The organism is Escherichia sp. WS2035 (genome assembly GCF_046487065.1).
GTDB lineage: Bacteria > Pseudomonadota > Gammaproteobacteria > Enterobacterales > Enterobacteriaceae > Escherichia > Escherichia coli.
In genome coordinates this window covers 1-94,861 of record NZ_JBJQKD010000020.1, presented here as the reverse complement: position 1 = coordinate 94,861, position 94,861 = coordinate 1, and the positions used below count along the sequence as shown (strand labels likewise).

The following is a 94,861-nucleotide window of genomic DNA, read 5'->3' as shown; positions in this document are numbered from 1 at the left end:
GCATGACCAGCCAGGTAATGATTTACAGCGGCAAGTTTTACTTCAAATGAATGTTTCATAAACTGCACCTTCAGATGTCAGATTATGTCCAACATTTGGGGTGCAGTTCAAAACGCCTTATCCGGCCATAAAAATCTTCAGTATCAGATGGTTGAAAGAACCTTTATATTATCACTCCATTGCCCGCCTCTTCTGATGGCGGGCTTTTTTTCGGCGCTCTCTTGCGTGGCGAATCCTTTTTCTTCCCTTCTCCACCGCCGGGAGCCATTATTCCCCGAAACTGCCTTACCGACGTGCGCTTTGCCTGATCAATCAACTGGTACAATGTCCCCACCAGCGGCTGCATAAAGTCCTGATAGCGACACTGCTTTTCGCTGATTTGCGTCAGCACCGATTCCCAGTGCGCGGTCATGTCCGGTCGCGTCGCCATTTCTGGCAGCGAATGGAATAGCGCTTTTCCGGCGTCGGTGGAGTGGATATAGCGCCCTTTTTTGGTCAGGAAACCCCGCTTGAACAACAGTTCAATAATCCCGGCACGCGTTGCTTCTGTCCCCAGACCATCGGTCGCACGAAGGATCTTTTTCAGATCTTTGTCCTGCACAAAGCGCGCGATCCCGGTCATCGCCGAAAGCAGTGTTGCATCGGTAAAATGGCGCGGCGGCTGGGTTTGCCGCTCTACCACTTCGCCTTTTTCGCACAACAATTCATCGCCTTTCGCCACCACAGGCAGCGGCGTGCCGTCGTTTTCTTCATCGCGCTCTTTGCTGCCTAACAGCGTGCGCCAGCCTGCTTCAGCAAGAAAACGGGCTTTAGCGACAAATTTGCCTTTGGCAATGTCCAGTTCGATAACACACTTGCGGAACACCGCATCCGGGCAGAACTGCATCAAGTACTGACGGGCAATCAGGTTATAGACCTTCGCTTCGTTCTCCGTCAGGTTGATCGCAGAACTCCGTGCGGTCGGAATGATGGCGTGGTGCGCATCGACCTTTTTGTCATCCCAACAGCGGTTGCGTATATCTGGATCTACCACTGGCTGCGGCAACAGATCCGGTGCATGAACGCTGATAGCATTCATCACCGCGTGGCGTCCGGCAAAATGTTCTTCTGGCAAATAGCGGCAATCGGAACGCGGATAAGTGATTAGCTTGTACGTTTCGTACAGCTTCTGGCAGATATCAAGCACGTTCTGCGCGCTCAGACCAAAACGTTTAGCCGCTTCAATCTGCAACGCCGAAAGCGAAAAAGGCAGCGGCGCGGATTCTGATTCCCGTTTATCGTTATAGCTGGTGACAATAGCTGGTTGACCACTAATACGGTTAACCACATGCTCCGCCAGTGGACGATGTAACAAGCGCCCTTCTTCATCCTGGTACGGTTCACACGCTTCGCTCGGTTGCCAGATAGCGGTAAACCGCTCATCGGCAGGTGTCACGATATGTGCTTTGACTTCAAAGAAGTCTTTCGCCACGAAGTTTTCAATCTCTTCGTCGCGGCGCACCACCAGTCCGAGTACGGGCGTCTGCACGCGTCCCACGGAAAGCACACCCTGATAACCGGCATTGCGGCCGAGAATGGTATACGCACGGGTCATATTAATGCCGTACAGCCAGTCAGCCCGCGCCCGCGCCAGTGCAGAAACGCACAGCGGTACAAACTCGCTATTGGAGCGAAGACGATCGATCGCCCGCTCAACCGCCTGCGGGTTCAAGTCGTTTATCAAACAACGCTGTACCTGCTGGCGCTTTTCCGGTGCCAGTTGCAGGTAGTCCAGCACTTCATCCACCAGCAGTTGCCCTTCGCGATCCGGGTCTCCGGCGTGAACGATTTCGCTGGCTTCATGCAGGAAGCGTTTGATGACATTAAGTTGTTTAGTCACGGAGGGTCGGGGCTGTAATTGCCACTTTTCCGGGACAATTGGCAAATCCGCAAGATTCCAGCGCGCATAGCGGCTGTCGTAGGCGTCTGGCTGCGCCTGCTCAAGCAGGTGACCGATACACCAGGTCACCACCTGACCATTACCGCACTCGATAAAGCCATCGCCTTTCCGGTGCGGTTTAGGCAGGACATCAGCAATGGCGCGCGCCAGACTCGGTTTTTCGGCAATAAACAACCGCATTGAATTAACGGATCTCAACCATGGCACGACCGCCGCGCGCTGGCACCAGTTCGCCAATCGCCGTCAGTTCAATGCCAAACTCGGCGGCTGTAGCTTTGACCTCATTTTCTGCTTCCGGCATGACCGCCAGCAGCAAACCGCCAGAAGTTTGCGGATCGCACAGCAGATCGCGCACTTCACGCGGCATTTCACCCATCAGATGACCGTAGCTGGCAAAGTTACGTTCGGTGCCGCCAGGCACTGCGCCCAACTTAATGTACTCTTCAACCCCCGGCAATTTCGGGATCGCGTCATAGTCGACGCGCGCCTGCACACCTGCGCCCTGACACATTTCGCTTAAATGCCCCAGTAAACCAAAACCCGTAACGTCGGTCATCGCTTTTACGCCTTCGATGTTGGCAAAGGACACGCCTGCGATGTTCATCCGGCACATCACTTCCGTCGCCAGTCCCTGATGTTCTGGTTTCAGCAGTGATTTTTTCTCAGCCGTGGTAAGAACGCCAATCCCCAGCGGTTTCGTCAGGAACAGTTTGCATCCGGCTTGTGCGGTACTGTTTTTCTTCACCCGCTCGGTCGGTACGATCCCCGTTACCGCCAGACCAAAAATCGGCTCCGGCGCATCGATGGAGTGACCGCCAGCCAGCGCAATACCCGCCTGACGGCATGCATAGCGTCCACCTTCGGTCACTTCGCGGGCAATTTCCGGGGAAAGTTTGTTAATCGGCCAGCCGAGGATCGCAATCGCCATAATCGGTTTGCCGCCCATAGCAAAGATATCGCTGATGGCGTTAGTCGCCGCAATGCGGCCAAAATCGAAAGGATTATCAACGATCGGCATAAAGAAGTCGGTGGTACTGATAACGCTGGTGCCATTGCCCAGATCGTACACCGCCGCATCGTCGCGGGTTTCATTACCCACAAGCAAATTCGGATCAACAAACTTCGCCTGCTCACTGTGCAGGATGGTTTCCAACACTTTTGGGGAAATTTTACAGCCGCAACCAGCGCCGTGGCTGTATTGGGTCAAACGAATCGAGTTCTCGCTCATGGACATCTCCTGTCAATGCAATCCGGGTATGGTAACCCTCATTCCATGAAGTGATAAGTGAGAGTGTCTGAATTCCTGCGCCTTTGCTCACAATCCAGACAGTTTCGCGACAATTATCAGAAATAAGTCACAAACGGCGTCGGGTCCGGGACGTTTATCGACGTAGATGCTTTCAACTGCGGCGTACCGAGGTAGAGAAAACCGACAATTTTATCCTGCTCACGGCAACCGAATGCTTCACGCACTACCGGACTTTCAGTTAATGCACCACTGCGCCAGATGCCGCCAAACCCCTGGGCAACTGCTGCCATTTGCATCGCCATGACCGCGCATCCCGCAGACATTTCCTGTTCCCAGCGCGGGACTTTATGATTTTCTTCACATTTCGCCACCACCGTTATGATGAGCGGTGCGCGGAACGGCGCATTACGCGCTTTGTCGATTGCTTTGTTATCACTACCGGCAGCAATCGCCCCCTGCTCCAGTACGGCGCTGAAACGCTCGCGCCCTTCCCCTTCAATCACAAAGAAATGCCACGGTTGCATGGACTTATGGTCCGGCGCACGCATACCCGCACGCAGGATGTTTTGCAGTTGTTCACCCGTTGGCGCGGGTTCAGCCAGGCGGGAGGCGCTACGGCGATTGATCAATAGTTCGAGTGCATCCATTTGATTAACTCCTGTCATGATATTTATTCACAAAATTAACACGAGAGTGGATTTTGTTACAGCCCAGTCCGCAATTCCTGCTGACAAGTGCCGGTTGGGTCATTACGATAACCACATCTATTGCGCCTGAAACAGGTGTGACCTTAAGTTGGGAGAATACATGCGAACCCTTTGGCGATTTATTGCCGGATTTTTTAAATGGACGTGGCGTCTGCTGAATTTCGTCCGTGAAATGGTACTTAACCTGTTCTTTATTTTTCTCGTGCTGGTTGGTGTGGGGATCTGGATGCAGGTCAGTGGTGGTGATTCGAAAGAAACGGCCAGTCGTGGCGCACTGCTGCTGGACATTTCTGGTGTGATCGTCGATAAACCCGACAGTTCTCAGCGGTTTAGTAAATTAAGCCGCCAGCTGCTTGGTGCCAGTTCCGATCGTCTTCAGGAAAACTCACTGTTTGATATCGTCAACACCATTCGCCAGGCGAAGGACGACCGCAATATCACCGGTATTGTGATGGATCTGAAAAACTTCGCAGGCGGCGACCAGCCGTCTATGCAGTACATCGGCAAAGCTCTGAAAGAGTTTCGTGACAGCGGGAAACCGGTTTATGCCGTTGGCGAGAACTACAGCCAGGGGCAATATTATCTCGCCAGTTTCGCCAATAAAATTTGGCTGTCTCCGCAAGGCGTGGTTGATCTGCACGGCTTTGCCACCAACGGTCTGTACTACAAATCGTTACTGGATAAGCTGAAAGTTTCCACCCATGTGTTCCGCGTGGGTACGTATAAATCTGCCGTTGAACCGTTTATTCGTGATGATATGTCGCCGGCAGCCCGCGAAGCTGACAGCCGCTGGATTGGTGAGCTGTGGCAAAACTATCTGAATACTGTTGCCGCTAACCGCCAGATCCCTGCTCAGCAGGTATTCCCTGGCGCGCAAGGGTTGCTTGAGGGTTTAACCAAAACCGGTGGCGATACCGCGAAATATGCGCTGGAAAACAAGCTGGTCGATGCACTGGCATCGAGTGCCGAAATCGAAAAAACTCTGACCAAAGAGTTCGGCTGGAGTAAAACTGATAAAAATTATCGCGCCATCAGTTATTACGATTACGCATTGAAAACGCCGGCAGATACCGGTGACAGTATCGGTGTCGTCTTCGCTAATGGCGCAATTATGGATGGCGAGGAAACTCAGGGGAATGTTGGCGGTGATACCACTGCGGCACAAATCCGCGACGCTCGCCTTGACCCGAAAGTGAAAGCGATTGTTCTGCGTGTTAATAGTCCCGGCGGCAGCGTTACCGCGTCTGAAGTGATTCGCGCTGAACTGGCAGCAGCCCGGGCAGCGGGTAAGCCTGTGGTTGTATCGATGGGTGGCATGGCGGCATCTGGTGGTTACTGGATTTCCACACCAGCTAATTACATTGTGGCTAACCCCAGCACCCTGACCGGTTCTATCGGTATCTTCGGCGTGATCACCACCGTAGAAAATAGTCTGGATTCGATTGGTGTTCATACTGATGGTGTCTCAACTTCACCGCTGGCGGATGTTTCTATCACCAGGGCACTGCCGCCGGAAGTGCAGCAGATGATGCAGTTAAGCATTGAGAATGGCTATAAACGCTTTATCACGCTGGTTGCTGATGCGCGTCATTCAACGCCGGAGCAGATTGATAAAATCGCCCAGGGCCACGTCTGGACCGGTCAGGATGCAAAAGCTAACGGGCTGGTCGATAGTCTCGGGGATTTCGATGATGCGGTCGCCAAAGCAGCAGAGCTGGCAAAAGTGAAACAGTGGCATCTGGAATACTACGTTGATGAACCGACCTTCTTCGACAAAGTGATGGACAACATGTCTGGTTCTGTCCGGGCAATGTTGCCAGATGCGTTCCAGGCCATGTTACCTGCACCGCTGGCCTCGGTAGCCTCTACCGTTAAAAGTGAAAGCGACAAGCTGGCCGCGTTTAACGACCCACAAAACCGTTATGCGTTTTGCCTGACCTGCGCCAACGTGCGTTAAGTCCTGCAAAAATGTGGCCGATATGCTGTCGGCCACACTCCTGAATCGGACTGTCTTTCACTCCCTCTCTCCACTACATTCCCTTGCTCATTTAGCATCTGATATGGAGTCATCAGTGAATAAGGCCCCCTCTTTAATTGCCGCTATCGTCCTCGGACTGGGGATTAGCGCCTGTGGTTATTTTGTTGGCGATGGTGTTAAACATTTAAAAACCAATAACCGTTATGTAAATGTGCGTGGGCTTTCTGAAAAAGAAGTTCGCGCAGATACGGCAGAATTAACAATTGCGATTAACTTTAAGGGTAATATTCCCGGCGAACTGTTCCCGAAACTGGAAGACGCGCAGAAAAAAATTGTTGCCGAACTCAATGCTCAGGGGATTAACGAGAAAGAGATAACCCTGGGCCAATGGACAAGCAAGCGAACAGATTCCTTTTATCTGAAAGATGATCCCACAATGCCACGCTATAACGCAGACGGGTCAGTGACGATAAAAACCCATAATGTTGCTGCTGTCGAAAAAGTCGTCGCGAAATTAAACGAACTGCAAGTCGCTACGGAGGGCGCTATCGCTGAGAGCAAAGTCGCCTATCGCTTTAATGGTATTGGCGCACTGCGCGCTGAGATGATTGCCGCCGCCACCAAAGATGCACGCAACGCAGCATTACAATTTGCAACGGACTCAGGTAGCCAGGTGGGGTCAATTAGCGATGCCTCACAAGGCGTGTTCCAGATCTTCGCCAGTGGCAGTGATGAAGATGATCCTACGGCGATTAATAAAACGGTACGCGTAGTCACCACCGTAACCTATGCGTTGCAGGATTAACCACTTTTCTCCGGCGGGACACTAATCCCTCCGTTCTGCCGGACTTTTCTCATATCCACAGAGTATCCAGGTGCGCTCGCTGCCCCTCACGTATATACTTTTGCTCTTTCGATATCATTCATATCAATATCATGCAAAAGAAATCAATTTACGTCGCCTACACGGGCGGGACCATCGGGATGCAGCGTTCCGAGCAGGGTTATATTCCGGTGTCAGGTCATCTACAGCGCCAACTGGCGCTGATGCCGGAATTCCATCGCCCGGAGATGCCAGATTTCACCATTCATGAATATACGCCATTGATGGATTCTTCTGATATGACGCCAGAAGACTGGCAGCATATTGCTGAAGATATTAAAGCGCACTATGACGACTATGATGGTTTTGTCATTCTGCACGGCACAGACACGATGGCGTATACCGCCTCTGCACTGTCGTTCATGCTCGGGAATCTCAGTAAACCGGTCATTGTGACAGGGTCACAAATCCCGCTGGCTGAGTTACGCTCTGACGGACAAATTAATCTGCTGAATGCGTTGTACGTTGCGGCGAATTATCCTATCAACGAAGTAACTCTCTTTTTTAATAATCGACTGTATCGTGGCAACCGAACCACCAAAGCCCATGCCGATGGTTTTGATGCGTTTGCCTCTCCAAACCTTCCTCCGTTACTGGAAGCAGGTATCCATATTCGTCGTTTGAATACGCCACCCGCCCCGCACGGCGAAGGGGAATTGATCGTTCATCCAATCACGCCGCAACCAATTGGCGTAGTGACGATTTATCCGGGGATTTCTGCTGACGTCGTGCGCAATTTTCTGCGCCAACCTGTGAAAGCATTGATTCTGCGCTCATATGGCGTGGGTAATGCGCCACAAAACAAAGCCTTCCTGCAGGAATTACAAGAAGCCAGCGATCGCGGTATTGTGGTGGTCAACCTGACACAATGTATGTCCGGTAAAGTGAACATGGGTGGTTATGCCACCGGTAACGCCCTCGCCCATGCCGGCGTTATTGGCGGTGCAGATATGACTGTAGAAGCCACGCTAACCAAACTGCATTACCTGCTTAGCCAGAAACTTGATACTGAAACCATTCGCAAGGCCATGAGCCAAAACCTGCGTGGCGAACTGACGCCGGATGATTAAGGAGACTGCAATGCCCCCTCGCGCCCTGTTACTGGTCGATTTACAAAATGATTTCTGTGCTGGTGGCGCGCTCGCCGTGCCGGAAGGTGACAGTACGGTGGATGTCGCTAACCGCCTGATTGACTGGTGCCAGTCGCGCGGTGAAGCAGTTATCGCCAGTCAGGACTGGCATCCGGCGAATCACGGCAGTTTTGCCAGTCAGCACGGTGTAGAGCCTTATACGCCAGGCCAACTCGACGGTTTGCCACAAACCTTCTGGCCCGATCACTGTGTGCAGAACAGTGAAGGCGCACAATTACATCCGTTACTGAAGCAAAAAGCGATCGCAGCGGTGTTCCATAAAGGCGAAAATCCTTTAGTTGACAGTTACAGTGCCTTTTTTGATAACGGTCGTCGGCAGAAAACTGCGCTCGATGACTGGTTGCGCGCTCATGTAATCAATGAATTGATCGTTATGGGTCTGGCTACTGACTATTGCGTTAAGTTTACCGTGCTGGACGCTTTACAGTTAGGCTATAAGGTGAACGTGATTACCGATGGTTGTCGTGGCGTAAATATCCAGCCACAGGACAGTGCGCACGCGTTTATGGAAATGTCAGCAGCTGGGGCAACGCTATATACGCTGGCAGACTGGGAAGAAACGCAGGAGTAATTTTACGCTGGCCTACAATTCTGTACTGGCATTGTAGGCCAGATAAAACACATCAGTGATACATCTGGTAATTGACGCCATCAACGAAAGATTTAATTCACCTCAGAAATCTCTTCCAGCGACACCTTCCGCGTTTCGATGCCAAAAATGGAGAGAACCAGCGCACAGAGCACTAACATGACACCAAGCACCATAAACACCGTGATCGACCCATAATGTGTTAATAATGCCGCAACGCCATAGGGCGTGAAGACTGCGACGATCCGTCCTACGGCATTAACGAAACCCGAACCACGCAGGCGTAAATGCGTTGGCCAAAGTTCCGGGATATAAACCGCCGACGCGAAGCAAACATACATGTATAAAAAGAAGATCATCACCAGGCCATAGATTAAAATCGCCCACTCTGTTGTCTGAATTGAATAGATATAGCCTAACACGGCAATAATAATAAGTAAGGCGGAACCAAATAATCGACGAGGGAAATGATCAATAATTAATGCCGCAATAAATATCCCTACCGGAGCGCCAATCATAATAACAGCGGTCATTAATATTGATTTATCGACATCAATGCCGGAGTTAACAAATATGGTCGGCATCCATACGGTGATGGTATAAAGCGAAATGTTCATTGCAATTAAAACAGTAATCGCGACTAATGTACGTCGTAACATTTCCCCTTTAAACAGGAGCCAGAAGGTACCCTTGATTACCTTAACCTTGCTGTTGCTCTGGTTCAAAGTAAGCGGGGGTAAACGAATACTCTTCTCTCTTTCAATTTGCTGCTCTACTTCACGAAGTTGGCTTTCTGCACCTGCGATTCGCCCTTTCCCTGCCAACCATCGTGGCGACTCAATAAAGTATTTACCTGAGAGAAACCAGGCTAACAGTATGCCAATACCGCCCAGCAGAAACATTATCCGCCAACTAAAAAAAGCGATAACCACCACGCCTATCGCCGCAGACAGCATGGGCGACCAGTTTCCAACAAATGAGAGCCGCGCGGACCATTTTCCACGCACCGTCGCGGGGATAAACTCCGTAAATGAGGCATAGCCAACCATAATCAGCGCCCCCATTCCTGTTCCCATCAGGAAGCGAAAGAAGATGAGCCAGTACATATCAGGGACAAAAGCGGCCCCTGTTGCCGCAATACCGACGATGAGAAGATTTATGCGAAACGCCCTGCGCCGCCCAAAGTAGTCACCAATAAACCCACCGGTAAGAGAGCCGATGAAATAACCAAACATTAATGCCGAGGTAAAGGCGGCATTGAGGAAATTATTTGACCATCCATTGCTTACCAGCTTTGCTAAGACGACATTACCGGAGTAACTCAAAAACCCCGTTAATAACAGACTAAAGCTTATTATACCAAATATACGATAATGAAACCGGGCCAAAGGCAAGCGGTCCAGTCTTGCGCCAATTTGATCATATTGTTCCATTGGGTGCCTCGGATTTGCTAAAAAAGGTAGCAATTGCGGCAAATTCACTTGCCGCATCTTTATCATCATTTTATTTCCAGGCGCAGGAACAAATAATATTGACAATGTGTGCTTAAATTACCACACCAGCTGGATATTATTGTCTTTGCAAAATGCTATCCACTCTGCACCCGGTGATTTATCAGTTATTATGTAATTAATATGACTAAAGTCAGCTAACTGGACAAAAGCTTTGCGATCAAACTTAGAGTGATCAACCAATAACGCAACTTCTGTCGCCTGACGGATCATTGTCTTTTTGATTTCAGCTTCCGCTTCATTAGAGTCCAGCGCGCCGCTGTTAATATCAAGACCTTTACAACTCATTACCATGATATCGACATGGTAGCGGCTGATGATCTCTTTAGTAATTCTTCCTTGCAGTGAAAGTGTATTTTTGTTTAGTTCCCCACCCGTTGAAACGACTTTAATTTCTGACTGAGCCAGAACATGAATCGCTTCCGCCGAGTTGGTTAGCAACGTCAGGTCACTACGGTCCTGTAACAATTTGAGCAATTCCATTACGGTACTACTGGAATCGGCTGCCATGGTGGTTTTATTGTCGACAAAGGGTAGTGCCTTGCGTGCAATAAGCTGCTTCTCTTCATAAAACGATGAAGCGCGCTTATAAAAATGGATATTCTCCGTCAACATCGCTGTATTTAAAACAGCACCACCATAGGTTCTGGTCAAAAAGCCTTCATCTTCCAACTTCTCAAGATCGCGGCGAATGGTTTCTTCGGTTACCTGAAAAATCCCACTCAAATTTGAGACTGTCACCTTTTTATCGTTGGCAACCATTTGCTTAATTGCCTGAATCCTGTCTTTTGCCGCCACGATTACACCCCTGTATCTTTTTACATCACATTAGCGCAATTATCGCATAACCGATGTTTACTTTCAAAATAACCTGTTTGAATCACAGATTTTCATCACAGTTTTCACAGAAACAGAGGTGAATCGTGTTGAGTATTTAACGCTCCAGGGCCTCTGCCATTTCCCTCATCAATGTTGCGTCTGCATCCGATAAGTTGATATTCAGTGCCGCGACATTTTCACGTACCTGTTCCGGCGCAGTAGCCCCACTAAGAATGGAGATTAAATCACTCTGTTTTAATATCCACGCCAGTGCCAGAGTGGGAATTGTGCACTGATAACGAGCACAGAGTGGCTGCCACTGTTCAAGCATATCAATCACTTTCAGCATGTTTTCACGCTGGAACCAGACTTTATTTGCCCGAGCGCCGCCCGGAACGTAATCACGCGTGATGGTGCCGGTCAACAATCCCTGCTCTAGCGGGGAATAAACCTGAACCACAATGCCATTATCACGACATAGCGGCAGCAGTTCGTTTTCCATCGCCCGGTCGAGAATACTGTATTTCGCCTGAATAATATCCAGTTCACCATGTTGCAGATACTCGCGGATATGGTCAGCATCGACGTTAGCAGCGCCTATAGCGCGAATTTTCCCTTCGGCCTTTAACGCATTAAGCACTGCAACAGTTTCAGCTATCGGCGTAAAAAATGGCGGCACCGACTGCCAGTGCGTCATGTAGATATCGATGTAATCAATACCCAGACGTTGCAAGCTGGCTTCTACCTCTTCGCGGATAGATTCCGGAGAAAGGTTTTTATACAACTGCCGATCGCCAACTTTGTTGAATAAACTTCCTTTTCGTTCCCAGACAATGCCGCATTTGGTTTCTACTACAACCTGTTCACGGGGCAGTTTTTTTAACGCCTGACCAACGATAACTTCACTATTGCCAAAGTTATATCCTGGCGCAGTATCAATCAGGTTAATGCCGCAACGATGGGCTTCAAGAATCGTATCAATGCATATTTGTCGATCGAGATCGCCATTCCATGCAGGACCGCCGCCAATAGCCCATGTACCCAACCCCATTCGCGAAAGCGTTATATCCGCTGTGCCTAAAGGTATCTTTTTCATTTGCCTTCATTATCCTTCGTATTCTTCCAGCAATTGTTCGACCAGCTTTCTGTTTTTTACACCGGTGGTGGCGCCGATGCTTAGAACCGAGATAGCCGCCGTTGCATTGGCAAAGCGTGCGCATTCTCGCAGATTTTTGCCTTCTAACAGTGCTGCAATAAAACCTGAAGCAAAGTTATCGCCCGCACCAATGGTGTCGATAGCGGTTATTCCTGCGACCGCCGGCACCTTCATCGTCATGTCACCACGCTTGATAAAGCAGCCGTCTTTACCCGTTTTAATCACCACCGTTTTTACGCCGCACGCAAGAAAGCAGTCAGCAATTTCATCCAGTGTCTCTTTCCCGGTGAGTAATTTTGCCTCGGCAAAATTAGGAAACAGATAATCGACATAACTCAATGCTTCGCAAATATCATTCAGCGTTTCATTCAACCGCGGTTTGATCATATCGGCACAGATAATCATCTGCCGGGTTTTAGCTTGCGTAAAAATTTCTGTTAGCGCTCGACCATCCAATAGAGGACTGTTGAAAATACTGGCCAGTGATAATAATTTCGCCTGAGAAAACCGCGCAAAATCAACATCGTCAATATTCAATTTCCACAGACTGCCGTTACGGTTTGTGACAAAGGTCCGCTCGCCATCCTCCGTCACCAGTCCAACGTTAATAGAGGTATCTATGCTGACGTCCTGCTTCAGGCTTTGAATATCAATATTCTCTTTGCGGCAATGGTCGAGAATAAATTGCCCTGCGGCATCTTTACCAATACGACTCATTAATGCTGTGCGATGGCCCAGACGAGAAATAATTGTTGCTTCATTTATTGCATCACCCCCGGTGGTCATTGCGATTCTTTCAAGAGGATAAGAATCCACATCAAAGATATTTTTACTGACCGGTTGCAATGGAATATCAACAATAGCGGCACCTATACAAATAACGTCGAGATTATCCATATTATTATTCCGCTTTGCCATCAGAACCGAACAGTTTAATTTTATCCAATGCCCGTTCTTTTATAGCTTTACGCACTTCACGTTCTAAATGCAGGAAAGGCTGATCCTGGTTTTCTTTCACTGCTACCATTGCGGCCTGACAGAGCTCCGTATGAATGTTGATTTTCGCAATACCCAACGAAATTGCAGTTTTAATGTCGGCATCACTGATCCCTGATGCGCCATGCAAAACCAGCGGAACAGAAACAGCATCGCGTACGCGTTTGACGACCTCAAAGTTCAATTGTGGCTCTGACGTATAAACCCCATGCTGGTTGCCGATGGCGACAGCCAATGAGTCACAGCCCGTACGTTCAACAAATTCAGCCGCCTGGTCAGGATCGGTATAGTGATAGCCTGCCAGCGCTTCCTCATAAACGGTTTCATTACCGACATGCCCTAATTCCGCCTCTACCGGAATACCCAGCGGATGGAAGAAATCAACAGCCTCTTTGGTTAAACGAATATTTTCTTCGAAATCAAATGCAGAAGCATCACGCATTAATGAATTCATACCATGAGTCCAGGCGTTATGAATAATCTCCATACTCCGACCATGATCCCAATGAGTTATTACCGGCACCGTTGCTTTTTGTGCCATTGATACCATCATGTGAGAGAAATCTTCAAATGAGGTGTTGCCGACAAAACCTGTGCCAAAAGAAATAATAACCGGTGATTTCGCTTCTTCGGCTGCGTCGATAACGCCCATCAACATTTCTGCATTCCATACGTTAAAATGGGCAATTGCATAATGTTTATTTGTGGCATCGTTTTCCCAATATCTGATATCTGCGAGCATGTTCTGTACTCCCGTATTAATTAATCGCTAATTTTAATAACGCCTTTAATAATGTCGCGTTTGTTGTTAACTGACTCTTCAAATGCCTGTTGTACATCCCGATAATCGTAAATATGCGTCACCATCGATTTCACATCGAATCGCCCTGAAGAAATAGCTTCAATCGTGACCGGATAACGATTGGCATAGCGGAATACCGTCTGGATAGTGACTTCGCGATTGATTTTGAGGAAATTGATTGCCGAATCGCCGGGTACAGTACCAACAATCATAATTTTACCGCCGCGCATGACCAGATAAGGTGCCTGTTTAACGGTGACCGCAGAACCCGCTGTTTCAAAAACAATATCTGCGCCCATGTCTTCGGTAAATTGCTGACAGCGTGCAATAGTGTCTTCTTTTGCGCCGTTAATAACCACTGTCGCGCCGAGCTGTTCCGCCATTGTCAGACGTTTTTCCAGCACATCAACGACGGCAATTTCCGTTGCTCCCAGGCATTTGCACGCTTGCAACGTCATCAAACCAATACAACCCGCTCCCAGAATAATTATCTTCTTACCCGGTTTAACATCTGCCAGCATCGCGGCATGCATCCCGACTGCGGCAGGCTCCACCAGCGCCCCTTCCATCGTGTCCATATTGTCTGGCAGTTTGTAAGTAAAGCTCTCCGGATGACACAGATAGTGCGTTAATGCGCCGCGGTAGTTGGGTTGTGTCGCCATAAAATCAACGTCCGGGCAGATGTTATATTTGCCTTCCAGACAGTAACGACAGTGACCGCAAGGAACGCCAGGTTCGATATTTACCCGATCCCCCGGTTTAAATTTGCGCACGCGGCTTCCCACAGCCACAACCGTCCCGGCGCATTCATGACCCAGGCCAATTTCTTGATTTGGGTCTTTAGGAGGAATAAACGGGCCTGATTCAAAACCATGTACATCTGAACCACAAATACCGACATATTCCACTTTAATCAAAACTTCATCTTCTTTAGGTACAGGTATTTCTGCTGAAATAATTTTCATTGTGCCCGGCACCTGCAACATTGCTTTTGAATTTTTCATTTTGAATCCACCAGTATTATTTATTGGCTACTGCATCAATACTTAAACTTTCAACGGAGACACCTTTGGTTTCAATTCCAATGGTGGCGATAGCAATTGCGACAATAATTGAAACAGCCCCCAGAAGAATAAAGACTCCCGTTACGCCATAACTACTGAGCAGCACTGCAACGGCATAAGGTGCGGCAATACCACTGATTCGCCCTACCGCATTCGCCAGACCGGAGCCACGGAGTTTGGCCTCTGTCGGCCAGATCTCAGGGACATACACTGCCGAGGCATAGCAAACGTACATATAGACGAAAGTAATCAGGAAGAAACCAATCAGCGTTATGAGCAACATACTGGTTTGCAGTGAATAGATATATCCGAGCACCGCAATCAGGATTAATAGCCCCACACCCATTGTTTTACGCGGAATTTTATCCATCACCAGCATGGCAATAAAAATACCAAATGGCGCGCCAAACATACTCATGGTATTTAAAACAATCGAGTCTTTTAAATTAATTCCCTGGGTCATGAATATCGTTGGCAACCAGTTAATTAGTGTGTACTGCACAACGTTCATGGCAATCAGCACACAAGAGCCTAATATCACGCGTTTCAGTAATACTCCTGTCAGTAAGGCTGAATACGGCACCGCTTGTGGTGCTTTACCGTCATCAGCAATAACCACAGGCGGCAAAGGTTTACCCGTCTGGCGTATGACGCCTTCTTCTATACTCCGCATGACTTTCTCGGCTTCCTGATAACGTCCGCGCGATTCCAGCCAGCGCGGGGATTCAGGAAAGTAGCGCCAGGCCAGCGCCGTAGCGATAAGTGACAATATTGCAGGGATAAGCAGTTGTACCCGCCAGTTCCACTCTGCACTAATCAGCGGCGTGAGTCCCATCGCAATCAATGAACAGAGCGGATATGACCAGTTACCAATAAAGGAAACCCGACTGGACCACGTTCCGCGATTTCTTCCGGGCATATATTCGGTGAAACCAGCAAACAGTGTAACCAGTAAAGCTCCCAGCCCAACGCCCATCACAAAACGGCAGGCAATAAGGAAATCCATATTCGGTGAGAAAGCACCGACAACCATCGAGGCAATATGAATGGCCTCATAGAGGATAAACGCATTTCTGCGACCGGTTTTGTCACCGATGATGCCGCCCACCAGCGCACCGAGAAACATTCCGGCGGTCGTGATTGCTGAGAATGTGGCAGTGGTGGAATTATCTGTCCAGCCCAACGCTTTCAGCTGCGCGAGGATCAAGCCACCAACGGCATTACTCCAGCAGACAAGCAGGCCAAACGCGACGATGGCAAACATCGACGAATGCCAGCGGCAATCCGGTAAGCGATCCAGCCGTGCACCACAATGCGGTTTTGTTATCTGTTCCATGCGATAACGTTCCTTCAGGAGAGTAGTTATTCATCAAAGTCGTAAGTCATGATCACTTTGATTGCAGTTTTATCGACCATCGCATCAAACCCTTCGCGCCATTGCGACAGGCCGATACGATGCGTGATCATCGGTTTGACTTTGATAGCGCCGCTGGCTAATAGCCTGATAGCGTTACGCCATGAAGTGGAGTCATAGGCCATATGCCCAATGATGCTTTTGTTCCAGGCGGTAATGTCATTAATCGAGAAATCAAGAGGTTTGAAGCCCATTCCAACGCGTACTACTTCCCCATTCGGGCGGAGCATTTCGATGGCTTGTTTCAATGCGATATTGGCACCGGAGCATTCAATCACCAGCCCCAGATTGTCTTTGCCACAAATTTGCTGGCAGCGTGCCACCACATCTTCGGTAGAACCATTTACTACTGCCGTCGCACCCAGTTCTTTTGCAACCGGGAAGCGGACCGTTACATCTTCTTGCAGACCAACGACGACGATATTTACCGCCCCCATAATCCGCGCCATTTGTACGGAGAACAGCCCGAGTGGGCCAGTGCCGATGACGACCACATCCTGACCTGGAAGGAATTTCGATTGCTGCGCGATGGATTTATAGGCATTACAGATAGGGTCAAGTACGGCTGCGTCCTCATAATCAACACCATCAGGGATTTCCCACAACGCATGACGATGAATTTTGAGAATTTCACCAGGAACAAGACAATATTTGGAAAAACCACCGCCCCAGGTATTGTTATCCAGACCAAGGTTTACTTTTTCTGTACAACACAGAAAATCACCTTGTTCACAGGCCGGGCAAACGCCGCAAACGTGACCGCTGTTATCCGACACGACGCGTTGCCCCACTTTCCAGTCTTTGACTTTTTCACCAACCTGCGCAATACAACCTGCGAACTCATGGCCGCGGATAGAGTTAAACTCATCCGAACCGCTATCGACATTGTAGTGCTTCATGTCTGCGCCGCAGATTGCCGCGGCTTTAATTTCAATCACGACATCTTCCGGGCCACAAATGGGTTGTGGGACATCAATCATCTTGTAGCCACCAAAAGCCTTGCCAAACCGAGCCAGTGCTTTCATTGCGTCATCCTCTGTGTTTTGTTTTGCTTAGATGGTCATCATACTTACCCACATGATTTTTGAGGTCAACATTAAATCTGTAAAACACAGATAATGATCTGCGTTTTACAACTTAGATCACAATTACGCAGAAAATGGCTGGGGTTGTTACAGGTTGATGGAAGGCGGGACGCAAAAAGAGCAAATTCGAGAGGGATTCCCGGCCAAATAGGCCTGAGACTTAAGTTCAGGAGAAGTCATTCAGGTGTGAACGCGACTGCAAGAGATCGGACTGGGACTTAGCCAGGTCGGGGCGAGATAATTGAGATGAGTCGTGGGGTCATTGTTGGCTATCCCCTTTATAACCGCGGCAAAAAGGGGATAAACCACTTACTTAAACATGGCAATAGGCTTTGCTGAGATACCAAAATCTTCTTTTAACTGCTGTTTGCTCTTCATGACCATCTGACCATTTGTGTCAATTGTCATATGCTGTGCTTCGGTATTATGGCGGGCTTGCCACAGCATCACCAGTTGCAGGCAGTTCTCTTTTTGTTCCTCGGTCAACGTAACGCCATCAGGCCATTTCCCCAGTTCAACGGCGGTCGACAAACGCTGGTATACCTCAGGCGTCATGCTGTTGATAATGTCATCAAGATTCATAATTTTTCCGCTCCTGTGGAATAAGTTGCTGAATCGTTTTTTCAACCGTTGATTTCTTCGCCGTTTTCGCCATCAGTGAAGCGTAAAGAAGCAGAGTTAACACAATAACGTTCGCCCGTTGGCTGCGGCCCGTCAGGAAAGACATGGCCCAGATGGGCATCGCAGTTACCGCAACGAATTTCTATGCGCTGCATTCCATGTGACAAGTCTTTGATATAACGAATAGATTCTTCACTCACCGGTTCGTAGAAACTGGGCCAGCCACAGCCGGAATCATACTTGGTTTGGGAATGAAACAGCGGGGCATCGCAGATCAAACAGTGATATACGCCGTCACGCTTGTTATGCAGTAAACGACCCGTAAATGGCGGTTCTGTCCCATGATTCTGCGTCACGTAGAACTGCATCTCGGACAAATTTTTTTTCAGTTCTTCTGCCGAAGGTTTATTAGCCATTTGCTCACATCTCACTTTAATCGTGCTCACATTACGTGACTGATTCTAACAAAACATTAACACCAACTGGCAAAATTTTGTCCTAAACTTGATCTCGACGAAATGGCTGCACCTAAATCGTGATGAAAATCACATTTTTATCGTAATTGCCCTTTAAAATTCGGGGCGCCGACCCCATGTGGTCTCAAGCCCAAAGGAAGAGTGAGGCGAGTCAGTCGCGTAATGCTTAGGCACAGGATTGATTTGTCGCAATGATTGACACGATTCCGCTTGACGCTGCGTAAGGTTTTTGTAATTTTACAGGCAACCTTTTATTCACTAACAAATAGCTGGTGGAATATATGACTATCAAAGTAGGTATCAACGGTTTTGGCCGTATCGGTCGCATTGTTTTCCGTGCTGCTCAGAAACGTTCTGACATCGAGATCGTTGCAATCAACGACCTGTTAGACGCTGATTACATGGCATACATGCTGAAATATGACTCCACTCACGGCCGTTTCGACGGTACCGTTGAAGTGAAAGACGGTCATCTGATCGTTAACGGTAAAAAAATCCGTGTTACCGCTGAACGTGATCCGGCTAACCTGAAATGGGACGAAGTTGGTGTTGACGTTGTCGCTGAAGCAACTGGTCTGTTCCTGACTGACGAAACTGCTCGTAAACACATCACCGCTGGTGCGAAGAAAGTGGTTATGACTGGTCCGTCTAAAGACAACACTCCGATGTTCGTTAAAGGCGCTAACTTCGACAAATATGCTGGCCAGGACATCGTTTCCAACGCATCCTGCACCACCAACTGCCTGGCTCCGCTGGCTAAAGTTATCAACGATAACTTCGGCATCATCGAAGGTCTGATGACCACCGTTCACGCTACTACCGCTACTCAGAAAACCGTTGATGGCCCGTCTCACAAAGACTGGCGCGGCGGCCGCGGCGCTTCCCAGAACATCATCCCGTCTTCTACCGGTGCTGCTAAAGCTGTAGGTAAAGTACTGCCAGAACTGAATGGCAAACTGACTGGTATGGCGTTCCGCGTTCCGACCCCGAACGTATCCGTAGTTGACCTGACCGTTCGTCTGGAAAAAGCTGCAACTTACGAGCAGATCAAAGCTGCCGTTAAAGCTGCTGCTGAAGGCGAAATGAAAGGCGTTCTGGGCTACACCGAAGATGACGTAGTATCTACCGATTTCAACGGCGAAGTTTGCACTTCCGTGTTCGATGCTAAAGCGGGTATCGCTCTGAACGACAACTTCGTGAAACTGGTATCCTGGTACGACAACGAAACCGGTTACTCCAACAAAGTTCTGGACCTGATCGCTCACATCTCCAAATAAGTTGAGATGACACTGTGATCTAAAAAGAGCGACTTCGGTCGCTCTTTTTTTTACCTGATAAAATGAAGTTAAAGGACTGCGTCATGATTAAGAAAATTTTTGCCCTTCCGGTCATCGAACAAATCTCCCCTGTCCTCTCCCGTCGTAAACTGGATGAACTGGACCTCATTGTGGTCGATCATCCCCAGGTAAAAGCCTCTTTTGCATTACAGGGCGCACACCTTCTCTCGTGGAAACCTGCGGGTGAAGAAGAAGTTCTGTGGTTGAGTAACAACACACCGTTCAAAAATGGCGTCGCCATTCGCGGTGGCATACCGGTTTGCTGGCCGTGGTTTGGTCCGGCTGCACAACAAGGTCTGCCTGCGCACGGTTTTGCCCGCAACCTGCCGTGGACGCTGAAATCACATCGTGAAGATGCTGATGGTGTAGCGCTGACTTTTGAATTGACACAAAGCGAAGAGACGAAAAAATTCTGGCCGCACGACTTTACGCTGTTAGCGCATTTCCACGTGGGTAAAACCTGTGAAATCGATCTTGAAGCACACGGCGAATTTGAAACTACCTCTGCTCTGCATACCTACTTTAACGTGGGTGATATCGCTAAGGTAAGCGTCAGTGGACTAGGCGATCGCTTCATTGATAAAGTAAATGACGCGAAAGAAGATGTACTGACCGACGGTATTCAGACCTTCCCTGACCGTACCGATCGCGTGTATCTGAATCCGCAAGATTGCAGCGTAATTAATGACGAAGCGCTGAATCGTATTATCGCCGTAGGCCACCAGCATCATCTGAACGTTGTAGGCTGGAACCCAGGACCGGCGCTTTCAGTTAGCATGGGCGATATGCCGGATGATGGCTACAAGACCTTTGTTTGTGTAGAAACGGCTTACGCTTCAGAAACGCAAAAAGTCACCAAAGAGAAACCTGCACATCTGGCGCAATCCATTCGCGTTGCTAAACGTTAATTTGCGTTAATATTGTGTGCCGGGTGCGATGCATCCGGCACGAATCAACATCACACCATATCCAGCGCAGTTTTTCCTTTTGGTGCCGGATACGCTTTATCCAGCATAACTAATTCCGCTGACGAAAGTTCAACCTCAAGCACAGCCGCATTTTGTTGGACATGTGCGACAGTTGCCGCTTTTGGAATCGCCATCACACCCTGATGGCTGATTACCCACGCCAACAATACTTGTGCCGCACTGATATTGTGAGCATGTGCAATTTCGTTGACTACCGCATTTTTTAACAGTCCATTGCGCAACCGCCCGGCCTGGGCTAATGGACTGTAAGCCATCACCGGCATCTGCTGTTTCTGGCACCAGGGAAGTAGATCGTACTCAATCCCTCGTGAACCGAGATGGTAAAGCACCTGATTAGTGGCACACTGATTTCCCCCCGGCAGCTGCCAGAGTTCCTGCATATCGGCATAATCAAGGTTAGAAACGCCCCAGCGGCGGATTTTTCCCTGGGCGATCAATTTTTCCATCGCTGCGACAGTCTCTTCGAGAGCGAAACTGCCAGACCAGTGTAATAAGTAGAGATCGAGATAATCAGTATTGAGACGGCGTAAACTGGCTTCGCATGCATTTATCGCTTTTTGCCCGCCAGCATTCCACGGATAGACTTTAGAGACGAGAAAGACGTTCTCACGCAGACCGATTAATGCTTCCCCAACCACTTTTTCGGCACCGCCATCGGCATACATTTCGGCGGTATCAATGAGGGTTAAACCGAGTTCAATGCCCGCGCGTAGTGCAGCAACTTCTGTTTTACGCTGACTGGCATCTTCGCCCATATACCATGTTCCCTGCCCTATGGCTGGCAGTGAGACATCGCCACTAAATTGAATCATTTTTTGTTGCATTGTTTCCTCCCAGGTATTGCACCACCGTAATGCAAAACAGGGCATTACGCCCTGTTTTTATGCACAAAATGCCCTGGAAAGATGCATTATCAGAATTTGTAGGTGATCCCGGTAGAAATCAGGCCAGTCCAGGATTTATCCACCATTGGGCTGTCAGTAACTTCATCAGACAGACGGGTGTAGCGCGCGGTACCGTAAACACTCCAGTCGCCGAGGAAGTTGTAGCTGGCGCTCAGCTCCAGGTAAGGGCTCCAGCTGTCGTTCGGGTTATAGCCACGCAGACCGCTGCGAGCGGACTCTTTGCGCGATACGCCATAATAGTATTCGTTCTGGTTTTCGCTGTTCCACTGCACACCAATACCCGGAGTCACGGTCAGGCCACCGTTGGTGTAACGATACAACCAGGCCATATCCCAGACGATGCCGTTGCTGTTATCCAGGGTATCGCCAGCCAGGGTGGTACGCAGGTAACCGTACTGGGTAAAGTGAGCATAAGACAGACCAGCCATCATGGTGCTCTTACGGTCATCGAGGTGACGCATTTGGTGATCGCCACTGTCTTTAGCTTTGAAGTAAAGCGGCGACCAGTAAGCGGTAATTGAAAGTTTGTCCGTCGCGTCATTCCACAGGTAGTAACCACCACCTAAGCCACGGAACCAGAAGTTATCGCCTTCATAGTTGATTACCGGTACTGGGTAAACATCGGTATCGTAATCTTTATATGGGTGTTCAACGACACCTACGCCTGCGCCCAGGGAAAATTTACCTTCAGCGTGCGCTACGCCTGCAGACGTTGCGATAAGCACTCCAAGTGCCAGAAGTTTGAGTTTGGTCACAATTAATCATTCCTTAAACAAATGTTTAGCGGGCGACAAAGTTTACCCGTCAATACATCGAAACCCAACCTTTTTACGTTTTCATTTTTTATAGTAACTGTTTAATTTTCCTGACGCAGATGACACCACGCTTACAGCCAAATGAATTTAGCGTTACCGGCGACCCTATTATTTACATTAATTATGCAAAATTTATGGATGAGTTGTTGATATGCCATTGAAATTAAGAAAGCCGTGCAGGCAAGTTTTCCATTTGCCATCTACGCTTAATTTTGAAGGTGTATCACCGGGCACGTTGTTCTCATCGTCAATAAAATGGCATGAGAGTTGCTGTGTTTTAGCAAGAGACGTCGTTCAGTTTACCTCTTCCGGGAGCCTCTACTATTCATATGAACGGCTCTTAACCTGTGCTAAAAAACGAAAGGACGGCATACCATGAATATATTCGATCACTATCGCCAGCGATATGAAGCTGCCAAGGACGAAGAGTTCACACTGCAGGAGTTTCTTACCACTTGTCGGCAAGATCGCAGTGCTTATGCCAACGCGGCTGAGCGGCTATTGATGGCTATTGGTGAGCCTGTCATGGTCGATACAGCCCAGGAACCCAGACTTTCTCGACTCTTTTCTAACCGGGTCATTGCACGTTATCCGGCGTTTGAAGAGTTTTACGGCATGGAAGACGCGATTGAACAGATTGTTTCTTATCTGAAACACGCGGCTCAGGGGCTGGAAGAGAAGAAACAAATTCTGTATCTGCTGGGGCCTGTGGGTGGGGGTAAATCATCACTTGCTGAGCGACTGAAATCATTAATGCAGCTCGTACCGATTTATGTATTGAGCGCCAACGGTGAGCGTAGCCCGGTCAACGATCATCCGTTCTGTCTTTTCAATCCGCAGGAAGATGCGCAGATTCTGGAAAAAGAGTACGGCATTCCTCGCCGTTATCTCGGCACCATCATGTCGCCGTGGGCGGCAAAGCGCCTGCATGAATTTGGTGGCGATATCACTAAGTTCCGGGTAGTGAAGGTCTGGCCGTCAATTCTGCAACAAATTGCCATCGCCAAAACGGAACCCGGAGATGAGAACAACCAGGACATCTCCGCCCTGGTAGGGAAAGTCGATATTCGTAAACTCGAACACTACGCGCAGAATGACCCGGACGCCTACGGCTATTCCGGTGCGCTGTGCCGCGCCAATCAGGGGATCATGGAATTTGTCGAGATGTTTAAAGCACCGATAAAAGTGCTGCATCCCTTGTTAACCGCCACCCAGGAAGGTAACTACAACGGGACGGAAGGTATCTCCGCCCTGCCGTTCAACGGGATTATTCTCGCCCACTCGAACGAATCCGAATGGGTCACTTTCCGTAATAACAAAAACAACGAAGCCTTCCTCGACCGTGTTTACATCGTGAAGGTGCCGTATTGCTTGCGCATTTCCGAAGAGATCAAAATCTACGAGAAATTGCTTAATCACAGTGAATTGACTCACGCCCCCTGCGCCCCTGGCACGCTGGAAACGCTGTCACGTTTTTCTATTCTTTCGCGTCTGAAAGAGCCAGAAAACTCCAGCATTTATTCAAAGATGCGCGTTTATGATGGTGAAAGTCTGAAAGACACTGATCCCAAAGCCAAGTCGTATCAGGAATATCGTGACTACGCCGGTGTCGATGAAGGGATGAACGGTCTGTCGACGCGTTTTGCGTTTAAGATCCTCTCCCGCGTGTTCAACTTCGATCATGTAGAAGTGGCGGCAAACCCGGTCCATCTGTTCTACGTCCTGGAACAGCAGATCGAGCGCGAGCAGTTCCCGCAAGAGCAGGCTGAACGCTATCTGGAGTTCCTGAAAGGTTATCTGATCCCGAAATATGCCGAGTTTATCGGCAAAGAGATCCAGACGGCCTACCTTGAATCCTATTCAGAATATGGGCAAAACATTTTCGACCGTTATGTTACCTACGCGGATTTCTGGATTCAGGATCAGGAGTATCGCGATCCGGATACCGGGCAGCTGTTTGACCGCGAGTCTCTTAACGCCGAGCTGGAGAAAATCGAGAAACCGGCGGGGATCAGTAATCCAAAAGATTTCCGCAACGAGATTGTTAACTTCGTACTGCGAGCCAGAGCGAATAACAGCGGACGCAATCCGAACTGGACCAGCTATGAAAAACTGCGCACGGTTATCGAGAAGAAAATGTTCTCCAATACCGAAGAGCTGTTGCCGGTTATTTCGTTTAACGCCAAAACGTCAACCGACGAGCAGAAGAAACACGACGACTTTGTCGACCGTATGATGGAAAAAGGCTACACCCGTAAACAGGTGCGTTTACTGTGCGAATGGTATTTGCGCGTACGTAAATCGTCTTAACAACCCTGGCCCGGTACACATGCTACCGGGCCTACAACGACAGCGAACCGTGGGCCAGAGAAGCGGCAACACAAGCGTAGCATACCGTTGGCAAATGTAGTACGGGGGGCATATGACCTGGTTTATTGACCGGCGTCTGAACGGCAAAAATAAAAGCATGGTGAATCGCCAGCGTTTCTTACGCCGTTATAAAGCGCAAATTAAACAGTCGATCTCCGAGGCCATTAATAAGCGTTCGGTGACTGACGTCGACAGCGGCGAGTCCGTATCCATTCCCACGGAAGATATTAGCGAACCGATGTTTCATCAGGGGCGTGGGGGCCTGCGCCACCGTGTGCATCCGGGCAATGACCATTTCGTCCAGAACGACCGAATTGAACGTCCCCAGGGTGGTGGCGGAGGTTCCGGCAGTGGTCAGGGCCAGGCCAGCCAGGATGGTGAAGGTCAGGATGAATTTGTCTTTCAGATTTCGAAAGATGAGTATCTTGATCTGCTCTTTGAAGATTTGGCCTTACCGAATCTGAAACAAAACCAACAACGCCAGCTGACCGAATATAAAACGCATCGGGCGGGTTATACCGCTAACGGCGTTCCGGCCAATATCAGCGTTGTACGTTCATTGCAGAACTCACTGGCGCGGCGCACAGCTATGACGGCGGGCAAGCGGCGGGAACTTCATGCGCTGGAAGAGAATTTGGCCATCATCAGCAACAGTGAACCTGCGCAACTGCTGGAAGAGGAACGTCTGCGCAAAGAAATTGCAGAATTACGTGCCAAAATTGAACGCGTCCCTTTCATTGACACCTTCGATTTACGTTACAAGAACTACGAAAAACGGCCCGATCCCTCCAGCCAGGCAGTGATGTTTTGCCTGATGGACGTTTCCGGTTCAATGGATCAGTCCACTAAAGATATGGCTAAACGTTTTTATATTCTGCTGTATCTGTTCCTCAGCAGAACGTATAAGAACGTGGAAGTCGTATACATCCGCCATCATACCCAGGCGAAAGAAGTCGATGAACATGAGTTTTTCTACTCGCAGGAAACTGGCGGCACCATTGTTTCCAGCGCCCTAAAACTGATGGATGAGGTAGTGAAAGAGCGTTATAACCCGGCACAGTGGAATATTTACGCAGCCCAAGCATCAGACGGCGATAACTGGGCCGATGACTCTCCGCTTTGCCATGAAATTCTGGCGAAAAAAATATTACCCGTTGTTCGTTATTACAGCTATATCGAAATTACACGTCGCGCGCATCAGACACTGTGGCGAGAATATGAGCATCTGCAATCTACTTTCGACAACTTTGCGATGCAGCATATCCGCGACCAGGATGATATTTATCCGGTGTTCCGTGAACTGTTTCATAAACAAAATGCAACAGCTAAAGACTAAAACTGTCAGCCGGGTCATTATCGCCTGGCTGATTTTTAGCTCACTGTAAATTATCTCTTTTATTACATACATTAGCTTACAATCGCTTTAAATATGACAGCATAACCTTTACACAATTTAGTTCCAGAAAACAATCATTCGGAAAAATGATTCGGTCAACACGTATTTCCCTGGGGTTATTCTTTAATTATTTTTTATCGTTAACGAAAATTGATCTTGGTCAAAACTATATATCTCTGCCATCAATAAAATCCAGCACTCACATTGCTCTCCTTTTTATGGCTTCTATGGGTACACAAAAATTAAAAGCTCAAGGCTTTTTTATTTTCAGCTTATTGCTGACGTTAATTTTATTTTGCATTACTACCTTATATAACGAAAACACGAATGTAAAACTCATCCCACAGATGAATTACCTGATGGTTGTTGTGGCTTTGTTTTTCCTTAACGCCGTCATTTTTCTTTTCATGTTAATGAAGTATTTCACTAACAAACAAATTTTACCAACACTCATTTTAAGCCTTGCATTTTTAAGTGGCCTTATCTATTTAGTTGAAACCATTGTAATTATCCATAAACCAATCAACGGCAGTACACTGATCCAGACAAAGTCGAATGATGTTTCTATTTTCTATATTTTCCGCCAACTCAGTTTCATTTGTTTAACCTCGCTGGCGCTCTTTTGTTATGGGAAAGACAACATCCTTGACAACAATAAGAAAAAAACTGGCATTCTGTTGCTGGCGCTGATTCCTTTTTTAGTTTTTCCCCTTCTGGCACACAATCTGAGCAGTTATAACGCTGACTATTCTTTGTATGTCGTCGATTACTGCCCGGACAACCATACTGCGACCTGGGGAATCAACTATACAAAAATATTGGTTTGTTTGTGGGCATTTTTACTGTTCTTTATTATCATGCGTACACGATTAGCCAGCGAACTATGGCCGTTAATAGCATTATTATGTCTGGCATCGCTATGCTGCAACTTACTTCTACTGACTCTGGATGAGTATAATTACACCATCTGGTATATCAGTCGCGGGATTGAAGTTTCCAGTAAACTGTTTGTTGTGTCTTTTCTGATTTATAACATTTTTCAGGAACTGCAACTCTCCAGCAAACTGGCAGTTCATGATGTGCTGACCAATATTTATAATCGGCGCTACTTTTTCAACAGCGTAGAGTCATTATTGTCGCGACCTGTTGTTAAGGACTTTTGTGTCATGCTGGTTGATATTAATCAGTTCAAACGCATCAATGCCCAATGGGGACATCGTGTGGGTGATAAAGTGCTGGTATCAATTGTCGATATTATCCAGCAAAGCATCCGCCCCGATGATATTTTAGCGCGACTGGAGGGTGAGGTGTTTGGCTTGCTATTTACCGAACTCAATAGTGCCCAGGCAAAAATCATTGCGGAACGTATGCGTAAAAATGTCGAACTCCTGACCGGCTTTAGTAACAGATATGATGTTCCTGAACAAATGACCATCAGTATTGGCACGGTTTTTTCAACGGGTGACACGCATAATATCTCGCTTGTCATGACGGAAGCAGATAAAGCCTTACGCGAAGCGAAAAGCGAGGGGGGCAACAAAGTGATTATTCATCATATTTAAGTGCAAAAATATTCACAGCCATGCTTTTTGCGTGGCTTTTGCATACAATTTATTACTATTACCCCTAAATTTCCCCTCCCCAGCGGCGCAGAGATGAGTATAATTAGCGCCCCTGTGCCAGGCCGCAATCGAACTTTATCTGGTTTTCTCGTTTCACTAACCGAAGGAGTGCCATTTATCATGAAATTGCACCATAGAATGCTCCGGCATTTTATCGCCGCAAGTGTCATTGTGCTGACATCTTCCTTCCTTATTTTTGAACTTGTCGCCAGCGACAGAGCAATGAGTGCCTATCTGCGCTATATCGTGCAGAGAGCAGACTCTTCCTTTCTTTATGATAAGTATCTGAATCAGAGTATTGCCGCGCATGTGATGCGCGCTCTCGCTGCTGAGCAGTCGGAAGTACCGCCAGAACAACGGCGCGCTATCTGCGAGGCTTTTGAGTCTGCCAATAATACCCATGGCTTAAACCTGACTGCTCATAAATACCAGGGCTTACGCGGCACACTACAAACCGCATCCACTGACTGCGACACAATTGTGGAAGCTGCAGCACTATTACCCGCTTTTGATCAGGCAGTGGAAGGCAACCGCCACCAGGATGATTACGGTTCAGGTCTTGGGATGGCCGAAGAGAAATTTCACTATTATCTCGATCTCAATGACCGCTATGTCTATTTTTATGAGCCGGTTAATGTTGAATACTTTGCGATGAATAACTGGTCCTTCCTGCAATCAGGAAGTATTGGTATCGATCGCAAAGATATTGAAAAAGTATTTACCGGGCGTACCGTATTATCGAGCATTTACCAGGATCAGCGTACTAAACAGAACGTGATGAGTTTGCTGACGCCGGTATATGTCGCAGGGCAGCTAAAAGGGATTGTGCTGCTGGATATTAACAAAAACAATCTGCGGAATATCTTTTACACTCATGACCGCCCTCTCCTCTGGCGTTTTCTCAATGTCACGCTAACCGATACAGATTCGGGGCGCGACATTATCATCAACCAGAGCGAAGATAATCTGTTCCAGTATGTCAGTTACGTCCATGACTTACCGGGCGGCATTCGTGTCTCGTTATCCATTGATATTCTTTACTTTATCACGTCTTCGTGGAAAAGCGTTCTGTTCTGGATTTTGACGGCGTTAATTTTGCTGAATATGGTGCGGATGCACTTCCGCTTATACCAAAATGTGTCGCGAGAAAATATTAGTGATGCGATGACTGGACTCTATAATCGCAAAATTTTAACCCCTGAACTGGAGCAGCGGTTGCAGAAACTGGTGCAATCCGGTTCTTCGGTGATGTTTATTGCTATTGACATGGACAAGTTAAAGCAAATAAATGACACCCTCGGTCATCAGGAGGGGGATTTAGCGATTACGTTATTAGCTCAGGCGATTAAACAGTCGATTCGTAAAAGTGATTATGCCATCCGACTCGGTGGCGATGAATTCTGCATCATTCTTGTCGATTCGACGCCGCAAATTGCAGCACAACTGCCTGAACGTATCGAAAAACGTCTGCAACATATCGCGCCGCAGAAAGAGATCGGCTTCTCTTCCGGTATTTACGCGATGAAAGAAAACGATACGTTACATGATGCGTATAAAGCTTCCGATGAGCGTTTATATGTCAATAAGCAGAACAAAAACAGCCGTTCATGATAACCTTCTGTGGTTGTTTGCTTGTAATCTCAGGAGCATGAAATGACTGAAATGGCTAAAGGAAGCGTGACGCATCAGCGGTTAATCGCTTTATTATCACAAGAAGGTGCTAACTTCCGCGTCGTTACCCATGAAGCGGTAGGTAAATGTGAAGCAGTGTCAGAAATTCGTGGCACCGCTTTAGGCCAGGGGGCTAAGGCACTGGTATGTAAAGTCAAAGGCAATGGCGTAAATCAACATGTTCTGGCGATCCTCGCTGCCGATCAACAGGCCGATCTGAGCCAACTCGCCAGCCATATAGGCGGATTACGCGCTTCGTTGGCCAGCCCGGCGGAAGTCGATGAACTCACAGGCTGTGTCTTCGGCGCGATCCCCCCTTTCAGCTTCCATCCAAAACTCAAACTGGTTGCCGACCCCCTACTCTTCGAACGATTTGATGAAATCGCCTTCAATGCAGGCATGCTGGATAAATCCGTTATTTTGAAAACCGCGGATTATTTGCGTATTGCGCAACCAGAACTGGTCAATTTCCGCCGCACTGCGTAACTAGCCTGTCCGTTCAATAAGCAGAACGGACAAAACCAGCACAGCAGCAATGGCAAAAAACGATGACGTGATAATCAGTGTCTCGACGAACATTTGATCGTTCATAGTATGCCCCCGGGAGATAGCTGTTTTCACGTTATTGTTAACGTACACAAATGGCAGTTTGATGACAGTTCGTCTGATTTTTTATGCAAAAAACGTAAAGATTTTCTACTTCCTGCCTGCAGCAAGCGTAAAGTAAGCAGGCTTATTATTTTTTGGCAAGGAAACCACGATGTTTGATGTCACTTTGCTGATCCTGCTCGGGTTAGCTGCGCTGGGCTTTATCAGTCATAACACCACTGTCGCCGTTTCAATTCTGGTGTTGATTATTGTCCGCGTCACACCGTTAAGCACCTTTTTCCCGTGGATTGAAAAACAGGGGCTAAGTATCGGGATAATCATTCTGACGATTGGCGTTATGGCCCCCATCGCCAGCGGGACGCTACCGCCCTCAACCCTGATTCACTCGTTTCTGAACTGGAAATCGCTGGTGGCAATTGCAGTCGGCGTTATTGTCTCCTGGCTGGGGGGGCGCGGCGTGACGTTAATGGGCAGCCAGCCGCAACTGGTCGCCGGGCTGCTGGTGGGCACTGTTTTAGGCGTGGCGCTGTTTCGCGGCGTACCGGTTGGCCCGCTTATTGCCGCGGGTCTGGTTTCGCTGATTGTGGGGAAACAGTAGTTAATCCCGCAATATATCGGCCTGGCGTTTGCCCCAGGCCTTTCTTAAACATAGTAATAAAGGCCGTTGTTGAATCATACCCCAGTGTATGAGCAACTTTCTGTACAGTATCGCCTTTCACTAATCCCTGAAGCGCCATAATCAGCTGTAACTGCTGACGCCACTGGCGAAAACTCAACCCCGTCTCTTTCACTATCAGCCGGGCAAGATTGCGTTCACTCATCGCAAAAAAGCCAGCCCATTGCCTCAATGAGCCCCACTCGACGGGCTCTTTCGCCATCATCTCCACCATCGTGCGGATTTTAGGATGAGAAGAACCGGGCAAGTGCAGCTGTTGTTGTGGTTGCTGAGGGAGTTCATCAAACAGGACCTGAATTAATCTGCGGGTCATCGGCTCAGCACGCTGAGTCGTCGTCCTGTTTGCCAGGGTTAAAATTAATTCCCGGCATAAGGGCGATATTTTCAATGTGCAACATGTTGTCGGCATTGTCACTGCGCTGGGCTCGATAAACAGAAAACAGAGTTCGGCGTTAGCTGTCACTTGATTACTATGTTTCACCCCGCCCGGTATCCAAACCGCATATTGTGGCGGCACCATCCACAAAGCATTTTCTACCGTACAGGTAATTGCACCATGTAGTGCCAGTATCAACTGCCCTTTGCGGTGCTGATGTACAGGACTGGTTAACTCATCCGTTCCGGCGTGAATACAAAATGCGACCGCGGCTTCATGGTGTCGGTCGGGTTCATAGCCATTGAGATTCAACCTGTGCATCATTTTGTCCGAATTTAGCGATATTTTGTCATTTTAGCTTGATTCAACATAACAATAAAAACGGTAAGGTACAGCCTCGTTTGTAACAATGAGAAGCATATGACCTGTTCAACTTCATTAAGCGGTAAAAACAGGATTTTCCTTATCGCTGGCATTCTGATGATTGCCACAACATTACGCGTCACCTTTACCGGCGCAGCACCGTTACTGGATACGATTCGTTCCGCTTACTCGCTAACGACGGCGCAAACCGGCTTATTGACCACCCTGCCATTATTAGCCTTTGCGCTGATCTCACCGCTGGCCGCCCCGGTGGCGCGACGTTTTGGTATGGAACGTAGCCTGTTTGCCGCGTTACTTTTGATCTGTGCAGGTATCGCAATTCGCTCTCTCCCTTCGCCTTACTTATTATTTGGCGGTACAGCGGTCATTGGCGGTGGGATTGCATTAGGCAATGTCTTACTGCCAGGATTAATTAAACGCGATTTCCCTCATTCCGTCGCCAGACTTACCGGCGCATATTCCCTGACAATGGGAGCTGCGGCGGCACTGGGATCGGCGATGGTAGTGCCGCTGGCTTTGAACGGTTTTGGCTGGCAAGGCGCGTTGCTCATGCTGATGTGTTTTCCTCTGCTGGCTCTTTTTTTATGGCTGCCACAGTGGCGAAGTCAACAACATGCAAATTTGAGTACCTCACGCGCCTTACATACTCGGGGTATCTGGCGTTCGCCGCTTGCCTGGCAGGTAACATTGTTTCTTGGGATCAACTCACTGGTCTATTACGTGATTATTGGCTGGCTTCCGGCGATCCTCATCAGTCAAGGCTATAGCGAAGCACAGGCGGGTTCACTGCATGGTTTGCTGCAACTAGCCACAGCAGCTCCCGGTTTGCTGATCCCACTTTTCTTACATCATGTGAAAGATCAGCGTGGTATTGCAGCGTTCGTTGCCTTGATGTGCGCAGTGGGCGCGGTTGGGCTCTGCTTTATGCCAGCACACGCGATCACCTGGACTCTGCTTTTCGGTTTTGGTTCCGGCGCAACAATGATACTGGGGTTGACGTTCATTGGTCTTCGGGCAAGTTCTGCGCATCAGGCGGCGGCACTCTCGGGGATGGCACAATCCGTCGGGTATTTGCTGGCAGCCTGTGGGCCGCCGCTGATGGGTAAAATACACGATGCTAACGGTGACTGGTCCGTACCACTGATGGGTGTTGCAATACTTTCACTACTGATGGCGATTTTCGGACTTTGCGCCGGGAGAGACAAAGAAATTCGCTAATATCCGGTGCTATAGTGACGTGACAAATCATGCGTGAAAGGGAGAACAAATACGATGAATATTCAGTGCAAACGCGTTTATGATCCGGCTGAACAGAGCGATGGTTATCGCGTACTGGTCGACCGCCTCTGGCCACGCGGTATCAAAAAAACCGATTTAGCCCTTGATGAGTGGAATAAAGAAATCACGCCGTCAACGGAGCTGCGCAAAGCCTTTCACGGCGAAGTCGTCGATTTTGCAACCTTTCGCGAGCAATATCTTGCAGAACTGGCGCAACACGAGCAAGAAGGAAAGCGGCTGGCAGACATCGCCAAAAAACAGCCGCTGACCCTGCTCTACTCAGCAAAAAACACCACGCAGAACCATGCGCTGGTGCTGGCAGACTGGCTACGTAGCTTGTGATTTTAGTACAGCATCCGGCGGTTATTTTTCACCAGCCGGATGGTCCCGTCGCCACAATGCCCATTCATCAATCGTTTCACCGCCCGGTAATTTGCAATTGTTGCTGACCCCTTGCGCTGTCTGCACAGGAATGAGCGTCCCGCCCTTCTGCTGGCAATAGACCGACGCCGGATTTGCCATACCAATCTGCGGCGGTTTAGGTGCTTCTGGCTGAGAAGGGGTTGAACAACCAGCCAGGACCAGCAAGCAAGGCAGAACAAAACTGATAATTTTCATTTATTGATCTCACATATTTATCCAGGCTTAGAGTATCGCGGTATCGTTTTGTTTTGCAGCACTATTTTTATTACATTCACTCAAAACATATTACGCCTTGTTTCATCTTTGTTGATGATGTTTTATCATGCCTGCAAAGATTAAATAATCAGCATTTACCCGCCGTATCCTGGAGTTGTTTCGTGTCAGATCAGATTATCGCCCGCGTCTCGCAATCCCTTGCCAAAGAACAGTCACTGGAAAGTCTGGTTCGACAGCTTCTGGAGATGCTGGAAATGGTCACTGATATGGAGTCAACCTACCTGACCAAAGTGGATGTCGAAGCGCGCCTGCAGCATATAATGTTTGCCCGTAATAGCCAGAAAATGCACATCCCGGAGAATTTTACCGTCTCGTGGGATTACTCGTTATGCAAACGCGCCATTGATGAAAACTGTTTTTTCAGCGATGAAGTCCCCGACCGTTGGGGCGACTGTATTGCGGCACGCAATCTTGGCATCACCACATTTCTGAGCACGCCAATTCACTTACCGGATGGATCATTCTATGGCACGCTTTGCGCCGCCAGCAGTGAGAAGCGCCAGTGGAGTGAACGCGCGGAACAGGTCTTACAGTTATTCGCCGGACTGATTGCACAATATATTCAAAAAGAGGCACTGGTTGAACAGCTGCGCGAAGCTAATGCTGCGCTGATTGCGCAATCGTATACCGACTCGTTAACCGGGCTACCGAATCGGCGGGCGATTTTTGAAAATCTGACGACGCTGTTTTCTCTCGCCCGGCATCTTAACCATAAGATAATGATCGCGTTTATCGATCTGGATAACTTCAAATTAATCAATGATCGTTTTGGTCATAATAGTGGCGATCTGTTTCTCATTCAGGTTGGCGAGCGCCTTAATACGCTCCAGCAAAATGGCGAAGTTATTGGTCGTCTCGGCGGTGATGAGTTTTTGGTTGTTTCACTGAACAACGAGAATGCGGATATTTCGTCGCTGCGAGAACGTATTCAACAACAAATACGCGGAGAATATCACTTAGGTGATGTTGATTTGTATTATCCTGGTGCCAGTCTTGGCATAGTAGAAGTCGATCCTGAAACGACCGATGCAGACAGTGCCCTGCATGCTGCCGATATCGCGATGTATCAGGAGAAAAAACATAAACAGAAAACACCTTTTGTCACGCATTCAGCGCTACATTCCTGAGGCGTATTCACATCCTTTTGATTGGTGATAACATGCGAATCGGTATTATTTTTCCGGTTGTAATCTTTATTACAGCGGTCGTATTTTTAGCATGGTTTTTTATTGGCGGCTATGCTGCCCCGGGAGCATAAAGATGAAAAAAACAACGATTATTATGATGGGTGTGGCGATTATTGTCGTACTCGGCACTGAGCTGGGATGGTGGTAACGTCACATCTAAAAAATAGCAAAGGCTGCCTGTGTGCAGCCTTTGTGCAATTTACGCGTTAACTTTTAATCTTCCTGTAGATAAATAGCACAACAATCGCACCAATAACGGCAACCACGAAGCTGCCAAAATTGAAGCCATCGACTTTACCAAAGCCAAACAGCGTGCTGATCCATCCGCCGACTACGGCACCGACTATCCCCAGCAGGATAGTCATAAAGAATCCACCACCATCTTTACCTGGCATGATCCACTTCGCCAGAATACCGGCAATAAGCCCAAAAATAATCCATGACAGAATGCCCATTGTTTCCTCACTTATCTGTTTTGCATTAGCGGGTTAGTCGCTGATAAAAAGCATAGCACAACATCGGGAGGGGAAGATTTGTGACGAGCATCACGGAGGAATTTTTTGCGATGGCGCAGAAATTGCGCCATCAACGATCAGTGATAATTACCAACCACAAACATCATGTTCGTTTTCCGTGTCATAAGAACGCACGGTATTCACCAGATCTTTTATCACTTCAGCCGCCACTTCTGGCACCAGCAAAGTCATCGGCGTCTCTGTTTCATAATCGACAGAAACGCCATTGCTGTTATTGGTGACGGTCACGGTATACGTTGCTTTGCCCATGATTCATTTCCCGTTATGAATGACTTTCCGTTGTTGCGCGCCTTCCATCAGGACTTCAGGAGCAACGAAGAAGTCAATGTTGAAATAAGTATCGTCAGTCATGGCTTCAATGTTGTGCCACTTTTCTGGAGGGAACACCGCAAACTGCCCCGCTTCGATAAGGATCACCTGATCAGGCTCTGCACTGTGTTCATCAGCGTAGCCGAGATATTTGACCGCCCCATGCATAACGGAAAGGCGTGGGTAAACCCCCGGGCGCGTTCCTTTATCAAGATGACGTTCGAATATTCCGGCAGGCGCAGTTTGTTTATTCCAGAAAGGCGTTGAGCGCGTATGAATATAATTCTGTGGGATTTGCAGCATCCTTTTCCCTCCTTCGGTGAATGCGCTGGAAACGGTTTATTCCAGCCGTTTCAGGGTACGCCTGATAATTTGCATTTTAAATACCATTTATTGGTTACTTTTTAGCACCGTATCAGAGAAGAATCAGGGAGGATTACAGGTGGGAAGCCCGCGGCAACGCGGGCTGAAAGCATCAGGATTGCAGCGTCGCCAGTCGGGCGGCGAAACCCACGAACATCAAACCAATCAGTGAGTTGCCCACTTTAGCCAGTTTCTTTTTGGTACGTATGTACTGCGTGACAAAAGCCCCAGAAATAATCAGGAAGCTCAAATAGCAGAAACTCACCAGTTCCAGCGTCGTCGCCAGAATAAAGAATGAAATTCCCGTATGTGGGGCATTAACATCGATAAACTGTACGAAAAACGACACATAGAACAAAATGGCTTTCGGATTAGTCAGGCTCAAAATTAACGCGCGTTTAAAAATGGCACCGTATTGGGGCTCATCGGATTTGGTCTCGCTATTTTTACCTTTCAGGGTCGCGTAGAGAATTTTACTCCCCAGATAGAGCAAATAAAACGCACCAAGATAACGTACGATGTTGAATAATATCGGGGTGGTCTTAATTAATGTCGCCACTCCAGCCCATGCCAGAAACATCAATACCGCATCGCCAATAAATACACCACAGGCCGCAAGATAACCGCCTTTCATACCGCTACTGACGCTATTTTTGAGTACAAACAGGGTATTTGGCCCTGGCACCAACACAATAAAAATGGCCCCAACCAGATAGGTCCAGTAATTCAGAACCCCGTATTCAGCGAACACATTAACCTCTTTAATTATCTTTCGATCATGCGCGATTAAAGGTGAATATGCTAACCAATCTGTAGCGGCTTAGAAAGGAGAAAATCAGGTTTTAACTCGATATCAACCCGATAATTGAATCATTAATCAGGCATGCTCCAGTGAAAAATTCGGGTAGTGCTCGGCAAAATACTGGCGTAAAAATTCTACCGTTATCCGCACTTTCGCTGACGTCGACAGCTTTGAAACATAAACGGCCCAGACATTCGCTGGCTGGTAATATTCCGGTAGCACTTGTACTAAATGACCACTGGCGGGAAACAGCCTGGCGACATCGATTTTTACGTGGTCCGGAAAAACACCGAAGGCGAATATTCCTCGCCAGGCGGTAGAGTGAATGAAGGAACAGAGAATGAAGTCGTCATTCAGGAATCGGTATTTACTCGTCGTGGTGTCGAGCGCATTTGGCGTTAAGCTCAAATAAGTTCATTTGAACCGCCTGCTGTTGGATTTGTAGTTTGCCGAAGCCGGACTGAGCGCGCCCAGTCCGGCTTCGGAAGATTTTACTGTGGATATTCCTGCAATAAATTGTGTAATGCTTCCGCCATCAGCTCACCACGCCAGCCGGAAATCAGCTCCGGCAAATTGTTCTGCGGTTTCAGTTTCCAGTGCCAGTTCAGCAGTTGGTTGATTTGCCGACGCGATGCCAGCAATTCGGCGCTGATCTTGTGCGTTTCGCTGACGTCAGTAATCAGCGACTTAATCGCTTTAAACGCTTTACGATAACCCGGCATGTCCATCAGGTTAAGCATCGGCTGCGGTAAGGCCTCTTCCGGCAATGCCTGCGCTTTTTCCACCAGCGCCAGCAACGTTTTACCGTGGAAGCGGATTTCGCTACCGGATAAGCCCAGGCTGTCCAGTTCGCCCAGACTTCCCGGCATATAACGCGCTACCGACCACAAATGCTCTTCACGCACGACAAAGTTCACCGCCAGATCGCGCTCTCGCGCCTTGCGCAATCGCCAGTCGGCTAACAGTTGCAGACAGGCCAGTTGGCGTGTGCGTAACTGCCAGGCATTGGTGATATCACGCCAGGCGTCTTCCGGCGCAACGACTTCCTGACGACGCATTTGCATCAGGCGGCATTCATCCAGCGCCGCAGGTAGCCAGCCGGAGGCCTCCGTTTCTACCATAAGCTTTGCGGTGATCGGTAACAGATACCAGACATCCGCCGCTGCGTATTCACACTGACGTTCGGTCAGCGGTCTGGCCAGCCAGTCGGTGCGCGATTCACTCTTGTCCAGCGTAACGCCGGAATACTCTTCCACCATGGAAGCGAAACCCCATGACATCGGGCGTCCGCAGAAGGCAGCAAGGATTTGCGTGTCAATCAAGGGTTGTGGTAATTCGCCAAAGACATTGAGGAACACTTCCAGATCTTCACTGCCTGCATGGAGAAATTTTGTGATGGACGGATCGCGCAGGATCGCTTTCAGCGGTGACCAGTCGGTGATCCCGAGTGGATCGATTAGCGCCAGATGCTCACCATCAAAAAGTTGAATTAAACCCAGCTGCGGGTAATAAGTGCGCGTACGAACAAATTCAGTATCCAGGGCTATCGCCGGAAAGGCACGGACGGCTTCACACAAAGAAGCCAGCGCATCGTCCGTGGTAATCATTTGGTAATTCAAATTGTATTCTCTTTAGTGGGCGTCAAAAAAAACGCCGGATTAACCGGCGTCTGACGACTGACTTAACGCTCAGGCTTTATTGTCCACTTTGCCGCGCGCTTCGTCACGTAATTCTCGTCGCAAAATTTTTCCGACGTTAGATTTCGGTAACTCATCACGAAACTCCACCAGCTTCGGTACTTTGTAGCCCGTGAGCTGACGGCGGCAAAAGGTCACCAGTGACTCTTCGGTAAGCGATGGATCTTTTTTCACTACGAAGATTTTCACCGCTTCACCACTGGAGCCGGAAGGTACGCCAACAGCCGCGACTTCCTGTACGCCAGGATGCTGCATGACGACATCTTCAATCTCGTTGGGATAGACGTTAAAACCGGAAACCAGAATCATATCTTTTTTACGATCGACAATGCGCAGGAATCCTTCTTCATCCATCACCGCGATGTCGCCGGTGTGTAACCAGCCATTTTTGATGATTTCATCGGTAGCATCCGGACGCTGCCAGTAACCCAGCATCACCTGCGGTCCTTTGACACAAAGCTCACCTGGTTGACCAGGTGGTACTTCATTATCATCATCATCCACCAGTTTGGCTTCCGTCGACGGCACCGGCAAACCGATGCTACCACTATGATAATCAATATCATACGGGTTAACGCTGACCAGCGGCGCGCACTCGGTCAGGCCATAACCTTCCAGCAGATACTGTCCAGTCAGTTTAACCCAACGTTCTGCAACCACTTGCTGAACAGGCATCCCACCGCCTGCGGAAAGATGCAGACTGGAGAAATCCAGCTGCTGGAACTCTTTATTGTTCAGCAACGCATTGAACAAGGTGTTAACGCCAGTGATAGCGGTAAACGGATATTTCGCTAACTCTTTTACCAGCCCTGGAATATCGCGCGGGTTAGTGATAAGCAGGTTCTGCCCTCCCAGTTCGATAAACAGCAGGCAGTTAATGGTCAGTGCAAAAATGTGATACAGCGGCAGCGCCGTCACCACCAGCTCTTTGCCCGGATGCAACAGCGGACCATAGGTCGCGTTAACCTGTTCCAGGTTCGCCAGCATATTGCGGTGAGTCAGCATCGCGCCTTTCGCCACACCAGTGGTGCCGCCGGTGTATTGCAGGAAAGCTAAATCTTCCGGCACCAATTCTGGTTTGACGTACTGCATCCGGTAGCCGTTGTGCAGGGCGCTACGAAATGAAATGGCATCTGGCAGATGGTATTTCGGCACCAGACGCTTGATGTATTTAACAACGAAATTGACTACCGTGCCTTTTGCCGTAGATAGCTGATCGCCCATACGGGTCAGAATAACGTGCTGAACGGCGGTTTTATCAACCACTTTTTCCAGAGTGTGGGCAAAGTTAGACACGATAACAATCGCCGATGCGCCGCTATCGTTAAGCTGATGCTCAAGCTCACGCGGGGTATACAACGGGTTAACGTTTACGACGATCATCCCGGCACGCAAAATGCCAAACAGCGCCACCGGATATTGCAATAAGTTAGGCATCATCAACGCAACGCGATCGCCTTTCTTCAGCCCCAACCCTTGTTGCAAATAAGCGGCAAACGCGCGACTGCGTTCTTCCAGTTTGCGGAAGGTCATCACCTCCCCCATATTCACAAACGCGGGTTGATCGGCATAGCGTGCGACCGACTGCTCAAACATATCTACCAGAGATTGATAACGGTCAGGGTTGATCTCCGTCGGAACGTCCGCGGGATAACGGTTAAGCCAAACCTTCTTCAATTCTTCACCTCTAAAATGCGTGTTCGTCGTCATCGCAACCCCAAGTGATAAACATGCTATTAACATAATATTAACTCATCTTACCAGCTTGATAATTACCCAAGGAAAAGGTTGCGAAGCGCGTCACTATTTATTTTTATCTTTACCGTAAGAATGCAGAAACAGCGGACCGGCCGCTGTTTCTTTTTCTTTAAAAACAAGCAATTATTCAGTTACAACTGTTTGTACTCTCGCGGGGCCGGGATTATACCAGCCCCATCCGCCGTAGCCATAGGGCCAGCCACGACCGCCATAAAACCATGGTTCAATCGGCTGAGGCGGCATAATCACCTGCTGGGTTAAATGCCAACGTTTGTAACCCGTTACTTGCATCACCATAAATTTATAGGGCGTATTACCGATTTTGCCGTCAACCGCACCGGTGATTGGCCCGACTACCGTCACCAGTTGTCCGCGGAAATCCACCGGGTCCAGAAAACCGTTCACATCGGCATAAATGCGACCGCGAGAAGGTTCTCCCAGCGTCGGTCTGGCTCCGCTGTCCAGTGGTACGGTGGCAATTTCCAGGCGGGTTTTCCCTTGCTGGTTTTGTACAGCAACCACTTTGCCGCCAAAGCGAGCCTCCTGACCAACGTACAGCTGCGGCGCACTCATCACCCGAACTAAATCTTGTTGCGGCGTGGGACTACTGCCTTTAATGGCGTCCGGCACAGTAACACAACCGCTCAGCATTAGCGCAAACGTACCTGCCAGTATGCCTTTGATAACATTCTTTTGAACCGCCATGATGCGACTCCTTTTTTTCTCAGGGCATACTCTTAAGATTCATTCTTTGCCCGGAAGTTTCTTCCATGCGACATTGTTACGTAAATAAACTGGTTCGGCATGTTCCACCGCCACCGTTTTACCCTCGGCAAACATCTGGCACGCAATCGGCAGCATATCTTCTGCAGCGGGCAGTAACACTTCGCCATCGTGCAAAACCAGCCCGCTCTCTTTACCGAGATCCGGCCAGGCTTGCCAGCCCGTCCCTACCGTCACCCATTCGCCGGAAAGCTGTTGCATTCGTTCATGAACCAGTTCGGGTTTGAGTACGGCTTCGGTTTCTTCACCGTGCCAGATACCGTTTTCATCACGCTGATATTCGGCCCAGTAAACTTCGCCCATTCGCGCGTCAATAGCTGCCAGCACGCGGGTTGCGCCGTTTTTGCGCCACGCCCCTTGCGCCATCGTCATTAGCGTGGAGACGCCAATCATCGGCAGCTCTGCGCCAAGTGCCAGCCCTTGCGCAATACCAATACCAATGCGCACGCCGGTAAAGCTACCGGGGCCGCGCCCGTAAGCCAGAGCGTTTATGTCAGTCAGGGAAGTTCCGCTGGTGGTCAGGATATCCTGCACCATCGGTAAGATTCGTTGAGTATGTTCACGAGGGCAAAGCTCAAAATGAGCGTTGACAGTACCGTCGTTCCACAGGGCGACAGAGCAGGCCTCTGTCGCGGTATCGATAGCCAGAATTCGCATGGGTCTTCGTGCTTAGATCAATAAAAAGGCGCGCATCATACCATACTCCGTAACAAATTACCTGGAGGATGGTATCGCAAGGAAACGAACCGCACGGGCAATGTCACGGGTGCGCGGCGCTGGCGGCAGACTGGCGAGAAACGTCGCGCCGTAAGGGCGCATCACCAGCCGATTGTCGCAAATCACCAGCACGCCGCGATCGTCGGCGTCGCGAATCAATCGCCCTACCCCCTGCTTGAGAGTAATGACCGCATCCGGCAGTTGTACTTCATCGAACGGATCACCACCGCGCAAACGGCAATCTTCCATGCGTGCTTTTAATAGTGGATCATCCGGCGAGGTAAACGGCAATTTGTCGATAATCACCAATGACAATGTATCGCCACGCACGTCCACCCCTTCCCAGAAACTGCTGGTTGCCACAAGAAGCGCGTTACCGGCGCTGACAAATTGCTGCAACAGTTGCCCTTTGCTGGTTTCCCCCTGCAACAAAACGGGAAGCGTCATGGTAGCGCGGAACTGCTCGGCCAGATCGCGCATCATGGCGTGCGAGGTACAAAGCATAAAACAACGACCGTTGTTAGCTTCGATGATCGGTCGCAGCATTGCCGCCAGTTGCCGTGCGGAACCCGGTTGATTGGTTTGCGGCAGGTTGCGCGGCACACAGAGTAACGCCTGGCGGCTGTAATCAAAGGGGCTGGGTAACAGCAATGACTCTGCCTGTTCAATGCCAAGCCGCGAGGTGAAATGATGCAGATCGTCGTTCACCGACAGCGTTGCTGAGGTAAAGATCCAGCTACCGGTTTTTTGCGCCATTAACTCTTTGAATTTATCCGCCACGCTGAGCGGCGTGAGAGCCAGAGTAAAATGGCGCGAAGTGCATTCGTACCAGTAGCTGTAGCCCGGCTGATTGATCTCTTTTAGCCGTTTCAGCCGTGTGCGATATAACGTGGCGCGCTCAAATGCCGCATCCAGCAAGGCGGAACGCCCCAGCGACAGTTTCGCCACGTCATAACAAAGTTCCAGAGTGTCATCGAGCAGTAAAAATGCCCGCTGAATTTGCGGATTAGCTAACAGCTCACGCAGGTTACCGCGATAACCAGGCTCACCGAGTTGCAGGCGAAAATCCTGCGCACTCTGGGCAAGACGATCCGCGCACTTTTGTAACTGCTGGGTGTCTTTTAATTCGGTGCGGTAGGCGATGGTGATGTCTTTTGCCAGGTCGAGCAGTTGTCGACTGGAGAGTGACTGACCAAAATACTGGCTGGCAATGTCGGGCAGCTGGTGGGCTTCGTCGAAGATCATGACGTCCGCCTCCGGGATCAGTTCGCCAAAACCGCTCTCTTTCACCACCATATCCGCCAGAAAGAGATGATGGTTTACCACCACCACATCGGCGTCCATCGCTTTTTTGCGTGCTTTGACCACAAAGCAATCTTTATACATCGGGCAGTCGCTGCCGAGGCAGTTATCGTTGGTGCTGGTGACCAGCGGCCACGCCTGTGAATCTTCCGCCACGCTGACGCAGGTGCTGATATCACCATCGATTGTTTGATTAGACCAGGAGCGCAGCAGGATCACATCGCTTAAGATTTGTACCGGCAGATCGCCCCCCGCCAAAGCCTGCTGTTCGAGACGTTCGAGGCAGAGGTAGTTTGAGCGCCCTTTCAGCAGCGCCACATTGCCCGTGTATTTCAATGCCTTTGAGACCGTTGGCAAATCGCGGCTGTAGAGCTGATCCTGCAACGCTTTTGAGCCGGTCGAGATTATGACTTTCTTTTTCGCCCGCAGCGCAGGGGCCAGGTAAGCGTAGGTTTTGCCCGTACCGGTTCCGGCTTCCACCACCAGCGGCTGGCCTTTTTCTATCGCCTGGGTGACGGCTACCGCCATCTGTCGCTGTGGTTCTCGCGGCTTAAAGCCTGGTATCGCTTTCGCCAGCTGACCGTCTTGTGCAAAATCGTCCGTCACACTACCCCCTGTTGATTTGAACAGGGATTATGTCAGGATGAGGGCGCTTTCGCCAGTTGAAGTGGTGACGGCGACCTCACATTGTGGCAGTCTTTGCAGCACGAAAATGGAAGTATAATGAGGACAAAATGATGACTATCGTTCGTATCGATGCCGAAGCCCGCTGGTCTGATGTGGTAATCCACAACAACACGCTCTACTACACTGGTGTACCGGAAAACCTCGACGCCGATGCCTTTGAGCAAACCGCCAACACGCTGGCGCAGATTGACGCCGTGCTGGAAAAACAGGGCAGCAATAAATCGAGCATTCTGGATGCCACCATTTTCCTGGCCGATAAAAACGACTTCGCGGCGATGAATAAAGCGTGGGATGCCTGGGTTGTCGCGGGTCATGCGCCGGTGCGCTGCACGGTACAAGCAGGTTTGATGAACCCGAAGTATAAAGTTGAAATTAAGATTGTGGCTGCGGTGTAAGCTTTATCGAAGCAAAATAAGTCAGACGATAATTTATCGACAATACTGGTCGGTTTTGCAAAAATCGACCAGAGATTAAGATATTACAGTTGATGCTCCTGCTAATTCATTATTTATTTTTATAATTTCAATTTTATCTATAAAACTAACTATATAAATAAACATAATCATGCCGTTATGTTCGCCCTTCGATTAGCATCTCTGGTTTTCTTTCTTACCTGAACAATCTGGTTATAGCGTGAGGACTGACCATTAATTTTCTCCATCTTACTGGATAACACACCATGAGCTGCTACCTTTAAAACACCTGAATGTCAATAGGTTAACTCGTGCCATATCGTTATAATCCCTTTGATATTAGATACAAATTAAGGTCATATATAGCCTTATCGATAACATGGTTAATTTTAAGGATAAGAATATGCCTGCTGTAATAGATAAAGCCCTGGATTTCATTGGTGCCATGGATGTATCAGCGCCAACACCAAGTTCGATGAATGAAAGTACGGCGAAGGGAATCTTTAAATATTTAAAAGAACTGGGAGTACCCGCGAGTGCCGCTGATATTACGGCGCGAGCTGACCAGGAAGGCTGGAACCCTGGTTTCACGGAAAAAATGGTTGGATGGGCAAAAAAAATGGAGTCTGGTGAACGCTCTGTGATTAAAAATCCTGAATACTTTTCAACATATATGCAGGAAGAACTAAAAGCACTGGTTTGAGTTAAATTCACATCAGCATAAATGGGTCAGGACGCTTTTAATCACATATAAAAAGCGTCCTTTTTCTCACAATCAAATAATCATCGGCTTCTATAACGAAAGCGATACGGATTAGTGTGTTACTCGTCTTCATCCTCAAAACGCGCCACGATTCGCTCGCCGGAATGGTTGGCACGCAGCTCTTCTGCCACCAGCGCGATTGCCTGGCCGCTGCTCATCCCTTGTGCCATCAGTTCCTGGATCCGCTCGACGGCTTTTTGCTGCTGTTCATGGGTGAGTGAAGGTAAACCTGCAAACATTGTTAACTCCTGCTAAATTGTTGGCGCTAATTATTTCATGCTACCCGGCACATAGCCAGTAGAGTCAGGACTGATGAAGACGTTATCTCCCGCTGTGATTACTTTACCCTGGCGTCAGGACGCCGCTGAATTTTATTTCTCCCACTTAAGCCACCTGCCGTGGGCGATGCTTTTACACTCCGGCTATGCCGATCATCCGTATAGCCGCTTTGATATTGTGGTCGCCGAGCCAATTTGCACTTTAACCACTTTCGGTAAAGAAACCGTTGTTAGTGAAAGCGAAAAACGCACAACGACCACTGATGACCCGCTACAGGTGCTCCAGCAGGTGCTGGATCGTGCAGACATTCGCCCAGCGCATAACGAAGATTTGCCATTTCAGGGCGGCGCGCTGGGGTTGTTTGGCTACGATCTGGGCCGCCGTTTTGAGTCACTGCCAGAAATTGCGGAACAAGATATCGTTCTGCCGGATATGGCAGTGGGTATCTACGACTGGGCGCTGGTTGTCGACCACCAGCGTCAAACAGTTTCTTTGCTGAGTCATAATGATGTCAATGCCCGTCGGGCCTGGCTGGAAAGCCAGCAATTCTCCCCGCAGGAAGATTTCACACTCACTTCCGACTGGCAATCCAATATGACCCGCGAACAGTACGGCGAAAAATTTCGCCAGGTACAGGAATATCTGCACAGCGGTGATTGCTATCAGGTGAATCTCGCCCAGCGTTTTCATGCGACCTATTCTGGCGATGAATGGCAGGCATTCCTTCAGCTTAATCAGGCCAACCGCGCGCCGTTTAGCGCTTTTTTACGTCTTGAACAGGCTGCTATTTTAAGCCTTTCACCAGAGCGGTTTATTCTTTGTGATAATGGTGAAATCCAGACCCGCCCGATTAAAGGCACGCTACCACGCCTGCCCGATCTTCTGGAAGATAGCAAACAAGCAGAAAAACTGGCGAACTCAACGAAAGATCGTGCCGAAAATCTGATGATTGTCGATTTAATGCGTAATGATATCGGTCGTGTTGCCGTAGCAGGTTCGGTAAAAGTACCAGAGCTGTTCGTGGTGGAACCCTTCCCTGCCGTGCATCATCTGGTCAGCACCATAACGGCGCAACTACCAGAACAGTTACACGCCAGCGATCTGCTGCGCGCGGCTTTTCCTGGTGGCTCAATAACCGGGGCTCCGAAAGTACGGGCTATGGAAATTATCGACGAACTGGAACCGCAGCGACGCAATGCCTGGTGCGGCAGCATTGGCTATTTGAGCTTTTGCGGCAACATGGACACCAGCATTACTATCCGCACGCTGACTACCATTAACGGACAAATTTACTGCTCTGCGGGCGGTGGAATTGTTGCCGATAGCCAGGAAGAAGCGGAATATCAGGAAACTTTTGATAAAGTTAATAAGATATTACGCCAACTGGAGAAGTAAGACGTGGAATACCGTAGCCTGACGCTTGATGATTTTTTATCGCGCTTTCAACTTTTGCGCCCGCAAATTAACCGGGAAACCTTAAATCATCGTCAGGCTGCCGTGTTAATCCCCATCGTCCGCCGACCGCAACCGGGGTTGTTGCTGACTCAGCGTTCGATTCATCTGCGTAAACACGCTGGACAAGTGGCATTCCCTGGAGGCGCAGTCGATGACACGGACGCATCAGTTATCGCCGCTGCGCTGCGCGAAGCTGAAGAAGAGGTCGCTATACCGCCTTCCGCCGTTGAGGTTATCGGCGTGCTGCCGCCCGTCGATAGCGTCACTGGCTACCAGGTAACCCCAGTGGTCGGCATTATCCCGCCCGATCTGCCGTATCGCGCCAGTGAAGGTGAAGTCTCCGCCGTCTTTGAAATGCCGCTCGCCCAGGCATTACATCTGGGTCGTTATCATCCTTTAGATATCTACCGCCGTGGCGATTCACATCGGGTATGGCTGTCCTGGTACGAACAGTATTTTGTATGGGGAATGACCGCAGGCATAATTCGTGAGCTGGCGCTGCAAATTGGTGTGAAACCCTGACTATACTTATCTTTACATCTACAAAACACTACTTGAGACAATCATCGCAATATTAGTTAAATCGCGGTTTTTGATTAGTTTAATTCATGTGAATAGTTAAGCCAGTCGCCGCGTTCCCTCTTACACTATGCGCTGTTATTAGTTCGTTACTGGAAGTCCAGTCACCTTGTCAGGAGTATTATCGTGATTAGTCTATTCGACATGTTTAAGGTGGGGATTGGTCCCTCATCTTCCCATACCGTAGGGCCTATGAAGGCGGGTAAACAGTTCGTCGATGATCTGGTCGAAAAAGGCTTACTGGATAGCGTTACTCGCGTTGCCGTGGACGTTTATGGTTCACTGTCGCTGACGGGTAAAGGCCACCACACCGATATCGCCATTATTATGGGTCTTGCAGGTAACGAACCTGCCACCGTGGATATCGACAGTATTCCCGGTTTTATTCGCGACGTAGAAGAGCGCGAACGTCTGCTGCTGGCACAGGGACGGCATGAAGTGGATTTCCCGCGCGACAACGGGATGCGTTTTCATAACGGTAACCTGCCGCTGCATGAAAACGGTATGCAAATCCACGCCTATAACGGCGATGAAGTCGTCTACAGCAAAACTTATTATTCCATCGGCGGCGGTTTTATCGTCGATGAAGAACACTTTGGTCAGGATGCTGCCAACGAAGTGAGCGTGCCGTATCCGTTCAAATCTGCCACCGAACTGCTCGCGTACTGTAATGAAACCGGCTTTTCGCTGTCTGGTCTCGCTATGCAAAACGAACTGGCGCTGCACAGCAAGAAAGAGATCGACGAGTATTTCGCGCATGTCTGGCAAACCATGCAGGCATGTATCGATCGCGGGATGAATACCGAAGGCGTACTGCCAGGCCCGTTGCGCGTGCCACGTCGTGCGTCGGCCCTGCGCCGGATGCTGGTTTCCAGCGATAAACTGTCTAACGATCCGATGAATGTCATTGACTGGGTAAACATGTTTGCGCTGGCAGTTAACGAAGAAAACGCCGCCGGTGGCCGTGTGGTAACTGCGCCAACTAACGGTGCCTGCGGTATCGTTCCGGCAGTGCTGGCTTACTATGACCACTTTATTGAATCAGTTAGCCCAGACATCTATACCCGTTACTTTATGGCAGCGGGCGCGATTGGTGCACTGTATAAAATGAACGCGTCTATTTCCGGTGCGGAAGTCGGTTGCCAGGGCGAAGTAGGTGTTGCCTGTTCAATGGCTGCTGCGGGCCTTGCCGAGCTGTTGGGCGGTAGCCCGGAACAGGTTTGTGTGGCAGCGGAAATTGGCATGGAACACAACCTCGGTCTGACCTGCGACCCCGTTGCAGGGCAAGTTCAGGTGCCGTGCATTGAACGTAATGCCATTGCCTCTGTGAAGGCGATTAACGCCGCACGGATGGCTCTGCGCCGCACCAGTGCACCGCGCGTCTCGCTGGATAAGGTCATCGAAACGATGTACGAAACCGGTAAGGACATGAACGCTAAATACCGCGAAACCTCACGCGGTGGTCTGGCAATCAAAGTCCAGTGTGACTAATACTTCTTATTCGCCCATCTGCAACGGATGGGCGAATTTATTCCCGCTTTCTCGTCTGCTGTAATTTTCCCCACTACACTTCCACTGTTGCGTCAGGCGTTTGTCGCCATACGCTTACAGGGTGGCCCGCATGCAAAAAGCACAACGGATCATTAAAACCTATCGCCGTAATCGAATGATTGTTTGTACGATTTGCGCACTCGTTACGCTCGCTTCGACCCTGAGCGTGCGATTTATTTCACAGCGTAACTTAAATCAACAACGGGTAGTACAATTCGCCAATCACGCTGTAGAGGAATTAGATAAAGTACTGCTTCCCCTACAGGCAGGTAGCGAAGTCTTGCTTCCGCTGATTGGTCTGCCCTGCTCTGTCGCCCATTTGCCATTACGTAAACAGGCGGCAAAACTCCAAACTGTGCGATCCATTGGCCTGGTGCAAGACGGCACACTTTATTGCTCCAGCATTTTTGGTTATCGCAATGTGCCCGTCGTGGACATTCTGGCTGAACTTCCTGCACCGCAACCACTTTTACGACTGACGACCGACCGTGCCCTGATAAAAGGCAGTCCGGTTTTGATTCAATGGACGCCTGCAGCGGGCAGTAGCAATGCTGGGGTCATGGAGATGATTAACATCGACTTACTGACGGCAATGCTCCTTGAACCACAACTGCCGCAAATCAGTAGCGCCAGCCTGACGGTGGACAGTCGGCATTTGCTCTATGGTAATGGGCTGGTAGATTCCCTTCCGCAACCTGAAAACAATGAAAACTATCAGGTTTCTTCGCAACGCTTTCCTTTTACCATTAACGTTAATGGCCCGGGGGCTACGGCGCTGGCATGGCACTATCTTCCAACACAATTACCGCTGGCGGTGCTGCTAAGTTTACTGGTGGGCTACATCGCCTGGCTGGCGACCGCTTACCGAATGAGCTTTTCCCGCGAGATCAATCTGGGCCTGGCGCAACATGAGTTCGAATTGTTCTGTCAGCCTTTGCTTAATGCGCGCAGCCAGCAATGTATTGGTGTAGAGATTTTGCTGCGCTGGAACAATCCGCGTCAGGGCTGGATTTCACCGGATGTGTTTATTCCTATCGCGGAAGAACATCATTTAATTGTGCCACTGACCCGCTATGTGATGGCAGAAACCATTCGTCAGCGCCATGTTTTCCCAATGAGTAGTCAGTTTCATGTTGGCATTAACGTCGCACCCAGCCATTTTCGCCGTGGTGTGCTGATAAAAGATCTCAATCAGTACTGGTTTAGCGCTCACCCGATTCAGCAACTGATCCTCGAAATCACCGAACGCGATGCCTTACTGGATGTTGATTACCGGATTGCCCGCGAGCTGCATCGTAAAAACGTCAAACTGGCGATTGATGACTTCGGCACCGGCAACAGTTCATTTTCCTGGCTTGAAACATTACGTCCTGACGTGCTGAAAATTGATAAGTCATTTACCGCAGCTATAGGTTCTGACGCGGTTAACTCGACGGTGACCGATATCATCATCGCACTGGGGCAAAGACTGAATATTGAACTGGTGGCGGAGGGCGTAGAAACGCAAGAACAGGCGAAGTATTTGCGCAGTCATGGCGTGCATATTTTGCAAGGGTATTTGTACGCACAGCCGATGCCGCTACGTGATTTTCCCAAATGGCTGGCGGGCAGCCAACCGCCGCCCGCCCGGCATAATGGACATATCACGCCCGTTATGCCGTTACGTTAACGCTTACTCATCTTCATCGTGCGCCGGTTGCTCTTTAACAATGCGAACCAGATCAACACGATAATCATTGGCTTCAATGATGGTGATATGCAGTGGACCTACATCAATCACATCGCCCACACGGGGAATGTGACCATTTGCCGAGATCACGAGGCCCGCGACCGTCGCGATATCATCGTCATCGGCAAGGTGCTCAACATCAAGCGCCTGCTGCAAGGCATGCAAATCTGTACCGCCTTTTACCAGCCAGCCGTCACCGTCGGTAATGATTTCCGGCGTTTCGTCAGCGTCCGGGAATTCACCCGCAATGGCTTCCAGCACATCCAGCGGCGTGACCAGACCTTGTACCACACCAAACTCGTTGGTCACGATAACAAAGCTCCCGCGAGCACGACGCAGCACGCCCAGCAGGTTGATCGGATCGAGGGTTTCCGGGACGATAATCGCCGGAGACGCCGAAGCTATCGCCGCCACATCAACTCCCTCTTCCAGCGCCACCAGCAGTTCTTTAGCACGTACGATGCCGATAATTTCATCCAGTTCACCGCGACATACCGGGAACAAACTGTGCGGTGAGGAGAGCAGTTGCTCGCGGATTTCATCGACCCCGAGATTAGCATCAACCCAGCTTATTTCACCGCGCGGCGTCATGATCCCGCGCAGAGAACGCGACGCCAGCGTCAGTACGCCGTTAATCATGTAACGTTCTTCTTCGGCAAACGCACCTTCCGGGATCGGCATCGGCATCGGGTTATCGGCATCGTGCTGAACATTGGCCTGACGTTTCCCGCCCATCAAACGCAGGATGGCATCGGCAGTACGCGCTCGCAGCGGCAAAGTCGACTGGTGACGAATAAAGTTGCGACGCGCAATCTGGTTAAACACTTCGATGATGATCGAGAAGCCAATCGCGGCATACAGGTAACCTTTCGGAATGTGGAAACCGAAACCTTCTGCCACCAGACTCAGACCAATCATTAACAGGAAGCTCAGACAGAGCACCACCACCGTGGGGTGCTGGTTAACAAATCGCGTCAGCGGTTTCGATGCCAGCAGCATAACCGCCATCGCAATCACTACCGCCGCCATCATCACCGGCAAATGGTTAACCATCCCTACTGCAGTAATTACCGCATCCAACGAAAAGACGGCGTCAAGGATGACAATCTGTGTGACGACCACCCAGAAACTGGCGTAGCCTTTACCGTGGCCGGAATCATGATCGCGGTTTTCCAGCCGTTCATGCAGTTCGGTTGTTGCTTTGAACAGCAAGAATATGCCCCCGAACAACATAATCAGGTCGCGTCCGGAGAAGGAGAAATCCATGACGGTAAATAGCGGTTTGGTCAGCGTGACCATCCATGAAATCAGCGACAGCAGCCCCAGACGCATAATCAGCGCCAGTGATAATCCCAGCAAACGCGCTTTATCGCGTTGTTTTGGCGGCAGTTTGTCAGCAAGAATGGCGATGAAGACCAGGTTATCGATACCCAGCACAATTTCGAGAACAACAAGCGTGAGTAGCCCCGCCCAAATCGAGGGGTCCATTAAGAATTCCATGACAAGCTCCTGCTTAAGGAATAGCTATTCGACGCCAGAAATAATGCAGGCGTAACGACAAAATGCAAACGAAAGGTGCGGCATAAAGTGCCAGAAAGACAGGCGTTAAAAGGCCTGATGCTGAAATGACGTCGGTGACGATCCATACTGCGGGCTACTGCCCTATACTCCATGGTTGTTAAACAGGAGTTAAACATATCAGAGACGCCTCTGATTTGGCAAAGATTTACCTTCCTTTGCAAACGAATGTGACAAGGATATTTTACCTTTCGAAATTTCTGCTAATCGAAAGTTAAATTACGGATCTTCATCACATAAAATAATTTTTTCGATATCTAAAATAAATCGCGAAACGCAGGGGGTTTTTGGTTGTAGCCCTTATCTGAATCGATTCGATTGTGGACGACGATTCAAAAATACATCTGGCACGTTGAGGTGTTAACGATAATAAAGGAGGTAGCAAGTGACCATTGCTATTGTTATAGGCACACATGGTTGGGCTGCAGAGCAGTTGCTTAAAACGGCAGAAATGCTGTTAGGCGAGCAGGAAAACGTCGGCTGGATCGATTTCGTTCCAGGTGAAAATGCCGAAACGCTGATTGAAAAGTACAACGCTCAGTTGGCAAAACTCGACACCACTAAAGGCGTGCTGTTTCTCGTTGATACATGGGGAGGCAGCCCATTCAATGCTGCCAGCCGCATTGTCGTCGACAAAGAGCATTATGAAGTCATTGCAGGCGTTAACATTCCAATGCTCGTGGAAACGTTAATGGCCCGAGATGATGACCCTAGCTTTGATGAACTGGTGGCACTGGCAGTAGAAACAGGCCGTGAAGGCGTGAAAGCACTGAAAGCCAAACCGATTGAAAAAGCCGCGCCAGCACCCGCTGCCGCAGCACCCAAAGTGGCTCCAACTCCGGCAAAACCAATGGGACCGAACGACTACATGGTTATTGGCCTTGCGCGTATCGACGACCGTCTGATTCACGGTCAGGTCGCCACCCGCTGGACCAAAGAAACCAATGTCTCCCGTATTATTGTTGTTAGTGATGAAGTGGCTGCGGATACCGTTCGTAAGACACTGCTCACCCAGGTTGCACCTCCGGGCGTAACAGCACACGTAGTTGATGTTGCCAAAATGATTCGCGTCTACAACAACCCGAAATATGCTGGCGAACGCGTAATGCTGTTATTTACCAACCCAACAGATGTAGAGCGTCTCGTTGAAGGCGGCGTGAAAATCACCTCTGTTAACGTCGGTGGTATGGCATTCCGTCAGGGTAAAACCCAGGTGAATAACGCGGTTTCGGTTGATGAAAAAGATATCGAGGCGTTCAAGAAACTGAATGCGCGCGGTATTGAGCTGGAAGTCCGTAAGGTTTCCACCGATCCGAAACTGAAAATGATGGATCTGATCAGCAAAATCGATAAGTAACGTATTGTGTTGATTATCACTCAGTTTTCACACTTAAGTCTTACGTAAACAGGAGAAGTACAATGGAGATTACCACTCTTCAAATTGTGCTGGTATTTATCGTAGCCTGTATCGCAGGTATGGGATCAATCCTCGATGAATTTCAGTTTCACCGTCCGCTAATCGCGTGTACCCTGGTGGGTATCGTTCTTGGCGATATGAAAACCGGTATTATTATCGGTGGTACGCTGGAAATGATCGCGCTGGGCTGGATGAACATCGGTGCTGCCGTTGCGCCTGACGCCGCTCTGGCTTCCATCATTTCTACTATTCTGGTTATCGCAGGTCATCAGAGCATTGGTGCAGGTATCGCACTGGCAATCCCTCTGGCCGCTGCGGGCCAGGTACTGACCATCATCGTTCGTACTATCACCGTTGCTTTCCAGCACGCTGCGGATAAGGCTGCTGATAACGGCAACCTGACAGCGATTTCCTGGATCCACGTTTCTTCTCTGTTCCTGCAAGCAATGCGTGTGGCTATTCCGGCCGTCATCGTTGCGCTGTCTGTTGGTACCAGCGAAGTCCAGAACATGCTGAATGCGATTCCGGAAGTGGTGACCAATGGTCTGAATATCGCCGGTGGCATGATCGTGGTGGTTGGTTATGCGATGGTTATCAACATGATGCGTGCTGGCTACCTGATGCCGTTCTTCTACCTCGGCTTCGTAACCGCAGCATTCACCAACTTTAACCTGGTTGCTCTGGGTGTGATTGGTACTGTTATGGCAGTGCTCTACATCCAACTTAGCCCGAAATACAACCGCGTAGCCGGTGCGCCTGCTCAGGCTGCTGGTAACAACGATCTCGATAACGAACTGGACTAACAGGTGAGCGAAATGGTTGATACAACTCAAACTACCACCGAGAAAAAACTCACTCAAAGTGATATTCGTGGCGTCTTCCTGCGTTCTAACCTCTTTCAGGGTTCATGGAACTTCGAACGTATGCAGGCACTGGGTTTCTGCTTCTCTATGGTACCGGCAATTCGTCGCCTCTACCCTGAGAACAACGAAGCTCGTAAACAAGCTATTCGCCGTCACCTGGAGTTCTTTAACACCCAGCCATTCGTGGCTGCGCCGATTCTCGGCGTAACCCTGGCACTGGAAGAACAGCGTGCTAATGGCGCAGAGATCGATGACGGTGCTATCAACGGTATCAAAGTCGGTTTGATGGGGCCGCTGGCTGGTGTAGGCGACCCGATCTTCTGGGGAACGGTACGTCCGGTATTTGCAGCGCTGGGGGCTGGTATCGCGATGAGCGGCAGCCTGTTAGGTCCGCTGCTGTTCTTCATCCTGTTTAACCTGGTGCGTCTGGCAACCCGTTACTACGGCGTAGCGTATGGTTACTCCAAAGGTATCGATATCGTTAAAGATATGGGTGGTGGCTTCCTGCAAAAACTGACGGAAGGGGCGTCTATCCTCGGCCTGTTTGTCATGGGGGCATTGGTTAATAAGTGGACACATGTCAACATCCCGCTGGTGGTCTCTCGCATTACTGACCAGACGGGCAAAGAACACGTTACCACTGTCCAGACTATTCTGGACCAGTTAATGCCAGGCCTGGTACCACTGCTGCTGACCTTTGCTTGTATGTGGCTGTTGCGCAAAAAAGTTAACCCGCTGTGGATCATCGTTGGCTTCTTCGTCATCGGTATCGCTGGTTACGCTTGCGGCCTGCTGGGACTGTAAGACTGTTGTACACTACCGGGGCCTTTTGGCCCCGTTTTTTTATCTGGAGGATTAATGACAATCACGGACCTGGTACTGATTCTTTTCATCGCCGCACTTCTGGCCTTCGCGATCTACGATCAGTTCATCATGCCCCGCCGTAACGGCCCCACCCTGCTGGCAATTCCTTTGCTCCGGCGTGGTCGCATCGATAGCGTTATCTTCGTCGGATTGATTGTCATTCTTATCTATAACAACGTCACGAATCATGGCGCGCTTATAACAACATGGTTATTAAGTGCACTGGCTCTGATGGGTTTTTATATATTCTGGATTCGCGTTCCGAAGATCATCTTTAAACAAAAAGGTTTTTTCTTCGCCAATGTCTGGATTGAATATAGCCGAATCAAAGCGATGAACTTGTCGGAAGATGGCGTGTTGGTGATGCAATTAGAACAGCGTCGGCTGTTAATCCGCGTTCGAAATATCGACGATTTGGAAAAAATTTATAAGCTTCTCGTTTCAACTCAATAAGTTATGAATTTAGCCAAAGCTATGTTTAGTGTATTTTTAATAATCATACATAGCTTAGGCTATATTAGCTCTTCCCTTATTTGTTATTTATTTTAACGTTTCATTGATATATAAATCTAAATGAAAATCGTTATCAATAAAACAATAAAATAATATATTCCAACAGTTGTCTTATATTCTCAAAATATGTTAAGGTTGCGCCCTCATTTGGGGAGTAGCTGATTTCCAGATTCCGGAAATGTACGTGTCAACATACTCGTTGCAAAACGTGGCACGTACGGACTGAACACTTTCAGTCAGGCGAGACCATATGCACATCAATCGCTATGCCTGCATGAACGCGAAAACCATCGCGGCTTGTTGTTCATGTATGCATGTTTGCTGGGGGCGATGATGTGTTTTATGGATACCCCGGTCAGGACGTTGTCATGAATATCACTGCTACTGTTCTTCTTGCGTTTGGTATGTCGATGGATGCCTTTGCTGCATCAATCGGTAAAGGTGCCACCCTCCATAAACCGAAATTTTCTGAAGCATTGCGAACCGGCCTTATTTTTGGTGCCGTCGAAACCCTGACGCCGCTGATCGGCTGGGGAATGGGCATGTTAGCCAGTCGGTTTGTCCTTGAATGGAACCACTGGATTGCGTTTGTGCTGCTGATATTTCTCGGCGGGCGAATGATTATTGAGGGTTTTCGTGGCGCAGATGATGAAGATGAAGAACCGCGCCGTCGACACGGTTTCTGGCTACTGGTAACCACCGCGATTGCCACCAGCCTGGATGCCATGGCTGTGGGTGTTGGTCTTGCTTTCCTGCAGGTTAACATTATCGCGACCGCATTGGCCATTGGTTGTGCAACCTTGATTATGTCGACATTAGGGATGATGGTTGGTCGCTTTATCGGCTCAATTATTGGGAAAAAAGCGGAAATTCTCGGTGGGCTGGTACTGATCGGTATTGGCGTCCAGATCCTCTGGACGCACTTCCACGGTTAATAAGAACGCTGCCAGAGGTGAATATTAAAGTCCGTCTGGCAGTCGAACACTTCTTTTGCTGCCAGTGCTTGCCAGACTTCAGGCTTCGCACGCCAGGCAAACGGCGTCATCTGCAATAATGCGACGGCTTCATCACCGCGAAGACGCATCAGATAACACAACTCATCACTCTGCTGTAATGTAAAACCTTTCAGTTGTTCTGCATGAGGTGCATGAAGATGTACTTCATTGTAAATCAGCCCCTTCAGCTCCATTAAGTGTCTCGGTCCCGGCGTGGCAGTAATGACCCAACCGCCGGGCTTCACTACTCGCACTAATTCTTCTGCTTTACACGGCGCGTAAATACGTATTATGGCGTCCATACTGGTATCGGAAAACGGCAAACGGTGGCTGGAAGCGACACAAAAAGTGACCTGCGGATAGCGTTTCGCCGCCGCTTTTATCGCTACCTTCGAGACATCCAGGCCAAACGTGGTGATTTCGGGCAACGCATCAGCAAATGCGTGTGTGTAATACCCTTCACCACAGCCAATATCCAGCACCGCCGTGGCCTTTTCATCAAGCCATTCCCGCAGTTGGGCGACAATTGCATCACGCAGCGGCTGATAATGTCCGGCATCTAAGAATGCGCGGCGTGCTTGCATCATTTCCGCGCTGTCGCCCGGATCACGAGACCGTTTATGCTGAACGGACAGCAGATTGACATACCCTTCTTTCGCCATATCAAACTGATGTCGCTGGGGACAGATATAGCTGTTTTTTTCACGCAAAAGAGGCTGATGGCAAAGTGGACAGGAAAACGACATGACAACTCCGGCAGGATACTAAAGGCCGCAAGTGTAACGCGAATCATGCGGCGGGCAAATATCCGAACGACTGGAGCGAAGATAAAACAAAGTAAAAAGCCTCGCATTCGACGAGGCTTTATAGCGAGATTGAAGCGTATTCACACTTCAGATCAGTGGATTCGATCAGATAGCTGTTACGTTAACAGCTGCCGGACCTTTCTGACCGTCCTGAATTTCGAACTCAACGTTCTGACCTTCAGCCAGAGTTTTGAAACCATTACCCTGGATAGCGGAGAAGTGTACGAACACATCTTTGCTGCCATCAGCCGGAGTAATGAAGCCAAAACCTTTAGACTCGTTGAACCACTTAACCTGACCTTTAATCTTTGCCATTTGAAAAATTCCTTAGATTGTTTTCTTCGCCCGCAGGCATAACATAGATAAAACTGACACATTACTGCATGAGGCACCAATATAAGGCTCGGCAGAGAAGCGGTATTCAACGTCAACGTGTTTACTCAGGACTTCTTTACTGAAAATGCCACACATAAACAGAACTGTACCTCGTTTAACCCGAAATCTGTTATCACATACAACGTTAATTATGGCAAGCCATTTTTAAACATGTCTCGATCAGACGCACAAATCTCGATACGTCTTCCACTTTTTTTGCACACTTATGCAACGGAATACGCGCCGATATATCATTGTGCTTAACCTTGCCAGTTCAGGCAGATACTTAAACTGACGTATTTTCTAACATAGTTCAATAAGTTCAGTTGTTCCAGGCCAGTGGGAGAAGTTATTACATAGTGCGTGCAATATCACATTTTCTACTATGCAATGAATAAAAAGTTATATCACTTTTTCTCATAAAACAGTCAGTTAACGGGTATCAATTACCCCAAAGAGAAGTCAATCTCCAAAGGTATTGTAAATTTAAAATAAGAAAAATTGATGAATTAGCAAAAAAATCAAGAGAGAAACGTTTCGCTAATAAATAATACCACACTTAATCACAAATCCGATGTAAACATCCTAATAAATTAATGGGGTAAATATCTTTTTCTGATATCCCGTTACGCAAATAAATAATATGATAATTATTTGAAGTCAGACCAGAGTTTTAATTTGAAGCAGTTGCACCATGACAGTGCGTATAATCAGCATGAATTGAGTAACCCTTCAACGACGGGGTTACTCAAGATTGAGGAAGGATTATCGTTCGGCGACCAGACGAATAATATCTTCGTCTTCAACCGATTTTTGACTCTCAACGGTCTTTTTATCTGCTTTCTCAGGTTCGTTTGCTTCGCACAAACGACGTAACAGTGCATTTTGACGTTTTTGCTGATCCAGCAACGCCTCAAGCAGTTCAATCTGTTCGTTAGTCCGTGAACTGGCACGATTGATAAAAAACCACAAGATGAGCCCGATAAGAAGAACCACCACCGATACAACCAAAGACGCAATGTTCATCACGCCTGAATTTACAACTTCGTTCATTTCACCACCTCTGAGTAGAGGCGCTATTCTACCACTGCTGGAGAGGAAGAAAATCCAGTGCTGAAAAAATGATATCACCACGGGATAAACTGGTTAATGGCACAAATTCCGCTGAAAAATTGTACATCCTGATCGCACATCATGTTGAATACCTGCGCCCAAAGCAGCAAGCAAGCCAACACCACGACAACCAGAGCGACCCATCGAAACTTTTTCACTCCAATCTCCGTTTCACCTACCTTATGTCATTAAACTAGCATGCGTTAGTTAAACAGCGCCTAACTATGTCGATATTCGTGCTTTTTCAGAATGAGTCGCTTGCTTCAGCGCATATTGCCGCTACGATTAAGCGAACATAAAAAGAGAAGAGGTTGTAATGCGATTCATCATTCGCACAGTTATGCTGATAGCACTGGTATGGATAGGATTATTACTCAGCGGATATGGCGTTTTGATTGGAAGCAAAGAGAATGCCGCGGGATTAGGTTTGCAATGTACCTATCTGACCGCCAGAGGCACCAGCACGGTACAATACCTGCACACTAAAAGTGGTTTTCTGGGGATAACAGATTGCCCGTTGTTACGCAAAAGCAATATTGTGGTCGATAATGGTTAAGGGTAATAAATAACCAGATTCTCACTCATGAGTAAAATATTCTTATCGCAAGTGCGTTTAATATAACGCCACCTTCAACTTTATTTTTCTCATGCTAAATAAAGAACCTGTCTGTTTGATATTCAGACAGGTTCTTACTCTCATCAGAACGGATAGTCGTGATAACCCATTTGGGCAGAAATTTTGCGCGCCGCGGTATGCAACATTGCGACATATTCCTGTAAACGCTCTTCAGAGAAACGCAACGTCGGGAAGGAGATGCTCAGACCGGCAATGACCACGCCAAAGCGATCAAATACCGGAACCGCAATGCAACGCAGTCCTTCTTCCTGCTCTTCGTTATCTTCGCCATACCCCTGCTCGCGCACCTGGTCCAGAACGGGTAATAACGCTTCTGTACTGATGATGGTCCGTTCGGTACTGCGTTTATACTCCACGCCCTCAAGAATTTGCATCACTTCATCGCGATCGCGCCATGCCAGCAGTACCTTACCAATCGCGGTGCTGTACAGCGGATTACGACGCCCAATCCGTGAATACATGCGCAAATTGTACATTGAGTCAATTTTGTGGATGTAAACAATACTGTCTTCGTCCAGTGCGCCGAGGTGGATAGTTTCTTTGGTCAGGCGGGAGATCTCACGCATCTGGATATCTGCGCTACGAATTAAATCGACGTTTTGCAACGCGCGAGCGCCCAGTTCAAACAATTTCAGGGTCAGCGAATATTTCTCCGACTCCCCTTCCTGCGCCACATAACCTAAGGTTTTCATGGTCTGTAAAAAGCGATAAACGGTGCTTTTTGACATCATGACGCGCTGCGACAACTCGGTTATCCCTATTTCGCGCTCTTCACCCAGCGCCTGCAAAATGCCAAAAACTTTTAGCACGGAAGATACAGAATCAGGCTGTTTATCCAGATCTGCGTTAGCCATTTATCACCTCATTGCGAGTGTTTTATAAAAATCAGAACTGTTTTTTATTATAATTTCGCACCTGGGTGGTCGCAATCCATCTTTTGCCGGTTAGTTACAATTCTGCGACATCCACCGTGAATATCAGTGCTAGAATCATACCCCTGTTGATTATTCACCAAAGATATAAAATTCCTATGCCAAAAGTTCAGGCCGACGGCCTGCCATTGCCCCTGCGATACGGTGCGATATTAACCATTGTGATTGGTATTTCGATGGCTGTCCTTGACGGCGCAATCGCCAACGTCGCCTTGCCAACAATCGCTACGGACCTTCATGCCACGCCGGCCAGTTCCATCTGGGTAGTGAACGCCTATCAAATCGCCATTGTCATCTCCCTGCTCTCGTTTTCGTTTCTGGGCGATATGTTTGGCTATCGACGTATTTATAAATGCGGTCTGGTCGTTTTTCTGTTGTCTTCACTGTTCTGCGCCCTTTCTGATTCGCTGCAAATGCTCACCCTTGCGCGTGTCATACAAGGTTTCGGCGGTGCAGCGTTGATGAGCGTTAATACCGCACTTATCCGCCTGATCTATCCACAACGTTTTCTGGGTAGAGGGATGGGCATAAACTCGTTTATTGTTGCCGTCTCTTCTGCTGCCGGGCCGACAATTGCTGCAGCAATCCTCTCCATCGCATCCTGGAAATGGTTATTTTTAATCAACGTACCGTTGGGTATTATCGCCCTGCTTCTGGCGATGCGTTTTCTGCCACCCAATGGTTCTCGCGCCAGTAAACCCCGTTTCGACCTGCCCAGCGCCGTGATGAACGCGTTAACCTTCGGCCTGCTTATTACTGCATTGAGTGGTTTCGCTCAGGGGCAATCGCTGACATTGATTGGTGCGGAACTGGTGGTAATGGTTGTCGTTGGTATTTTCTTTATTCGCCGCCAGCTTTCTCTTCCCGTACCGCTGCTACCGGTGGATTTACTGCGTATCCCGCTGTTTTCACTTTCTATTTGCACATCTGTTTGCTCTTTCTGCGCACAAATGCTGGCAATGGTTTCCCTTCCCTTTTACCTGCAAACCGTGCTCGGGCGTAGTGAAGTCGAAACAGGTTTACTTCTGACACCGTGGCCGTTAGCAACGATGGTTATGGCTCCACTGGCAGGCTATTTGATTGAACGCGTACATGCAGGATTGCTGGGTGCTTTAGGGTTATTCATCATGGCTGCGGGGCTTTTTTCCCTGGTTCTGCTGCCAGCGTCACCTGCGGATATCAATATTATCTGGCCGATGATCTTATGTGGTGCTGGATTTGGCTTGTTCCAGTCACCCAATAACCACACCATTATTACCTCCGCTCCTCGCGAACGTAGCGGTGGAGCCAGTGGCATGTTAGGGACGGCTCGTCTTCTGGGTCAGAGTAGCGGCGCGGCTCTGGTAGCGCTGATGCTAAATCAGTTTGGTGATAATGGTACGCACGTCTCGCTGATAGCTGCGGCTATTCTGGCAGTGATTGCTGCCTGTGTCAGTGGTTTACGTATCACTCAGCCACGATCCAGGGCATAAAAAAAGCGCGTCGATCAGGACGCGCTTTTTAGTATTTACGTCATATTACTTCAGGTATTCACCCGTACGCAGAGCTTCAATACGTTTATCCAGCGGCGGGTGGGTCATGAACAACTCACTGAGCGATTTCGACTTACCGTTAATGCAGAAAGCCATCATGCTGGTTGCTTCTTGCGGTTCATAGCTGGTTTTCAGGCGTTGCAGCGCGGCAATCATTTTCTCGCGACCAACCAGTTTTGCTGAACCCGCATCAGCATGGAATTCACGATGACGCGAGAACCACATGGTGATAATGCTCGCCAGAATACCAAACACCAGTTCCAGAACCGTTGCAACCGCAAAGTAGATCAGCGGGTTGCCGTTGCTCTCTTCACCTTCATCACGGTTTCCGCCCATAAAACCCGCGGCAAGCTGCGCCAGAATACGGGAAATAAAGATAACGAAGGTGTTCACCACGCCCTGAATCAGCGTCATGGTGACCATATCACCATTGGCGATGTGGCTGATTTCGTGAGCAATTACCGCCTCGGCTTCATCCGGGCTCATGTTCTGCAGCAAACCAGTGCTGACAGCAACCAGAGAGGCATCACGGCGCGCACCAGTTGCAAAAGCATTGATGTCCGGCGCATGGTAGATAGCCACTTGCGGCATAGCGATCCCCGCCTGACGAGCCTGGGTTGCTACAGTATTGACCAGCCAACGTTCCCTTTCGTTACGCGGTTGCTCGATCACTTCCCCGCCAACAGATCGTAATGCCATCCATTTGGACATCAGAAGCGAAACGAAGGAACCACCAAAACCGAACAGCAAGGCCATGATCATCAGCCCCTGAACGCTGCTCGACTGTATCCCTGTCAGGCTCAGTACCAGCCCGAAAACGACCATTACGGCCAGGTTCGTTAGCAGGAAGAGCGCGATTCGCATCATAATTTTCTTTTTACCTCAGTTTAACAAAACGCAATATGCGATACCCACATCGTATGGGTTACGCGACTATTTTCAAGTCTGGATAGTGCGTAAGTCACCAGAAAGACACAACTTTACATTTTGTAGCATCTGATTTACGGCATCTTGCCGCTGTTAAAAAATCAGGCACAATTTCTTGTGCCTGATAGATATTACTTGACGGGAGCGGGTTGTTCCGCGGGTCTGGCTTTTTCAAGCTTCGCCAGATCGAGTGCGATATTCACCGTCTCATCCAGATAAGGATCTGGCTCCTGGTAATCTTTCGGTAGATCATCCAGTTTCTTCAACTCCGGTTTACCTTCGCGTTTAAAGCGTTCGTTCAAACGCGCCAGACGCGTCGCATCATCTTCATTATTCTCTTTCTCACGCACAGCGTAATTCAGAGAAACGATATTGCGCTTGTCCTTCATAGCGTTGAAGCGCGCGATATCCTTCATGATGTTCTGGAACTCAGGATCTTTCGCGATACGCGCATTATGTTCCTTCAGCAGCTCCGGTTCAAAGGCCGTTAAATCTCCTGATTTCACATAAGTCGCGGCATCAATGCTATCCCACGGCAGCGCGTTATCTTCGAATTTCTCACCCGTTTCCGTTTCTTCATTACCCGTCGGCATGATGATGTCTGGCGTTACGCCTTTACGTTGCGTACTGCCGCCGTTAACGCGATAGAACTTCTGGATCGTGTACTGCACAGAACCCAGCGCTGGCCATTCAGGACGTAACATCTGATCGTAAATACGGTTCAATGAACGGTACTGCTGAACGGTGCCTTTACCAAACGTCGGTTCACCCACAACCAGGGCACGACCGTAATCCTGCATTGCCGCGGCAAAGATTTCTGAAGCCGAAGCACTGAAGCGGTCAACCAGCACCACCAGCGGGCCTTTATAGAAGACCTGTCCGTCGGTGTCGCTGTCTTCACGAACCTTGCCGTTGTTATCGCGGACCTGAACAATCGGGCCGGATGGAATGAACAGACCGGAGAGCGATACGGCTTCAGTCAACGCCCCACCACCATTGCTACGCAGGTCGATAATCACACTGCTGACATTCTGTTTTTCCAGTTTCTGCAGTTGCACTTTGACATCGTCTGTCAAACCCACATAGAAGCCTGGAATATCCAGCACGCCGACTTTCTCTTTACCGACGGTCTTCACCGACATTTTAACCGCGCGGTCTTCGAGACGAATACGTTCACGGGTCAACGTTACAGTACGCGTCTTGGTCCCTTTACCAGCAGGTAAAATTTCCAGACGAACTTTACTGCCCTTAGGCCCTTTAATTAAGGCCACCACATCATCAAGACGCCAGCCAATCACGTCAACCATCGGCTTGCCTGTTTGACCAACACCGACAATTTTGTCACCAACGCTGATAGCTTTGCTCTTCGCTGCCGGACCTCCTGCCACCATCGAATTGATAACGGTGTAGTCATCATCCATTTGCAGCACTGCGCCAATACCTTCCAGCGACAAACTCATTTCAGTGTTGAACTGTTCGGTATTACGCGGGGAAAGATAGTTGGTATGCGGGTCGATTTCACGTGCAAACGCCGTCATTGCCAGCGAGAAAACATCTTCGCTGTTGGTTTGCGCCAGACGACGAATGGCAAATTTGTAGCGGCGAGTCAGGGTTTCACGAATTTCCTTATCCGTTTTTCCTGTCAGCTTCAGGCTTAACTCGTCGAATTTGACTTTACTGTCCCACAGCGCGTTCAACTCAGCCTCGTTTTTCGGCCAGGGCGCTTTGCTGCGGTCAAGGTTATAAGTGTCGTTGCCGGTGAAATCCATCGGCTTTTCCAGTACCGACAAAGCGTACTGGTAACGTTCAAAACGGCGCTTTTGCGCCAGATTGTAGAGATCGTAGAAAACGTCGAGTTTACCTGAACGCAGTTCATCGCCTAACTCAGTTTTCTTTTTCGCGAACTGTTCAACATCGCTTGCCAGCAGCACATTATGGCTGTAATCGAGCAGATTCAGGTAGCGGTCAAAGATTTTGGCCGAAAATGCCTGATCGAGGTCGAACTGGCGATAATGAGAACGGGTGAAGCGCGACGTTACGCGCTCACTCACCGTCGCATGCTGCGTCTCTTCCTTTAATACCGGAATTTGATCAGCACGCGTGATATCTTCTACAGCGAAGGTCTGGCCTGCTATTGCAAGCAGGCCAGCTAACGCGGTAAGCCTAAAAAACATGTTCATGCCTGGCCCGGCCTCCGTTTCAGAACACCAGGTGTTCTGCGCGCACAATCAAAGACATACCCGAATTCAGCTGGACGCGGACGCCGTCTTTGGTGATTTCTAATACGGTGGCATCCATCGCGTTTTGACCCGCTTTCACCTTCAGGGCTTGTCCGACAGTCAGAGCTGAAATGTCAGAAACCGGGGTGTGCTGTTCTTCGCGAGGTGCTTTTACTGTTTTTGGCGCTTTCTCTACCGGCTTTTGCGCACGAGGTTTACGTTCAGCGCCTTCTTTGCGGCGTGGCGTGGTCGGGCGTGGCTTGCGTTCGCGGCGCGGTGCGTCTTCTTTCTCACCAGCAGCTGCGGCAGCTTCGCGTTTTTTCGCTTGCTGTTCAGCACGCTGTGCCTGAACACGCGCTTTCGCTTCTTCAAGCTGCTTGCGAGCATGCTCGACATGTTGCTCGTCCAGCTCACCGCATGGGTTGCCGTCAAGATCAACACGCGTTGCGCCGGATTTAACACCGTAAAGATAACGCCAGCTCGAAGTGTAGAGACGTAAAGCGGATCGCAATTGCGTTTTGCTCAGGTTCATTTCCCCGGCAACACGATCGACCAAATCCTGAAAAATACCGATTTTCAGCGGACGCGCTTCACCTTCCGCACTGAAACAGTGGGGAAAACGTTCGGCCAGAAACGCGATTACTTCTTTACTGCTATTCAACTTAGGTTGATTTTCCATGAAATTTCCTGATTACAACGGACGTAGCCAACAAGCGCAGGCATGAACAGGCGTCATTATAATGACGCTATCAGTAAATGCTACGTTATCCGTTGATTATCCTGCGACGCTCGCAAAGAATTTTTTGTAATCCGTCGTTGCAAGCACTTTTTCAAGCTGTGCCACAAGCTGACGTAAGCCTTGCTCGTCCTCGTCTGTAAAGCGACCGAAGACGGTACTATCGATGTCGAGAACACCAATAATCTGATTTTTCACCACCAGTGGCAGAACAATTTCAGAATTACTCGCCGCATCACAGGCAATATGCCCGTCAAACGCGTGAACATCCTCGATACGCTGCACTTGATTGCGGGCAACCGCAGTGCCGCATACGCCGCGCCCAACGGGTATCCGGACACAGGCAATTTTGCCCTGAAATGGTCCGAGCACCAGTGTATCGTCCTCAAGCAAATAAAAACCTGCCCAGTTTACGTCAGTGAGACGCTCATATAACAACGCACTGGTGTTCGCAAGCGTTGCCAGAAAACTGGTTTCTCCCGCCATCAGCGCGTTAAAGTCGCGATTTAAATCCGCGTAAAATTCTGCTTTGTTCATTATATAATCACTTGGTTGTCTTACCTGGAACTGCCAGCCTATTAAAATAAGCATTAAATGCGTTAATGCTCAAGATCATTCCCATCATGGGTTAAGATTAATGTTAATTCTTATTACATTTGGCACGTCATGGCTCTTAACACACCACAAATTACGCCGACAAAGAAGATAACAGTGAGGGCTATCGGCGAGGAACTGCCGCGTGGTGATTACCAACGTTGCCCGCAATGTGACATGCTGTTTAGCCTGCCCGAGATAAATTCTCATCAAAGTGCCTATTGTCCGCGCTGTCAGGCAAAAATTCGTGACGGGCGCGACTGGTCGCTAACGCGCCTGGCGGCAATGGCCTTCACCATGCTGTTGCTTATGCCGTTTGCCTGGGGCGAACCGCTGTTGCATATCTGGCTGTTAGGCATTCGTATTGACGCCAACGTTATGCAAGGCATCTGGCAAATGACCAAACAGGGCGATGCGATAACGGGGGCGATGGTCTTTTTCTGCGTTATCGGTGCCCCCCTCATTCTGGTGACCTCCATAGCTTATTTATGGTTTGGTAACCGATTGGGAATGAATTTACGCCCGGTACTGCTGATGCTTGAGCGGCTGAAAGAGTGGGTGATGTTGGATATCTACCTGGTCGGCATTGGCGTTGCTTCTATAAAGGTACAGGATTATGCCCATATCCAGGCGGGGGTCGGCTTGTTCTCTTTTGTGGCGTTGGTGATTTTAACGACGGTGACGTTGTCACATCTTAATGTCGAAGAACTGTGGGAGCGATTTTATCCGCAGCGCCCCGCTACGCGAAGGGACGAGAAACTCCGTGTCTGTCTTGGGTGCCATTTTACCGGCTATCCTGATCAGCGTGGTCGCTGCCCGCGTTGCCATATCCCGCTACTCCTGCGTCGCCGTCATAGTCTGCAAAAATGCTGGGCGGCGCTGTTAGCGTCAATCGTTTTGTTGTTACCTGCCAACCTGTTGCCTATCTCTATCATTTATCTGAATGGTGGTCGGCAGGAAGATACGATTCTTTCCGGAATTATGTCGCTGGCAAGTAGCAACATTGCAGTTGCGGGAATCGTGTTTATCGCCAGTATTCTGGTACCGTTTACTAAAGTGATCGTCATGTTCACTTTACTGTTGAGTATTCATTTTAAATGCCAGCAAGGTTTACGCACACGCATTCTGTTACTGCGGATGGTGACCTGGATTGGTCGCTGGTCGATGCTCGACCTGTTTGTCATATCTTTAACCATGTCGCTGATTAATCGCGATCAGATCCTCGCTTTTACTATGGGACCGGCTGCGTTTTATTTCGGCGCAGCGGTAATTTTGACTATTCTTGCTGTGGAATGGCTGGACAGCCGCTTACTTTGGGATGCACATGAGTCAGGAAACGCCCGCTTCGACGACTGAAGCGCAGATTAAAAATAAACGCCGTATCTCACCTTTCTGGCTGCTGCCGTTCATCGCGCTAATGATTGCTGGTTGGCTGATTTGGGACAGTTATCAGGACCGGGGCAATACTGTCACCATCGACTTTATGTCGGCGGATGGTATTGTTCCAGGCCGTACGCCTGTTCGTTATCAGGGCGTTGAAGTTGGAACAGTGCAGGATATCAGCCTCAGCGACGATCTTCGTAAGATTGAAGTCAAGGTCAGCATCAAGTCCGATATGAAAGATGCGCTGCGCGAAGAGACACAGTTCTGGTTGGTGACGCCAAAGGCCTCGTTGGCAGGTGTCTCCGGGCTGGACGCCCTCGTCGGTGGTAATTATATCGGCATGATGCCGGGTAAAGGTAAAGAGCAGGATCACTTTGTCGCACTCGACACCCAACCGAAATATCGGCTGGACAATGGCGATCTGATGATCCACCTGCAAGCCCCCGATCTCGGTTCACTGAGCAGTGGTTCATTGGTCTATTTCCGCAAGATCCCGGTGGGTAAAGTCTACGACTATGCCATCAATCCCAACAAGCAAGGCGTGGTGATTGATGTCCTGATCGAGCGGCGTTTTACCGATCTGGTGAAAAAAGGTAGCCGTTTCTGGAACGTTTCCGGCGTTGATGCCAACGTCAGTATCAGTGGCGCGAAGGTGAAACTGGAAAGTCTGGCGGCACTGGTTAACGGTGCGATTGCCTTCGATTCACCTGAAGAGTCGAAACCTGCCGAAGCGGAAGATACCTTTGGTCTGTATGAAGACCTGGCCCATAGCCAACGTGGCGTAATAATAAAACTGGAACTGCCAGGCGGTGCCGGATTAACCGCCGACTCGACGCCGTTAATGTATCAGGGGCTGGAAGTCGGACAGCTGACTAAACTGGATTTAAATCCTGGTGGTAAAGTCACTGGGGAAATGACCGTTGATCCCAGCGTCGTCACCCTGCTTCGTGAAAATACCCGCATCGAATTACGTAATCCAAAATTATCCCTTAGCGATGCTAATCTCAGTGCCCTGCTGACCGGCAAAACCTTCGAACTGGTGCCCGGCGATGGCGAGCCACGTAAGGAGTTCGTGGTTGTGCCAGGCGAAAAAGCCCTGCTGCAAGAGCCGGATGTTCTGACACTGACCCTGACAGCACCAGAAAGTTACGGTATTGATGCTGGTCAGCCGCTCATTCTTCACGGCGTGCAGGTAGGCCAGGTTATCGATCGTAAACTCACCAGCAAAGGCGTCACCTTTACCGTCGCCATCGAGCCTCAGCATCGCGAACTGGTAAAAGGCGATAGCAAATTTGTCGTCAACAGCCGTGTCGACGTGAAGGTGGGGCTGGATGGCGTTGAGTTTCTCGGTGCCAGCGCCTCAGAATGGATCAATGGCGGAATACGTATTCTGCCGGGCGATAAAGGCGAGATGAAAGCCAGCTATCCACTGTATGCCAATCTGGAAAAAGCGCTGGAGAACAGCCTTAGCGATTTACCCACCACAACCGTGAGTTTGAGTGCAGAGACGCTGCCGGATGTGCAGGCAGGATCGGTAGTGCTGTACCGTAAATTTGAAGTTGGTGAAGTTATTACTGTGCGTCCGCGAGCTAACGCGTTTGATATCGATCTGCATATTAAACCGGAGTATCGCAACCTTCTGACCAGCAACAGCGTGTTCTGGGCAGAAGGTGGGGCGAAAGTTCAGCTGAATGGTAGTGGCCTGACCGTACAGGCATCCCCGCTCTCCAGAGCATTAAAGGGGGCTATTAGCTTCGATAACCTCAGCGGTGCCAGCGCCAGTCAGCGTAAAGGCGACAAGCGTATTCTGTATGCTTCCGAAACAGCGGCCCGTGCGGTTGGCGGGCAAATTACGCTTCACGCTTTCGATGCCGGAAAACTGGCGGTCGGGATGCCAATTCGCTATCTCGGTATTGATATCGGGCAAATCCAGACGCTGGATCTGATTACCGCGCGCAATGAAGTACAGGCAAAGGCGGTGCTCTATCCGGAATATGTCCAGACCTTTGCTCGCGGTGGTACGCGCTTCTCAGTGGTCACACCGCAAATTTCGGCAGCTGGCGTTGAGCATCTTGATACTATCCTCCAGCCGTATATCAACGTCGAACCAGGCCGGGGCAATCCTCGCCGCGACTTTGAATTACAAGAGGCCACCATTACTGATTCGCGTTACCTGGATGGCTTAAGCATTATTGTTGAAGCGCCGGAAGCCGGTTCGTTAGGTATCGGTACACCTGTGCTGTTCCGTGGTCTGGAAGTAGGTACGGTTACCGGAATGACGCTGGGGACATTGTCAGATCGCGTGATGATTGCGATGCGCATCAGTAAACGCTATCAACACCTGGTGCGTAACAATTCCGTCTTCTGGTTGGCATCGGGTTACAGTCTGGACTTTGGTCTGACGGGCGGCGTAGTGAAAACCGGCACCTTTAACCAGTTTATCCGTGGCGGCATCGCCTTCGCCACGCCTCCGGGTACGCCACTGGCACCGAAAGCCCAGGAAGGCAAGCACTTCCTGTTGCAGGAAAGTGAACCGAAAGAGTGGCGTGAATGGGGAACTGCGCTTCCCAAATAATGCCCACTGCTCCGGCGTGCCTGCGCCGGAGCGTTTATGCTAAACTGCACGCCTGTTTTTTTGCCAGTGGTATATGCTCGTGGCCCAACACACCGTTTATTTCCCGGACGCCTTTCTGACACAAATGCGCGAAGCGATGCCTTCGACGCTCTCTTTTGATGATTTTCTTGCCGCCTGTCAGCGCCCGTTGCGCCGCAGCATTCGCGTTAATACGCTGAAAACCTCCGTTGCTGATTTCCTGCAATTAACCGCTCCTTATGGCTGGACGCTTACGCCAATTCCGTGGTGTGAAGAAGGTTTCTGGATTGAACGCGACAATGAAGATGCATTGCCGTTGGGTAGTACCGCCGAGCATTTAAGCGGCCTGTTTTATATTCAGGAAGCCAGTTCAATGTTGCCTGTTGCCGCCTTGTTTGCTGACGGTAATGCACCACAGCGGGTGATGGATGTCGCTGCTGCACCAGGTTCCAAAACGACGCAAATTGCCGCGCGGATGAATAACGAAGGGGCAATCCTTGCCAATGAGTTTTCCGCCAGTCGGGTAAAAGTGTTACATGCCAATATCAGCCGCTGTGGCATCAGTAATGTTGCGCTCACGCATTTTGATGGCCGCGTATTTGGTGCGGCAGTGCCAGAAATGTTCGATGCCATTTTGCTGGACGCTCCCTGCTCCGGCGAAGGCGTGGTGCGTAAAGATCCCGATGCGCTAAAAAACTGGTCACCAGAAAGCAATCAGGAAATCGCAGCGACCCAACGGGAGCTGATCGACAGCGCCTTTCATGCATTACGTCCTGGCGGTACGCTGGTTTACTCGACCTGTACCTTAAACCGGGAAGAAAACGAAGCCGTTTGCCTGTGGCTGAAAGAGACTTACCCCGACGCAGTAGAGTTTTTACCGCTTGGCGATCTCTTCCCTGGTGCAAACAAGGCGCTGACCGAGGAAGGCTTTTTGCATGTTTTCCCACAAATTTACGACTGCGAAGGCTTCTTCGTTGCTCGTCTGCGTAAAACTCAGGCGATCCCCGTCTTACCCGCCCCAAAATACAAAGTGGGCAATTTCCCGTTTAGCCCAGTGAAAGATCGCGAAGCCGGTCAAATTCGTCAGGCGGCTGCAAGTGTTGGCTTAAACTGGGATGAAAACCTGCGACTCTGGCAGCGTGACAAAGAACTGTGGTTGTTCCCGGTGGGCATTGAAGCCCTGATCGGTAAAGTCCGATTTTCTCGCTTGGGGATTAAACTTGCCGAAACGCACAACAAAGGTTATCGCTGGCAGCATGAGGCCGTTATTGCCCTTGCCTCCCCCGACAATGTGAACGCTTTTGAACTGACACCGCAGGAAGCGGAGGAGTGGTATCGCGGGCGCGATGTATACCCGCATGCCGCGCCAGTGGCGGATGATGTATTGGTTACTTTCCAGCATCAGCCGATTGGTTTAGCCAAACGGATTGGTTCACGACTGAAAAACAGCTACCCGCGTGAACTGGTGCGCGACGGGAAACTTTTTACCGGTAACGCCTGACAGCGCACAAAAAAGCGCACTTTTTGACTGGCACATTCGACTGCCTCAACTAGGCTGAAAAATGGTGCGATCGGACTGGTCGTACCACAACCGGCAGCTAAATGGAGAGCACGAAGATGAAAACCAGTGTGCGCATAGGCGCTTTTGAAATCGACGACGGCGAATTACACGGCGAATCGCCGGGTGATCGAACGTTAACCATTCCTTGTAAATCAGACCCCGATTTATGTATGCAACTGGATGCCTGGGATGCTGAAACCAGTATCCCTGCCCTGCTAAATGGCGAACACTCTGTCCTTTACCGTACCCGTTACGATCAACAATCTGATGCCTGGATTATGCGTCTTGCCTGATCCAAAAAGAACCCGTCGGCATGGCGGGTTATTTGTCCGGGTTATTCCCCCGTTGTAAAATCTCTCCTAAACTTAACGGTACGGCACCACACTTCGGGGATGAAATGTTCGCGCTGGTACTTTTTGTTTGCTACCTGGATGGCGGTTGTGAAGATATTGTTGTGGATGTCTACAACACGGAACAGCAGTGTCTTTATTCTATGAGCGATCAACGGATCCGCCATGGCGGTTGTTTTCCGATTGAGGATTTTATAGATGGTTTCTGGCGACCTGCACAGGAGTACGGTGATTTTTAATTATTGCAATTGCACAAGAGTCAGTTCTCCCCCAAAGACAGCACCGGTATCAATATAATGCAGGTTGCCAATATCCACGCGATGGCGCAAAGGTGTATGACCAAACCAGAAATGATCAGCACCTGCAATTCCCTGCCCTTTTTGGCGTTCACCTAATCGCGAGCGGCTCCACAAGACCTGATGCAAATCGACGTCCTTTTGCCATTCATAAACATCATCTGGATAATCGGCATGAGCAATAACATGTTTGCCGGTGCGGCTGTGTACTTCAAGAATAAAGGGCAAATGCTGACATTTTTCCAGCGCCGTTTTCGCTTGTTTCTGTTGATTATCTGCCAGCGCAATAAACCAGTCGCCGCCATTCATCAACCATAAAGACATCTGCCGGGATGCCAGCGCATCCATCGCCATCTGTTCATGATTGCCTCTTACCGCACGAACCCAATGTTGTTCCAGTAACTGCAGGCAACGTAAACTTTGCGGCCCACGATCGATAACGTCTCCCACTGAGATAAGTAAATCTCGCCACGGATCAAAACGACAATGCCATAATTTGCGGCGCAATTGCTCAAGACAACCGTGTATATCGCCTGAAAGCCAGATATGTCGCCATTGATGACCCGCAATTCTCTGATAAACGGGCGCAGGCTGTTTCATCAATATTTTCCTCCCGCGCTAAAGATCACATAATCTTAACAAGAATGTTAAAAAACGCTGGACTCAAACAGTAGAGTGTGTGTTATGGTTGACTATAAAGTCAGCGAAGGGAATGCTTCTGGCTTTTAACAGATAAAAAGAGACCGAACACGATTCCTGTATTCGGTCCAGGGAAATGGCTCTTGGGAGAGAGCCGTGCGCTAAAAGTTGGCATTAATGCAGGCTTAGTTGCCTTGCTCTTTAAGAATAGATGACGACGCCAGGTTTTCCAGTTTGCGTGCAAAATGGTCAATAAAAAGCGTGGTGGTCATCAGCTTAAATATTAAAAACCGCCCGTTCTGGTGAAAGAACTGAGGCGGTTTTTTATTGGAAATCAAAAGGCTATTTTAGGTAATTAACAGAGTTTTTCAGCTCGCTCTATAAACGGTGCCAGACTCATTTTTTCGCCGGGATTGTTAGGATCATCAATCTGAATCACCGAAATGGGTTGGGCTTTAGTCTTCCCACTGGCAACTTCCTTTTGTGCGATATCGTTTAAAGGATACTGCACGAGAGTACTTGGGTTAATGACATACAAAGCATTACCCGGTCGGCAAGTCAGCATCACCTCTTCGCGATTAAACGCCCATTTGTCTTTACCTACTTCAAAACGGCTGACGGTAATCACCTGCGGTGCCGCCAGCGCAGCTGCAGAACTGGTGAGTAACAGAAACGCCAGAATACTTTTTTTCATCATTTTCGTAATCCATCAAAAAGGTTCGAGAGTCGCAAGCAGGCTGATGATCACCAGCACTACCGCACCTATCGCCCATTCGAGTTTAGTCATCCAGACAAACCAGGGAGCCGCACGATCTTCATCCTGCCTCATGCGCGGTACAAGAACATAACGATTAGCCAGCGCGATGACCACCATAATCATCACCAGGATGGCTTTGAGCAATAAGAGTTGGCCCCAGTGAGTCGTAAGCGTGGGGGGAAATCCGGTAATCAACAATGCATTAAGCACGCCGCTTGCCAGTACGCCGATCACCGCAAAATGCCCGCACCAGGAAAAACGCATCAGCGCCTGAATAGCCTGGTGTCGCCAACGGCCTTTGATGAGTTGCATACACCAGAGCACCGGCAGTAATCCCCCAAACCACGCCGCCGCACAGATCAGGTGAATTGCATGATTAGTCTGATGGATTTTCGCCGTTACCCCTTCATTCAGCGTCGCATGACCGACTCCCGCCAGCAGAATAAATTGCGCGGTAGTGAGCATAAATAGCAAACGTGGCATATTCTGCGGTTGCATAAGGGCGACGATCAATGTTACGAGGGCGAGAACAATTTGCCATAACCAGACGCCACCAAACTGCGTTTGCAAAACAGCCAGCCAAATGTTTGGCGAAAATACATCTGACCATCCCGTTCCCATCAACCCGCCCTGAACGGCGAGCATTGCAGTGGCACTGATCAAACTCCAGACGGCAGCGTGCTGTTGTAAACGCAGAAAACGCTTCGTCAGCAAGCGACGAATCGTTAAGGGGGCCAGCCAGGCACCGTACATTGCGAAGCCAAAAACCAGCATCAGCGAGGTGAAATGGATAAATCGCAGCGCGATCCAGGTAAACGCCAGCATGATTTATTTCACGCTAAAGGTGTAATGTCCTTTCGTTTTATGCCCATCCACCGAAACAACATGCCAGTCAACGGTGTAGGTTCCGGGTTTCAGCGAATCGGCCAGTGGAACAATCAGTTGCTTTTGGTCCTGCTCATTACGCTTCGCCGGTAATGTTTTAATATTTTCGTTTTTTGGCCCCGTGATTTTTGCGCCACTGAATCCTGTTTCAACGCCTTCCGAGAAGTTTAAAGTGATTGCCTGCGGAGCTGCTGTCACTTGTGCATTTGCCGCAGGATACTGATGCGTTAAATGCGCATGTGCCCAGACGGAAGGTGTCACCAACGAAGTGGTCAGGATTGCCAGCGCGTAGCGAAGGGAGCGTGCAGTTGAAGCCATATTATCTATTCCTTTTTGTAATAACTTTTTTACAGAGCATAACCTTGTCTAATGTCTGAGTCGAGGATCATCAATTCCGGCTTGCCATCAAGGCTCACTCTTAGTAACTTTTGCCCGCGAATGATGAGGAGATTAAGAATGCTGAAGAATCTGGCTAAACTGGATCAAACAGAAATGGATAAAGTGAATGTCGATTTGGCGGCGGCAGGGGTGGCATTTAAAGAACGCTACAATATGCCAGTGATCGCTGAAGCGGTTGAACGTGAACAGCCTGAACATTTGCGCAGCTGGTTTCGCGAGCGGCTTATCGCCCACCGTTTGGCTTCGGTCAATCTGTCACGTTTACCTTACGAGCCCAAACTTAAATAAAACTTATACATAGTTACACTTTCTTACATAATGCCTGCTAAATTATGAGTATTTTCTAAACCGCCCCCATAATTTGCAGTCATTTTGAAAAGGAAGTCATTATGTCGTTCTGGAAAGTTGCAGCAGCGCAATATGAGCCTCGTAAAACCTCACTCACCGAACAGGTAGCTCATCATCTGGAGTTTGTGAGGGCCGCCGCCAGGCAACAATGTCAGCTGTTAGTTTTTCCATCGCTTTCTTTACTGGGGTGTGATTATTCGCGACGTGCCCTTCCTGCCCCACCCGATCTCTCGCTATTAGACCCGCTTTGTTATGCCGCAACGACCTGGCGAATGACCATCATTGCCGGCCTTCCCGTTGAATATAACGATCGCTTTATTCGTGGAATTGCGGTATTCGCACCGTGGCGAAAAACGCCAGGGATCTACCATCAGAGTTATGGTGCATGTCTGGGCCGTCGTTCCAGAACCATCACGGTGGTCGATGAACAACCGCAAGGTATGGATATGGACCCGACCTGTTCACTGTTTACGACAGGGCAATGTCTGGGAGAACCCGACCTGCTGGCGTCGGCCCGTCGCTTACAATTTTTTTCACATCAGTACTCGATTGCTGTGCTGATGGCAAATGCCCGTGGTAACAGTGCACTATGGGATGAACATGGTCGTCTCATCGTTCGCGCCGATCGTGGTTCATTATTGTTAGTCGGTCAGCGTTCATCACAGGGTTGGCAAGGCGATATCATTCCATTACGCTAGGCTTTTTCGGCCTGGAGCATGCCATGTTGCGCATTATCGATACAGAAACCTGCGGTTTGCAGGGAGGGATCGTTGAGATTGCCTCTGTTGATGTCATTGACGGAAAAATCGTCAATCCCATGAGCCACCTGGTGCGTCCCGATCGTCCTATTAGTCCACAGGCGATGGCGATTCATCGCATCACCGAAGCCATGGTCGCCGATAAACCGTGGATTGAAGATGTGATCCCGCACTATTACGGTAGTGAATGGTATGTCGCGCATAACGCCAGCTTTGACCGCCGCGTACTGCCTGAAATGCCCGGTGAGTGGATTTGCACTATGAAACTGGCCCGTCGTTTGTGGCCAGGGATCAAGTACAGCAATATGGCGTTATATAAAACACGGAAGCTCAATGTACAGACGCCGCCGGGCCTGCATCATCACCGCGCGTTGTATGACTGTTATATCACCGCTGCGTTGCTTATCGATATTATGAACACCTCCGGCTGGACGGCAGAACAGATGGCCGATATCACCGGACGTCCATCGTTGATGACGACTTTCACCTTTGGCAAATACCGTGGCAAAGCGGTTTCCGACGTTGCCGAACGCGATCCGGGCTATCTGCGCTGGTTATTTAATAACCTGGACAGCATGAGCCCGGAGCTGCGTTTAACACTGAAACATTATCTGGAAAATACTTAATCCGCAGGCGTAGCGGGTAATGTTCCCTGCGCCAGCGCGACCAGAAAAGCATATTCCATCGCTACGCCTTCGTACGATTTAAAGCGACCAGATTTACCGCCATGGCCTGAGTCCATGTCGGTACAGAGCAATAAAAGATGGTTATCGGTTTTCAGCTCGCGCAATTTAGCGACCCATTTTGCCGGTTCCCAATATTGCACCTGAGAATCGTGTAAACCGGTCGTTACCAGTAAATGCGGATAAGCCTGTGCGGTGACGTTGTCATACGGGCTGTAGCTTTTCATATACTCGTAATATTGCGGATCCTGCGGATTCCCCCACTCTTCAAATTCGCCGGTGGTAAGAGGAATTGATTCATCCAGCATTGTTGTTACAACATCAACAAACGGCACCTGGGCGATAACGCCGTGGAACAATTCCGGGCGTTGATTAATCGCAACGCCCATCAACATACCCCCCGCACTCCCGCCCATCGCATAACAGAGCGAAGGAGAGCCATAGCCCAGTTTTAACAATGCATCGCAGGCATCAAGATAATCATTAAACGTATTTTTCTTCTTCAGAAATTTACCGTCCTCGTACCATTGTTGCCCCAGCTCACCGCCGCCACGAACATGGACAATGGCGTAGACAAATCCACGATCCAACAAACTCAAGCGGCTAAAACTGAAATCGGCATCAATACTTGCGCCGTAAGAACCGTAGCCATACACCAGCAGCGGGTTGTGTCCTTTGCGAAAATGTTTGCGATGATAGACCAGCGAAACCGGAACTTCGACGCCATCACGGGCGACTATCCACAGGTGTTCACTGCGGTAATTCGCCGCATCAAAACCAGGAACTTCCGTTTGTTTTAATACACGACGCTCACCGGTATCCATATCCAGTTCAAACAAAGTATCTGGTGTGGTCATGGACGAATAACCATAACGCAATCGCGCGGTTTCAGGTTCTGGATTGTAGGCAATCCAGGTCACATAGGCCGGATCATCAAAGGCAATGCCAATGACTTCCCGGGTCTTGCGGTTAATTTGCCGCAAACTGGTTAACCCGCGCTGACGCTCTTCAACCACCAGCCAGTCGGTAAACAGCGTAAACCCTTCCAGCATAATGTTATCACGTGGCGGAATTAACTCTTCCCACTGTTGCTCATCACGCATACGGGTACGGTATAAGCCAAAGTTTTTACCGTGGCGGTTGGAACGCAGATAAAACCGATGCTGGTAGTGATCAAGGCTGTATTCGTGATCTTTGCGGCGCGGCAGAAAAACAAACGGCTCGGCATCGGCTATTTCCGCGTCCAGCAGGCGAACTTCACTGGTGGTGGCGCTGGCCAGATGAATGACTACATAGTGCTTCGAGGTCGTTTTATGCAGGCTGACGTAATAGGTATCGTCTTTTTCTTCGTAGATCAGTTTATCCTGCGATGCTGGCGTACCGATGGCGTGACGCCAGACCTGATAAGGAAGCAGCGTCACCGGATGCTTGCGAACATAGTAGAAAGTCCAGGAATCATTTGCCCAGACAAAGCTGGGGTCAACGTTATCCAGCAGTTCCGGATACCAGTTACCTGTTTCCAGATTACGAAAACGAATGCCGTACTGGCGTCGGGAAAGAAAATCTTCTGCCAGTGCCATAATGGTGTTATCGGGCGTAATCGCCATTCCGCCCATCGAATAAAACTCACTATGAGCCGCGCGCTTGTTGGCATCGAGCAATGTTTCCCACTCATCCCACTCTTCGCTGAACGCCGATTGACGCTGGTAGATAGCATATTCACAGCCTGGTTCATAAATATGCCGATAGCGGTAGCCATTTTTTATGTAGGGCGCAGAAACTTCTCTTTGCGGAATGCGGTCGATGATTTCCTTTAAGATGCGATCCTGCAAGGCTTGTTGCGAGGCCATCACCCGATGACCGTAACTATTTTCTTGTTGCAGATAGTCCAGGACTTCCGGCTGAGAACGCGTATCGTCCCGCAGCCAGTAGTAATTATCGATGCGCGTATCGCCATGAAGCGTCATGGCGTGGGGAATGCGGGCGGCTTTTGGTAGCATGTTATTGTTCTTTCTGGTTGAAACATCTTATAAGGGTGGCAAAACTCACCGGGGATGCAAGCGAAACAGGGTAGTCATTGCTTAGATGATGACAGGTAATGGCGCGGATATCGACTGTTATGCAGACAGAGAAAATCAGCCTGTTCAAATGGCTGTGCGGTTCTGGATAACCCGAAATAGTCAACTTCAGGCTATCCAGAGAGCGGAATTACTCCGCCAAAGTACGTTTTTGCTGTTCGAGATCGCGTTCAATGCCTTCACGAACGTCCTGGGGGATTTTCAGCGCATCACCCAGTGCATTCAGGTAACTGCGTTCCATAAAATGGTCAATATCAATAGCCGCGCAGCTCAGGAAATAGATTTCCAGCGCCTCTTCTTCATTGCGGACCCCGGTAGCCAGGCGTTGTGGATCCAGCGGTTGTTCGATTGCCTGCTCAATGAGTACACGCCCCTTCTCTTCCACACCGGCTTCACGCAATTGCAGGTCGATTGCCGCACGTTCTTTGGCATCAATATGACCATCACTTTTAGCGGCAAAGACCAGCGCAAGGATCAAACGTTCCGTACGCTCATCCAGCGGCGTACTTTGCGCGCCAAACTGCGGTTCGTCCTGATGCGCCGCGCGAATTTTATCTTTGTATTTATTCCACAGCACCGTACCCGCTACCGCTCCGCCGCCAACCAGTAACGCGTTTGTGCCATATTTCGTAAGAAGTTTACGTGCTGATTTATTTGCGACCAGCAGCCCAGCCAGTCCGCCTAATGCGCCAGGCACTAAAAGTTTGCCCAATCCCTGATCCGCAGACGAGGAGGTAGAAGAACGGCTTTGCCCAAGCAGGGATTGCAGTTGATTTAACCAGTTAGCCATATTTGCTCCTCAATAACCATTTTTAGTGCCTGTAGCATAGCGGATGAGGATGTCAGAAAATGTATATCGAGACAAAAGATGCGCAAATAAGCGGGGCGGTAGGCCGTTATTCAAAGAAATTCGCGCCAGGTAAGGTGTTCACTGTATATAAGGTGATAAGGGTATTTTAGGTGAAAGTAGTTTGACATTTTGAGTGGAACTGTTTGATGCTGATTGCCCGGTTCGACGCTACTGCGTCTTCTCAGGCCTACGATTGTGTTGCGTTGTAGGGCGGACAAGGCACCCGCGCCGCATCCGCCAACGGTCAATCGAATTATCAGAAGCCATTAACGCCGCTGATATTCCGCCATTCCCGCTTTGCAGTCCACGCTGACCTGGTAATGAATATCGGCACTTTTACCACGCACGGTTAGCGGTACTGACCATTTATCATCTTTCCCCTGAATGTCCTGCAAACTGACCCATGCCACGGGATCGGCCTGACCGACAATTTTTTGATCATCAGCCCAGCGCGCCACGCGATTTTGTTGGTAATCACGTTTTACGCTCGCGGCAATTCCGGCAGCATCCAGACCTTCACACTTTGGGAAAGTGACCGACTTGCTGGTTTCATTATTGGCAGCGAAAACTGATGCGCAGGCAGAAACCAACAACAGCCCTAAAAACGCCCCTCTTTTTTTCATGTTTTTCTCCATAGCACAATGATTCAGGAGAAAGCATGGTACAAATTGTCAGGAGCGCAAGTTGCTTCAGGCCGCGTGTGAGGCATCTTCCTCTTCGGATTCAGCACCGACGACCTGTGGGGACGGTAATTTGCCGGTTTTCAGAATGGTGCTCAGCACATCTTTTTGTTCTGCCAGCCATAGCGAAAGGGCTTCACGTTGCTCGTCTTCCATTTGCACTGGAGAATTTGTCAGCCAGGTGTCAAGCAGATCGGCCGTATCAAGCATCTTGTCATAAGCATCGGCTTCCTTTTTGCTGGTAAACGACATTTTCTCTTCGCCCTCACGAATGACTACGTATTTAACTTCAACCGCCATTTGCAGCCTCTCATAATAACTGTGGTTTTATACAGTATATTTCTTTTCAGTTGGGAAATCAACATCAGCAATAAAGACACACGCAAACGTTTTCGTTTATACTGCGCGCGGAATTAATCAGGGGATATTCGTTATGACGTTATTAGGCACTGCGCTGCGTCCGGCAGCAACTCGCGTGATGTTATTAGGCTCCGGTGAACTGGGTAAAGAAGTGGCAATCGAGTGTCAGCGTCTCGGCGTAGAGGTGATTGCCGTCGATCGCTATGCCGACGCACCAGCCATGCATGTCGCGCATCGCTCCCATGTCATTAATATGCTTGATGGTGATGCATTACGCCGTGTGGTTGAACTGGAAAAACCACATTATATCGTGCCGGAGATCGAAGCTATTGCCACCGATATGCTGATCCAACTTGAAGAGGAAGGACTGAATGTTGTCCCCTGCGCTCGCGCAACGAAATTAACGATGAATCGCGAGGGTATCCGTCGCCTGGCGGCAGAAGAGCTGCAGCTGCCCACTTCCACTTATCGTTTTGCCGATAGCGAAAACCTTTTCCGCGAAGCGGTTGCCGCCATTGGCTACCCCTGTATTGTTAAACCGGTGATGAGTTCTTCCGGTAAAGGGCAGACGTTTATTCGTTCTGCAGAGCAACTTGCTCATGCATGGGAGTACGCTCAGCAAGGTGGTCGCGCCGGAGCGGGCCGCGTAATTGTTGAAGGCGTCGTTAAGTTTGACTTCGAAATTACCCTGCTAACCGTCAGTGCGGTGGATGGCGTCCATTTCTGTGCACCGGTAGGTCATCGCCAGGAAGATGGCGACTATCGTGAATCCTGGCAACCACAGCAAATGAGCCCGCTTGCCCTTGAACGTGCGCAGGAGATTGCCCGTAAAGTGGTGCTGGCACTTGGCGGTTATGGGCTGTTTGGTGTCGAGCTGTTTGTCTGTGGTGATGAGGTGATTTTCAGTGAAGTCTCCCCTCGCCCGCATGACACCGGGATGGTGACGCTAATTTCTCAGGATCTCTCGGAGTTTGCCCTGCATGTACGTGCCTTCCTCGGACTTCCGGTTGGCGGGATCCGCCAGTATGGTCCTGCTGCTTCTGCCGTTATCCTGCCGCAACTGACCAGTCAGAATGTCACGTTTGATAATGTGCAGAATGCCGTAGGCGCAGATTTGCAGATTCGTTTATTTGGTAAGCCGGAAATTGATGGCAGCCGTCGTCTGGGGGTAGCACTGGCTACTGCAGAGAGTGTTGTTGACGCCATTGAACGCGCGAAGCACGCCGCCGGACAGGTAAAAGTACAGGGTTAAACCCGGCAAAAAAACGCTACAAAAATGCCCGATCCTCGATCGGGCATTTTGACTTTTACAGCTTAGCGCCTTCTACAGCTTCACGCGCCAGCTTAGTAATGCGGTCGTAATCGCCCGCTTCCAGCGCATCTGCCGGAACCAGCCAGGAACCACCGATGCACAGCACGCTTTTCAGCGCCAGGTAGTCACGGTAGTTAGCCGGAGAAATACCACCTGTCGGGCAGAAACGGACCTGGGAGAACGGACCCGCGATCGCCTGCAGGGCTTTCACACCGCCGTTAGCTTCAGCCGGGAAGAATTTGAACTCTTTCAAACCGTAGTCCATACCCAGCATCAGTTCGGAAACAGTGCTGATCCCCGGAATCAGAGGAATAGTCCCTTCGGTAGCAGCTTTCAGCAGCGGCTCGGTCAGACCCGGGCTAATTGCAAACTGTGCACCTGCTTCAGTGACTTCTGCCAGCTGCTGTGGATTCAGCACCGTACCGGCACCCACAATCGCTTCAGGCACTTCTTTGGCGATAGCACGGATAGCGTCAACTGCGCACTCGGTACGCAGAGTCACTTCCAGAACGCGCACCCCACCAGCAACCAACGCTTTTGCTATCGGCACCGCGTGTTCCAGTTTTTTTACCACGATAACCGGTACAACCGGGCCGGTGGTCAGGATTGATTCTGCACTTGTTTTCCAGTTTTTCATCAGAGTTTTCTCTCGCCTGATTACAAATTTGTCGTCTTAAAAAGTGATACAGGTTGCGCCCTGTTCGGCACCGGACAGTTTTTCACGCAAGGCGCTGAATAATTCACGTCCTGTTCCCACGCGTGACGCGCTCAGGTCAGGAATGTGCGGTTCGCGAGCAGCCAGTTCCGCTTCGTCTACCAGCAGCGTCAGTTCGCCTGTCTGTCCATTCACACGAATGATGTCCCCGTCGCGCACTTTTGCCAGCAGCCCGCCATCGTAGGCCTCTGGTGTTACGTGGATAGCTGACGGCACTTTACCTGAAGCGCCGGAGAGTCGTCCATCGGTAACTAACGCAATTTTGAAACACCGGTCCAATAATACACCAAGTGGCGGCATGAGTTTATGTAATTCTGGCATTCCGTTCGCTTTTGGCCCCTGATGACGGACAACAACGACACAATCGCGGTCCAGTAAACCCGCTTCAAAGGCCGGCATAACGTCATGCTGGCTTTCAAAAACAACCGCTGGCGCTTCAATCACCTGGTTCTCTACCGGCACGGCAGAGGTTTTCATAACCGCTCGCCCCAGGTTACCGCTTAACACTTTTGTCCCACCATGATGAGAGAAAGGTTGTTCGAAGGACGCGATCACATTGTTGTCGAGTGATTTTTCTGCCCCTTCCCGCCAGTCCAGTTCACCATTATTCAGCCATGGTTCAAGGGTATAACGAGACAGACCAAAGCCTGCCACCGTATTGACATCTTCATGCAGCAGGCCTGCTTTGAGCAGTTCACGTACCAGAACCGGTACGCCACCTGCCGCCTGGAAGTGGTTAATATCGGCCGGACCGTTCGGGTAGAGACGTGCCATCAGCGGTACAACATCAGAAAGGTCAGAGAAGTCATCCCAGTTAATCTGAATACCGGCTGCGCGCGCCATCGCCACTAGGTGCATGGTGTGGTTAGTGGAACCACCGGTCGCCAGCAGTGCAACGATACCGTTCACCACTACTTTCTCATCGATCATCTTACCGATCGGCATCCATTCATTACCATTACCGGTCATGCGCGTAACCTGGCGCGCAGCTGCAGCGGTCAAAGCATCGCGCAGCGGAGAATCCGGATGAACAAAAGAAGAGCCTGGCAACTGCATCCCCATAAACTCCACCACCATCTGGTTGGTGTTGGCAGTACCGTAGAAAGTACATGTTCCCGGCGCATGATAAGACGCGGCTTCTGACTCCAGTAATGCCATGCGGTCCACTTTACCTTCGGCATAAAGCTGGCGAATACGCACTTTTTCTTTATTTGGCAAACCGCTTGCCATCGGTCCAGACGGCACAAACACCGCAGGCAAATGACCAAACGACAGGGCTGCCATGGTCAGACCTGGGACAATCTTGTCGCACACACCGAGAAACAGAGCACCATCAAACATGTTATGGGACAGCCCCACCGCCGCAGACATCGCAATCACTTCGCGGCTTAACAGCGACAATTCCATTCCATCCTGCCCCTGGGTGACACCATCACACATCGCCGGAACACCGCCCGCAACCTGACCAACCGCATTCGCTTCATGCAGGGCTTTACGAATGATTTCTGGATAGTGTTCATAAGGCTGGTGAGCGGAGAGCATGTCGTTATAGGAGGTGATGATGGCGATATTGTTACGCAACATGCTTTTCAAAGAGGCTTTGTCTTCTGGCTGGCAGGCAGCGAAACCGTGTGCCAGGTTACCGCATGCCAACTGCGAACGATGAACGGTCGAAGTTTTCGCTTGTTCTATCCGGGCGAGGTAAGCAGAGCGAGTCTCGCGCGAACGTTCAATGATTCGATTTGTTACGCGTAACAATTGTGGGTTCATAAAGGCTCCTGAAATTGAGTTGTCAGAGCAGGATGATTCACAACGCGTTTCATACATGGAAATTATGATTGAAACGCCTGTAACCGGAGCTCATAGGGCAAAAACGTTTCAGTCAGTGTAATAAAAAAAGCCTCGTGGGTGAATCCGCACGAGGCCTGAAAGTGTAAAAATTGTTCTACAATCTGTGCAAGATCATGTTACCGGTAAAATAACCATAAAGGATGAGCGCAGATATTACTCAAACTCATTCCAGGAACGACCATCACGGGTAATCATCGCCACTGAGGCAACGGGTCCCCAGGTTCCGGCCTGATACGGTTTCGGCGCATCATTGTCCATCGCCCACGCCTCAGTAATGGAGTCTACCCATTTCCAGGCTTCTTCCACTTCGTCGCGACGTACAAACAGTGCCTGAATACCACGCATGGTTTCCAGCAGCAAACGTTCATAGGCATCCGCCAGATGCGTCTGATTAAAGGTTTCTGAATAGCTCAGATCCAGCTTGGTGATTTGCAGGTTATGTTTGTGGTCAAGGCCAGGAACTTTATTCAGTACCTGGATATCCACGCCTTCATCAGGTTGCAGACGGATAGTCAGTTTATTTTGCGGTAGATCCTGCCACGACTCTTTAAACAGATTCAGTTCAGGTGTTTTGAAATAGACCACGACTTCAGAACATTTGGTCGGCAGACGTTTACCAGTACGCAGGTAGAATGGCACACCGGCCCAGCGCCAGTTATCAATGTCGACGCGGATCGCCACGAAGGTTTCTGTATTGCTGCTCTTGTTCGCGCCCTCTTCTTCCAGATAGCCCGGCACTTTTTTGCCCTGAGCGAAGCCCGCAGTATATTGCCCGCGTACGGTTTTTTCGCGCACATTGGAGCGGTCGATGCGGCGCAGAGACTTCAGTACTTTCACTTTTTCATCGCGGATGCTGTCTGCGCTCAGGTCAGACGGCGGAGACATCGCAATCATGCAAAGAATTTGCAGCAGGTGGTTCTGGATCATGTCGCGCATCTGACCGGCTTTATCAAAATAGCCCCAGCGCCCTTCGATCCCCACTTCTTCTGCCACGGTAATCTCAACATGATCAATGGTGCGATTGTCCCAGTTGTTCACAAACAGAGAGTTAGCAAAACGCAGCGCCAACAGGTTCAGCACTGTTTCTTTACCAAGATAGTGGTCGATACGGTAAACCTGGCACTCCTCGAAGTATTCGCCAACCTGATCGTTGATTTCCTGCGAGGTCGCCAGCGACGTCCCCAGCGGTTTTTCCATGACTACGCGTGCCGGTTTAGCATTCAGTTTTGCCTCACCAAGCCCTTTGCAAATTGCGCCAAAAGTGCTGGGCGGCATGGCAAAGTAGTTAATGGTGATACGATTTTTTTGATCCAGCATCGCGCCGAGACGGCTGAATGCAGCAGTGTCATTGACATCAAGATTACAAAAATCCAGACGTGCACTCAGGGTGTCCCATAAACCTTCATCAATGGTTTCTTTCATGAAAGTTTCGAGCGCCTCGCGGACAACTTTGGTATAAGCCGCTTTATCCCAGTCAGCACGCCCTACGCCGATAATCCGGGTGTCCGGGTTGAGCTGACCGGCTTTTTCCAGTTGATACAGGGAAGGCAGCAATTTACGACGCGCAAGGTCGCCTTTCGCGCCGAAAATGACCAGGTCACAGGCCTGGGCTGTTTGCGTTACCGCCATGTCATTCTCCTTAAGTTAACTAACCCGGTACTTAAGCCAGGGTATACTTGTAATTTTCTTACGGTGCACTGTACTGCTTTTACGAGCTTGCGAAAACTGTAAACGCTTATCCACCCGTGCGATTACGGTAAAAGCGCGCAAAGTGCGGCAAAACTGATAAAAAAATCATCGTTTTCCATTGGGTAAAAATCTGACACTGATCATGTTATGAAAAAAAATAACAACTTTTTTATCTGCTTTTGTCATTAACACAGCACACAGGCGTAATATCTGACAAAACTGCATTTCGATTTCTTTCAGAGCGGAAATCGTCATTACCCGTGAGTCTCTTTACATCATGAATATGCTGGAAAAAATCCAGTCTCAGCTGGAACATTTGAGCAAATCTGAGCGCAAAGTTGCCGAGGTCATTCTGGCTTCGCCCGATAACGCGATCCATTCGAGTATTGCTGCTCTGGCGCTGGAAGCCAATGTTAGCGAACCGACGGTGAATCGTTTCTGTCGCAGCATGGACACACGCGGTTTTCCTGATTTTAAACTTCATCTGGCACAAAGTCTGGCGAATGGCACTCCCTATGTTAATCGCAACGTCAATGAAGATGACAGCGTTGAATCATACACGGGGAAAATATTTGAGTCCGCAATGGCAACGCTCGATCATGTCCGTCATTCACTGGATAAATCTGCCATCAACCGCGCCGTCGACTTGCTCACTCAGGCAAAAAAAATCGCCTTTTTCGGATTAGGTTCTTCAGCCGCCGTTGCCCACGATGCGATGAATAAGTTCTTTCGTTTTAATGTTCCGGTGGTGTACTCCGATGATATCGTGCTGCAACGCATGAGTTGTATGAATTGTAGCGACGGAGACGTGGTGGTGCTGATTTCTCACACGGGAAGAACAAAAAATCTGGTCGAGCTGGCGCAGCTGGCACGCGAAAACGACGCTATGGTAATTGCCCTCACCTCTGCGGGTACCCCACTCGCCCGGGAAGCAACGCTGGCAATTACCCTCGACGTACCGGAAGATACTGACATTTATATGCCCATGGTTTCTCGACTTGCACAGCTGACCGTGATAGATGTGCTGGCGACAGGATTTACTTTGCGGCGCGGTACAAAATTCAGAGATAACTTGAAGCGGGTCAAGGAAGCGCTGAAGGAATCGCGTTTTGATAAGCAGTTACTTAATTTAAGTGACGATCGCTAAAAACGACTGTCACTGTCCTAATCTTATACGACATCCGAATGAGATTAATTTATCGCCATCACGGCGTTATTTCATTCGGATTTCATGTTCAAGCAACACCTGGTTGTTTCAGTCAACGGAGTATTACATGTCCAGAAGGCTTCGCAGAACTAAAATCGTTACCACGTTAGGCCCGGCAACAGATCGCGATAATAACCTTGAAAAAGTTATCGCGGCGGGTGCCAACGTTGTACGTATGAATTTTTCTCACGGCTCGCCTGAAGATCACAAAATGCGCGCGGATAAAGTTCGTGAGATTGCCGCAAAACTGGGGCGTCATGTGGCTATTCTGGGTGACCTCCAGGGGCCCAAAATCCGTGTATCCACCTTTAAAGAAGGCAAAGTTTTCCTCAATATTGGGGATAAATTCCTGCTCGACGCCAACCTGGGTAAAGGTGAAGGCGACAAAGAAAAAGTCGGTATCGACTACAAAGGCCTGCCTGCTGACGTTGTGCCTGGTGACATCCTGCTGCTGGACGATGGTCGCGTCCAGTTAAAAGTACTGGAAGTCCAGGGCATGAAAGTGTTCACCGAAGTGACCGTCGGTGGTCCCCTCTCCAACAATAAAGGTATCAACAAACTTGGCGGCGGTTTGTCGGCTGAAGCGCTGACCGAAAAAGACAAAGCAGACATTAAGACTGCGGCGTTGATTGGCGTAGATTACCTGGCTGTCTCCTTCCCACGCTGCGGCGAAGATCTGAACTATGCCCGTCGTCTGGCACGCGATGCAGGATGTGATGCGAAAATTGTTGCCAAGGTTGAACGTGCGGAAGCCGTTTGCAGCCAGGAGGCAATGGATGACATCATCCTCGCCTCTGACGTGGTAATGGTTGCTCGCGGCGACCTCGGTGTGGAAATTGGCGATCCGGAACTGGTCGGCATTCAGAAAGCGTTGATCCGTCGTGCACGTCAGCTAAACCGCGCGGTAATCACGGCGACCCAGATGATGGAATCAATGATTACTAACCCGATGCCGACGCGTGCAGAAGTCATGGACGTAGCAAACGCCGTTCTGGATGGTACTGACGCTGTGATGCTGTCGGCAGAAACTGCTGCTGGTCAATACCCGTCAGAAACTGTTGCAGCCATGGCGCGCGTTTGCCTGGGGGCGGAAAAAATCCCGAGCATCAACGTTTCTAAACACCGTCTGGACGTTCAGTTCGACAATGTGGAAGAAGCCATTGCCATGTCAGCAATGTACGCGGCTAACCACCTGAAAGGCGTTACGGCGATCATCACCATGACCGAATCGGGTCGTACCGCGCTGATGACCTCCCGTATCAGCTCTGGTCTGCCAATTTTCGCCATGTCACGACATGAACGTACGCTGAACCTGACTGCTCTCTATCGCGGCGTTACGCCGGTGCACTTTGATAGCGCTAATGACGGCGTAGCAGCTGCCAGCGAAGCGGTTAATCTGCTGCGTGATAAAGGTTACTTGATGTCTGGTGACCTGGTGATTGTCACCCAGGGCGACGTGATGAGTACCGTGGGTTCTACTAATACCACGCGTATTTTAACGGTAGAGTAAGTACGTTGCCGGATGCGGCGAAAACGCCTCATCCGGCCTACAGTTCAATGATAATTCAACAGATTTCGAATCTTCTGAAGCAAACTTGAACTTATCATCAGTCGAAGGCCTCTCCTCGCGAGAGGCATTTTTTATTTGATGGGATAAAGATCTTTGCGCTTATACGGTTGGATTTCGCCCGGTTTGCGAGTTTTCAGCAATTTTAATATCCAGGTGTATTGTTCTGGTCGCGGACCAACAAAAATCTCGACTTCTTCATTCATCCGCCGCGCAATCGTATGATCATCCGCCTCTAACAGATCATCCATCGGTGGGCGCACCTGAATCGTCAGACGATGCGTCTTGCCATCATAAATCGGAAACAGCGGTACAACGCGCGCACGGCACACTTTCATCAAACGACCAATCGCGGGCAACGTCGCTTTATAGGTGGCAAAGAAATCAACAAATTCGCTGTGTTCTGGGCCATGATCCTGATCGGGTAAATAATATCCCCAGTAACCCTGACGTACCGACTGGATGAATGGTTTAATACCATCATTTCTCGCATGCAGACGACCACCAAAGCGACGGCGCACCGTGTTCCAGACATAATCAAAAACCGGGTTGCCCTGATTATGGAACATCGCTGCCATTTTCTGCCCTTGCGAGGCCATCAGCATGGCAGGAATATCGACGGCCCAACCGTGCGGCACCAGAAAAATCACTTTCTCGTTATTACGCCGCATCTCTTCGATGATCTCCAGCCCTTGCCAGTCAACGCGCGGCTGAATTTTCTCCGGCCCGCGTATTGCCAACTCAGCCATCATTACCATCGCTTGCGGCGCGGTGGCAAACATCTCATCTACAATCGCTTCGCGTTCAGCTTCACTACGTTCTGGAAAGCAGAGCGACAGATTGATTAACGCACGACGGCGTGAGCTTTTTCCCAGTCGTCCGGCAAAACGTCCCAGCCGTGCCAGAATGGGATCACGGAACTTTGGCGGCGTTAAAGCGATACCCGCCATCGCTGCTACGCCCAGCCATGCTCCCCAGTAGCGCGGGTGGCGAAAGGATTTATCAAACTCAGGAATGTATTCGCTATTATTTTTTTTCGTTTCCATGCTTTTCCAGTTTCGGATAAGGCAAAAATCAATCTGGTGATAGTGTAGCGGCGCAACTTGCCCCGCACCAAATAAAAAAGCCGGTACTGACTGCGTACCGGCTGCGAATGGATGTTAATTAATCAAACCGTAGCTGCGGCACAATCTCTTTGGCCTGTGCCAGGAATTCGCGACGATCGGAGCCGGTCAGCCCTTCGGTACGCGGCAGTTTTGCCGTCAGCGGGTTTACGGCCTGCTGGTTTATCCATACTTCATAGTGCAGATGCGGCCCGGTTGAACGTCCGGTATTACCGGAAAGCGCGATACGGTCGCCACGTTTCACCTTCTGTCCCGGTTTCACCAGGATCTTGCGCAAGTGCATATAACGCGTGGTGTAGCTGCGACCATGACGAATAGCCACATAATAACCTGCTGCGCCACTACGTTTGGCAACCACCACTTCACCGTCACCCACTGAAAGCACTGGCGTACCTTGTGGCATGGCAAAATCAACACCTCTGTGTGGCGCAACGCGACCGGTCACCGGATTAGTACGACGCGGGTTAAAGTTAGATGAGATACGGAACTGTTTCGCCGTCGGGAATCGCAAGAATCCTTTCGCCAGACCAGTACCGTTACGATCATAGAATTTGCCATCTTCAGCGCGGATTGCATAATAATCTTTACCTTCTGAACGCAAACGTACGCCCAGCAGCTGGCTTTGCTCACGTTTACCATCAAGCATTTCTCGTGACATTAACACCGCAAATTCATCGCCTTTTTTCAGTTTGCGGAAATCCATTTGCCACTGCATGGCTTTAATCACTGCGCTCACTTCGGCGCTGGTTAAACCGGCGTTTCTGGCGCTGGCAACAAAGCTTCCCCCGACGGTACCTTTCAGCAGATTGTTGACCCACTCTCCTTGCTGCATTTCGCTGGTCATTTTAAAACCGTTAGCGGCAGTACGGTCATAGGTTCGGGTTTCACGACGAGACACTTCCCAGGTGAGGCGCTGCAGTTCGCCGTCCGCGGTTAATGTCCAGGAGAGTTGTTGACCGATTTTCAGGTTACGCAATTCTTTGTCGGCAGCAGCCAGTTGGGTGATATCACCCATATCAATACCATACTGATTGAGAATGCTGCTTAGCGTATCGCCAGTGGAAACAACATATTCATGCACGCCCGCTTCACCGGCGATTTTGTCATCCAGTTCGTCCTGGGGAATGGCTTCATCTTCTTGTGCAGCTTGATCAATCGGCTCACTGGCTTCAGGTAAGAGCGAACGAATTTCGTTCTGTTCCAGCTCAATGGTTTTGACAATTGGCGTGGCATCACGGTGATAAACATAGGGCCGCCAGACAGCGACGGCCAGAGTAAGAACGGTGAGCGACCCCAACATAACGCGGTGTGGTCGCGGTAAATTATTAAACGCCAGGGCGACAGAGCGGGCTATCTGTTGCACGTAATCACTTCCTCATTAATCTCCTTTCAGGCAGCTCGCATACTGGTTGGCTAATTGATTCAGGAATTCTGAATAGCTTGTTTTACCCAGTTTGATATTCGTCCCCAGGGGATCCAACGTTCCCATACGAACGGATGTCCCTCGTGCGACGCTCTCAACGACCGCTGGCCTGAACTGTGGCTCAGCAAAAACGCAGGTTGCTTTTTGCTCAACCAACTGTGTTCTTATTTCATGTAAACGCTGCGCGCCAGGTTGAATCTCAGGGTTAACGGTAAAATGACCAAGCGGTGTCAGTCCGAACTGTTTTTCGAAGTAGCCGTAAGCATCGTGAAAAACGAAATAACCTTTCCCCTTGAGCGGCGCGAGCTCGTTACCAACCTGCGTTTCGGTTGAGGCTAATTGTGCCTCAAAATCCTTCAGGTTGGCGTCAAGTTTGGCTCGACTTTGCGGCATAAGTTCCACTAATTTTCCATGGATTGCAACCGCTGTAGCCCGCGCTATCTCTGGGGAAAGCCAAAGATGCATGTTGAAATCGCCGTGATGGTGATCTTCGTCACTTTTTTCCGCGTGATCGTGATCATCATCATCGTCGTGAATACTTTTCATCAGCAGCGGTTTCACATCTTCTAGCTGCGCAATCGTTACCTGTTTCGCTTCTGGTAATTTACTTACCGGTTTTTGCATGAACGCTTCCATCTCCGGGCCAACCCAAACGACTAAGTCCGCGTTCTGTAAGCGTTTTACATCCGATGGACGCAGTGAATAATCATGTTCTGAAGCGCCGTCAGGCAGTAAAACCTGCGTTTCTGTTACCCCATCAGCAATGGCAGAAGCGATGAACCCAACGGGTTTAAGCGAAGCGACAACGGCGGCATCTGCGGCCTGTGTTGCACCGCCCCAGAGAGCGGCGGATAATGCTGCGAAAAGAAGCGTTTTTTTATGTAACATAATGCGACCAATCATCGTAATGAATATGAGAAGTGTGATATTATAACATTTCATGACTACTGCAAGACTAAAATTAACATGACAAGTCTGGTTTCCCTGGAAAATGTCTCGGTTTCTTTTGGCCAACGCCGCGTCCTCTCTGATGTGTCGCTGGAACTTAAACCTGGAAAAATTTTGACTTTACTTGGGCCAAACGGCGCAGGTAAGTCGACACTGGTACGGGTAGTGCTCGGACTGGTAACACCCGATGAAGGGGTTATCAAGCGCAACGGAAAACTGCGCATCGGCTATGTACCGCAGAAGCTGTATCTCGACACCACGTTGCCACTGACCGTAAACCGTTTTTTACGCTTACGCCCTGGCACACATAAAGAAGATATTTTGCCTGCACTGAAACGTGTCCAGGCCGGGCATCTGATTAACGCACCGATGCAAAAGCTCTCGGGTGGCGAAACGCAGCGTGTACTGTTAGCGCGAGCATTGTTAAATCGACCGCAATTATTAGTGCTGGATGAACCCACTCAGGGCGTGGATGTGAATGGTCAGGTGGCGTTATATGACCTTATTGACCAACTGCGTCGTGAACTGGATTGTGGCGTTTTAATGGTATCTCACGATCTGCATCTGGTAATGGCAAAAACCGATGAAGTGCTTTGCCTGAATCACCACATTTGTTGTTCCGGCACACCGGAAGTTGTTTCCCTGCATCCGGAGTTTATTTCTATGTTTGGTCCTCGTGGTGCTGAACAACTGGGTATCTATCGCCATCATCATAATCATCGTCACGATTTACAGGGACGAATTGTTTTGCGTCGGGGAAATGATCGCTCATGATTGAATTATTATTTCCCGGTTGGTTAGCCGGGATCATGCTCGCCTGTGCCGCGGGTCCGCTGGGTTCGTTTGTAGTCTGGCGTCGTATGTCTTATTTCGGTGATACGCTGGCTCATGCCTCATTACTTGGCGTCGCGTTTGGTTTGTTGCTGGACGTGAATCCATTCTATGCGGTGATTGCAGTTACGCTGCTGCTGGCGGGCGGTCTGGTATGGCTCGAGAAGCGTCCACAGCTGGCGATCGACACGTTATTAGGGATTATGGCGCACAGTGCCCTGTCGCTGGGCCTGGTGGTCGTTAGTCTGATGTCTAATATTCGTGTTGATTTGATGGCTTACCTGTTCGGTGATTTACTGGCAGTGACGCCAGAAGATCTCATCTCTATTGCGATTGGCGTGGTCATCGTGGTGGCTATTTTGTTCTGGCAATGGCGCAATTTGCTGTCGATGACGATTAGCCCGGATCTGGCGTTTGTTGATGGTGTGAAATTACAGCGCGTGAAATTGTTGTTGATGCTGGTGACGGCATTGACGATTGGTGTAGCGATGAAATTCGTCGGCGCGTTGATTATTACTTCACTGCTGATTATTCCTGCTGCTACTGCACGTCGCTTTGCCCGCACGCCGGAACAGATGGCTGGTGTCGCTGTTTTGGTGGGGATGGTGGCAGTGACTGGCGGTTTAACCTTTTCCGCATTTTACGATACACCTGCAGGCCCGTCGGTGGTGCTATGCGCGGCACTGTTATTTATTATCAGTATGATGAAAAAACAGGCCAGCTAATCTTTCGCTGAACATATTTGTCGGATGCGGCGCGAGCGCCTTATCCGACCTTGTATTATCCCTCCAGTGCAGAGAAAATCGGTCAGTTTTCTCTGCCTGCAGTCCGCATGCCTTATCCGACCTACGGTTCGCTATCTCTGGTAGGCCTGATAAGACGAACATGAACTGAACCCCAAAACCTGGACAGTTTCAGTTAACCGGCTTTTTGATACTCAGTCCGGTATTCTACCGGGCTGAGTCCCCCAAGACTGAGTTTTATTCTTTTTTGATT

The 94,861-nt window shown here is 49.5% G+C and carries 98 protein-coding genes and 2 pseudogenes; 44 read left to right on the top strand and 56 right to left on the bottom strand.

The annotated features are described in order from the left end of the window. Positions 1 to 163: 163 nt before the first annotated feature. The 3 genes from topB to ACJHX4_RS23990 all read right to left on the bottom strand — a co-directional run bounded on the left by topB (position 164) and on the right by ACJHX4_RS23990 (position 3,835). Positions 164 to 2,119, bottom strand: coding sequence for a DNA topoisomerase III (gene topB, locus ACJHX4_RS24000; RefSeq protein WP_001235830.1), 1,956 nt, complete (start codon positions 2,117 to 2,119; stop codon positions 164 to 166). A 4-nt stretch (positions 2,120 to 2,123) separates the two neighbouring features. After that, positions 2,124 to 3,167 carry a selenide, water dikinase SelD gene (gene selD, locus ACJHX4_RS23995; RefSeq protein ID WP_001296119.1) on the bottom strand — a complete coding sequence of 348 codons (1,044 nt, stop codon included), beginning with the start codon at positions 3,165 to 3,167 and terminating at the stop codon, positions 2,124 to 2,126. Positions 3,168 to 3,283: 116 nt separating this feature from the next. After that, entirely contained in the window at positions 3,284 to 3,835 is a 552-nt protein-coding gene (locus ACJHX4_RS23990; RefSeq protein WP_000339292.1) for an NAD(P)H nitroreductase, read from the bottom strand. A gap of 160 nt (positions 3,836 to 3,995) precedes the next feature. On the opposite strand from ACJHX4_RS23990, the gene sppA reads away from it, so the two are divergent. The 4 genes from sppA to pncA all read left to right on the top strand — a co-directional run bounded on the left by sppA (position 3,996) and on the right by pncA (position 8,478). Continuing rightward, on the top strand, positions 3,996 to 5,852 hold the full coding sequence (gene sppA, locus ACJHX4_RS23985; RefSeq protein WP_001259838.1) for a signal peptide peptidase SppA: 1,857 nt from the start codon (positions 3,996 to 3,998) through the stop codon (positions 5,850 to 5,852). Positions 5,853 to 5,967: 115 nt separating this feature from the next. Continuing rightward, positions 5,968 to 6,678 carry an SIMPL domain-containing protein gene (locus ACJHX4_RS23980; protein WP_001030438.1) on the top strand — a complete coding sequence of 237 codons (711 nt, stop codon included), beginning with the start codon at positions 5,968 to 5,970 and terminating at the stop codon, positions 6,676 to 6,678. A gap of 131 nt (positions 6,679 to 6,809) precedes the next feature. Next, positions 6,810 to 7,826 (top strand): asparaginase, encoded by a 1,017-nt coding sequence (gene ansA, locus ACJHX4_RS23975; protein WP_001531743.1) that lies wholly within the window; start codon positions 6,810 to 6,812, stop codon positions 7,824 to 7,826. A 10-nt stretch (positions 7,827 to 7,836) separates the two neighbouring features. Next, positions 7,837 to 8,478 carry a bifunctional nicotinamidase/pyrazinamidase gene (gene pncA / locus ACJHX4_RS23970; protein ID WP_001135068.1) on the top strand — a complete coding sequence of 214 codons (642 nt, stop codon included), beginning with the start codon at positions 7,837 to 7,839 and terminating at the stop codon, positions 8,476 to 8,478. 92 nt (positions 8,479 to 8,570) lie between these two features. On the opposite strand, the gene ACJHX4_RS23965 is transcribed toward pncA, so the two are convergent. The 10 genes from ACJHX4_RS23965 to msrB form a co-directional block, all read right to left on the bottom strand. Beyond that, on the bottom strand, positions 8,571 to 9,929 hold the full coding sequence (locus ACJHX4_RS23965; protein WP_001524794.1) for an MFS transporter: 1,359 nt from the start codon (positions 9,927 to 9,929) through the stop codon (positions 8,571 to 8,573). Positions 9,930 to 10,046: 117 nt separating this feature from the next. Continuing rightward, complete coding sequence (locus ACJHX4_RS23960) at positions 10,047 to 10,805, bottom strand: DeoR/GlpR family DNA-binding transcription regulator (protein ID WP_000719098.1); 759 nt, start codon at positions 10,803 to 10,805, stop codon at positions 10,047 to 10,049. A 136-nt stretch (positions 10,806 to 10,941) separates the two neighbouring features. Further along, on the bottom strand, positions 10,942 to 11,922 hold the full coding sequence (gene ydjG, locus ACJHX4_RS23955) for an NADH-dependent methylglyoxal reductase (RefSeq protein WP_000723696.1): 981 nt from the start codon (positions 11,920 to 11,922) through the stop codon (positions 10,942 to 10,944). Between the two features lie 9 nt (positions 11,923 to 11,931). Continuing rightward, the gene (locus ACJHX4_RS23950) at positions 11,932 to 12,879 is read right to left on the bottom strand and encodes a sugar kinase (protein ID WP_001296123.1); all 948 of its coding nucleotides are present in this window, start codon (positions 12,877 to 12,879) and stop codon (positions 11,932 to 11,934) included. Positions 12,880 to 12,883: 4 nt separating this feature from the next. Beyond that, positions 12,884 to 13,720 (bottom strand): ketose-bisphosphate aldolase, encoded by an 837-nt coding sequence (locus tag ACJHX4_RS23945; protein WP_000878890.1) that lies wholly within the window; start codon positions 13,718 to 13,720, stop codon positions 12,884 to 12,886. A 20-nt stretch (positions 13,721 to 13,740) separates the two neighbouring features. Then, a complete protein-coding gene (locus ACJHX4_RS23940; protein ID WP_000798135.1) occupies positions 13,741 to 14,784 on the bottom strand; it encodes an NAD(P)-dependent alcohol dehydrogenase in 1,044 nt (347 codons plus the stop codon). A 16-nt stretch (positions 14,785 to 14,800) separates the two neighbouring features. After that, positions 14,801 to 16,180, bottom strand: a complete 1,380-nt coding sequence (locus ACJHX4_RS23935) for an MFS transporter (RefSeq protein ID WP_000435292.1) — start codon at positions 16,178 to 16,180, stop codon at positions 14,801 to 14,803. A gap of 26 nt (positions 16,181 to 16,206) precedes the next feature. Continuing rightward, complete coding sequence (locus ACJHX4_RS23930; protein WP_000645210.1) at positions 16,207 to 17,283, bottom strand: zinc-binding dehydrogenase; 1,077 nt, start codon at positions 17,281 to 17,283, stop codon at positions 16,207 to 16,209. Between the two features lie 369 nt (positions 17,284 to 17,652). Further along, the gene (locus ACJHX4_RS23925) at positions 17,653 to 17,925 is read right to left on the bottom strand and encodes a YeaC family protein (protein WP_001046792.1); all 273 of its coding nucleotides are present in this window, start codon (positions 17,923 to 17,925) and stop codon (positions 17,653 to 17,655) included. A 41-nt stretch (positions 17,926 to 17,966) separates the two neighbouring features. Then, positions 17,967 to 18,380 (bottom strand): peptide-methionine (R)-S-oxide reductase MsrB, encoded by a 414-nt coding sequence (msrB, locus tag ACJHX4_RS23920; RefSeq protein ID WP_001284618.1) that lies wholly within the window; start codon positions 18,378 to 18,380, stop codon positions 17,967 to 17,969. A 341-nt stretch (positions 18,381 to 18,721) separates the two neighbouring features. Between msrB and gapA the strand changes: the two genes are divergently transcribed. Beyond that, positions 18,722 to 19,717 (top strand): glyceraldehyde-3-phosphate dehydrogenase, encoded by a 996-nt coding sequence (gene gapA / locus ACJHX4_RS23915; RefSeq protein ID WP_000153502.1) that lies wholly within the window; start codon positions 18,722 to 18,724, stop codon positions 19,715 to 19,717. An 83-nt stretch (positions 19,718 to 19,800) separates the two neighbouring features. Then, positions 19,801 to 20,685: a D-hexose-6-phosphate mutarotase gene (locus ACJHX4_RS23910; RefSeq protein ID WP_001296124.1), complete on the top strand. Its 885-nt coding sequence runs from the start codon at positions 19,801 to 19,803 to the stop codon at positions 20,683 to 20,685. A 50-nt stretch (positions 20,686 to 20,735) separates the two neighbouring features. On the opposite strand, the gene yeaE is transcribed toward ACJHX4_RS23910, so the two are convergent. Both yeaE and mipA read right to left on the bottom strand, forming a co-directional pair. Continuing rightward, positions 20,736 to 21,590, bottom strand: coding sequence for a methylglyoxal reductase YeaE (yeaE, locus tag ACJHX4_RS23905; protein ID WP_001296125.1), 855 nt, complete (start codon positions 21,588 to 21,590; stop codon positions 20,736 to 20,738). A gap of 89 nt (positions 21,591 to 21,679) precedes the next feature. Next, entirely contained in the window at positions 21,680 to 22,426 is a 747-nt protein-coding gene (gene mipA, locus ACJHX4_RS23900; RefSeq protein WP_000163771.1) for a scaffolding protein MipA, read from the bottom strand. A 435-nt stretch (positions 22,427 to 22,861) separates the two neighbouring features. Between mipA and yeaG the strand changes: the two genes are divergently transcribed. The 5 genes from yeaG (at position 22,862) to yeaK (ending at position 30,031) form a co-directional block, all read left to right on the top strand. Further along, positions 22,862 to 24,796 carry a protein kinase YeaG gene (yeaG, locus tag ACJHX4_RS23895; protein WP_001019882.1) on the top strand — a complete coding sequence of 645 codons (1,935 nt, stop codon included), beginning with the start codon at positions 22,862 to 22,864 and terminating at the stop codon, positions 24,794 to 24,796. Positions 24,797 to 24,908: 112 nt separating this feature from the next. Further along, positions 24,909 to 26,192 (top strand): YeaH/YhbH family protein, encoded by a 1,284-nt coding sequence (locus tag ACJHX4_RS23890; RefSeq protein WP_000219684.1) that lies wholly within the window; start codon positions 24,909 to 24,911, stop codon positions 26,190 to 26,192. A gap of 146 nt (positions 26,193 to 26,338) precedes the next feature. Beyond that, positions 26,339 to 27,814 (top strand): GGDEF domain-containing protein, encoded by a 1,476-nt coding sequence (locus ACJHX4_RS23885; protein ID WP_000621382.1) that lies wholly within the window; start codon positions 26,339 to 26,341, stop codon positions 27,812 to 27,814. A 180-nt stretch (positions 27,815 to 27,994) separates the two neighbouring features. Further along, complete coding sequence (gene dgcJ, locus ACJHX4_RS23880; RefSeq protein WP_410239920.1) at positions 27,995 to 29,485, top strand: diguanylate cyclase DgcJ; 1,491 nt, start codon at positions 27,995 to 27,997, stop codon at positions 29,483 to 29,485. 42 nt (positions 29,486 to 29,527) lie between these two features. Then, complete coding sequence (gene yeaK, locus ACJHX4_RS23875) at positions 29,528 to 30,031, top strand: mischarged aminoacyl-tRNA deacylase (RefSeq protein ID WP_000138051.1); 504 nt, start codon at positions 29,528 to 29,530, stop codon at positions 30,029 to 30,031. Here the strand turns inward: yeaK and yoaI are convergent, their stop codons facing one another. After that, positions 30,032 to 30,136 (bottom strand): small membrane protein YoaI, encoded by a 105-nt coding sequence (yoaI, locus tag ACJHX4_RS23870; protein ID WP_000999628.1) that lies wholly within the window; start codon positions 30,134 to 30,136, stop codon positions 30,032 to 30,034. 169 nt (positions 30,137 to 30,305) lie between these two features. On the opposite strand from yoaI, the gene ACJHX4_RS23865 reads away from it, so the two are divergent. Continuing rightward, positions 30,306 to 30,752 carry a DUF441 domain-containing protein gene (locus tag ACJHX4_RS23865; RefSeq protein ID WP_000460707.1) on the top strand — a complete coding sequence of 149 codons (447 nt, stop codon included), beginning with the start codon at positions 30,306 to 30,308 and terminating at the stop codon, positions 30,750 to 30,752. Here ACJHX4_RS23865 and nimR read toward each other — a convergent pair. Beyond that, positions 30,709 to 31,530: a DNA-binding transcriptional regulator NimR gene (gene nimR / locus ACJHX4_RS23860; RefSeq protein WP_000972261.1), complete on the bottom strand. Its 822-nt coding sequence runs from the start codon at positions 31,528 to 31,530 to the stop codon at positions 30,709 to 30,711. The two genes, ACJHX4_RS23865 and nimR, sit on opposite strands and share 44 nt — an antisense overlap. A gap of 96 nt (positions 31,531 to 31,626) precedes the next feature. Here nimR and nimT point away from each other — a divergent pair, with 96 nt between their 5' ends. Both nimT and ACJHX4_RS23850 read left to right on the top strand, forming a co-directional pair. Continuing rightward, positions 31,627 to 32,808, top strand: a complete 1,182-nt coding sequence (gene nimT / locus ACJHX4_RS23855; RefSeq protein ID WP_000128451.1) for a 2-nitroimidazole transporter — start codon at positions 31,627 to 31,629, stop codon at positions 32,806 to 32,808. Positions 32,809 to 32,862: 54 nt separating this feature from the next. Continuing rightward, a complete protein-coding gene (locus ACJHX4_RS23850) occupies positions 32,863 to 33,210 on the top strand; it encodes a DUF488 domain-containing protein (protein WP_001296129.1) in 348 nt (115 codons plus the stop codon). A 21-nt stretch (positions 33,211 to 33,231) separates the two neighbouring features. On the opposite strand, the gene yoaF is transcribed toward ACJHX4_RS23850, so the two are convergent. Further along, positions 33,232 to 33,486 (bottom strand): DUF333 domain-containing lipoprotein YoaF, encoded by a 255-nt coding sequence (yoaF, locus tag ACJHX4_RS23845; protein ID WP_000691930.1) that lies wholly within the window; start codon positions 33,484 to 33,486, stop codon positions 33,232 to 33,234. Positions 33,487 to 33,668: 182 nt separating this feature from the next. Here yoaF and dgcP point away from each other — a divergent pair, with 182 nt between their 5' ends. From dgcP to yoaJ, 3 genes are read left to right on the top strand one after another with little or no spacing between them, the layout of a single operon-like run. Continuing rightward, a complete protein-coding gene (gene dgcP / locus ACJHX4_RS23840; protein ID WP_001283456.1) occupies positions 33,669 to 34,694 on the top strand; it encodes a diguanylate cyclase DgcP in 1,026 nt (341 codons plus the stop codon). A gap of 32 nt (positions 34,695 to 34,726) precedes the next feature. Continuing rightward, the gene (locus ACJHX4_RS23835; protein ID WP_001219350.1) at positions 34,727 to 34,825 is read left to right on the top strand and encodes a YoaK family small membrane protein; all 99 of its coding nucleotides are present in this window, start codon (positions 34,727 to 34,729) and stop codon (positions 34,823 to 34,825) included. A 2-nt stretch (positions 34,826 to 34,827) separates the two neighbouring features. Continuing rightward, complete coding sequence (gene yoaJ, locus ACJHX4_RS23830) at positions 34,828 to 34,902, top strand: protein YoaJ (RefSeq protein ID WP_001386836.1); 75 nt, start codon at positions 34,828 to 34,830, stop codon at positions 34,900 to 34,902. Positions 34,903 to 34,960: 58 nt separating this feature from the next. Here yoaJ and ACJHX4_RS23825 read toward each other — a convergent pair whose 3' ends face one another. The 5 genes and pseudogenes from ACJHX4_RS23825 to ACJHX4_RS23805 all read right to left on the bottom strand — a co-directional run. Further along, complete coding sequence (locus ACJHX4_RS23825; RefSeq protein ID WP_000512153.1) at positions 34,961 to 35,209, bottom strand: GlsB/YeaQ/YmgE family stress response membrane protein; 249 nt, start codon at positions 35,207 to 35,209, stop codon at positions 34,961 to 34,963. Between the two features lie 147 nt (positions 35,210 to 35,356). After that, positions 35,357 to 35,539 carry a DUF1869 domain-containing protein gene (locus tag ACJHX4_RS23820; RefSeq protein ID WP_000513737.1) on the bottom strand — a complete coding sequence of 61 codons (183 nt, stop codon included), beginning with the start codon at positions 35,537 to 35,539 and terminating at the stop codon, positions 35,357 to 35,359. A gap of 3 nt (positions 35,540 to 35,542) precedes the next feature. Then, the gene (gene yeaR / locus ACJHX4_RS23815) at positions 35,543 to 35,902 is read right to left on the bottom strand and encodes a DUF1971 domain-containing protein YeaR (RefSeq protein ID WP_000939317.1); all 360 of its coding nucleotides are present in this window, start codon (positions 35,900 to 35,902) and stop codon (positions 35,543 to 35,545) included. 172 nt (positions 35,903 to 36,074) lie between these two features. Next, positions 36,075 to 36,713, bottom strand: a complete 639-nt coding sequence (gene leuE, locus ACJHX4_RS23810; RefSeq protein WP_000457211.1) for a leucine efflux protein LeuE — start codon at positions 36,711 to 36,713, stop codon at positions 36,075 to 36,077. Between the two features lie 126 nt (positions 36,714 to 36,839). Beyond that, a pseudogene (locus ACJHX4_RS23805) lies at positions 36,840 to 37,007 on the bottom strand (LysR family transcriptional regulator); the annotation flags it as partial. Here ACJHX4_RS23805 and ACJHX4_RS23800 point away from each other — a divergent pair. Beyond that, a pseudogene (locus tag ACJHX4_RS23800) lies at positions 37,008 to 37,163 on the top strand (tartrate dehydrogenase); the annotation flags it as partial. A 92-nt stretch (positions 37,164 to 37,255) separates the two neighbouring features. On the opposite strand, the gene rnd reads toward ACJHX4_RS23800, so the two are convergent. The 5 genes from rnd to ACJHX4_RS23775 all read right to left on the bottom strand — a co-directional run bounded on the left by rnd (position 37,256) and on the right by ACJHX4_RS23775 (position 43,627). Continuing rightward, positions 37,256 to 38,371, bottom strand: a complete 1,116-nt coding sequence (gene rnd, locus ACJHX4_RS23795; protein WP_001296131.1) for a ribonuclease D — start codon at positions 38,369 to 38,371, stop codon at positions 37,256 to 37,258. A gap of 81 nt (positions 38,372 to 38,452) precedes the next feature. Then, positions 38,453 to 40,138, bottom strand: a complete 1,686-nt coding sequence (gene fadD / locus ACJHX4_RS23790) for a long-chain-fatty-acid--CoA ligase FadD (protein ID WP_000758422.1) — start codon at positions 40,136 to 40,138, stop codon at positions 38,453 to 38,455. 204 nt (positions 40,139 to 40,342) lie between these two features. Next, positions 40,343 to 40,924, bottom strand: coding sequence for a Slp family lipoprotein YeaY (gene yeaY / locus ACJHX4_RS23785; RefSeq protein WP_000290577.1), 582 nt, complete (start codon positions 40,922 to 40,924; stop codon positions 40,343 to 40,345). Positions 40,925 to 40,963: 39 nt separating this feature from the next. Further along, on the bottom strand, positions 40,964 to 41,659 hold the full coding sequence (gene tsaB, locus ACJHX4_RS23780; RefSeq protein ID WP_001220974.1) for a tRNA (adenosine(37)-N6)-threonylcarbamoyltransferase complex dimerization subunit type 1 TsaB: 696 nt from the start codon (positions 41,657 to 41,659) through the stop codon (positions 40,964 to 40,966). Positions 41,660 to 41,716: 57 nt separating this feature from the next. Further along, entirely contained in the window at positions 41,717 to 43,627 is a 1,911-nt protein-coding gene (locus tag ACJHX4_RS23775; RefSeq protein ID WP_000128874.1) for an ATP-dependent DNA helicase, read from the bottom strand. Between the two features lie 131 nt (positions 43,628 to 43,758). Here ACJHX4_RS23775 and ACJHX4_RS23770 point away from each other — a divergent pair, with 131 nt between their 5' ends. Then, positions 43,759 to 44,103, top strand: coding sequence for a RidA family protein (locus ACJHX4_RS23770; protein ID WP_001295493.1), 345 nt, complete (start codon positions 43,759 to 43,761; stop codon positions 44,101 to 44,103). 421 nt (positions 44,104 to 44,524) lie between these two features. Next, positions 44,525 to 44,824: a DUF1889 family protein gene (locus ACJHX4_RS23765; protein ID WP_001111990.1), complete on the top strand. Its 300-nt coding sequence runs from the start codon at positions 44,525 to 44,527 to the stop codon at positions 44,822 to 44,824. A 119-nt stretch (positions 44,825 to 44,943) separates the two neighbouring features. Here ACJHX4_RS23765 and ACJHX4_RS23760 read toward each other — a convergent pair whose 3' ends face one another. Then, a complete protein-coding gene (locus tag ACJHX4_RS23760; RefSeq protein ID WP_000457334.1) occupies positions 44,944 to 45,123 on the bottom strand; it encodes a YoaH family protein in 180 nt (59 codons plus the stop codon). 73 nt (positions 45,124 to 45,196) lie between these two features. On the opposite strand from ACJHX4_RS23760, the gene pabB reads away from it, so the two are divergent. The 4 genes from pabB to ACJHX4_RS23740 all read left to right on the top strand — a co-directional run bounded on the left by pabB (position 45,197) and on the right by ACJHX4_RS23740 (position 50,417). Continuing rightward, on the top strand, positions 45,197 to 46,558 hold the full coding sequence (gene pabB / locus ACJHX4_RS23755) for an aminodeoxychorismate synthase component 1 (protein WP_000854961.1): 1,362 nt from the start codon (positions 45,197 to 45,199) through the stop codon (positions 46,556 to 46,558). A 3-nt stretch (positions 46,559 to 46,561) separates the two neighbouring features. Beyond that, the gene (locus ACJHX4_RS23750; RefSeq protein ID WP_000456729.1) at positions 46,562 to 47,140 is read left to right on the top strand and encodes a CoA pyrophosphatase; all 579 of its coding nucleotides are present in this window, start codon (positions 46,562 to 46,564) and stop codon (positions 47,138 to 47,140) included. A gap of 183 nt (positions 47,141 to 47,323) precedes the next feature. Further along, positions 47,324 to 48,688, top strand: coding sequence for an L-serine ammonia-lyase (gene sdaA / locus ACJHX4_RS23745; protein ID WP_000624295.1), 1,365 nt, complete (start codon positions 47,324 to 47,326; stop codon positions 48,686 to 48,688). 130 nt (positions 48,689 to 48,818) lie between these two features. After that, complete coding sequence (locus ACJHX4_RS23740) at positions 48,819 to 50,417, top strand: EAL domain-containing protein (protein ID WP_001296133.1); 1,599 nt, start codon at positions 48,819 to 48,821, stop codon at positions 50,415 to 50,417. Between the two features lie 3 nt (positions 50,418 to 50,420). Here the strand turns inward: ACJHX4_RS23740 and yoaE are convergent, their stop codons facing one another. Both yoaE and ACJHX4_RS23730 read right to left on the bottom strand, forming a co-directional pair. Continuing rightward, on the bottom strand, positions 50,421 to 51,977 hold the full coding sequence (gene yoaE, locus ACJHX4_RS23735) for a CNNM family cation transport protein YoaE (RefSeq protein ID WP_000394983.1): 1,557 nt from the start codon (positions 51,975 to 51,977) through the stop codon (positions 50,421 to 50,423). Next, positions 51,965 to 52,123 (bottom strand): protein YoaL, encoded by a 159-nt coding sequence (locus ACJHX4_RS23730; protein ID WP_001327808.1) that lies wholly within the window; start codon positions 52,121 to 52,123, stop codon positions 51,965 to 51,967. Before ACJHX4_RS23730 ends, yoaE begins: the two co-directional genes overlap by 13 nt. Before the next feature lie 317 nt (positions 52,124 to 52,440). Here ACJHX4_RS23730 and manX point away from each other — a divergent pair, with 317 nt between their 5' ends. The 5 genes from manX (at position 52,441) to mntP (ending at position 56,647) form a co-directional block, all read left to right on the top strand. After that, on the top strand, positions 52,441 to 53,412 hold the full coding sequence (gene manX / locus ACJHX4_RS23725; protein ID WP_000150538.1) for a PTS mannose transporter subunit IIAB: 972 nt from the start codon (positions 52,441 to 52,443) through the stop codon (positions 53,410 to 53,412). A 62-nt stretch (positions 53,413 to 53,474) separates the two neighbouring features. Continuing rightward, complete coding sequence (gene manY, locus ACJHX4_RS23720) at positions 53,475 to 54,275, top strand: PTS mannose transporter subunit IIC (protein WP_000406926.1); 801 nt, start codon at positions 53,475 to 53,477, stop codon at positions 54,273 to 54,275. Positions 54,276 to 54,287: 12 nt separating this feature from the next. Further along, positions 54,288 to 55,139 carry a PTS mannose transporter subunit IID gene (manZ, locus tag ACJHX4_RS23715; RefSeq protein ID WP_000228655.1) on the top strand — a complete coding sequence of 284 codons (852 nt, stop codon included), beginning with the start codon at positions 54,288 to 54,290 and terminating at the stop codon, positions 55,137 to 55,139. Positions 55,140 to 55,193: 54 nt separating this feature from the next. Further along, entirely contained in the window at positions 55,194 to 55,652 is a 459-nt protein-coding gene (locus ACJHX4_RS23710; protein WP_000156255.1) for a DUF986 family protein, read from the top strand. Between the two features lie 428 nt (positions 55,653 to 56,080). Then, positions 56,081 to 56,647, top strand: a complete 567-nt coding sequence (mntP, locus tag ACJHX4_RS23705; RefSeq protein ID WP_001296134.1) for a manganese efflux pump MntP — start codon at positions 56,081 to 56,083, stop codon at positions 56,645 to 56,647. On the opposite strand, the gene rlmA is transcribed toward mntP, so the two are convergent. The 5 genes from rlmA to mgrB form a co-directional block, all read right to left on the bottom strand. Further along, complete coding sequence (gene rlmA / locus ACJHX4_RS23700; protein WP_001531755.1) at positions 56,644 to 57,453, bottom strand: 23S rRNA (guanine(745)-N(1))-methyltransferase; 810 nt, start codon at positions 57,451 to 57,453, stop codon at positions 56,644 to 56,646. The genes mntP and rlmA overlap by 4 nt on opposite strands. Before the next feature lie 165 nt (positions 57,454 to 57,618). Then, the gene (cspE, locus tag ACJHX4_RS23695; protein ID WP_001062678.1) at positions 57,619 to 57,828 is read right to left on the bottom strand and encodes a transcription antiterminator/RNA stability regulator CspE; all 210 of its coding nucleotides are present in this window, start codon (positions 57,826 to 57,828) and stop codon (positions 57,619 to 57,621) included. Positions 57,829 to 57,840: 12 nt separating this feature from the next. Further along, positions 57,841 to 57,984, bottom strand: a complete 144-nt coding sequence (locus ACJHX4_RS23690; protein ID WP_001295496.1) for a DUF2627 domain-containing protein — start codon at positions 57,982 to 57,984, stop codon at positions 57,841 to 57,843. A 669-nt stretch (positions 57,985 to 58,653) separates the two neighbouring features. Continuing rightward, entirely contained in the window at positions 58,654 to 58,941 is a 288-nt protein-coding gene (locus tag ACJHX4_RS23685; protein ID WP_001006866.1) for a YebO family protein, read from the bottom strand. Positions 58,942 to 59,015: 74 nt separating this feature from the next. Next, positions 59,016 to 59,159: a PhoP/PhoQ regulator MgrB gene (gene mgrB, locus ACJHX4_RS23680; RefSeq protein ID WP_000714544.1), complete on the bottom strand. Its 144-nt coding sequence runs from the start codon at positions 59,157 to 59,159 to the stop codon at positions 59,016 to 59,018. 158 nt (positions 59,160 to 59,317) lie between these two features. On the opposite strand from mgrB, the gene ACJHX4_RS23675 reads away from it, so the two are divergent. After that, complete coding sequence (locus tag ACJHX4_RS23675) at positions 59,318 to 59,557, top strand: YobH family protein (RefSeq protein WP_001211011.1); 240 nt, start codon at positions 59,318 to 59,320, stop codon at positions 59,555 to 59,557. A gap of 143 nt (positions 59,558 to 59,700) precedes the next feature. Here the strand turns inward: ACJHX4_RS23675 and kdgR are convergent, their stop codons facing one another. After that, positions 59,701 to 60,492: a DNA-binding transcriptional regulator KdgR gene (kdgR, locus tag ACJHX4_RS23670; RefSeq protein ID WP_001262185.1), complete on the bottom strand. Its 792-nt coding sequence runs from the start codon at positions 60,490 to 60,492 to the stop codon at positions 59,701 to 59,703. Between the two features lie 176 nt (positions 60,493 to 60,668). Between kdgR and ACJHX4_RS23665 the strand changes: the two genes are divergently transcribed. Next, positions 60,669 to 62,042, top strand: a complete 1,374-nt coding sequence (locus ACJHX4_RS23665; protein ID WP_001296135.1) for an MFS transporter — start codon at positions 60,669 to 60,671, stop codon at positions 62,040 to 62,042. A 45-nt stretch (positions 62,043 to 62,087) separates the two neighbouring features. Here the strand turns inward: ACJHX4_RS23665 and htpX are convergent, their stop codons facing one another. The 4 genes from htpX to msrC form a co-directional block, all read right to left on the bottom strand. After that, positions 62,088 to 62,969, bottom strand: coding sequence for a protease HtpX (gene htpX / locus ACJHX4_RS23660; RefSeq protein ID WP_000984517.1), 882 nt, complete (start codon positions 62,967 to 62,969; stop codon positions 62,088 to 62,090). Between the two features lie 191 nt (positions 62,970 to 63,160). Then, complete coding sequence (gene prc, locus ACJHX4_RS23655; RefSeq protein WP_001055794.1) at positions 63,161 to 65,209, bottom strand: carboxy terminal-processing peptidase; 2,049 nt, start codon at positions 65,207 to 65,209, stop codon at positions 63,161 to 63,163. Positions 65,210 to 65,228: 19 nt separating this feature from the next. After that, entirely contained in the window at positions 65,229 to 65,927 is a 699-nt protein-coding gene (gene proQ, locus ACJHX4_RS23650; protein WP_000431388.1) for an RNA chaperone ProQ, read from the bottom strand. Between the two features lie 96 nt (positions 65,928 to 66,023). Continuing rightward, a complete protein-coding gene (gene msrC / locus ACJHX4_RS23645; RefSeq protein ID WP_001029106.1) occupies positions 66,024 to 66,521 on the bottom strand; it encodes an L-methionine (R)-S-oxide reductase in 498 nt (165 codons plus the stop codon). 129 nt (positions 66,522 to 66,650) lie between these two features. Between msrC and yebS the strand changes: the two genes are divergently transcribed. The 5 genes from yebS (at position 66,651) to ACJHX4_RS23620 (ending at position 72,704) form a co-directional block, all read left to right on the top strand. Then, positions 66,651 to 67,934, top strand: a complete 1,284-nt coding sequence (yebS, locus tag ACJHX4_RS23640; protein WP_001531756.1) for a membrane integrity lipid transport subunit YebS — start codon at positions 66,651 to 66,653, stop codon at positions 67,932 to 67,934. Then, a complete protein-coding gene (yebT, locus tag ACJHX4_RS23635; protein ID WP_001298452.1) occupies positions 67,903 to 70,536 on the top strand; it encodes a lipid-binding membrane homeostasis protein YebT in 2,634 nt (877 codons plus the stop codon). Before yebS ends, yebT begins: the two co-directional genes overlap by 32 nt. A gap of 79 nt (positions 70,537 to 70,615) precedes the next feature. Further along, a complete protein-coding gene (gene rsmF / locus ACJHX4_RS23630; RefSeq protein ID WP_001296139.1) occupies positions 70,616 to 72,055 on the top strand; it encodes a 16S rRNA (cytosine(1407)-C(5))-methyltransferase RsmF in 1,440 nt (479 codons plus the stop codon). Between the two features lie 116 nt (positions 72,056 to 72,171). Further along, positions 72,172 to 72,408 carry a YebV family protein gene (locus ACJHX4_RS23625; RefSeq protein WP_001295499.1) on the top strand — a complete coding sequence of 79 codons (237 nt, stop codon included), beginning with the start codon at positions 72,172 to 72,174 and terminating at the stop codon, positions 72,406 to 72,408. Between the two features lie 104 nt (positions 72,409 to 72,512). Continuing rightward, positions 72,513 to 72,704, top strand: a complete 192-nt coding sequence (locus tag ACJHX4_RS23620) for a YebW family protein (RefSeq protein WP_001296140.1) — start codon at positions 72,513 to 72,515, stop codon at positions 72,702 to 72,704. On the opposite strand, the gene pphA is transcribed toward ACJHX4_RS23620, so the two are convergent. From pphA to yobA, 4 genes are all read right to left on the bottom strand, one after another. Further along, a complete protein-coding gene (gene pphA / locus ACJHX4_RS23615) occupies positions 72,705 to 73,361 on the bottom strand; it encodes a protein-serine/threonine phosphatase (protein ID WP_000812745.1) in 657 nt (218 codons plus the stop codon). 394 nt (positions 73,362 to 73,755) lie between these two features. Next, a complete protein-coding gene (locus ACJHX4_RS23610; RefSeq protein ID WP_000976472.1) occupies positions 73,756 to 74,097 on the bottom strand; it encodes a YebY family protein in 342 nt (113 codons plus the stop codon). A 12-nt stretch (positions 74,098 to 74,109) separates the two neighbouring features. After that, complete coding sequence (gene copD, locus ACJHX4_RS23605) at positions 74,110 to 74,982, bottom strand: copper homeostasis membrane protein CopD (RefSeq protein ID WP_000879317.1); 873 nt, start codon at positions 74,980 to 74,982, stop codon at positions 74,110 to 74,112. A 3-nt stretch (positions 74,983 to 74,985) separates the two neighbouring features. Next, positions 74,986 to 75,360, bottom strand: a complete 375-nt coding sequence (gene yobA / locus ACJHX4_RS23600) for a CopC domain-containing protein YobA (RefSeq protein ID WP_000168747.1) — start codon at positions 75,358 to 75,360, stop codon at positions 74,986 to 74,988. 138 nt (positions 75,361 to 75,498) lie between these two features. Here yobA and holE point away from each other — a divergent pair, with 138 nt between their 5' ends. From holE to exoX, 3 genes are all read left to right on the top strand, one after another. Next, the gene (gene holE / locus ACJHX4_RS23595; RefSeq protein WP_000916763.1) at positions 75,499 to 75,729 is read left to right on the top strand and encodes a DNA polymerase III subunit theta; all 231 of its coding nucleotides are present in this window, start codon (positions 75,499 to 75,501) and stop codon (positions 75,727 to 75,729) included. A gap of 101 nt (positions 75,730 to 75,830) precedes the next feature. Then, positions 75,831 to 76,487 carry a carbon-nitrogen hydrolase family protein YobB gene (gene yobB, locus ACJHX4_RS23590; RefSeq protein ID WP_000011664.1) on the top strand — a complete coding sequence of 219 codons (657 nt, stop codon included), beginning with the start codon at positions 75,831 to 75,833 and terminating at the stop codon, positions 76,485 to 76,487. A 23-nt stretch (positions 76,488 to 76,510) separates the two neighbouring features. Next, on the top strand, positions 76,511 to 77,173 hold the full coding sequence (gene exoX / locus ACJHX4_RS23585) for an exodeoxyribonuclease X (protein WP_000944256.1): 663 nt from the start codon (positions 76,511 to 76,513) through the stop codon (positions 77,171 to 77,173). Here exoX and ptrB read toward each other — a convergent pair. The 4 genes from ptrB to yebG form a co-directional block, all read right to left on the bottom strand. Continuing rightward, positions 77,170 to 79,230, bottom strand: coding sequence for an oligopeptidase B (ptrB, locus tag ACJHX4_RS23580; RefSeq protein WP_000936925.1), 2,061 nt, complete (start codon positions 79,228 to 79,230; stop codon positions 77,170 to 77,172). The genes exoX and ptrB overlap by 4 nt on opposite strands. A 208-nt stretch (positions 79,231 to 79,438) precedes the next feature. Further along, complete coding sequence (locus tag ACJHX4_RS23575; protein ID WP_000024724.1) at positions 79,439 to 80,098, bottom strand: tellurite resistance TerB family protein; 660 nt, start codon at positions 80,096 to 80,098, stop codon at positions 79,439 to 79,441. A gap of 326 nt (positions 80,099 to 80,424) precedes the next feature. After that, the gene (gene yebF, locus ACJHX4_RS23570; protein ID WP_001295500.1) at positions 80,425 to 80,781 is read right to left on the bottom strand and encodes a protein YebF; all 357 of its coding nucleotides are present in this window, start codon (positions 80,779 to 80,781) and stop codon (positions 80,425 to 80,427) included. Between the two features lie 66 nt (positions 80,782 to 80,847). Next, positions 80,848 to 81,138, bottom strand: coding sequence for a DNA damage-inducible protein YebG (yebG, locus tag ACJHX4_RS23565; protein ID WP_000257738.1), 291 nt, complete (start codon positions 81,136 to 81,138; stop codon positions 80,848 to 80,850). 133 nt (positions 81,139 to 81,271) lie between these two features. Between yebG and purT the strand changes: the two genes are divergently transcribed. Next, positions 81,272 to 82,450 (top strand): formate-dependent phosphoribosylglycinamide formyltransferase, encoded by a 1,179-nt coding sequence (gene purT / locus ACJHX4_RS23560; protein WP_000173466.1) that lies wholly within the window; start codon positions 81,272 to 81,274, stop codon positions 82,448 to 82,450. A gap of 55 nt (positions 82,451 to 82,505) precedes the next feature. Here purT and kdgA read toward each other — a convergent pair whose 3' ends face one another. From kdgA to zwf, 3 genes are all read right to left on the bottom strand, one after another. Then, positions 82,506 to 83,147: a bifunctional 4-hydroxy-2-oxoglutarate aldolase/2-dehydro-3-deoxy-phosphogluconate aldolase gene (kdgA, locus tag ACJHX4_RS23555; protein ID WP_000800503.1), complete on the bottom strand. Its 642-nt coding sequence runs from the start codon at positions 83,145 to 83,147 to the stop codon at positions 82,506 to 82,508. A 36-nt stretch (positions 83,148 to 83,183) separates the two neighbouring features. After that, entirely contained in the window at positions 83,184 to 84,995 is a 1,812-nt protein-coding gene (gene edd / locus ACJHX4_RS23550) for a phosphogluconate dehydratase (RefSeq protein WP_001069461.1), read from the bottom strand. Positions 84,996 to 85,229: 234 nt separating this feature from the next. Next, a complete protein-coding gene (gene zwf, locus ACJHX4_RS23545; RefSeq protein ID WP_000301727.1) occupies positions 85,230 to 86,705 on the bottom strand; it encodes a glucose-6-phosphate dehydrogenase in 1,476 nt (491 codons plus the stop codon). A gap of 337 nt (positions 86,706 to 87,042) precedes the next feature. Between zwf and hexR the strand changes: the two genes are divergently transcribed. Beyond that, positions 87,043 to 87,912 carry a DNA-binding transcriptional regulator HexR gene (gene hexR, locus ACJHX4_RS23540; protein ID WP_001056695.1) on the top strand — a complete coding sequence of 290 codons (870 nt, stop codon included), beginning with the start codon at positions 87,043 to 87,045 and terminating at the stop codon, positions 87,910 to 87,912. Positions 87,913 to 88,039: 127 nt separating this feature from the next. Next, on the top strand, positions 88,040 to 89,482 hold the full coding sequence (gene pyk, locus ACJHX4_RS23535) for a pyruvate kinase (protein ID WP_000091149.1): 1,443 nt from the start codon (positions 88,040 to 88,042) through the stop codon (positions 89,480 to 89,482). Between the two features lie 131 nt (positions 89,483 to 89,613). On the opposite strand, the gene lpxM is transcribed toward pyk, so the two are convergent. From lpxM to znuA, 3 genes are all read right to left on the bottom strand, one after another. Then, the gene (gene lpxM / locus ACJHX4_RS23530; RefSeq protein WP_001296141.1) at positions 89,614 to 90,585 is read right to left on the bottom strand and encodes a lauroyl-Kdo(2)-lipid IV(A) myristoyltransferase; all 972 of its coding nucleotides are present in this window, start codon (positions 90,583 to 90,585) and stop codon (positions 89,614 to 89,616) included. A 118-nt stretch (positions 90,586 to 90,703) separates the two neighbouring features. After that, on the bottom strand, positions 90,704 to 92,026 hold the full coding sequence (mepM, locus tag ACJHX4_RS23525; protein ID WP_001184045.1) for a murein DD-endopeptidase MepM: 1,323 nt from the start codon (positions 92,024 to 92,026) through the stop codon (positions 90,704 to 90,706). Positions 92,027 to 92,041: 15 nt separating this feature from the next. Next, entirely contained in the window at positions 92,042 to 92,974 is a 933-nt protein-coding gene (gene znuA, locus ACJHX4_RS23520; RefSeq protein ID WP_001347089.1) for a zinc ABC transporter substrate-binding protein ZnuA, read from the bottom strand. A gap of 78 nt (positions 92,975 to 93,052) precedes the next feature. Here znuA and znuC point away from each other — a divergent pair, with 78 nt between their 5' ends. Further along, complete coding sequence (znuC, locus tag ACJHX4_RS23515; protein ID WP_000202996.1) at positions 93,053 to 93,808, top strand: zinc ABC transporter ATP-binding protein ZnuC; 756 nt, start codon at positions 93,053 to 93,055, stop codon at positions 93,806 to 93,808. After that, positions 93,805 to 94,590 (top strand): zinc ABC transporter permease subunit ZnuB, encoded by a 786-nt coding sequence (znuB, locus tag ACJHX4_RS23510; protein ID WP_000571478.1) that lies wholly within the window; start codon positions 93,805 to 93,807, stop codon positions 94,588 to 94,590. The genes znuC and znuB overlap by 4 nt, the downstream gene beginning before the upstream one ends. A 193-nt stretch (positions 94,591 to 94,783) precedes the next feature. Here the strand turns inward: znuB and ACJHX4_RS23505 are convergent. Beyond that, positions 94,784 to 94,861 (bottom strand): IS3 family transposase (locus ACJHX4_RS23505; RefSeq protein WP_322967685.1); only part of this gene is annotated, 78 nt, incomplete at its 5' end.

What these genes read in the sequence shown, in the direction of transcription:
- topB (WP_001235830.1), bottom strand. Translation starts at nt 2,119, where the DNA reads ATGCGGTTGTTTATTGCCGAAAAACCGAGTCTGGCGCGCGCCATTGCT.
- selD (WP_001296119.1), bottom strand. Translation starts at nt 3,167, where the DNA reads ATGAGCGAGAACTCGATTCGTTTGACCCAATACAGCCACGGCGCTGGT.
- ACJHX4_RS23990 (WP_000339292.1), bottom strand. Translation starts at nt 3,835, where the DNA reads ATGGATGCACTCGAACTATTGATCAATCGCCGTAGCGCCTCCCGCCTG.
- sppA (WP_001259838.1), top strand. Translation starts at nt 3,996, where the DNA reads ATGCGAACCCTTTGGCGATTTATTGCCGGATTTTTTAAATGGACGTGG.
- ansA (WP_001531743.1), top strand. Translation starts at nt 6,810, where the DNA reads ATGCAAAAGAAATCAATTTACGTCGCCTACACGGGCGGGACCATCGGG.
- pncA (WP_001135068.1), top strand. Translation starts at nt 7,837, where the DNA reads ATGCCCCCTCGCGCCCTGTTACTGGTCGATTTACAAAATGATTTCTGT.
- ACJHX4_RS23965 (WP_001524794.1), bottom strand. Translation starts at nt 9,929, where the DNA reads ATGGAACAATATGATCAAATTGGCGCAAGACTGGACCGCTTGCCTTTG.
- ydjG (WP_000723696.1), bottom strand. Translation starts at nt 11,922, where the DNA reads ATGAAAAAGATACCTTTAGGCACAGCGGATATAACGCTTTCGCGAATG.
- ACJHX4_RS23950 (WP_001296123.1), bottom strand. Translation starts at nt 12,879, where the DNA reads ATGGATAATCTCGACGTTATTTGTATAGGTGCCGCTATTGTTGATATT.
- ACJHX4_RS23945 (WP_000878890.1), bottom strand. Translation starts at nt 13,720, where the DNA reads ATGCTCGCAGATATCAGATATTGGGAAAACGATGCCACAAATAAACAT.
- ACJHX4_RS23940 (WP_000798135.1), bottom strand. Translation starts at nt 14,784, where the DNA reads ATGAAAAATTCAAAAGCAATGTTGCAGGTGCCGGGCACAATGAAAATT.
- ACJHX4_RS23935 (WP_000435292.1), bottom strand. Translation starts at nt 16,180, where the DNA reads ATGGAACAGATAACAAAACCGCATTGTGGTGCACGGCTGGATCGCTTA.
- ACJHX4_RS23930 (WP_000645210.1), bottom strand. Translation starts at nt 17,283, where the DNA reads ATGAAAGCACTGGCTCGGTTTGGCAAGGCTTTTGGTGGCTACAAGATG.
- ACJHX4_RS23925 (WP_001046792.1), bottom strand. Translation starts at nt 17,925, where the DNA reads ATGAATCTTGATGACATTATCAACAGCATGACGCCTGAGGTATACCAG.
- msrB (WP_001284618.1), bottom strand. Translation starts at nt 18,380, where the DNA reads ATGGCTAATAAACCTTCGGCAGAAGAACTGAAAAAAAATTTGTCCGAG.
- gapA (WP_000153502.1), top strand. Translation starts at nt 18,722, where the DNA reads ATGACTATCAAAGTAGGTATCAACGGTTTTGGCCGTATCGGTCGCATT.
- ACJHX4_RS23910 (WP_001296124.1), top strand. Translation starts at nt 19,801, where the DNA reads ATGATTAAGAAAATTTTTGCCCTTCCGGTCATCGAACAAATCTCCCCT.
- yeaE (WP_001296125.1), bottom strand. Translation starts at nt 21,590, where the DNA reads ATGCAACAAAAAATGATTCAATTTAGTGGCGATGTCTCACTGCCAGCC.
- yeaG (WP_001019882.1), top strand. Translation starts at nt 22,862, where the DNA reads ATGAATATATTCGATCACTATCGCCAGCGATATGAAGCTGCCAAGGAC.
- ACJHX4_RS23890 (WP_000219684.1), top strand. Translation starts at nt 24,909, where the DNA reads ATGACCTGGTTTATTGACCGGCGTCTGAACGGCAAAAATAAAAGCATG.
- ACJHX4_RS23885 (WP_000621382.1), top strand. Translation starts at nt 26,339, where the DNA reads ATGATTCGGTCAACACGTATTTCCCTGGGGTTATTCTTTAATTATTTT.
- dgcJ (WP_410239920.1), top strand. Translation starts at nt 27,995, where the DNA reads ATGAAATTGCACCATAGAATGCTCCGGCATTTTATCGCCGCAAGTGTC.
- yeaK (WP_000138051.1), top strand. Translation starts at nt 29,528, where the DNA reads ATGACTGAAATGGCTAAAGGAAGCGTGACGCATCAGCGGTTAATCGCT.
- yoaI (WP_000999628.1), bottom strand. Translation starts at nt 30,136, where the DNA reads ATGAACGATCAAATGTTCGTCGAGACACTGATTATCACGTCATCGTTT.
- ACJHX4_RS23865 (WP_000460707.1), top strand. Translation starts at nt 30,306, where the DNA reads ATGTTTGATGTCACTTTGCTGATCCTGCTCGGGTTAGCTGCGCTGGGC.
- nimR (WP_000972261.1), bottom strand. Translation starts at nt 31,530, where the DNA reads ATGATGCACAGGTTGAATCTCAATGGCTATGAACCCGACCGACACCAT.
- nimT (WP_000128451.1), top strand. Translation starts at nt 31,627, where the DNA reads ATGACCTGTTCAACTTCATTAAGCGGTAAAAACAGGATTTTCCTTATC.
- ACJHX4_RS23850 (WP_001296129.1), top strand. Translation starts at nt 32,863, where the DNA reads ATGAATATTCAGTGCAAACGCGTTTATGATCCGGCTGAACAGAGCGAT.
- yoaF (WP_000691930.1), bottom strand. Translation starts at nt 33,486, where the DNA reads ATGAAAATTATCAGTTTTGTTCTGCCTTGCTTGCTGGTCCTGGCTGGT.
- ACJHX4_RS23835 (WP_001219350.1), top strand. Translation starts at nt 34,727, where the DNA reads ATGCGAATCGGTATTATTTTTCCGGTTGTAATCTTTATTACAGCGGTC.
- ACJHX4_RS23825 (WP_000512153.1), bottom strand. Translation starts at nt 35,209, where the DNA reads ATGGGCATTCTGTCATGGATTATTTTTGGGCTTATTGCCGGTATTCTG.
- ACJHX4_RS23820 (WP_000513737.1), bottom strand. Translation starts at nt 35,539, where the DNA reads ATGGGCAAAGCAACGTATACCGTGACCGTCACCAATAACAGCAATGGC.
- yeaR (WP_000939317.1), bottom strand. Translation starts at nt 35,902, where the DNA reads ATGCTGCAAATCCCACAGAATTATATTCATACGCGCTCAACGCCTTTC.
- rnd (WP_001296131.1), bottom strand. Translation starts at nt 38,371, where the DNA reads ATGATTACCACGGACGATGCGCTGGCTTCTTTGTGTGAAGCCGTCCGT.
- yeaY (WP_000290577.1), bottom strand. Translation starts at nt 40,924, where the DNA reads ATGGCGGTTCAAAAGAATGTTATCAAAGGCATACTGGCAGGTACGTTT.
- tsaB (WP_001220974.1), bottom strand. Translation starts at nt 41,659, where the DNA reads ATGCGAATTCTGGCTATCGATACCGCGACAGAGGCCTGCTCTGTCGCC.
- ACJHX4_RS23770 (WP_001295493.1), top strand. Translation starts at nt 43,759, where the DNA reads ATGACTATCGTTCGTATCGATGCCGAAGCCCGCTGGTCTGATGTGGTA.
- ACJHX4_RS23765 (WP_001111990.1), top strand. Translation starts at nt 44,525, where the DNA reads ATGCCTGCTGTAATAGATAAAGCCCTGGATTTCATTGGTGCCATGGAT.
- ACJHX4_RS23760 (WP_000457334.1), bottom strand. Translation starts at nt 45,123, where the DNA reads ATGTTTGCAGGTTTACCTTCACTCACCCATGAACAGCAGCAAAAAGCC.
- pabB (WP_000854961.1), top strand. Translation starts at nt 45,197, where the DNA reads ATGAAGACGTTATCTCCCGCTGTGATTACTTTACCCTGGCGTCAGGAC.
- ACJHX4_RS23740 (WP_001296133.1), top strand. Translation starts at nt 48,819, where the DNA reads ATGCAAAAAGCACAACGGATCATTAAAACCTATCGCCGTAATCGAATG.
- yoaE (WP_000394983.1), bottom strand. Translation starts at nt 51,977, where the DNA reads ATGGAATTCTTAATGGACCCCTCGATTTGGGCGGGGCTACTCACGCTT.
- ACJHX4_RS23730 (WP_001327808.1), bottom strand. Translation starts at nt 52,123, where the DNA reads ATGGATCGTCACCGACGTCATTTCAGCATCAGGCCTTTTAACGCCTGT.
- manY (WP_000406926.1), top strand. Translation starts at nt 53,475, where the DNA reads ATGGAGATTACCACTCTTCAAATTGTGCTGGTATTTATCGTAGCCTGT.
- manZ (WP_000228655.1), top strand. Translation starts at nt 54,288, where the DNA reads ATGGTTGATACAACTCAAACTACCACCGAGAAAAAACTCACTCAAAGT.
- ACJHX4_RS23710 (WP_000156255.1), top strand. Translation starts at nt 55,194, where the DNA reads ATGACAATCACGGACCTGGTACTGATTCTTTTCATCGCCGCACTTCTG.
- mntP (WP_001296134.1), top strand. Translation starts at nt 56,081, where the DNA reads ATGAATATCACTGCTACTGTTCTTCTTGCGTTTGGTATGTCGATGGAT.
- rlmA (WP_001531755.1), bottom strand. Translation starts at nt 57,453, where the DNA reads ATGTCGTTTTCCTGTCCACTTTGCCATCAGCCTCTTTTGCGTGAAAAA.
- cspE (WP_001062678.1), bottom strand. Translation starts at nt 57,828, where the DNA reads ATGGCAAAGATTAAAGGTCAGGTTAAGTGGTTCAACGAGTCTAAAGGT.
- ACJHX4_RS23690 (WP_001295496.1), bottom strand. Translation starts at nt 57,984, where the DNA reads ATGTGTGGCATTTTCAGTAAAGAAGTCCTGAGTAAACACGTTGACGTT.
- ACJHX4_RS23685 (WP_001006866.1), bottom strand. Translation starts at nt 58,941, where the DNA reads ATGAACGAAGTTGTAAATTCAGGCGTGATGAACATTGCGTCTTTGGTT.
- ACJHX4_RS23675 (WP_001211011.1), top strand. Translation starts at nt 59,318, where the DNA reads ATGCGATTCATCATTCGCACAGTTATGCTGATAGCACTGGTATGGATA.
- kdgR (WP_001262185.1), bottom strand. Translation starts at nt 60,492, where the DNA reads ATGGCTAACGCAGATCTGGATAAACAGCCTGATTCTGTATCTTCCGTG.
- ACJHX4_RS23665 (WP_001296135.1), top strand. Translation starts at nt 60,669, where the DNA reads ATGCCAAAAGTTCAGGCCGACGGCCTGCCATTGCCCCTGCGATACGGT.
- htpX (WP_000984517.1), bottom strand. Translation starts at nt 62,969, where the DNA reads ATGATGCGAATCGCGCTCTTCCTGCTAACGAACCTGGCCGTAATGGTC.
- prc (WP_001055794.1), bottom strand. Translation starts at nt 65,209, where the DNA reads ATGAACATGTTTTTTAGGCTTACCGCGTTAGCTGGCCTGCTTGCAATA.
- proQ (WP_000431388.1), bottom strand. Translation starts at nt 65,927, where the DNA reads ATGGAAAATCAACCTAAGTTGAATAGCAGTAAAGAAGTAATCGCGTTT.
- msrC (WP_001029106.1), bottom strand. Translation starts at nt 66,521, where the DNA reads ATGAACAAAGCAGAATTTTACGCGGATTTAAATCGCGACTTTAACGCG.
- yebS (WP_001531756.1), top strand. Translation starts at nt 66,651, where the DNA reads ATGGCTCTTAACACACCACAAATTACGCCGACAAAGAAGATAACAGTG.
- yebT (WP_001298452.1), top strand. Translation starts at nt 67,903, where the DNA reads ATGAGTCAGGAAACGCCCGCTTCGACGACTGAAGCGCAGATTAAAAAT.
- ACJHX4_RS23625 (WP_001295499.1), top strand. Translation starts at nt 72,172, where the DNA reads ATGAAAACCAGTGTGCGCATAGGCGCTTTTGAAATCGACGACGGCGAA.
- ACJHX4_RS23620 (WP_001296140.1), top strand. Translation starts at nt 72,513, where the DNA reads ATGTTCGCGCTGGTACTTTTTGTTTGCTACCTGGATGGCGGTTGTGAA.
- pphA (WP_000812745.1), bottom strand. Translation starts at nt 73,361, where the DNA reads ATGAAACAGCCTGCGCCCGTTTATCAGAGAATTGCGGGTCATCAATGG.
- ACJHX4_RS23610 (WP_000976472.1), bottom strand. Translation starts at nt 74,097, where the DNA reads ATGATGAAAAAAAGTATTCTGGCGTTTCTGTTACTCACCAGTTCTGCA.
- copD (WP_000879317.1), bottom strand. Translation starts at nt 74,982, where the DNA reads ATGCTGGCGTTTACCTGGATCGCGCTGCGATTTATCCATTTCACCTCG.
- yobA (WP_000168747.1), bottom strand. Translation starts at nt 75,360, where the DNA reads ATGGCTTCAACTGCACGCTCCCTTCGCTACGCGCTGGCAATCCTGACC.
- holE (WP_000916763.1), top strand. Translation starts at nt 75,499, where the DNA reads ATGCTGAAGAATCTGGCTAAACTGGATCAAACAGAAATGGATAAAGTG.
- yobB (WP_000011664.1), top strand. Translation starts at nt 75,831, where the DNA reads ATGTCGTTCTGGAAAGTTGCAGCAGCGCAATATGAGCCTCGTAAAACC.
- exoX (WP_000944256.1), top strand. Translation starts at nt 76,511, where the DNA reads ATGTTGCGCATTATCGATACAGAAACCTGCGGTTTGCAGGGAGGGATC.
- ptrB (WP_000936925.1), bottom strand. Translation starts at nt 79,230, where the DNA reads ATGCTACCAAAAGCCGCCCGCATTCCCCACGCCATGACGCTTCATGGC.
- ACJHX4_RS23575 (WP_000024724.1), bottom strand. Translation starts at nt 80,098, where the DNA reads ATGGCTAACTGGTTAAATCAACTGCAATCCCTGCTTGGGCAAAGCCGT.
- yebF (WP_001295500.1), bottom strand. Translation starts at nt 80,781, where the DNA reads ATGAAAAAAAGAGGGGCGTTTTTAGGGCTGTTGTTGGTTTCTGCCTGC.
- yebG (WP_000257738.1), bottom strand. Translation starts at nt 81,138, where the DNA reads ATGGCGGTTGAAGTTAAATACGTAGTCATTCGTGAGGGCGAAGAGAAA.
- purT (WP_000173466.1), top strand. Translation starts at nt 81,272, where the DNA reads ATGACGTTATTAGGCACTGCGCTGCGTCCGGCAGCAACTCGCGTGATG.
- kdgA (WP_000800503.1), bottom strand. Translation starts at nt 83,147, where the DNA reads ATGAAAAACTGGAAAACAAGTGCAGAATCAATCCTGACCACCGGCCCG.
- edd (WP_001069461.1), bottom strand. Translation starts at nt 84,995, where the DNA reads ATGAACCCACAATTGTTACGCGTAACAAATCGAATCATTGAACGTTCG.
- zwf (WP_000301727.1), bottom strand. Translation starts at nt 86,705, where the DNA reads ATGGCGGTAACGCAAACAGCCCAGGCCTGTGACCTGGTCATTTTCGGC.
- hexR (WP_001056695.1), top strand. Translation starts at nt 87,043, where the DNA reads ATGAATATGCTGGAAAAAATCCAGTCTCAGCTGGAACATTTGAGCAAA.
- pyk (WP_000091149.1), top strand. Translation starts at nt 88,040, where the DNA reads ATGTCCAGAAGGCTTCGCAGAACTAAAATCGTTACCACGTTAGGCCCG.
- lpxM (WP_001296141.1), bottom strand. Translation starts at nt 90,585, where the DNA reads ATGGAAACGAAAAAAAATAATAGCGAATACATTCCTGAGTTTGATAAA.
- znuA (WP_001347089.1), bottom strand. Translation starts at nt 92,974, where the DNA reads ATGTTACATAAAAAAACGCTTCTTTTCGCAGCATTATCCGCCGCTCTC.
- znuC (WP_000202996.1), top strand. Translation starts at nt 93,053, where the DNA reads ATGACAAGTCTGGTTTCCCTGGAAAATGTCTCGGTTTCTTTTGGCCAA.
- znuB (WP_000571478.1), top strand. Translation starts at nt 93,805, where the DNA reads ATGATTGAATTATTATTTCCCGGTTGGTTAGCCGGGATCATGCTCGCC.